Raw genomic sequence first — 84,198 nt, forward strand, 5'->3', positions numbered from 1 at the left:
AACGCCCGGTCCCATTCCGAACCCGGAAGCTAAGCCCTCCAGCGCCGATGGTACTGCACTCGACAGGGTGTGGGAGAGTAGGACACCGCCGAACACAACATTCCGTAATGCCCCCGACCTCACGGTCGGGGGCATTACGCATTTCGAAACTATTACCCCCACAACGTATTCGAGTGTGATGTCCCATCCGATTCCCAGGGCGTCGAACATCCATGTCTGACGATTATGTGCGGTGTCCGAAGACTGCATATCGGAGCGAACAGATCGAGACTCCGCCGGCTAACCCAGCGAAGTAGTTCGGCAAACGCGCTCGCGTTCGTCAGGCGCGAGCGGAATCGCCGACGAATCCGTGAGCGTCTGACAAATGCGAGCGCATTCGCCAGACGCGTGCAGGTTCGCCACACCGATGAACGCCAATCCCGCGCATCTGACAAACGCGCACGCATTTGCCATCAATCCCGCGAATCTGGCAAACGCGTACGCATTTGCCATACGCCCCGCGCAGATCGACTGGTCCTTCCCGGGCGTTCCGTGTACCGCTGCACGCACGACAGACACTGTCGAGTCCGGGGACATATGAGACACGAACGACAGGCACCGCCTCGGTCCACTCCGCTGACGGCGTAGGGCTTCCGCATCGCACGAACGCGCGCGCAGCCGCCAGTCGCACCCCGACCGCTCACCACTCCCCGCGCGCCTGACACACACACGCGCACATGCAGCTGCGACCACCCGCACACGTTGGATCCGACGGTTGTGCATTCGGCAGTGTCGGAATCTCCACTGCTCAGATCGCACGCCGGCAGCGTCGATCGTAAGGCTGAGCGCGGACGGACCTGTATGCCCACTCGAAATCATCTATCGTGCAATGACATTCGAGACAACTGCCCAGTCCCCGCTACCGGATGAATTAATTCGGTGGAGTTCGCGGCTCAGGCCGTGCATGATCATGACACAGGCACATCGTAGAGACCGTGGAGGTGGACAATGGCAGCAGAATCGAAGTACGCAAGCCGACGAGTCGTCTGCACTCGGTTTGCAATTATTGCCAATTACGCTCTCTGAGTAGAGCTTCGGTCCGAAGGTGATGTGACACCCTTCGAATTCCTCGCCGCGCAGAACATCTCTGTGTTCGGCATCCATACTTGTTGTAGGAGAACAGATGTACCACTACGAACAAATCTTGAACGAACATCGACAACGCGTCGAGCGTGGTGTCCGGAACTACGAGCGGCGTCGGGTCGCGGCGGAAAGGGCATCGGAACCGACTGCTAGCGAAGGGAACTCACGAGAAGCTGGGGTTGTCGACGAAGGGGCATCCAATGACGGCGATGTTCCGACTTCCGAGTCCCACCTTCGCGTCGGGACGTTCTCGTCCATGAGCTGAGGCTCAATGTTCGACCAGATCGGAATATCGATCGCCCGCCGCCTCGATGAAGTCGCGGACGAACCAGCACGCAGGGACCACCCGGAGTCCCTGCGTGCTGGTGTCGTCGAGTGCGTGCTCGGTGAGTGTGGCTGCGAGTCCTCGACCGCGGAAGCGAGGGAGCGTGACGGTGTGGTGGAACGTTCTGACGCCGTCGGATTCGAGGTACTCCGAATAGCCGGCCAGCTGAGAGTCGACGTGGATCTCGAACCGGTTGTCGGCAGTGTCGTGCGTGATCGTCACCTGCATGGTGGTACCTCCTGGCCGAGTTCGCTCTGTTCACCGTAACCGGCACTCGTCCGACGGGGTGTTCGGCGGTTACTCGAGCGTGGGTCGAAGCAGTAGGGTGAGGTAAACCGAGTCGTGCAAGCGCCACCCGTCGCAACACCGCTCTTCATAAGTACGGGGCGCTCTCGAGGCTGAAGGTGGCAATCCGTGGAAGACACATCCGACCGGGGAATCAAAGCATTCATTCGAACCGTCGCTCAGCGCGGTGGACGTGCGGAGCGGCTGACCACGTCTCGCCGTAACCCCGTGCAGGTCTGGGCTATGGACGGGAAGTCCTCGTGCATCGTTCGAGTGCGATCGAAAGTGACCGGGGACTGGAAGGCTCGCAGGCAAGACGAGTCGCTCGAGAGCGACGACACCGGATCGTCGTATTGGGTGTTCGTCGACCTTGCGAACGAAGAGCCGCGCTTCTACATGGTGTCGTCGGAAGAGATGGCGACCGATATTCGCGGAGAAGTCGATCTGTGGGTTCAGGATTCGCCTCTTCGAACCAGAACTGGGCATCACGCCATCGCGGTGGACCGGGTGGCGCATGGCAGTGAGCGGTGGGACCTGTTGGGGCTGAGCTCCACGTTGGACACCACGCTCGATGTCGGTCCCGAGCAGACGTGGGTTCGTACCCCACGGGTGAAGGCACCCCGCAAATCGGCGAAAGCCGCAGTGGAGGAAGAAGTCGTCGACAACCGTGTGCGAGTCGTCGCCGACTGCGAGGGCTATCGACTGAGCGGCCGCTACGACCCCGAGACCCAGCGACTGGAGATCACTGCCGGGCCGATGGAGGGTCGACGATTCGACAACCCGTCCGTCGCGGCCAGTGCCGTCGCCACCCATATCAGCGGAGATGTCGAAGAGCGCGACGGCTGGCAGTTCTGGCAGTTGGACACTCCGGATCGCGCTCCGCTGGGATCGTTTCAGTAGAGAACGGCAGGCCGGATGGGCTTCGTTGTGATTCCTCACCAAATTGTTCCATCGGCCATAAACGGGCCAACGGTCGGATTAATCTAGCGCTGGTAGGACGAGCTCCCTGTTTTAGCCACTGGGTCGAATCGATGTTCGAGAGTTCGTTCGTACATCGAAATCGGAGTATCAGCGAGCTCAACGGTCGACAGTGCGAGGGGTGCTGTCGACCGTGGGGAGAGGTATTCACCATGGAGCATTCCTACCGGTCAGGTACAGCCCACGCGTCCCGTTTCCTGTTCCTCATCGCGCAGTTCGTCGATCGAAGAATCCCAGCCGAGTTCTTCTCGGCCCAGTTTCGCGAGCTGCAGAACACTCAGTCCGCGTACCTCGACGCCGACGTGTCGTCGGTCATCGGAATGTTGTCGGTGGACGTCGGAGCGTACCTGGGTGACGTCGAGATCCGCGGAGTCGACTACATCGACTCCGAACAACTGTGGATGGCCGCCGGGCAGGCGTTTCGTGATCTGATGACCGTCCAGTCCGAGCACATCGAGCGTGAGGCCGGCTGATGGTCCACGACGATGTCACCTGAACCGATCGCGCTGCCGCAGAAGATCTTCGAGCCTGAATCGTCGATGGGTTCCGCGCATCTCGATAGGTAGGTCGCCCGCATCGGCCAACCGTCTGACATAGGTATCGGAGACCCCGAGTACTGCCGCGGCCTGCGAGGTCGTGAGTAACTCGTCCACCGTTCCGATTGCCACTGCTCGGCCGGTGGCCAGCTGGGTGAGGAGTTCGAGGACGGCACCGCGTGCCGCGTCGTCGAGTGGCACCGCCGAATCTCCGATTCTGACGTCGACGTCCGTACCCGTTCGCTTGTGTACGGCGGCCGCGAGTTGTGTGGCCGAGCGCGAGGCGAGAGCAGGCATGACGAATCGGAAGTCCATTCGACCAGGATAGAAGCGGACGGTACGCATAGGCTCGAAGCACCCGACTCACAAGGAGTGTTTCAGTGCCGCAGTTGTTGCATCTCGATTCGTCTGCCGACCCGGTTCGTTCGATCAGCCGTCAGGTGACGTCCCGCTTCTCGGACGGCTGGCATTCGATCGGCACCGACCACTCCGTGATCCATCGAGACCTGCATCTGAATCCGCTGCCGCACCTACCCACTTCGGCGCTGCACTGGGCACCACACTTGCGCGCAGCCGACGAACATGTGGAGGCATCCGCCGAGGCGCTCCAGATCGAACTGATCGAAGAACTGATCTCGGCGGACGTTGTGCTCATCGGTGCACCGATGTACAACTGGTCGATCCCGTCGACCTTGAAGGCGTGGATCGACTACGTACACGTTCCCGGCATCACCGTCCCGTTCGACGGCGATACGGCACCCCTCGTCGGCAAACCTGCTGTTGTGGTGACCAGCCGCGGTAACGACTACACCCCCGGTACCGACGGCGCGTCGGCCGACCACACCACGGCCCAGTTGCGGCAGGTCCTCGGGGTCGCGCTCGGGATGGACGTCCACTTCGTCCCGATCGATCTGACGCTTGCTGCACGAGTGCCGGCGCTGGCACCCCGGATTCCGCAGGCGCAAGCCAGTCTCGAGGCTGCGTTTGTCGCCGTCGAGGGACTCGCTCTGAAATTGGGCGGGGCTTTGCCCAGGTAGGACCCGAGTAGCCTGGCGAGGTGCTACCGAACGGCCCAGGCAACGACACCACCCGCGGCAACCGCGGATCGGGTCGGCATCGTATCCACACAGCGTCGCGTCATCGTGGTCTCGCGCTTCGGATCGGACGGGTCGTCGTTGCCACTGCAGCGGTCGCCTCGGTTGCGGTGAGTGGCATCGGGTTCGCGGTCTACCGCGAGGCGACCACCGGACTGACCACCTCCGACGCTCTCGACGGTATCGCGAACAACGATCCGGGCGGCAACGGCCAGGACACCAACATCCTGTTGATCGGCCTCGACAGTCGCAAGGACATGGACGGAAACGACCTGCCCGCCGAGTTCGTCACCGATGAACTGCACGCGGGAGACAGCGATGTCGGCGGTTACAACACCAATACTCTTCTGCTGGTTCATCTTCCGGCCGATGGCGGACGTGCGACCGCGTTGTCGATACCTCGTGACGACTATGTCGACGTCCCCGGGTACGGCAAGCGAAAGATCAAGGAGGCGTACGGCCTCGCCAAGGCCGACGCCGATACGGAGTTGCTCGACGAGGGCGTCACCGATCCGGCCGAGCGTGAACGGCGAGCGAGAGAGGCAGGTCGGCGATCGACGTTGACTGCGGTCCGCAACCTGCTCGACGTGCCGATCGACCATTTTGCCGAAGTGAACCTCCTGGGTTTCTACGACGTGGCGACGGCCGTCGGCCCCATCCAGGTGTGCCTGAACAATCCAGTCGACGACAGCTATTCGGGGGCGAACTTTCCAGCCGGCGCCCAAGAGCTGGGCGCCTCGCAGGCGCTGTCCTTCGTACGGCAACGTCACGGCCTCGACAACGGCGATCTCGATCGAACCAAACGGCAGCAGGCTTTTGTTGCCGGAGTGATGGCCAAGCTCAGCTCCTCCGGTGTTCTCGCGAACATCGGCGAACTACGAGCGCTGGTGGCAGGAACCAAGAACGACATCGTCATCGACGCGTCGTTGGATCCGATGACGCTCGCCGGGCAAGCCGGTGCGGTCATGCAGGGTGACATCGACTTCTACACGCTGCCGATCAAGGGGTACGACACGATCAACGGTCAGGACGTCAATCTCGTCGACGTCGACTCCATCAGGGCCGAGGCTGCGCGGTTGATCGGCAACGTGCCGGTGCCCACACCGTCGATCACCGAGGCACCGGCCCCGACGACGGGACCTCCGCCACTCGCGATCGCCCCACCGGATACGACCGAGGATCTGCCCGGGGCACCAGACGAGGGCGTGCACAGCGACGGCGGCATTCCCTGCGTCGACTGAGCCCTGCGTCGACTGAACGCGCGCCGGGCAGGTCAGGGTGCGCTCAGCAGAACATCCATCAGCTGCTTCTCCACCGCAGCGAACTGAGGTGTCGTCACGATCTCCAGTCCGCGTGGGCGGGGCAGGGGCACCTCGACCTGCCGTCGTACATGGGCCGGCCTGGGGGAGAGAACGACGACCCGATCGGAGAGGTAGACCGCCTCACGGATGTCGTGCGTGATCATCAGCACTGTCCATCGAAACTCCGACCAGACCTGCTGCAACCAGGACTGCATGTCACTGCGGGTCAACGAGTCCAGCGCTCCGAACGGCTCGTCGAGCAGCAGCACCGACCGACCCTGCACCACCGTGCGCAGTAGCGCCGCTCGCTGGCGCATGCCGCCGGAGAGCTCGGACGGCCTGGCCGACTCGTAGCCGTCGAGGCCGAATACCGGGAACAGCTCCCGCGCCCGCGCCCGCGCTTCCTTCTTCGCGACGCCCTGCACTTCGAGTCCGAGAGTCGTGTTGTCCAGCACGGATCGCCAGGGAAACAGCAGATCCTTTTGCGGCATGTAGGCACACGGCGGTACGTTCACCGTGCCGGAATCGGGTCGGTCCAGCTCGGCCAGCATGTTGAACACCGTGCTCTTGCCGGATCCACTCGGTCCGATGATCGAGATGAACTCGCCTTTCTGCGCTCCGAACGAAACGCCGTCGAGCACAAGCTTGTCGCCGAACGATTTGGTCAGTCCGCGAACGTCGATGCAGTTGTCGGTGGTGATCCGGTCAGACATGTAGTCCCGCCGATCCGTGGCGAGCCCACGGAGCAACCAATCGTTCCACCACGAACGTGGAGACGAAGAGGACCACACTGATCACGGCTGTGACGGCCACTGCGGCCAGGACCAGATCGGTTCGGAACGAGTTCTTCTGTTGGCTCATGTAGATGCCGAGCCCTGCACTGGCTCCGGCATATTCGGCGAAGATCGCCCCGACGACGGCGTAGGTGATGCCGATGCGCAACGAGGTGAAGAACCGGGGGAGAGCCGACGGTAGCCGTACGTACCGAAACTGTTGCCAGCGTGAGGCACCCATGCTCACGAGAAGAGATCGAGCATCGCGATCGGCTGCCGCGAAGCCCTCGATGAGCCCGATGGCCATCGGGAAGAACGTGGCCAGAGCGATCACCAAAACCTTGGGGAGCAAACCGAAGCCGAACCAGATGATCAGCAACGGTGCGATCGCAATGATCGGCAGTGTCTGCGACACGACGAAGAGTGGCACGAACGCGCGCCGGAGCCAGGGCGAGAAATCCACCGCAACAGCCAGTATCCAGGCGAGAGCCAGGGAGACCGCGAAACCGACGAGCGTCACCTGCACGGTCGCGGACGCGTTCTCGATGATCGCATCACGCTGCGCCCAACCCTGCACGACGACGCGACCGGGCGATGGCAGCACCTGCGGGCGGATACCGCTGACCTGGACGTAGACCTGCCATGCGGCTATCAGGGCGGCGACGACCGTGACCGCGGGCCACGCCCAGCGAACAGAGGCTCGGATCCCGCTGAACGACAACGTGTCTCGCTCAGCGGTTACCGGCTTATCGATCGCCGAGATAGTCATTGGTGAAGTAGGTCGACCAGTCCGGCTCCGTCGTCAGCGGGGCGCCGTTCTGATCGGCCAGTACGCCGCTCTCGTACAGGAACTTCGAGTACGCCGTCCACTTGTCGAGGCTCTGTCTTCCGACCTCGCCGGAGGGATCCTTCATGTACTTCGCCGCGAGCATTTCCTGGCTCTCGAAAACGAGCGACTCGTCCGTGAAGGTTCCGGGGTTGGCGTCGATCAGGTCCTGGGCAGCTCTGTCGGGATCGTCGGCAGCGAGTTGGTACCCGCGTTGCAGGGCCTGGACGAATTTCTTCGCCTCGTCCGGGTGGGCAGCGAGCCAGGGTTCGTTGCCACTGATGGTGAGCGCATAGGCGTCGGGAAATCCGTAGTCGGTGTAGTCGAAGTACTTCATCGGGGTTCCGCTGTGCTCGGCCTCGATGCCCTCCCACGCGAAGTAGGAGACGGTGAAGTCCGCGGTACCGGAATACACCGCCTCGTATGCCGAGGTTCCCAGTACTACGGTCTCGTATTCGCCTGTGCCACCGTCGTTCTTGATGACCTGCTGAAGTCCGGCTTGCTCGCCGGATTCGCCGAAGCCGGCGTAGACCTTGCCGTCGAGTGCCTTCGGGCTCGGGATGTCGTCTCGATCTGCGCGAACTCCGATGCCGGTTGCCCAATGCTGCAGCGGTGCGAGAACAGACACGGTCTGGGCGCCCGCCGACGTGGCGAACACCCCCGAGCTCTGTGTGCTGATGCCGAACTCGGCGTTTCCGGCATCGACGAGGGTGTCCGCTGCGGTGTTGTTGTAGGGCAGAACTTCCACGTTCAACCCGGCGTCGGCGAAGTAGCCTTCTTGCAGAGCCACGTAGAGGCCGGTGTGATTGGTGTTCGGGGTCCAGTCGAGGGCGAAGCGAATGGTGTCGGAGTCCGTCGATTCCGAGCATCCCGCCAGTCCGGTGGTCGCCACGACCGCCGCTGCAAGCGTGGCGAGGATTCGAGTGGTTCTCATGCGTACACCGCACTCTCGGCCGAAGGCCACGGAGTGGGATGTAAAGCGCTGTCCCAGAACATCAGTTCGTATCTCGACGCGACGACGAAGGCGTCGATCATCTGCTCGCGTTGATCTGGCGTCGCGGCCGCGGCGGCGTCGTCCACGAACGTCTTCGCAGCGTCGACGATGGCATGGAATTCGGGTGCGTCGTAGGCAGCCACCCAGCGCGCATAGGGGTGATCCGGATCGCGATCGAGAACCGCCTTCGCTGCCGCGGCGAGAGAGCGGCCGACATCGGCGTAGATCCAGAAGCACGGCAGCACTGCCGCGGCTGCCACCGGATACGGCTCGGTTGCTGCGGTTGCGATCAGATACGAGGTGTAGCCCAGGCACTCGGGTGATGGCTCCGGCGTAGCCGTCGACGAGGGGAGAGAACCCCCGGTCAGCATGGCCTCGTGCGACGACGCCTCGTCCATGGCGCTCGCGGCGGCGCTCGCCCAGAATGCCCCGGTGAGCGGGTTCGGTGCGTGTGCTGCCAGCAAGGACAACGACTTCACGTACCCGCTCAGATAGAGCGAGTCCTGCTCGAGGTACCGACGGAACGCGTCGAGCGGAAGCGTCCCGGCACCGAGCAGCCGTAGGAATTCCAGGTTGTCGATCTCGCGTCGAATGTCCGCGGAGGCATCCCAGAGGAGATCGGTGAAGCGGACCGGGTCCGCAGATACAACAGGCGTCATCGCCTTGACATCCCTTCGTCAGTATTACCTGCATCAGGTTCGGCGGGTTTGATCTCAGCATCCGCATCGGCGGACACACCCCGTGTCAGAACGAAAGCGACAGTAACACCGGTCACCCGGTGCCGATGCCGCCGCCCCTGTATCTGCGGTCCTCGGCTCACCCCAGCATGTCTTCGAGTTCCATACCCTTGGTCTCCGTGATCTTGGCCTTGACGAAGAAGAACGACAGGGCGGCGAACACTGCGAAGCCGGCGTAGATGACCCACAGGCCCACCGACGACGTCAGTGGCGGGAAGGCAAGCGTCACAGCGAAATTGGCAATCCAGTTGGCTGCGGTACCGATTCCGAGGGCCATGGCTCGCATGCGGTTGGGAAACATCTCGCCGAGCATGACCCACATGATCGGACCCCAGGTCGACGCGAAGAAGATGACGAAGAGGTTGGCACCGATCAGCGCGATGGCACCCCACGGAGCGGGCAGCGTGACGTCGTCGCCGCTGCCGATCGACTGCGAGAAGGCCACGGATGCCATGACCAGCCCGACGAACATGCCGAGCGAACCCGCCAACAACAGCTTGCGCCGGCCGATGCCGTCGACGAACAGGATCGCCACGAACGTCATGACCACGTTGATCACTGCGGTGATGACCGACGTGGTGAACGACTGATCCTCACTGAAGCCGACCGAGCGCCACAGCGTCGTCGAGTAGTAGAAGATCGCGTTGATACCCACGAGCTGCTGGAGCACGGCCATCGTGATGCCGACCCAGACGATCGGTTGCAGGCCGAACTTCGGCCCGCGGATATCCGCGAACGACGAACGCGACTCCTTGCGCAGCGTGAGCCTGATCTCGTGAACGCGCTCGTCGGGGTGCAGTTCGCCGGTGATCTCGGCGAGCACTCGCGCTGCTTCGTCGTCGAGATGCTGACCCACCAGGTAGCGCGGGGATTCCGGAATCAGTGTTGCCAGCAGCCCGTACACCAGTGCGGGAACGACGCCGACGAGAAACATCCAGCGCCATGCTTCGACGCCGAACCACAGGTCGTTCGACGCCCCGTCGGCAGCCCCCGCGAGAAGCGCGTCGGACAGCAGGGCGGCGAAAATGCCGATGGTGATGGCCAATTGTTGTAGCGAAGCAAGGGCTCCGCGCCACTTGGCCGGAGCGATCTCGGCGATGTATGCAGGCGCAATCACCGAGGCGATGCCGATGCCCAGCCCGCCGAGTACTCGCCACAGCATGAGATCGGGGACGCTGAACGCCAATCCGGAACCGATCGAGGAAATCACGAACAGGGCCGAGCCCAGCAGCATCACTTTCTTGCGTCCCCAACGGTCTGCGAGGCTGCCGGCGAACCAGGCACCCACTGCGCATCCGATCAGGGCGATCGCGACCACGAATCCGGTGGTGAACGAGCCGAGGAGAAAGTGATCTTCGATCGAGTCGACGGCTCCGTTGATGACCGAGCTGTCGAAACCGAACAGGAATCCGCCCACAGCAGCGGCGACGCTGACGCCGATGACCTTCGCTGTGTGGCGGTCCGAGGTCTGATTCATGAGTGACGCACCTTCCGGCCGCGCGCACGGGCGTCGGCCGCTGGGGAGACCGTACGGCAGGGATTGTCGTACCGTCCCCGGACATTACGCCTGGTAATTTGCCGAGCGAACGAGACCGTCAGCGAAGGTCGAAATCTTCGGCCGAGACGGTGAATCCGTGACCGACCTGATCGGTACAGGTCACCCCGGCCTGCTCGTCGATGCTGCACTGCAGGCCGTTGGTCGAGCCGCTTCCAGGGATGGTGAGCACCTCGCCGTACGGCAGCGCCGCCGCGGGGCCGTCGAAACGATGGAACTTGGGATCGCCCAGACTCTCGAACTTCGCCGGTGATCCTGCAATCAGTTGCACTGCGTTGGGTTTCACAGCAGTCCCCGAAGCGCCACTGCCGGGAACCTTCGGTGCCGAATCGGGTAACGAACCGTGGCAACCGGCGATCGAGGTGTTCAGCACGGCAATACCGCACTCGAATTTTCCGCTGGGGCTCGAAAAGTAGTACCAGCCAGGTGCTTTGCCGGCGTAGTCCGTCGAATTGGCCTGAGACGCTGCCGAACTCGTCGGCGTTGCCGTGCTGGACGTCGGCGGCGTCGTGGAAGCAGGTGTGGATGACGGCGTACTGCGGGGCGTGGTCGGAAGCGCGGTGATCGGGGTGGGGCGGTCGGTGACGATCGTCGCCATCGGCCCGTCGCCTCCACCGGAACCACAGGCGGCCAGTAGACCGACCGCCACGACTGCCGCTGCGGCACATCCGATTCTTCTCATCGTCGATTCCTTCGCTCGGGGGCGTCGACGCCGAACGTAGCGTCGCCGAGCCCAGGGATGATGTTGGTACGTTGGGCAGCGACCGAACAGGAGGCTCGATGGGCAACGCGTCCGACTCCACCGCGTCCGACTCCACCGTGTGTGTGAGCACGCCGTACGGCGACGTCCTCGGCTATCCGGTCGCCGTCGACGCATCGCCGATCGTGGCGTGGAGGGGTATTCCCTACGCGACACCGCCCGTGGGGAAGCTCAGGTTCCGATCGCCGCGGCCGCTGCAGCCGTGGACCGGAGTGCTCGACGGTCTCGAGTTCGGCGCGATGGCACCACAGGGTCGCGACAGTCCGGTGCCGATCGATCCGTCGCTGTCGATCTCCGAGGACTGCCTCACGCTCAACGTGTGGGCACCCCGGCCCGACGGAGAGCAACGTCCGGTACTCGTGTGGATCCACGGCGGCGCGTACTCGCTCGGATCGTCCGCTCAGCGGGTGTACGACGGGCGGAACCTGAGCGAGAACGGTGACGTGGTGGTGGTGACCGTCAACTTCCGCCTCGGTGCCTTCGGGTTCCTCGACCTCTCGTCGTTCTCCACCGACGAGCACACCTTCGAGACCAATCTCGGACTGCGAGACCAGATCGCAGCACTCGAATGGGTACGCGAATGCATCGCCGCGTTCGGCGGCGATCCCGATCGAGTCACTGTGTTCGGTGAATCCTCCGGGGGTGCATCGGTCACCACGTTGATGACGTCTCCGAAGGCCGAGGGCCTGTTTCAGCAAGCGATCGTGCAGAGTGCTCCTGCGACGTCGGTGTACGGCCCCGATCGAGGTGCCGCAGTGGCGTCGAGATTCCTGGAATTGGTGGGTGTCGCCAGGGAAGACATCGGCGAATTGTTCGACATGCATTTCAGCAGGCTGGTCACTGCGGGGGACACGCTCTGTTACGAAATTCCCACGAGAGTTCCTGGAACACTGGGTCTTTCGCCGGTCGTGGATGAGGATATCGTTCCGCGTTACCCGGTGGCGGCGTTCCAGAAGGGCCTCTCGCACAAGATCCCACTGATCATCGGCACCAACCACGACGAGCCGTCGATCTTCCGATTCATGAAGTCCCCGCTGATGCCGATCACCTCCGACACCGTCTCGGAGATGTTCCGGGCCATTGCACACGATCACGCCGATCTGCCGGCCTATCGCGTCGCCGAGATCATGGCGGCGTACCCGGACAGGGACAAACCGGCCGGCGCGCAAGCTATGTCGCGTGATGCGGGATTCGTCATGCCGAGCATGTGGATCGCCGACGCACACAGCAGGCACTCGCCGACGTGGATGTACCGATTCGATCACGCGACGCCGATGCTCAAGGCCGCTCGCGTGGGGGCCGGACACGCAACCGAACTGCCGTACGTCTTCGGCAACTTCGGGACACTGAACCGAGACCCCACGTTCTGGCTCGGCGGCCGTAAACCGGCGATGGCGGTGGCGGCGCGGATGCAGAGACGGTGGCTCGCTTTCGCACGGTACGGCGTGCCCGCTGCGCTGGATGCGTCCAAGCATTGGGCTCCGTACACCGAAAAAACGCGATGGACGTTGGTGATCGACACGTCCGACGCCCTTATCGAGGACCCCGACGGCGACATGCGCGCTGCCTGGGGCGACCGTGTGCTGGGATTCAGCTGACACGTCGCCTGCCTTTGGTCGCTCCACAGGCATGAATCGAACGTAACAGCAAGAACACCAGCCGCAGGAGTCTCAGCGGTAACAATTGGATGTCAGCAACCTGACGGTGGCTGCAGTTATGTTCGGTGAGTGTTGATGTCCAGGATTGTCGAAGCCTCCCGTGCCGTGGCCGCGACGCGCTCGCGCAAGGTCAAGATCGAGCAGCTGAGCGCACTGCTCGCCGAGGCGGAGGCCGGTGACATCGAACCCGCTGTGTCGTGGTTGTCGGGGGAGTTGCGGCAAGGGCGAATAGGAGTCGGCTGGCGCACTCTGGCCGATCTCGATGTCACCTCCGCCGAAGCCTCGACATTGACGGTCACCGAGGTCGACGACGCGATCTCCGCGGTCGCATCGACGTCGGGGGCGGGATCGGCCGCGCGGCGAGTAGCGCTGTTGACGGACCTGTTCTCACGCTGCACCGCCGAGGAGCGGCAGTTCCTGATCAGGCTCGTCACCGGTGAACTTCGGCAGGGGGCGCTCGAGGGAATCATGGTCGACGCGGTCGCTGCCGCCACGAACCTTCCGCAGGCTCCGGTGCGTCGCGCATTCATGCTCTCGGGGCGCCTGTCCGCCACCGCGGTTGCCGCGATCACCGGTGGCGTCGAGGCGCTGGACGCGTTCCGGCTCGAGGTGGGACGACCGGTCCGCCCGATGCTGGCCTCACCCGCAGAATCTCTTCGCGCGGCGTGGGAGCAGCTGAACGGTGACGTCACCGTCGAATACAAGCTCGACGGCGCTCGTATTCAAGTGCACCGTTCCGGAACCGACGTGAGCATCTACACGCGAACTCTGCGCGACATCACTGCGAGTGTGCCCGAGTTGGTGGAACTCGTTCTCGAGCTGCCGTGCGATTCCGTGGTCCTGGACGGGGAGACCCTCGCGCTCGACGACAGTGGACGGCCGCGACCGTTCCAGGAAACGATGAGCCGGTTCGGCGCCGAGAGCGCTCACGAGCTTCTGCTGCAGCCCTACTTCTTCGACTGCCTGCACCTCGACGGTGTGGACCTGCTCGATGCCCCGCTGGAGCAGCGCCTGGCCGCACTGGACCGGGTAGCACCGGGGCACCGAATTCCCAGTGCCGTTCGGCCCGATGCGGACGAAGCAGCGGCCCACTTCGATGCCGCACTCGACGCCGGGCACGAGGGGGTCATGCTCAAAGCTCTCGGTGCACCGTATGCCGCAGGCCGCCGCGGAAAGAGCTGGCAGAAGGTCAAACCCGAGCACACGCTCGACCTCGTCGTCCTCGGAGCCGAGTGGGGGTACGGCCGTCGCACCGGCTTCCTGTCGAATCTGCACCTCGGAGCTCGCGATCCCGACGGCGGTGACCCGATCATGGTCGGCAAGACGTTCAAGGGCCTGACCGACGTTCTGTTGCAATGGCAGACCGACGAATTCCCCAAACACGAGCGCGAGCGCGACGAGCACACCGTGTACCTGCGCCCCGAACTGATCGTCGAGATCGAGCTCGACGGCGTGCAGGTCAGCTCGCGCTACCCGGGCGGCGTTGCTCTGCGATTCGCGCGAGTACTGCGATACCGACCCGACAAGAACCTGGCGACCGCCGACACCATCGACGCGGTTCGCGCGCTGTTGCCGAAGCAAAATTGATCAGCATCCCACCTCTGCGCACCGCCGACGATTAATACGTACGAAACCGCACGAACGATCCCGTAACACGGCGCAAAATATTCTCGAGGGTGCAAGCCAGCGAGAGATGGAGTGCCAATGATGTCCACAGTTCGAGCTGCACTGGTCCAAAGCAAGTGGACCGGTGACAAAGAATCGATGATCGCGGCACACGAGGGGTTTGCTCGGTCCGCCGCCGAGCAAGGCGCGAAAGTCGTCTGTTTCCAAGAACTTTTCTACGGTCCGTACTTCTGCCAACTGCAGGATGCAAAATTCTACGAATACGCCGAATCGGTACCCGGGCCCACCGTCGACCGCTTCGCCGCATTGGCGAAAGAGCTCGGCATCGTGATGATTCTGCCGGTGTACGAGCAGGAGCAGCCCGGCCTTCTCTACAACACCGCCGCGGTGGTGGACGCCGACGGCACCTATCTCGGCAAGTATCGAAAGCACCACATTCCCCATGTCAACGGATTCTGGGAGAAGTTCTACTTTCGACCCGGAAACCTGGGGTGGCCGGTGTTCGACACCGCGGTCGGCCGAATCGGCGTGTACATCTGTTACGACCGGCACTTTCCCGAGGGTTGGCGGGCGTTGGGCCTTGCCGGTGCCGAGATCGTCTTCAATCCCTCGGCTACGTCGCGCGGACTGTCGAACTACCTGTGGAAGCTCGAGCAACCCGCATCTGCCGTCGCGAACGAGTACTACGTGGGCGCGATCAACCGGGTCGGAATCGAATCCGAATACGGTGACGACGATTTCTACGGGACCAGCTACTTCGTGGACCCCGAGGGCAAGTTCGTCGGCGAGGTAGCGTCGGATTCCGAGTCCGAGATCATCGTTCGAGACCTGGACATGGACTTGATCAAGGTGGTCCGCGACCGATGGGCCTTCTATCGTGACCGCAGACCCGACGCCTACGGTCCACTGGTGCAACCCTGATGGCCACCACCTTCGTGCACGGTGGAATCGTGGTATCCACCACCGGCGCACAGGAATTGGATGTGCTCATCGACGGTGAGACCATCGTCGCGGTGCTGGCTCCGGGCTCGGTGTCACTGGCCGCGGACCTGAAGACCTCAGCGGACATCGTCGTCGATGCCACCGGCAAGTACGTGATTCCGGGCGGGGTCGACGGGCACACCCACATGGAGATGCCGTTCGGGGGCACGTTCGCATCCGACACCTTCGAAACCGGAACGCGCGCAGCGGCCTGGGGTGGTACGACCACCATCGTGGACTTCGCGATTCAGACTCCCGGCCAGCGCGTACAGGACACTCTGGCGCAGTGGCACGAGAAAGCGGCGGGAAAGTGCGCCGTCGACTACGGGTTTCATCAGATCATCGGCGACGTCACCGACGATTCCCTGAAAGCGATGAGCGAGTTGGTCTCCGAGGGTGTCACCAGCTTCAAGCTCTTCATGGCGTACCCGGGCGTCTTCTACTCCGACGACGGCAAGATATTGCGCGCCATGCAGTCTGCGGCCGAAACGGGTGCACTGCTGATGATGCACGCGGAGAACGGCATTGCCATCGACGTCCTCGTGGCGCAGTCGATCGCCCGCGGAGACACGGCGCCGTACTTCCACGGCACGTCGCGGCCGTGGCAGCTGGAGGAAGAGGCGACGCACCGAGCCATCATGCTGGCCGACGTCACCGGCGCGCCGCTGTACGTCGTGCACGTATCGGCCAAGCAGGCTCTCGAGCAGATTGCGCAGGCTCGAGGCAACGGGCAGAACGTATTTGCCGAGACGTGTCCGCAATATCTCTATCTGTCGCTGGAAGAACAACTCGGTGCGCCGGGTTTCGAGGGGGCCAAGTGGGTCTGCTCGACGCCTCTGCGGTCGCGGGCCGAGGGGCATCAGGACGAACTGTGGCGCTACCTGCGCACCGGTGACGTGGCGACCGTCAGTACCGACCACTGCCCGTTCTGTATGAAGGACCAGAAGGAGATGGGTATCGGCGATTTTTCCAAGATTCCCAACGGAATCGGGTCGGTGGAGCATCGGATCGATTTGATGTTCCAGGGTGTGAAGAGCGGGAAGATCACCCTGGAGAAGTGGGTGGACGTCTGTTGCACCACCCCGGCCCGGATGTTCGGGATGTACCCGAAGAAGGGCGTCATCAGTCCCGGAGCCGATGCCGACATCGTGATCTACGATCCGAACGGGCACACCAGCATCGGAGTCGACAAGACCCATCACATGAACATGGACTACTCCGCGTACGAGGGTTTCGAGATCGACGGCCACGTGGACACTGTGATCTCTCGCGGGCGAATCATCGTCGACGGCGGATCCTATTCCGGCAGTGCGGGACACGGCCGCTTCGTCCGCCGCGATCTGTCACAGAATCTGATCTGAGCCGTGGACATCGGGGTAGTGCTGCAGTGCAATCCGCCGGCGTCCCGTGTGATCGATCTGGCCAGGCAGGCCGAGACACATGGGTTTTCGCACGTATGGACTTTCGATTCGCACTTGCTGTGGCAGGAGCCGTACGTCATCTACAGCCAGATTCTGGCCGCGACGAGGCGCGTGACGGTGGGCCCGATGGTCACCAATCCGGCTACGCGCGATTGGACGGTGACGGCATCGACATTCGCGACGCTCAACGACATGTTCGGCAATCGCACGGTGTGCGGTATCGGCCGTGGCGATTCCGCGGTTCGCGCTCTCGGCGGTAAGCCGACAACGCTTGCTGCGCTTCGAGAGTCGATCGAGGTGATCGGCAGTCTTGCGAACGGGCGGAGTGCCCGGGTCGGTGAGACGACAGTGCAGTTCCCGTGGGCAGAGCACTCGAGGCTGGAGGTGTGGGTGGCGGCGTACGGACCCAAAGCCCTCGAGCTCACCGGGCAGGTAGCGGACGGCTTCATCCTGCAGTTGGCCGATCCGGATATTGCTGCCTGGACGATCGGTCGAGTGCGTGCCGCGGCCGAGCAGGCGGGCCGCGATCCGGATTCGATCTCGATCTGTGTGGCAGCGCCCGCCTACGTCACCGACGGTACCGAGGCCGGCCTCGAACATGCCCGCGACCAATGTCGGTGGTTCGGTGGGATGGTCGGTAACCATGTCGCCGATATCGTCTCGCGTTACGGCGGCGATGGCGGTGGTGTTCCACAGGCACTCACCGACTACATCGCAGCGCGTACCGGGTACGACTACAACGAGCACGGTCGAGCAGGAAACTCGCACGCAGAATTCGTTCCGAACGAGGTGATCGACAGGTTCTGCCTGCTCGGCACCCCGGCCGATCACATCGCCAAGCTGAAGGAGCTGGAGGCACTCGGGGTCGACCAGTTCTCGGTCTACCTCCAGCACGACGCCAAGGCTGCGACGCTGGAGGCGTACGGAGAGAGCATCATTCCGCAGATCCGCAAGTCCGTGACGGCTACGTCGTGACCGGTGTTCTCGATCAGGCGGCGGTGGTAGCTCCTACTCCCGCCCGCTCGGCGCGAGGGCTTCGTCGACCGGTCATGGCGGTGGCCGCAATCGTGTTGCTTCTGGTGTTGTGGGAGCTGGTGAAAGTGCTCGTCCCCGAGAACGGCGTGAGTGTCGGCGGTGTGCGGGTGTTGCCGCGCACCGACGACGGCGCTCTGCCGCATGTGTGGTCGGTGCTGGCGGCGCTGACCGAGCCGGAGGTGAACGTTGCCGGGGCACGCAGTGTCGGCGCTGCGATCGTCTCGAGCGGACTGTTCACTTTCGGTCTCGCGGTGCTCGGATTCGTTCTGGGGGCGGTGGTCGGACTGGTGCTGGCTGTGGCCATGCAACGATTCGTGTGGGTGGAGCGGTCCGTCTTGCCCTACGTGATCGTCTCCCAGACGGTGCCGCTGATTGCGCTGGCACCGCTCGTCGCCGGTTGGGGCGGGAAGATCGCCATCGGCGGGTACGCCTGGCAGCCGTGGATGAGTATCACCGTCATCGCGTCGTATCTCGCGTTCTTCCCGGTGGCGGTGGGGATGCTGCGCGGCCTACGTGCACCCGACCGGGCATCCCTGGATCTGATGCACAGTTACGCGGCCGGATGGTGGACCACGCTTCTGCGGCTACGGCTCCCGGCCTCGGTGCCGCACCTGATCCCGTCTCTGCGGCTGGCTGCCGCGGCCGCTGTGATCGGTGCTGTCGTTGCCGAGATCTCGACCGGAACCACCGGCGGTATCGGCAGGCAGATCATCGTGTTCTCGCAACAGGCGACAGGTGACGCGTCTCGTCTGTACGCAGCTGTTCTGGGTGCAGCGGTGCTCGGACTCGTGGTCACCGGATTGGTGGCCCTGCTCGATATCGCTCTGGGTCGATATGCAGGCCGTACTCCTGCGCGAAGGGCGGATTCATGACCGTGCATGCCGTTGACGTCGAGAGCGTCGGCAAGACGTTCGATGGGGGAGTGACAGCGCTCGACAATGTGTCGCTGTCGATCGCTCCCGGCGAATTCGTCTCCCTGATCGGCCCTTCCGGCTGCGGCAAGTCGACGCTGCTTCGCGTCATCGCCGATCTCGAGCAACCCACCTCCGGTGCGGTGTCGGTGTTCGGTCTGACGGCGCGGCAAGCTCGGGTCGAACAGAAGTACGGCATCGCATTTCAGCAGGCAGGGCTGCTCGACTGGCGAACTGTGCAGTCGAACGTTGCGTTGCCGCTCGAGCTGCACAAGGTGTCCAAACGAGAACGCGCGGAACGGGTACGCGAACTGCTCGAACTCGTGGGACTCACCGATTTTGCCGACAGCTTTCCCAGCCAGTTGTCGGGCGGCATGCAGCAACGCGTGGCGATCGCTCGTGCATTGGCTCGAACGCCCGGACTGTTGCTGATGGACGAACCGTTCGGCGCTCTCGACGAGATGACGCGCGAGAAGATGCAGAACGATCTGTTGCGCATAGCCGAGGAGTCCAGTGCAGCGGTGGTGTTCGTGACCCACTCCATTCCCGAAGCGGTGTATCTGTCCGATCGAGTGGTCGTGATGTCGCCCAGGCCGGGCCGGATCGTGGACACGCTCACGATCGACCCATTCGACTCCGACGGTGACCCACGTGAATCGACGGGTTTCTTCGCTGCCATCACCTCGGTTCGGGATGCGCTGCACGGGCGCATAATTCGCGGTGCGGATCTCCGATGAAAGTCTGGCTGCCGCCGGTGGTGTTCGGCGTTGTCCTGCTCGGATTGTGGCAGCTGCTGACCGTCGTCGCCGGGGTACCGTCGTTCCTCCTTCCCTCACCGAGTGCGATTGCCGAGCAGTTCGCTCGTAACGTCGGCAACATCGGATCGGCAAGTGTGGCAACCGGAACCAATGCGTTGGTGGGACTGATCGCAGGATCGGTACTCGGTCTTGTCGCAGCGATGGTGGCCGTTCGCCTTCGCATCGTCGACGAGCTTCTCACTCCGCTGGCGGCGGGTGCCGCAGCGGTTCCCATCGTCGCCCTCGCTCCGGTGTTCAACTCGATGTTCTCCTCGACCACGGATCTACCCCGCCGCCTCGTCGTGACCATCGTCGTGTTCTTTCCGGTATTCGTAAGTGCGGCAAAAGGACTCCGTCAGGTACTGCCGGTGCATCAGGATTTGATGACGTCGTATGCGGTCGGCGGCTGGCAGTTCACGCGCATCGTACGCCTTCCGTCCGCGGTGCCACACATCTTCACCGGGTTGCGGGTTGCGGCTCCGAATGCTGTCATTGCTGCCATCATCTGCGAGTACTTCGGTGGACTGCAGAACGGTTTGGGGTCGCGGATCACCTCCGCCGCTGCGAACACCGCTTACCCCCGGGCATGGGCCTACGTCGTGGGTGCCATCGCAGTCGGGTTGCTCTTCTTTCTGGTCGTTCTCTTGCTCGAGAAGCTCGTGTCCCGCCGTCGTACCTAGGAGAGTTGAACGTGAAGATCACTCGAACCCCCCGACGCCTGCTGGCCGTCGTCATGGCACTGGCGGTAGTCGCCTCGGCCTGCAGCACCACCACCACGGCCGAAACCGATGCCGGTGGCGACGGGAACACCACGATCAAGCTGCAATTGCAGTGGTTCAAACAGGGCCAGTTCGCGGGCTATCTGGCGGCCGTCGATCAGGGCTTCTACGCCGAGCAGGGACTGAACGTCGAAATATTGGACGGCGGAACGGATATCGTTCCGCAGACCGTGCTGGCGCAGGGACAGGCCGATTATGCCGTTGCCTGGGTCCCGAAAGCGCTCGCTTCCCGCGAGGCCGGGGCGGGAATCACCGACGTCGCTCAGATCTACCAGAAATCCGGCACGTTGCAGGTCTCGTTCAAGGATCAGAACATCGCCTCACCCGCCGACCTTCGCGGCAAGACCGTCGGAAACTGGGGCTACGGCAACGAATTCGAGTTGTTCGCAGGCATGACCCAGGCCGGGGTGAGTCCATCCGACGTGACGTTGGTGCAGCAGCAGTTCGACATGAACGGCCTACTGTCCGGCGACATTGCTGCCGCCCAAGCGATGTCGTACAACGAGTACGCCCAGCTGCTCGAGACCGTGAACCCTGCAACCGGAGCGCTGTACACGGCGGACGACTTCAGCTCGCTGAACTGGAACGACGACGGGGTTGCCATGTTGCAGGACGCGATCTGGGCCAATACCGACAAGCTCTCGGACGAGGCCTACCAGGATCAGACCGTCAAATTCTTGGCGGCCTCGCTGAAGGGCTGGATCTTCTGCCGAGACAACGTCGAGAAGTGCCGCGACATCACCGTCGCTGCGGGGTCCACACTCGGCGCGAGCCATCAGCTCTGGCAGGTCAACGAAGTCAACAAGTTGATCTGGCCGTCGGGTGAAGGCATCGGGATGATCGACGAGGCCGCCTGGCAGCAAACCGTGGACATCGCGAAGACCACGAAGAACGCCGAGGGCTCGACGGTGCTCACCGCTGATCCCGATGCCGAGGCCTACACCAACGAATACGTCGGCAAGGCATTGGATTTGTTGAAGGCCGACGGTGTGGACGTCACCGGAGAGTCGTACGCTCCGATGGAGGTCACACTGGAGGAAGGCGGCAAGTAGATGGATCACGTGTTCTACTCCTGGTCGGCGCAGGCCGAACTGAACCCGATCACCGTCGAAGGAGCCGAGGGGTCGTGGTTCTGGGACGACAAGGGCAAGCGATATCTGGACTTCTCTTCCCAATTGGTCAACGTCAATCTCGGGCATCAACACCCCGACGTGGTGGCCGCCATCGTCGAACAGGCCCAGGTGCTGACCACTATTTCTCCGACCGTGGCCAACAACAAGCGCAGTGAACTCGCGGCGCTGATCGCCGAACGCGCCCCGGGTGATCTGAACCGGGTGTTCTTCACGACCGGAGGCGCAGAAGCCGTCGAACATGCGGTGCGGCTGGCGCGACAGCACACCGGGCGCACGAAGATGCTTGCCGCGTATCGGTCGTATCACGGAGGAACCGGGGTCGCGATCGGTCTCACCGGTGAGCCGCGGCGATGGGGCACCGAGCCGACCAATGTCGACGTCGTACGCTTCTTCGGGCCGTATCCGTACCGGTCGCCCTGGGGCACAACGACTCCCGAAGAGGAGACGGCCGCAGCACTGGCACACCTCGAACAGGTCATCGTGCTCGAAGGTGCGCAGAACATCGCCGGACTGATCCTGGAATCGGTCATCGGCACCAACGGTGTGCTGATCCCGCCGCCCGGATATCTGGCCGGCGTTCGGGCGTTGTGCGACAAGTACGGGATCGTCTACATCGCCGACGAAGTGATGGTCGGCTTCGGGCGAACCGGCGAATGGTTCGCGTGCCAGGCCTGGGATGTGACACCGGATCTGATCACGTTCGCCAAGGGCGTCAACTCAGGATACGTGCCCCTCGGCGGGGTCGTGATCTCGGAGAAGATCGCCTCGCAGTTCGACCACAAAGCCTATCCGGGCGGGTTGACCTACTCCGGCCACGTGCTCGGGTGCGCCGCGGGCGTGGCATCCATCGGAGTGTTCGAGCGCGACAAAATCCTTCCGCACGTGCGTCACGTCGGCGAGGACGTACTGGGTGCGGGCCTGTCCAAGCTGGCCGAATCTCATCCCAGTGTGGGCGAGGTGCGCGGCAAGGGATTCTTCTGGGCCGTCGAGCTGGTCAAGGACGGCACGACCCGAGAGCCGCTGGTGCCTTTCGCCGCGTCGGGCAAGGATGCGGCGGCAATGGGCACGGTGACCGCCGCGGCGAAGTCACGGGGTCTGTGGCCCTTCGTCGCCGGAAATCGACTCCAGATCGCGCCGCCGCTGACGACGTCCGAGGACGAAATTCGTCAGGGACTGGAAATCCTCGACGAGGTTCTGACGGTGGCAGACGGGTTCACCGTCGACGGGTGATCAGAGCACAGCACCCGGGTTGAGAATGCCCGCCGGGTCGAGAGCGGTCTTGATGCGGCGGGTCAGTTCCATGACGTCTTCTCCGACTTGATCGGGCAGCCAGGCCTTCTTGAGACGACCGACGCCGTGTTCTCCGGTGATGGTGCCGCCCAACGAAATTGCGAGATCCATGATCGCTCCGAAGGCGACGTTGGCTCGGCGGGTCATGTCTGCGTCCTCGGGGTCGAACACGATCAGCGGGTGGGTGTTGCCGTCGCCGGCGTGCGCGATGACGGCAACCAGTACGTCGTATTTCGCGGACAGTTCGGCTATTCCATCGACGAGGGCCGGGAGGGCAGGTAGCGGAACACCGACATCCTCGAGCAGCAGGCTGCCGAGTCGTTCGACGGCGGGAATGGCGAATCGCCGTGCGGCAGCGAAGGCCTCACCCTCGTCGGGGTCGTCGGTGGTGAAGACATCCGAGGCACCGGCCTCGGTGCACGCGGCCGCCATGATCTCGATTTCACGCCCCCGATCGGCACCTGGTGAGTCGGACCGAGCGATCAGCATCGCTGCTGCCTCGCGGTCGAGTCCCATGTTCATGGCGTCCTCGACGGCACCGATGGACGCGCGGTCCATGAATTCGAGCATGGAGGGCCGCAAGGTACGGGTGATGGCCAGAATCGCAGTCGTCGCATCGTGAACCGACGCGAACGAGGCGACCACGGTGCTGGCCGGAGGCTGTGCCGGGATCAGTCGCAGGGTGATCTCGGTGATGATGCCCAGGGTGCCCTCGGATCCGACGAAGAGCTTCGCGAGTGACAGTCCGGCAACATCTTTCAAGCGTGGTCCGCCGAGTCGGACGGCAGTTCCGTCGGCCAGGACGACCTCGAGTCCGAGAACGTAGTCGGTGGTGACGCCGTACTTGACACAGCACAGCCCGCCGGCGTTGGTGGCCGCATTGCCGCCGATGGAACACATCTCGAACGACGACGGATCCGGTGGGTACCACAGACCGTGTTCGGCGACTGCCTTCTTGACTTCGGCGTTGAGCAGCCCGGGTTGTACGACGGCTATGCGGGTCACCGGATCGACGGTGATCTCGCGCATCAACTCCGTGGTGAGCACGATTCCGCCGTCGACAGCGGTGGCACCGCCGGACAATCCCGAACCGGCACCGCGCGGAACGACCGCCACGTTGTGTTCGGTGGCCCAGCGCATGACGGCACGAACGTCCTCGGTCGACTGAGCGCGCACAACGGCCAGCGGGGTACCTGCGTCGGGGTCCTTGGCCCAATCGCGTCGGTATCCCTCGGTGATGTCCGGGTCGGTGACCACGGCACCGGCAGGAAGCAGGGATTCGAGTTCGGTCAGTCGGGCATCTGCATCCGTCGTCACCGACATCCGGTTCTCCTCACGTCGAAAATGTGACCGTCGCCACTCGAGTCTGTCATGGCCTCGGGTGCGGCGCGGACGAGGGATGCCTTCTCCGATGTCGAGTCACATCAGTAACACCAGCCTCAGGCGTTACCAGATCGATGCGTCGTCGACACGCAATCTTGTAGTTCGCCACGCTAGCGTCCAGCGCAGCGAACCTCGCGCCCCATGTGACGCGAGTCGACAAGGAGGCTGCACCATGATCGATCCCGGAAGTGACTCCTGGAACTACGTGGCGGCGATGTTCTCGTACGAATTCCTGGGTGGCGGAGTCGAATACGACACCATCGAGCGGATCCATCGAGGTGAAATCGACGAGTGGGTCCAGGCCTTGGCGCATTCCGGGCTGTTCGAGAAAGCCACCGTGTCGCACATTGCGGACTCGTGGCGGGCGGCACCGCGCCAGTTGTTCGACATGCTCGTCCTCGATGCGGACGAGATGACCGCACGACGATGCTCCCTGGCGTGGTCGTCACTCGACCGGCTGGCTCCACTGGCCCGTCTGGGTTGATCGGCGTTCAGCCACCCAGAATCCGTGTCCCCGAATCATCGACAACGATGGCCTGTTCGTCGGTCAGACCGTGACAGCACACGCCATCGCGGCGCAAGCGTTGCAGAGTAGCCCATCCCGAATCATTTTCGTCCAGAACGGAATTCAGGTGGGGGACGATCGAGAAGTCGACCAGATTCAGTCCGTCCCATACCGTATCGATGCCAGTGGCGGGTCGAACCTCGTCGGGGTCGTCCGCGTCCTCGACTCCGATCAGTGACGGAGCCGCCACGCATGCACCTGCGCTGTAGCCGCCGTAGGCGATCGAGTTCCCGCGAACACGCTCGCTCAGAATGTCGTCTGCGCCCGAGCGGGCGAGCTGGGCGCGCAGGACGAACGTGTTGCCGCCGCGCACCCATACCGCACCGAATCCTTCGAGGGCACGCTCGAACGCTGCCGGCCGACCCGCGTACTCGCGTAGATCCACCTCTACCGGTCGATACCCGAGAGCGCGCAGCGGACCGAACTCGCTGCGGAGCGAGGATTCGCGCGCCGCGGCGGGCCACGCGTCCGACGCGTTCGCGATGACGGCGAGATCCGAGGGCGGCCCGGTGAGTTGGACGAAGGCGGCGGAGTGACCGCCGAATCGGTACGACGACAGGAACAGTTTCACGCCGGCGGTTCTCCGTTCAGCCGAGTCAGCCCGACGCGGACGGCGTCCGCGACACGATCGGGCTCGCGCAGGCGACGGTTGACGAATCCGGCCGCGAACCGCATTCGATCACGGTGCCACCTCGGCACTACGTGAAGGTGCAGATGAAAGACCGTTTGGAAGGCAGCCTTGCCGTCGTTGATCACAAGGTTCGCTCCATCGGCGCGCAGGTCCGAGTGCCGCACCGCGCGCGCCAGGGTGTGCCCGACGCGAAACACCTCGGCGGCCGCGTCCGGATGGCTCGAGTTCAGGTCGGTGGCGTGCTCGCGCGGAACGACGAGGAGGTGACCACGACTGATCGGCCGAATGTCGAGAAAGGCGACGGTGTGGTCGTTCTCGAACACGCGGTGCGCGGGCGCGTCCCCCGCGACGATGGCACAGAAGATGCAAGATTCCACGGGTGTCACTGTAGGGTCCGATCATCAGCGATAGACCAGTGTGACGTGCAACACAAATGCGCGTCCCGTAGTCGGGGAATGTCGAACGGACTCGATTCAGAACGAATCGGACAATGTTCCGGGCTACCCGCGGTCTGTTTCCTCTGGCTACTATCAGGGACCTTGTGCCTTGTCGCATGGGTTCGTCCACTCGTCGCAAGTTCGGGGCCGTTGGCCGACATGTGGACACCATTCAACGCAGGAAGACGGAGATTTGGATACATCGCAGAGCACGGAGAAGGGTTCGGGATCCACGACAGTCGTCGGTGTGGTTCGGGAATCGGGGGAGGGCGAGCGTCGTGTCGCTCTGGTGCCCAAGATCGTTGCGTCCCTGACGGGCAAGGGCGTAGAGATCGTCGTGGAATCGGGTGCCGGTCTCGGCGCTCTGATTCCGGACGAACTGTATGTTGCCGCCGGAGCGACGATCGGTGATCCATGGTCGGCGGATGTCGTCGTCAAGGTCGCGCCGCCGTCCGATGCCGAGATTGCCAAGCTGACGTCCGGTTCGACGCTCATCGGATTCTTGGCACCGCGCAACGCGGAGAACAGCATCGGCGCATTGAAGGCTGCAGGCGTGCAGGCCTTTGCCGTGGAAGCGATTCCCCGTATCTCGCGCGCCCAGGTGATGGACGCGCTGTCCTCGCAGGCCAACGTTGCGGGCTACAAGGCCGTGCTGTTGGCGGCCTCGGAATCGACCAGATTCTTCCCGATGTTGACCACCGCCGCGGGCACCGTCAAGCCCGCGACCGTGCTGGTCCTCGGCGTCGGGGTGGCGGGTCTGCAAGCGTTGGCTACCGCCAAGCGTCTCGGCGGCCGACCGACCGGGTACGACGTGCGTCCTGAGGTGGCAGATCAGGTTCGATCCGTCGGCGCACAGTGGCTCGATCTCGGGATCGACGCAGCCGGTGAGGGCGGATACGCGCGTGAGCTGACCGAAGACGAGCGTGTGCAACAGCAGGAGGCGCTCGAAGAAGCCATCAAGGGCTTCGACGTGGTCATCACCACTGCACTGGTACCCGGCCGACCCGCGCCCCGGCTGGTCACCGCCGCAGCTGTCGAAGGGATGAAGCCCGGCAGTGTCGTCGTCGACCTTGCCGGCGAGACGGGCGGAAACTGTGAACTCACAGAGCCCGGTCAGACCGTCGTCAAGCACGACGTCACCATCTGCTCCCCGTTGAACCTCCCGGCCTCGATGCCCGAGCACGCCAGCGAGCTGTACTCGAAGAACATCTCGGCATTGCTCGAACTCATGTTGGTCGACGGCAAGCTCGCCCCCGATTTCTCGGACGAGGTCCTTGCCGGTGCCTGCGTGACACGTGAGAAGGAGAACTGATGTACACCCCGCTGCTCGCGAACATCGCGATCCTGGTGCTCTCCGGGTTCGTCGGCTTCGCGGTGATTTCCAAGGTGCCCAACACCTTGCACACCCCACTGATGTCGGGAACCAATGCCATCCACGGCATCGTGGTGCTCGGTGCCCTCGTCGTACTCGGGAAGGTCGAGGACCCCTCGATCGGCCTGCAGGTCATTCTGTTCGTCGCGCTTGTGTTCGGAACGGTGAACGTCATCGGTGGATTTGTGGTCACCGACCGCATGCTCGGCATGTTCAAGTCCAAGCCGGTGCCTGCCGAGACCTCGAAGGGTGCTGACTCCTGATGGACAATCTCGTCAACATTCTCTACATCGTCGCCTTCGGCATGTTCATCTACGGCCTTATGGGTCTGACCGGCCCGAAGACCGCCGTTCGCGGCAACCAGATCGCTGCCGTCGGCATGTTCGTCGCCGTCGTGGCGACGCTCATCTCCATTCGCGACACCGAGAACTGGATCCTGATCATCGTCGGACTCGTCGTCGGCGTCGCGCTCGGAATCCCGCCGGCACGCAAGGTCAAGATGACCGCGATGCCGCAGCTGGTGGCGCTGTTCAACGGCGTCGGCGGTGGCACGGTCGCATTGATCGCGTGGGCCGAGTTCCTCGACACGTCCGGATTCTCGAGCTTCAACCACGGTGAGTCGCCGACGGTGCACATCGTCATCGGCTCGCTGTTCGCGGCGATCATCGGTTCGATCTCGTTCTGGGGCTCGCTCATCGCATTCCTCAAGCTGCAGGAAACTCTGCCCGGCTCGCCCATCACCATCGGCAAGCTGCAGCAGCCGCTCAATGCCCTGCTGCTCATCGGTGCGGTTGCCGCTGCGGTGGTCATCGGCATCAACGCCACTCCGGGCGGCGGAGTATCGCAGTGGTGGATCGTCGCGGTTCTGGTGCTCGCGGGCATCCTCGGCCTGACAGTGGTGCTGCCGATCGGCGGCGCGGACATGCCGGTGGTCATCTCGCTGCTCAACGCTCTGACGGGCTTGTCGGCGGCGGCCGCCGGTCTGGCGCTGAACAACACGGCAATGATCGTCGCGGGCATGATCGTCGGTGCGTCCGGCACGATTTTGACCAACCTCATGGCCAAGGCGATGAACCGTTCCATCCCGGCGATCGTCGCCGGTGGATTCGGCGGCGGCGATGCTGCTGCCGGTCCGGCCGGTGCAAGCGGCGGAACGGTCAAGGCAACGTCCGCAGCCGACGCCGCGATCCAGATGGCCTACGCCAACCAGGTCATCGTCGTACCCGGATACGGTCTGGCTGTTGCGCAGGCGCAGCACGCGGTCAAGGACATGGCCAAGTTGCTGGAGTCGAAGGGCGTCGAGGTCAAGTACGCCATTCACCCCGTCGCCGGTCGCATGCCGGGTCACATGAACGTGTTGCTCGCCGAGGCCGACGTCGCGTACGACGCGATGAAGGAAATGGACGACATCAACGACGAGTTCTCCCGCACCGACGTCACGTTGGTCATCGGCGCGAACGACGTGACCAATCCCGCGGCGCGCAACGACCCGTCGAGCCCGATTCACGGGATGCCGATCCTGAACGTCGATCAGTCGAAGTCGGTCATCGTTCTCAAGCGATCGATGTCGTCCGGATTCGCGGGCATCGAGAACCCTCTGTTCTTCGCCGAGGGCACGTCGATGTTGTTCGGTGACGCAAAGAAGTCGGTCTCGGAGGTGACCGAGGAGCTCAAGGCTCTCTAGCTACGACCTCAGCTCCGACCAGGTGGGACGCTTCAGGCATCGGTTCTCGATGTCAACGGAAGCGTCCCATCTTGCGTTGGACGGCCAGCGCTGCCGTATCCAGCGGGTTGCGCGCTTCGCGAGCAGCGGCATCGGGGGAGTAGAGCATGACGATCGAGCATGCAGGCCACCACACGAAGACGACCAGCAGTGCGCTCGCGATCCCGACGATCGATGCAGCTCCGGTGATCAGGGCCGCCGCTGCCACCGCAAGTGTCGCCGCGCTACCCAGACCGAGGACCACGGGTCGCCACGCTGTGGAGGCCACCATGGACGCGGCACCGAGCAATGCTGCCGTCGCAACGAGCTGCCCGTAGGGGAGCGCGGTGGACGAGACGGACGCTCCGGCGAATTCACGAGCGAGCTCGCCGGTCACCACTGCCCCGATGGTGCAGGCGATCACCACCCCGATTCCATACGGCAGTTTCCGTAGCAACGCGACCGCGGCGAGGACGGCGACGGCAATCAACACCGTGGTCACGTCGATCGCATCGAGCGCGGCGGTGGCCAGTGCTGCGACCGGCGACGTATCCGCAGACGCGGGCGATGGCACCTGCGGTGTCGAGATCACCAGCACCAGCAGAGCGGTTGCCGAGAAACCCGACACCGCCGCTCGCGCGGCGATCGCTCGTCGGCGCAGATGTGCCGAGATACCGCCGAGTGCTGCGGTGCTTCCTGTTCGACGGGATGCTTGGATCGGTCCGCTTTCGAGGCTCGACGGTGACATGACAGCCACAGTGCCCGATCAGCCTGAACGCCGCGTGTGAGGAACTCGAGAACGCCCTGATGGTTTCGCGGTAACGTTTCGATCACAGCACCACTTCAGGACTCGGTGTCGGTCTCCCGTCGAGGATGACCTCGCTCGAACCCGCTGCAGGTCGGCAGAATGGCCTCAATGCGGGTGAGAGGAATGTTTTCGCGCGCTGGAACAGTGTTCGAGCCTGTATCCGGCTCGGGCTTCATCCCGGGCATATGTCCGGTTCTGAACGATCGACTCCGGCGCTCTCAGAGGCATCGGGCCGTCTACCTGGGCAAAGTTCCGTCCGTTGTCCCCGGTCACAGTAATTCGTAACGCGAACTATGACTTCGTTGCAAGACGTTGATTGGATGGGTAGATCTGTGTGACGATAGTCACATAGTCCAGCTCACCTAGGGCGAGACCGACCAAAAGGGCGTAGTTTCAGCCGCATCGGAAAACCGTGTTCCGCCGTTACAGGCAACTTGATAACGATCTGAACACGGTCTCGAGTACCCGTCGAACGCGGGTATCGCCACGTATCGGACGCCGAAAACTCGAAGGAGAAGAACATGACCGCAATGTCTCAGGGACAGCTCGATATGGTCCGCGCGTTCTTTTGCAACGAGTTCCAAGCGGACTCTCTCGATCGGTCCGTCATGCCCGAGCCTACCGCCGACGCCGTGACCGAGTGGATCCATGCGTTGGCCAGCAGTGGACTCTTCGCCCCCGCCGAGGTGCGCAATATTTCCTCGGTCTGGAACGCGGAGCCGGACGCGCTGGTTGCTTTGCTTGTCGGTGAAGTGGACGAGATCGCCGTCAGGCGTCACGGCGCGTCGGTGCCTGCAGCCGCTATCGCTACGCCGGCGCTGATCTCGGCCTTCGAACGCGCCAGCTGACTCTCGGTGTCTCGGCCCTCGAAAGGGCTGCGCTTCGCTACGATCATCCGATTGGATGACGGCAGTCGACGATCTTTCGTCGCGCAGCGAAATGAGGGCACTGGATGGGCGCAGTGGGACTGGACGAAGATGCGGTCTCGACCTGGATCGCAGGATTGGGAATCGGCGCTACGTCCCCGCTGACCTATCGTCGAATCGGAAACGGCCAGTCGAATCTCACGTTCGAGGTGCGTGACGCGGGAGGGTCCGCCTGGGTTCTTCGTCGGCCACCGCTCGGACACCTGCTGGCCTCGGCGCACGACGTGGTGCGCGAACATCGAATTCTTTCGGGTTTGCAGAACACTGCGGTGCCGGTTCCGAAAATGATTGCGGTGACCGAGGATTCGTCGATCTCCGATGTTCCTCTGGTGCTGATGAGTTTCGTGGACGGTGTTGTGGTCGATTCGGTCGCGGTGGCCGAGCAACTCGACATCGACCATCGTCGCCGAGTCGGGCTCGGGCTGACCGTAGCGCTCGCCGATATTCACCGCGTCGATCTCGAGTCGTCCGGTCTGGCCGACCTGGCAAGCCACAAGCCCTACGCCGCTCGTCAACTGGCCCGATGGACCAAGCAATGGGAGTCCTCGCGCACCCGGGACGTACCCGGCATCGATTCTCTCGCAGCCCGACTCGCAGCAGGCATTCCGCACCAGCACGAAGTGACCGTGGTGCACGGAGATTTTCACCTCAGCAACGTCATCACCGCCCGCGACGACGGTCGAGTCGCTGCGGTCGTCGACTGGGAGCTGTGCACTCTCGGGGATCCGCTGGCCGACCTCGGCGGACTGCTTGCCTACTGGCCGCAAGCCGACGACGGGGTCGCGGGCCCGTTCATGGCATCGACCTTGCCCGGATTCCCCACCAGGGCCGAGCTCGTCGAGTCGTACGCTCAGCACACGGGGCGCGATGTCTCCGACGTCGGATTCTGGCAGGTGTTGGCGCTGTGGAAGCTCGCGATCATCGCCGAAGGCGTCATGCGACGAATGGAAGCGGACTCACGAAACAGAGCGATCGCGGGCGGGCCCACCACGACTCTCATCGACGACATCGTCACCCGTGCGGTGAACACCGCCGACGAGATCGGCCTGTAGACCGTCAGCTCGCCGAGGTTCCGATCACCAGAGTGCGTGCTGCGCTTTCGATCTCGGGTGGGATCGCGACAGGTCTGCGCGTGACGCCGTCGACGTAGACGTGCACGAAACGACCCCGGGCTGCCAGTTCCAGCGCATCGTCTTCGGCTTCCCGGAACAGCGCGAGCGAGTACACGATGCTGCGGGTACCCAACTTCTCGACGGCCAGGCCGACCTGAAGGCGATCCGGAAAACTCAACTCGGACAGGTAACGACACGACGTTTCCGCCACCACGCCGATCGCCGGGAGTTCCCGAATGTCCACACCCGTCGTCTCCATCAACCAGCCGTTGACGGCAGTGTCGAAATACGCGTAGTAGGTGACGTTGTTGACGTGGCCGTAATGGTCGTTGTCGTCCCACCGCGTCGGCACCGGCCACAATGCCGGAAAATCCGACGCACGAGACAACTCCGCACTTTCGTTCACCTGATCCGCCATGAACGAGACCTTAGCCAGTCTCCTCGGGCGCAGTAGCGATCGGGGACTGCCGCCGCAGGATCGTTCGCACGACGAGCCCGACGACCAACGCCCAGAAGGCGGACCCGATTCCTGCGAACGTCAGGCCGGATGCGGCGACGAGGAACGTCAGAACGGTCGCTTCCCTGTCCGACGCGTGTTCGAGTGCCCCGAACAACGACGCGGCGAGAGTTCCCAGCAGGGCAAGTCCGGCAACGGTTTCCACCACCCCCGCTGGTGCTGCGGCCACCAGAGTCGCCAGAGCCGTGGCCAACAGAGCGAGAACCAGATACGAGCAACCGGCGGAGAACGCCGCGATCCATCGCCGCTTCGGATCCGGATGTGCGCCGGGATTGGCCGACAACGCCGCACTGATCGCCGCGAGATTGATCGTGTGGCCGCCGGCGAATGCACCCAGGACGGTGCCGGTTCCGGTGACCGTCATCGACGCACGCCACGGGATTCGGAATCCGAACGACGCCATGACCGTGGTGCCAGGAATGTTCTGCGACGCCATCGTGACGATGTACAGCGGCACCGCGATCCCTATCGTGGCCTGCCAGGTCCAGTGCGGAACCGTCCAGTTGATTCCGGGAACGAGATCGGACGTCGCGATCGAGGTGCCGCTGCCGATCAAGTTTGCGGCGATGACAGCGGCCGCTGCAACGAACGCTGCGGGCACTGCCCAGCGGGTGCTGAAACGGAGAACCGCGAGCCAGACGACCGCCACCGGCGCTATCAGCAGGGGGGAGTCGGCGAACGCGGCCACCGGTGCCGAGCACAGGGGTAGAAGAACACCGGCCAACATTGCTTGGGCAAGAGGCACTGGAATTCTCGAGACCAGCGCACCCAGTCGGGGCCACAGGCCCGTCAGGACGATCAGGATCCCGACCGTGACGAACGCGCCGACGGCGGCAGGCCACCCTCCCGCCACGACGCCGGTTCCGGCCAGCAGCGCCGCACCGGGCGTCGACCACGCCAAGGTGATGGGCTGTCGGTATCGGCGGGCCAGCCACATCATGCCCAGCGCCTGCGTCACGCACAGCGCCGACAGTCCGGACGCCGCCTCTGCCGGGGTGGCGCCGACCGCACGCAGGCCGGTCAGCACGACGGCGAAGGAGCTCGTGAAGCCCACCAGTGAGGCCACGATTCCGGCACTGATGGGAGTCGAGAGTGGAGTCGGTCCGTAGGCGGAATCGGCAGCGGTCACGAGTGTCGATCATGCACGGTGGGCCGCGGTCTGTCGCATCTTTTCCCAGCGGACGAAGGCCGCGATGTTCCTCGGGTAGCGGAATGCTGTCGAGGTGGTACCGACGTCGCGTAGTCTTCGGTTGGACCGGACCAGTCCGTACCGCTGGCTCGGCGATTGACCGAAAGGCCGGCGCAGTGGTGATGCCCGTACATCTGAGGGACAGTCAGGTCCCGAAACACGAACAGTTGCGCGCAATTCTGTTGCACCGCTGCACCAAGGAGCTTCAGCCGGGCGACTTGATGCCGAGCGAACGCAAGCTGATGGAGGACTACGGCGTCAGCCGTATCACCGTCAGGGAAGCGATCGGGCAACTCGTCAACGACGGCCATCTGGTGCGCGTGCGTGGCAAAGGCACGTTCGTGGCCAGCCGGACCGTGCAATCTCGCCTGCATCTGGCGTCGTTCTCGGAGGAGATGCGCGCGCAGGGACTGACACCGACGACAGTTGTGCTTTTCGCCCGACTCGAAAACCCCTCGGCGGCAACCGTTCGTGCCCTCGGCCTGGCCGTCGGGGAGCAGACCTACCACGTCAAGCGCCTTCGATTGGCCGACGCGGAGCCGGTGAGCGTCGACGACGGATGGTTTCGTGCGGCCCTGCTTCCCGGCCTGATCGAACACGATCTGAGCAGGTCCGTGTACGAGGCCGTGCACACCCACTACGGCTTGACCATCGACCGGGCCGAACAGACCGTCAAAGCGACCGCGGCCGACAGTGATACGGCGACCCTGCTGGGCACCAAGCGTGGTGCGCCGGTGCTGTATTTCGACCGAGTCTCCTTCAGCGGTGACGAGCCCCTCGAACACACGGAAAGCTGGTACCGATGCGATCGATACCAGCTGTCGATGGAGGTGGAAGGGCGGCGACGCACCACGCCGCGTCGGTGAGATCAGGGCAGCTCGAACAGGGGATCACCCGTCGCCACATCGGTGCCGATGTGCGCGCTCGTGACCGAATCCGGTTTCGAATCCATCAGGACGACGGGTACCACATCGGAGTAACCCGCTGCTGCGATCGCGGCAGGGTCGTAGGTGACGACGAGATCGCCCGCCTGCACTCGATCTCCCTCGGCTGCAACGAGATCGAAGCCTTCACCTTTCATCTTCACGGTGTCGATACCGATGTGCACCAGTACGCCCGCCTTGTCGTCGGTGAAGACGACGAACGCGTGCGGATGAAGCTTGAGTATCTTGCCCGCGACCGGAGAACGAACCTCGACGGGACCGTCGCTCGCGGCCGGCCGCAGTGCAACACCGGAACCCACCATCTGCGCGGAGAACACCGGATCGGGCACCTCGCCAAGCGAGATCACTTGGCCGGCAACGGGGCTGAGGATCAGGGTGGCGTCGTTCACAGAATGTCTTCGATATCTTCTGCGAGCGTATCCGCTTCGGGGCCGACGATGACCTGAACGGCAGTGCCCTTGTGGAACACCCCGTGGGCACCCGCCGCTTTGAGTGCAGCCTCGTCGACCAACGAGCCGTCCTTCACTTCGGTGCGAAGCCGAGTGATGCACGCTTCGATCTCGACGATGTTGTCGGCACCGCCGAGGCCCTTCACGATCGCGTCCGCCTTGGACATGTTCTGTTCCTACTCTCTTCTCGGCTGCGATCCTGTCGGTTGGATCACAAGTCTGGGTTGACACGAGCTTGCCACCTGGTCAAACTACAACTGGTAATGACCGGACAGTACCCCTGATGGCACTCGGTCACAACAGCGAAATCCACCCTCACGGACCAGCCTCGAAGAGAAGGTCGCCATGACCCCGAAGAACACGGACTCGGTCGATACCGAGCCGAAGAAGGACTCCCGTTCATTGGCCGGGCTGCAACGGTTCGGTCGCAGTCTCATGCTTCCCATTGCCGTTCTGCCTGCTGCAGGAATCTTGCTGCGGCTCGGCCAAGACGACTTGCTGGGCAGATTCAGCGCGCTGGAGACCGCCGCCGCAGTCATCTCGGCCGCTGGTCAGGCTGTGTTCACCTGGCTTCCCCTGATTTTCGCCGTCGGTATAGCGATCGGCTGGGCCAAGAAGTCGGACGGCTCGACAGCGCTCGCTGCGGTCGTCGGATACATGGTGATGAACGGTGTCTTCACGGCGATGTCACCGGTGGTGCTCGACGGGAAGGTCGATGCCAACGGTGACCCGGCAGTGATCGATTACGGCGTTCTCGCGGGCATCGTCATCGGTCTGCTCTCGGCAATCCTCTGGCAGCGGTTCTACCGTCAGAAGTTGCCCGATTATCTCGGCTTCTTCAGCGGCCGCCGGCTTGTGCCGATCCTGACAGCGATCACCGGTCTTGTTGTCGCCGTTGTCATGTCGTTCGTCTACCCGCTCTTCTACAGTGCGCTCAACTGGGTCGGCAATACCGTCGCCGACCACAGTGTGGTGGGCAGCGGCATCTACGGTTTCGCCAACCGCATGCTGATTCCGACCGGACTGCACCACATTTTGAATTCCGTGGTCTGGTTCCTCGTCGGCGACTACCAGGATGCGAGCGGGCAGCTGGTGCGCGGCGACCTCAACCGGTTCTTCGCCGGCGACCCCTCCGCTGGAGTGTTCATGACCGGATTCTTCCCGATCATGATGTTCGCACTTCCCGCTGCGGCATTCGCGATCTACCGCAATGCCAAGCCGTCGCAGAAGAAGATCGTCGGTGGAATCATGTTGTCCACCGGCCTGACTGCCTTCGTCACCGGAATCACCGAGCCGCTCGAGTACTCGTTCATGTTCGTCGCCTGGCCGCTCTACATCATTCACGCAGTCCTGACCGGAACCTCGATGGCACTGACCAATGCCCTCGGAATACACGACGGATTCTTCTTCTCCGCCGGTGGCATCGACTACCTGCTGAACTACGGAATCGCCACCAAGGCGTGGCTACTGATCCCCATCGGTCTCGTGTACGCGGTGATCTACTACTTCCTGTTCAGCTTCGTCATCAAGAAGTGGAACCTACGTACCCCCGGCCGTGAGGACGATGCGGTGGCCGAACCGACACAGGCATGACCGAGCACTCCACGACGTTGCGAGGGCGGGTCGTCACCGGCGAGGAGGTTATCGAGGACGGTACGGTCGTGCTGACGGGAGACCGCATCTCGTGGGTCGGACCTACTCGACTCTGGACCGGTGACGCTGTACCGCAATCCGATTCGACAATTCTCCCAGGGTTGGTCGATGTGCATTGCCACGGCGGCGCGGGGGCGTCGTTCCCCGATTCCGCAGCTGCCGATCTCATGACGGCGGTGCGGCACCACCGATCCCGCGGCACCACGACGATGCTTGCCTCTCTGGTGTCGGCACCGCCCGAACGGCTGATCGGCCAGACATCGTTGTTGGCCGATCTGTACGAATCCGGTGACATCGCCGGGGTGCACATCGAGGGTCCGTTTCTGTCGGTCGCCCGATGCGGCGCACAGGATCCGGCCTCGCTCCGCAGCGGTGATCCGGGTCTACTGGCGGACATCATCGGCGCGGGCAGGGGAGCGGTGCGGTCGATGACTCTCGCACCCGAGGTCGACGGGTTTGCGGCCGTTGCGGAGATGCTGAGAGAGAACGGCATCGTGCCGAGCATCGGGCACACGGACGCCGACGCTCTCACCACCCGCCGCGGTATCCGAACTCTGGGGAGCGGGCCCATCACGGCCACGCACCTGTTCAACGGAATGCCGACCTGGCACCACCGAGCACCGGGGCCGGTGAGCGAATGCTTGGCCGCCGCGGCGCGCGGAGGCATGGTGCTCGAATTGATCGGAGACGGAGTGCATCTCGCCGACGAGACGGTGCGCGCGGTATTCGATCTCGTCGGTGGTGAGCAGATCGCGCTGGTGTCCGATGCGATGGCCGCCGCCGGTATGTCCGATGGCCGCTATCGACTCGGGCCACTGGACGTGACCGTCCATCACTCGGTCGCACGATTGTCTCGTGACACCGATCCCGAGACAGCACCGATCGCGGGTGGCACCGCGACGGTATTGGACCTGGTGCGCCGGGCCGTACAGGACGCCGGTGTGTCGTTGGTCGAGGCAGTGCGGGCGGGGTCGTCGACACCGGCGGCGACGATCGGTCTGGGTTCGGATATCGGCCGGCTACAGCAGGGAATGCGAGCCGACGTGTTGGTGGTCGACGCGACATTCGAGCCGGTGCAGGTCATCCGGGGCGGAATCGCGATAGAGGAGGACAGCTAGATGGAGATAGTGATCCTCGACGGAGTGGACGCGGTGGATCGAACGGCCGCCGACATCGTCGAGCGAACAGTTCGGACAACCCACGTCTCAACCCCCGTATTGGGCCTGGCAACCGGATCGACGCCGGTGGGCACCTATCGCGAATTGGCGAGACGTCATCGCGACGAGGGACTGTGTTTCTCGCACTGTCGAGCGTTTCTGCTCGACGAGTACATCGGTCTCGCGAGAAGTGCCGAACAGTCGTACTTTTCGTTCATTCGCGAGAACTTCGTCGACCACGTCGATCTGGACGACGCCGCGGTGTTCTCGCCCGACGGCGAAGCGCACGACATCGCAGCGGAGGCGCAGCGGTACGACGCGGCAATTGCGGAGGCGGGCGGCATCGATGTTCAGATCCTGGGAATCGGGACAGACGGGCACATCGGCTTCAACGAGCCCGGGTCCTCGTTGCGGTCCAGGACTCGGGTGAAGACGCTGACCGAACAGACCCGTACCGACAATGCGCGCTTCTTCGACTCGCCCGATGCAGTGCCACATCACGTGCTGACGCAGGGCCTCGGCACCATCGACGAATCGCGTCACCTCGTCTTGATCGCGACGGGCGAGTCGAAGGCAGAAGCGGTCGCCGCGGCTGTCGAGGGACCGTTGTCGGCACACTGCCCGGCGTCGGTGATTCAGTGGCACCCTCACGTGAGCGTGCTGTTGGACGAGGCTGCGGCGTCGTCCCTGGCTCTGGCGGAGTACTACCGATACGCCTACGCCAACAAGCCTCGGTGGCAACACTTGTGAATCAACTGCGGGTGTGAATCAACTGCGGGCGAACTCCGATGCGCGGGCGATCTGCTCGTCCGACGGCCGAACCCCGGTGTAGAGAACGAATTGCTCCGCCGCTTGCAGGGCGATGACCTCGGCACCGGTGATCACGGGCTTGTTCGCCGCTCGGGCTGCCACGATCAGCGGCGTCTCCGACGGCATGGCGACCACGTCGAACACGGCCTGCGCCGCGCCGATCTGTTCGGCGGTGAACGGTGTCGAATCGGCTCCGGGCCCTCCGGCCATGCCGAGCGGGGTGACGTTCACCAACAGATCTGCGGGCACTGCCTCGGCAGACCATTCGTAGCCGTATGTCTCGGCAAGGGCCGGGCCGGTGCTCGCGTTACGGGCGACGACGGTGCCGCGGGTAAAACCCGAATCTCGTAGTGCTGCAACCACAGCCTTTGCCATGCCGCCGCTGCCGGTGACGGCCACCGAGAACTCGGGCGACACGGAATGGGTTGCCAGCAGGTTCGCTACGGCCTGATAGTCCGTGTTGTAGGCGTGCAGAACGCCGCTCTCGTTGACGATGGTGTTGACGGATTCGATTGCGCTCGCCGATTCGTGCATCACGTCGACCAGTTCGATGACATCTTCCTTGAACGGCATGGAGACGGCGCAGCCTCGAATGCCCAGCGCGCGAACGCCACCCACGGCGGCGGCAAGATCGGTGGTGGTGAATGCCTTGTAGACGAAGTTCAGGCCCAACTCGTCGTACAGATAATTGTGGAAGCGTGTTCCGAAGTTGCTCGGTCGGCCGGACAGAGACATGCAGAGCTGGGTCTCACGGTTGAGAAAGCTGCGCGACGGTGCCGTTGACATTGGCTCGACACTACTCTTGACACGTCGACGCGACCGAAACCAGAGCACCCCGATCGGCCTCGGTGATCGGTAGCTCGTACTGCGCGGCCACCGTGAGGTACTTGCCCGCGTAGAAGCAGTGGTACGCCGGATTGGGCGGCATCCACTGCGACGGTGTCTTGTCGCTCTTGGTCTGGTTGTCGGCTCCGTTGACCGCCAGCAGATTGAAGGCGATGTCGTTGGCGAACCGAATGCGCTTGTCGGGCAACCACATGTTCGCGCCCATGTCCCAGGCAGCCGACAGGGGATAGACGTGGTCGATCTGAATCTTCCCGGCATCGGATTTGGTGAACTGCAGCCGTTCACCGGAGTACGGGTCTGCGAGCGAACCCGACAGGACCACGCAGTCGCGGGTGCCTGCGCGGAACTCGATCTCCGTCATCGACAGCGCCAAAACGTTGTCGCGAGTTCCGCAACCGTCGTGGCCGCCCGGCCCGTCGTAATCGTCGGTCCAGGCGGGTCCGAACACGCAGCCTTCGCCGCTCTTGCATCCACGCTCGTACCCGAGGGCGTCGGGCCGCGCGGCGACCACTCGAACCTGGTCCAGCAATTGCTCGATCTGTACCCGGGTGGGGCTGCCAGGTGCGGGCGCGGCAGGGGAGAAGCCGGGGATGACGGATCGGTCGCACGATCCGAAAGTAGCCATCACCACCGCGGCGACCACCAGCGCCGCCGCTACCCACAGTTTTCTCACACACGCCCCATCGTCGTTCTCCCGCAGTCGGCCTTCGCGGCAGCAGTGTGCCGGACGGTACCGACACACTTGCGGAATTCGGCTGCCAGGGCGAATTCAGCGGACTTCGACGACAACCTTGCCGGCCACGTGCCCGTTCTCGACCAGGGCGAGGGCCTCACCTGCGCGCTCGAGTGGGAACACATGATCGACACGGGGGTTCAGCACGCCCGACGCGGTCAGGTCTGCCAGCCGTGCGAACGCAGCGGTCGTGCGATCGCGATCGACTCCCGAACCACCCCATTCGGACGCCAGCACCGGGTCTGCGACGCTCACGATCGGTGTGCCCGGCCCGACGGCACTCGCCGCCGCACGCAACGTCTCTCCGCCGACGAGATCGACGATGGCGTCCACCGGCCGGGTGACCGCGACCGAGATATCACTGCCGGATTCGAGGAACCGGGCACCGAGGCTCTCGATCCACTCCCGTTTGCCCGCGCTCGCCACTGCCACGATGGCGATTCCGTCCGCCCGAGCGAGTTGCAGTACGGCCGAACCCACACCGCCACCCGCGCCCAGCACGAGAACGGTATCGCCGGCACTCGTGGCCAACTGGCGTAGCGCGTCGTACGCGGTTCCCGCCGCGACCGGCAGAGTGGCCGCCGCGGCCCAGGAGACCGTCTCGGGCTTGTGAGCGGTGCTCGACGCATTGAACACGGTGTACTGCGCGTAGCCGCCGTGTCCCGACGCGGTTGCCCCGAAGACGTGGTCGCCCACCGAAAAGTCGGTCACACCGGCACCGACATCCACGACGGTGCCCGACGCTTCCCGCCCGAGCACTGCCGGCAGAGTGATCTGCACCGTGTCTTTGCGGGTGCCCTTCCGCACCTTCCAATCTGCGGGATTCACCCCGGCCGCGTGCACCGCGACGAGAATCTGGCCCGGTCCGGGCTCGGCAACGGGAAACTCGAGGAGGGACTCGGTTTCGGGTCCGCCGTATTCGCTGAAGCCGTACGCGATCATGTGACCACTGTGCCCTATTCTCGAACCGATCGGCACCGCGTCGAGCAGCCTCGTCGGCCTGCCTCACCGAGGTGATGTCGGTGTGTCCTGGTTGGATGGACCGATGTTGCACGGTCTGTGGTCTCCCGGTGCCGGGCTGATGCTGTGGGACGACGAGATCACCACCGGCGACGAACCCGACCTGCCCTCGGCTCATGCGCAGGTACTCACCCGAACTTTTCGGCATCGTGCTGCGGTGTCGTTTCCGACCGCTGGACACACTGCGAGCGCCAAAACTCCGGTGCAGATTCCGGCCGTCGCGCTCGCGCCGCACGATGCGGCAGACCTGCTGCTGCGAACGCCATCCCACCACGCGCTGATCTCCGGGGACTTACGTTTTCTGGCGCACGTCACCCGTGGAATCGAACGTTGGGTCCGCGGTGGGCGGGTCGTTCCTGCGCTGAAATTGATCGACGGGCAGTGGTGGCCACGGTGGCGTCTCGTCGGCGGTGAGCGTCAGCGAGCCTGGCTCAGCGAACTCGCCGTGTCGATGCCGTCGGTGCAGCGAGCGAACGAGCGACCCAGGAAAATCCTCGACGACATGGTCGAGGAACTCACCGATCCGATCGTCAGATCGCTCCTGGGCAGACCCGACTCGGAGCATCCGCTGCTGTCCGCTCTGATCCGGGACGACCCGTACAGCGATGGCACTCAACAGATCTCGACCCTGTTGGAGAAGTGGCGGGCAAGCCTGACCGTAGACGAACCGTCCCTGGTGTTGCGCCTGCTCGAACCCGATGACGACGAGGTCGACGGTCCCGAAGTCGCAGTGGCCCATGGCATCGTCGACGAGTCGGCGGAATCGATGTGGACCTTGCAGGTGTGTTTGCGGGCAGACGGAGAAGCGCCGCGGCCGGTGCCGATGAGCCGCAAGGTCGATGCCACGTTGCTGTCGATCGCCGTGCGCAAACTCGGCGACGCGGTTGCCGCGTACCCGAGGCTGCGTGATCTGCCCTCCCAGGAAGGCACCCTGGATCTGCTGCTCCCCACCTCGGTCGTCATCGATCTGGTCGAACACGGTGCTACGGCGCTGCAGGCCACCGGAACGACGGTGTTGCTGCCGCGCGCATGGACCAGGCTGGATCCATCGATGAGGTTGCGCGTCGAGTCACCTGCAGTGACCAAAGCTGCTGCTGATCGCGCGGTCGGCATGGACGAGTTGGTCTCCTACGACTGGCAGCTCCAACTGGGCGACATGGTGCTCACCGAAGCCGAGATGAACAGACTCGCCGTGTCCAAGGGTGATCTCGTTCGGCTTCGTGGTCAGTGGGTGTTGGCCGACGGCGGTCAGCTGGCGCGAGCAGCGAAATACGTCGCGGAGCATCACGGCGACGGAACCGCGTTGAGCACGCTGATGCGCGAGATGACCCTGGCCGATCCGCCGCCGGCCCCGGTCCAGGACATTCGTGCCACCGGCTGGGCGGCCACGCTGCTCGAGCCCGGTGCGGTGCCCGAGAAAATCCCCGTGCCCGATGGCGTGAATGCAGTGCTCCGGCCCTACCAGCAGCGAGGACTCGACTGGCTCGCATTCATGAGTCGGCTCGGTCTCGGAGCGGTACTCGCCGACGACATGGGTCTGGGCAAAACATTGCAAGTGCTCACACTCCTTGCCCACGAACAACATCCGAAGCCGACACTGCTGGTGGCTCCGATGTCGGTGGTCGGCAATTGGCAACGTGAGGCTGCGAAGTTCACGCCTGCACTGCGGGTCCTCGTGCACCACGGCCCGGCTCGGTCGAAGGGCGACGAGCTCGACCGAGAGATCGCCCAGCATGACCTGATCGTCACCACCTATGCGCTGATGGCCAAGGACCGCGCGCAGCTCTCGGAACAGACGTGGCGGCGCGTGGTACTCGACGAGGCGCAACACATCAAGAACGCCGGCACCGTTCAAGCCAAAGCAGCGCTCGCCATTCCGGCGGAACACAAGTTGGCTCTCACCGGAACGCCCGTGGAGAACCGTCTCGACGAGCTCAGATCCATTCTCGATTTCGCCAATCCGGGAATGCTGGGAAGGCCGTCCGATTTCCGTAAGCGATTCTCGGTACCCATCGAGCGCGAGAACGACGAGAACGCCGTCTCACGTCTGCGGGCGATCACGTCGCCGTTCATTCTGCGACGCGTCAAGACCGATCCGACGGTCATCTCGGATCTGCCCGAGAAGAACGAGATGACAGTGCGTGCCAATCTCACCGCCGAGCAGGCTGCGCTGTACAAGGCGGTCGTCGATGAGATGATGGCGCAGATCGCCGATGCGAAGGGTATGAAACGCAAGGGCGCGGTGCTGTCCGCACTCACTCGACTCAAGCAGGTGTGCAATCACCCGGCCCATTTCCTGTCCGACGGTTCGTCGGTGCTCAAGAAAGGTCAGCACCGGTCCGGCAAGATCGGGCTGGTCGAGGACATGCTCGATTCGATTCTGGGCGACAACGAAAAGGTGTTGTTGTTCACGCAGTTCAGGGAGTTCGGCGAGCTCGTTGCGCCGTATTTCGCTGATCGTTTCGGAGCCGAAGTGCCGTTCCTGCACGGCGGAGTGAGCAAGACCAAGCGCGATGCGATGGTGGAGAGGTTCCAGAGCGACGACGGCCCGCCGATCATGATGCTCTCGCTCAAGGCGGGTGGTACCGGACTGAATCTCACAGCCGCCAATCATGTTGTGCACCTGGACCGTTGGTGGAACCCGGCGGTCGAGAACCAGGCGACGGACCGGGCCTTCCGCATCGGGCAGCGTAAGAACGTCGAGGTGCGCAAACTGTTGTGTGTCGGCACCGTGGAGGAGCGAATCGACTCGATGCTCGTCTCGAAGCAGGGCCTGGCAGATCTGGCAGTGGGCACCGGGGAGAGCTGGGTGACCGAAATGGACACCGCGGAACTGCAGGAGCTGTTCCGGCTCAGCGAAGATGCGGTGGGTGAGTGATGGTCGACTTCTCGCAGTACGGCAAGCGTCGACAAGCAAAGGGCGGCATCGAGTCTCGGAACAAGCGCGGGGCCTTCGGGCAGACGTGGTGGGGCAGACACTTCGTCGCTGCAATGGAGGACCTGGCCGATCCGGGTCGTATCGCGCGAGGGAGAACGTACGCGCGTCAGGGTCAGGTTCTCACTCTCGGCGTCGAACGTGGGCAGATCTACGGCGAGGTGCAGGGCAGCCAACTGGAGCCGTTCTCGGCCTCGGTCACCGTCGAACCGCTGACCTCCGGTGAGGTGGCCGCGCTCGTCGATCGGGTGCGATCGAATCCCGGGATGCTTGCCGAACTGGCATCGAATGCCATTCCGCAGGCATTGGCTTCGATGTTGCTGCCACACGACAAGGGCCAGCTCGATTTCGATTGCACGTGCCCCGACGACGGGTGGCCGTGCAAGCACGCGGCAGCGCTGATGTACATCGCAGCCGAACACATCGACGCGTCCGCGGCCACCATCCTGACGCTGCGCGGAGTAGATCTCGACCAACTGATCGAGGGCGTTGGGGATGGAGGCGACGAGTTCGATGCCGACGACTGGTTCGCCGATCGTGCGTCGTTCCCCGACCTTCCTCAGGTGACGTTCGCACCCGCAATGGACGACCTCGACCCGTTGATCCTGCGTCGAGTTTTCCGCGCCGACGGGTCCAACGAGGCGGAGGTCAGCCGAGCTTGTGCTGATCTGAGGCAGTTCTACGACCGAATGTGACGGAACCTGGACTTACGTGGACATCCGACTATAGGATGGGCGTACTTCAATTTCCAGGCTCGAGGACGGACTGATTCCATGGCTCGCGAACTCACACACTTCATCGGCGGCAAGCACGTAGCCGGAACCTCCGGAAAATTCGGGGATGTCTTCGATCCGAATACCGGCGAGGTGCAGGCTCGTGTCCCCCTCGCCGATGTGTCCGAGGTCGAGGCTGCGATCGCCGACGCCGAACAGGCCCAACGTGAGTGGGCAACGTGGAACCCGCAGCGACGCGCACGCGTGCTGATGAAATTCCTCGCATTGGTCACTCGCGACATGGACGAGCTCGCGCGTCTGTTGTCCTCCGAGCACGGCAAGACGATCGCCGATGCCAAGGGTGACATCCAGCGTGGCGTCGAAGTCGTCGAATTCGCCGTCGGCGTCCCACATCTGCTCAAGGGTGAGTACACCGAGGGGGCCGGTGGCGGCATCGACGTCTACTCGATGCGTCAGCCGCTCGGCGTCGTCGCAGGCATCACCCCGTTCAACTTCCCCGCAATGATTCCGCTGTGGAAGGCAGGACCGGCCATCGCCTGCGGTAACGCGTTCATCCTCAAGCCCTCCGAGCGGGACCCGTCCGTGCCGCTCAAGCTCGCCGAGCTGTTCCTCGAGGCAGGACTCCCGCCGGGCGTGTTCAACGTCGTCAACGGCGGCAAGGACGCTGTCGACGTGCTGCTCACCGACGATCGGGTCAAGGCCATCGGTTTCGTCGGCTCGACCCCCATCGCCCAGTACATCTACGAGACCGCAGCCCAGCAGGGCAAGCGCGCGCAGTGCTTCGGCGGAGCCAAGAACCACGCGCTGGTGATGCCCGATGCCGATCTCGACGAGGTGGCCGATGCACTGCTCGGAGCCGCGTACGGTTCGGCAGGCGAGCGGTGCATGGCGATTTCCGTCGCGGTTCCGGTCGGCGAGGAGACCGCAGATGCGCTCGTCGCCAAACTCACCGAGCGAGTGGCGAAGCTGAAGATCGGCCGCAGCGACGACGAGAACGCGGATTTCGGCCCGCTCGTGGGCAGCGATGCCTTGAAGCGAGTCAACGATTACACCCAGATCGGCGTGGACGAGGGTGCCGAACTGGTCGTGGACGGGCGCGGTTTCAGCCTGGCCGGCCACGAGAACGGATTCTTCGCGGGCGCAACACTGTTCGACAAGGTGACCACCGACATGCGGATCTACAAGGAAGAGATCTTCGGACCCGTACTGATCGTCGTCCGCGCGAAGGACTACGAGGATGCGCTGCGCCTGCCCACCGAGCACGAGTACGGCAACGGCGTCTCGATCTTCACCCGCGACGGCGACACCGCTCGCGACTTCTGCTCCCGCGTCCAGGTCGGCATGGTCGGCGTCAACGTGCCGATTCCGGTGCCGATCGCGTACCACACGTTCGGTGGTTGGAAGCGTTCGGGATTCGGCGATCTGAACCAGCACGGACCGGACTCGATCCGCTTCTACACCAAGACCAAGACCGTCACCCAGCGTTGGCCGTCGGGCACCAAGGAAGCAGCTGCGCAGAATCACTTCGTCATTCCGAACATGGACTGATCGGCCATGTTCACGTTGAACGAGGACGAGCGTGCCATCAACGACACAGCTCGCGACTTCGCGGACGAGTTCCTCGCACCGAACGCCGTCGAGTGGGATCAGCAGAAGCACTTTCCGGTGGACGTTCTGCGCAAGGCCGCCGGACTCGGGATGGGCGGCATCTACATTCGCGAGGACGTCGGTGGATCGGGCTTGACCCGCGTCGACGCCGTGCGAATTTTCGAGCAACTCGCCACCGGGGACCCGTCCATCGCGGCGTACATCTCCATCCACAACATGGTTGCGTGGATGGTCGACACCTACGGAAACGACGAGCAACGGCAGCGATGGCTTCCGGGACTGTGCTCGATGGACCAATTGGGTAGTTACTGCCTCACCGAACCCGGCGCTGGATCCGATGCGGCAAAGCTCGGTACCAAAGCCGTCCGCGACGGTGACGAGTACGTGCTGGACGGCGTCAAGCAGTTCATCTCCGGCGCAGGCACTTCCGAGGTGTACGTCGTCATGGCCCGCACCGGAGAGCCGGGTCCCCGCGGCATCTCGGCGTTCATCGTGCCCAAGGACACCGCAGGACTGTCGTTCGGAGCGAACGAGAAGAAGATGGGGTGGAACGCTCAACCCACCCGCCAGGTGGTCTTCGAAGGTGCTCGCGTTCCGGCTGCGAATCTGCTCGGCGGGGAGGGCGACGGATTTCGTATCGCGATGAACGGGCTCAACGGCGGACGCATCAACATCGCCGCGTGCTCGATCGGCGGCGCACAGGCCGCTCTCGACAAGGCAGTTGCGTACCTCGCCGACCGCAATGCATTCGGTGCGCGACTGCTCGACTCGCAGGCCCTGCAGTTTCGGTTGGCGGATTTCAAGACCGAACTCGAAGCCGCCAGAACCCTGCTGTGGCGAGCTGCGGACGGGTTGCAGAACGACGCGGCCGACAAGGTCGAAATGTGCGCGATGGCCAAGCGTTTCGGCACCGATACCGGATTCGACGTCGCCAACGGCGCGCTGCAGCTGCTCGGCGGATACGGTTACCTCGCCGAGTACGGTGTCGAGAAAATCGTCCGTGACCTACGGGTCCACCAGATTCTGGAAGGTACCAACGAGATCATGCGCGTCGTCGTTGCTCGTTCGATCGTGGGTGCGGCATGAGTGACGTTCTCCTCGAGGTGTCCGGCGGGATCGGTCGCATCACGCTCAATCGCCCGAAAGCCATCAACGCCCTCTCGCACGCGATGGTGCAACAGATCGCTCCGACGTTGGCGCAGTGGGCAACCGACGACACCGTCGACGCCGTCCTGTTGACCGGTGCCGGCGAACGGGGGCTGTGCGCCGGTGGCGACATCGTCTCGATCTACCACGACGCCAAAGACGGCGGTAGCGGCAGCAAGGACTTCTGGCGCGACGAGTACGTGCTCAATGCCGCGATCGCCCGATTCCCGAAGCCCTTCGTCGCGATCATGGACGGCATCGTCATGGGCGGAGGAGTAGGACTGTCGGCGCACGCGAACACTCGCATCGTGACCGAGCGTTCCAAGATCGCGATGCCCGAGGTGGGCATCGGCTTCGTCCCCGATGTCGGTGGCACGTACCTGCTCTCGCGCGCACCCGGCGAGATCGGCACCCACTTTGCGCTCACCACGGCACGAATGAACGCGGCCGACGCCATCGCGATCGGATTCGCCGACCATTACGTTCCGTCGGAGAAGCTCGAGAAGTTCTACGCGGCTCTCGAAACCGTCAGCGTCGGCGAGGCCGTTGCGACGTTCAGCGAGCCTGCGCCGGAGTCCGCAATCGCCGGTCAGCAGGACTGGATCGACGAATGCTATGCGGGCGACGATGTGCAAGGCATCGTCGACGCCCTGGCCGCCAGTCCAGTACCGGAGGCGCAACAGGCAGCCAAAGACATCGCGTCCAAATCACCGGTGTCGCTCGCGGTGACACTGCGGTCTCTGCGTCGGGCTGCGACGCTGCCGTCGCTCGAGGCCGTGCTGAACGAGGAGTACCGCGTGTCGGTCGCGTCGCTGAGCAGTCACGACCTGGTGGAGGGTATCCGTGCACAGGTAGTCGAGAAGGATCGCAATCCGCAGTGGCAGCCGGCCACATCGGCGGACGTCACAGCCGAGGACATCGACCGATACTTCGCGCCCCTGGGGGACTCCGAACTCGGCCTGGCCCGAGCACACACAGAAGGTGAGCAGTCATGAGCGAGAAGACGATCGGCTTCATCGGTCTCGGCCACATGGGAGGACCGATGGCCGCCAATCTGGCTGCGGCCGGCTACACCGTGCAGGGCTTCGATCTGGTGCCTGCGGCGCTCGAACAAGCAGCGAAAGACGGCGTCACTGTGGTGGAGTCGGCGGTCGCTGCCGTCGCAGATGCCGACATCGTCATCACGATGCTGCCCAACGGCAGGCTCGTCCTCGGGCTGTATGCCGACCTGCTGCCCGCGGCCGCACCGGGAACGTTGTTCATCGACTCCTCGACCATCGACGTCGCCGACGCCCACGCCGCGCACACGCTGGTTCGCGAGGCCGGTCATCGCAGTCTCGACGCGCCGGTCTCGGGTGGAGTCGGGGGAGCCGCAGCAGGAACGCTCACCTTCATGGTGGGCGGTTCGGAGGAAGACTTCTCCTCTGCCGCAGCAGTTCTCGACGTCATGGGCCGTAAAGTGGTGCACTGCGGCGCAGCGGGCAACGGCCAGGCCGCCAAGATCTGCAACAACATGATCCTCGGAGTATCGATGATCGCCATCAGCGAGGCCTTCGTGCTGGGGGAGAAGCTCGGCCTGAGCAACCAGGCACTGTTCGACGTGGCGTCGACTGCGTCCGGTCAATGTTGGGCGCTCACCACCAACTGCCCGGTGCCCGGACCTGTTCCGACGAGCCCGGCAAACAACGAGTACAAGCCCGGATTCGCTGCGGCGCTCATGGACAAGGATCTGGGTCTGGCTGCGAATGCACTGCGCGACAACGGGGTCGAGGGAGTGCTCGGCCTGCGCGCAGCCGAACTCTACGCGCGGTTCAAGGAAACGTCCGGCGGGGGAACCGACGTGGACTTCTCCGGCATCATCAACGACATCCGCGAACGCTCGAACGGAGCCGGCCAGTGACCGAGTACGAGACCATCCTGCTCGAGCGTCGAGGACGCGTCGGCATCATCACGCTCAACCGCCCGAAGGCGTTGAACGCGCTCAACTCCCAGTTGATGCGTGAGGTCGTCTCGGTGGTCGAGGAACTCGATGCAGACTCCGAGATCGGTGCCATTCTGATCACCGGATCCGAGCGAGCCTTCGCGGCCGGTGCCGATATCAAGGAGATGCAGCCCAAGTCGTACATGGACGTCTACCTCGACGACTTCTTCGCGGCGTGGGACCGATTGGCATCGGCGCGGACGCCGTTGATCGCGGCGGTGTCCGGCTATGCACTCGGCGGAGGGTGCGAGCTGGCCATGCTGTGCGATGTGCTGATTGCTTCGGACACAGCGGTATTCGGGCAACCCGAGATCAAGCTGGGCGTCATTCCGGGGATCGGCGGGTCGCAGCGGTTGACGCGTGCGGTGGGCAAGGCCAAGGCCATGGAGATGTGTCTGACCGGTCGCAACATGAAGGTCGAGGAAGCCGAGCGAGCAGGATTGGTCTCGCGCATCGTGCCGGCCGCGGACCTCCTCGACGACGCCATCGCGACCGCGACCACCATCGCCGAAATGTCGCTCCCGATCGTCATGATGGCAAAGGAAGCGGTGAACAGATCGTTCGAGTCGAGTTTGAGCGAAGGCGTTCTGTTCGAGCGCCGGGTGTTCCATTCTGCCTTCGCAACCGAGGACCAGAAGGAAGGCATGTCGGCTTTCATCGAGAAGCGGACGCCGAACTTCCAGCACCGCTAGGGCCGGTCCGCCCTACCTGTCGGGAGACAGTAGGGCGGCACCGCGGGCCGACACCAACTCGGGCATCGACGGCACAAGAGTGGGCAGACCGGTCCGCAGTTCCAGTGACCGCGCAATCGAGGTGATGTTCGCGCCGCCGCCGACGACGACGATCGACTGCGGTCTGGCCCCGGACAATTCGATTGTCTGCTCGACGAGCATGCCCGCATACCGAACGGGGCCGGCAATCAGATCGTCGAAGTCGCGCCGCGTCAGTACGTGACGGGCGGTCCCGGACGGATCCGCCGTGCTGACGACAGGGTCGACGCTCAGTTGCTCCTTGATGGATCGGCTGGCATCTATTCCGACGCGAACCCCGTTGGCGGAGAGCAGTCGACGGACCGAGTGATCGAGATCGTCTCCGCAGAACGTGGCGGTACGCCGCGTCATCAGCGTCCGGGACGACGCGAGATCGACGACGGTGACTGTGGTTCCGGTGCTACCGATATCGCACAGGGCGGTGACCCCGTGGTTCGGTACCAGCCCGATGAAACGCAGATAACGCACTTGCGCAGCGGTTTCCGGTACGAGTGACGCCGTGCGGGCGGTGCCGCGGGTAGCGACCGAACCGGGATCGGTGGCCACCCGGTACGCGATGGCCGAGAACTGCACCGGCAGCGACATTGTCGCCGCGATGGAATGGATAGCGTCGACTCCGGTGGCGATCGTCGTGGCCAAGGGCTGGCCGGGCGCGCGGCGCACCGTTCTCGACACGATCGGTGTGCGATGCGGACTGTCCAGATACGTCAGAATCGCACGTGCACCGTGTGCACCCGCTCCGACCCCCAACACCAGCACCCGCCCCGCCCTTCGACAGATCCGCCTCGCCCTGCGCGCAGTGCCATTTCACCACGAACGGTACGGGTGTTCCATTTACTTGTGACGAGTCACGATCATTATCGAAACGATGTGGTGATGTCATCACTGTCGAAATCGCCTGCATCCGAACGCAGTTCCGCAAGGATCCGAACCAGGGCCATCAGCTTGTCACGCGCGAGCCCGGGCTTGGCGAATACCAGCGTGTTCAGGCGCTCGGTGGCTTCGACCGCCAACGTGCGCCCCTGCTCGGTGATTTCGACCAATGTGGTGCGTCGATCGCTGGGGTGAGGAATGCGGCGCACGTATCCGACGGATTCGAGGCGGTCCACCGCATTGGTCACACTGGTGGGGTGCACCTGCAGTCGAGCACTGGCTTTCGCCATCGGTAGCGCGCCGTTCTTGGTGAACGTCAACAACGTCAGCAGTTCGTACCGTGAAAAGGTCAGTCCCGTCGGCTTCAACGCTTTCTCGACCCGGGCCAGCATGATCTGCTGCGCGCGCATGAGCGAGGTGACAGCGGCCATACCGTCGGCGGCATCGGACCACCCGTGCTTGGTCCACTGACGGTGGGCCTCTGCAATGGGGTCGAGGGGAAGCGGCGAAGGTGCTGGCATACATACCATCCTCCCACGGTGTCCAGTTCGTGCGTCTACCGAATGACGGTGCGAAGTACGGCGAGTGGTACTCGATCGATGATCGCTGCTCGGGTCCGCGAAATCTGCTCGCGGGCATCGGCTGTGCGCGCGTTGTCGGTCTCGTCGGCGGTCAGGGCTGCGTCCAGCAGAGTCAGTTGCGCCAGCACGGAGTCGACATCATCGGTGGAGCGCGCCGCACGGCCGACTCTCTCGGCGAGGCGGATTCCGGCCTGGACCACCATGGGACTGCCGGTCCCGTAGATGCGCACTGCATCGAGCGCGTGGTCGATCAGCGACGAGACGGCCACGCGGCGAATGATCAGTCGCACGGTGCCGTCGGAGTCGCGCCGTGCACGGCAGGGCACCGGGCGTTGGACTACCGCCACGAGTCCGACCGAGAGATCGTCGATGGCGTTGCGTGCCGTGTAGGGATCGTTCACCCCGGTGGACAGCGCCCGGACCGCCATCTCCGTCATCTGCTCGACGGCGAACGCGATGTCGTGGCGAGGCGTCCTGCTGGTACCGATGTCGAAAGACTCACGGACGCGGTCGATCGACTCTGGGGAGATGTCGGCCGAGCGGTCGGCAAGAATGTCGACGAGCGGCTCGCCGGAAACGACGTGATCGCCCGGCACCCGATGAATCTCGATCAGCGTGCCGTTGTCGGCCGCGATGACCAGCAGCGCGTCCTCGTCGATGTCGATGATCACCCCGGACTCCTCGGCGAGAACCGTTGTGTAGACGGGCGGCCTGGAGATACCGTCCGCTGATGCCGCGTCCTCGGGTTGCTCCAGTGGATACAGCGCGTCGACGGACTCGGAAAGCTCGTCGCGAACCCGGGCGGACAGCGTCGCAACCTGGATGGATTGCGCGATGTGATGGATGAAGTAGACGAGTACACCGACGTCGACGACCGCGAGCGCCACGGCGACGTTGACGGCAATGTCGGGGACGAACACCGAACCATCGGATTCGATCGATCGGATCGAGCGCAGGACCATCAGCGAGTACAGGAACGTTGCCCCGAAGATGCCGAGTACCACCTGATTTCCCCGGTCGGCCATGAAGTTGCGCACCAGGCGGGGGCCGTACGACGAACTAGCAGTGGCGAGTACGGAGATGGTGATGGAGAACGACGTCGCGGCCACACCCAACATCGAGCCGCCGATCGCGCCGAGAATATCCCGGCTGCCACTGGCCCCGACGTGATAGAGCAGCGAACCCGTCAGATCCACTCGGGCGTCGAGTAGGTAGCGGTCGAGGCTGACGAGTGCTTGCGCGAGTAGGAGCGCAAAGACTCCCAGGACTGCGGGAATGAACCAGAACGACTCCCGCAACTTGGCCATGTGTTCCTTCATGAGCGACAGTCTTCCCCGGCGTGTCCGAATCAACCCTTCGGCGTTCGAATCACGATGATCGCAACCGTGGGCTTCGGTCGGCCGACACGGCATCGTCATCGGTGATGCGGGTGTGGCCGAGTGGCTAGGCACCGGCCTGCAAAGCCGTTCACACGGGTTCGAATCCCGTCGCTCGCTCGAAGATCGGGACCGGCCGAAAACGGTCGGTCCCGATCGATGTCGTGTCAGGCCAGCAGCGCGGGCTTTCGAGCGACGGTCACAGCCCAGTCCGCGTCGTCGCGCCAAGGCCGCAGGTCCCACGTCGCGAAACGATGTTCGACGACGAAGCCGACGGCGGCCAAGTCTGCGTCGACTGCGCCGACGGTGTAGTCGCGATCGGTGGCAAAGCCCGTGACGAACACCCCGCCGTCGGTCAGGTGGGCCCAGATACGTTCCAGCGCTTCCCGTTCGGTGCCCGGCTTCATGTAGACGAGAACGTTGCCTGCCGCGACTGCTGCGTCGAATGTCCGTCCGAGATCCAGCGTCGTCAGATCGGCGACATGCACGTCGAGTTCGGGGTGCGCTCGCGCGGCCTCGGCAAGAACAGGGTCCAGATCCACTGCGGTCACCCGGTGTCCGCGGCGAGCCAGTTCGGCACCGAGTCTGCCGGTACCGCATCCGGCATCGAGAATGCTCGACGCGGGGGAGACCAACGCGTCGACCATGCGGGCCTCACCGTGCAGATCCACGCCGCGTTCGGCGAGGCGGTCGAACCGCTCGATGTACCGCTTGGAATCGTCGGCTGAGTTCTCGGCTTGCCAGCGTGTGGTCATGCCGCCAGGGTAGGTCAGCTCGGTGCTTTCAGGGCCGCCCGGGCTTCGGCCACGCGTAGCCGGGCCGCCTCGAGAGCCTCCGCTGTCGACTCGGCCTGCTCGACGCTTGTTCTCTCCGCTGCTCGGGCCGCCTTCGCTTCCGCTTTGGCCGCATCCAGCTCGGTTTCGAGCCTCTCGACTTCCTTTGTGGCGCTGCGTCGTTCGGACGCGGCACGTTCTGTGTCTGAGTCGGCAGCGTCGGCCGCATCGCGTGCGGCAGCGAACGCGGTTTCAGCAGCGTCGAGTTCGGCGACCAGTCGATCGTGTTCGGCCTCGCGCAGCTGATCGGCTTCGGAGGAGTTCTCGGGATCGGACTCGGGTACGTCATCGGCAGTGTCCGGGACACCGTCGGTCTCGGTCTCGGTCTCGGTCTCGTCGTCGGGTGGGTCGGGTGGGTCGGGAACGAGGGAGAGCAGCGCCGGCCCGAAGCCGCTGTAGGTTTCGGCCGTGACGGTTCGGCCCGCCCGCACGCGGTCGCGAATCTCGGGATCGGCCATTGCCGCGTTCAGGGTGTTGGCGATCTCGCGAGCAGCATTGTCGCCGACGGTCACTCCGAGGTCGCGTCCCAAAGAGATGGCTTGTTCTGTCAGTGCGCGTATCGAAGTGCTTCGAGCAGTGGACAACTCGCGCAGACTGGGTCCATCGCCCCGCTGCTGAGCTCGTTCGAGCTGCTCTCCGAGGTCGAACAGTTCCGCCAGGGCCGATTCGACTTGACGAGCGAGTGTGTTCACCAACCAGGCCACGACAGTGGGCTTACGGAGTTTGCCGATGCGAGTGGCACCGGACTTGTCTCCGGCTTTCTTGAACCGGGTCACGTATGCCGAACGGTGCGACACGAAATCGGCGGGAGCCAACGAGTACAGGTCGTCGACTACCGTGTCGATGTGGGGGAGATCCTCGGACATCGAAGTCCACCGTCTCGTTCGAGCAGTCACAGGGCTGCGGTGACATGCGTGAAAGATGTGTGCCCCCGGCAGGATTCGAACCTGCGGCCTTTCGCTCCGGAGGCGAACGCTCTATCCCCTGAGCTACGGGGGCGCACCGGCTTCAGCCGGCGTGCCTGTTGGGCTGTACGAAAGACTAGCGCATACGTGACCGGAGCCGAAATCACCCCTCGGGCAGCGGCTGCGCACCCTTCGCGGCAAGCATCTGCTTCATCAGCGTCGATTCGCTGGTCTGGGTAGCCACCATGGATTTCGCCAGGTTGATCACGGCAGGCGACTGCGCATGGGTCTGGGCGTATTCCATCATGGCCAGACCGCCCTCGTGGTGGCGCAGCATGAGCTGAAGAAACATCACGTCGACGTCCGTGCCCGTTGCCTGCCGAAGCGCTGCGAGCTCCGCGGAACTGGCCATGCCCGGCATTGCCTTGGTGGGATCGGAGGACCCCGGTTCCATCGACATCCCGCCCATCGAGTGGCCGTCGGAGTCGTCGGCCGTCATCCAGGTCATGTAGCCGTCGGTCGATATCGGTGCGCGGTCCCACAGAGCCAACCAGCCCTGCATCTGGCCGACCTGATTCTGCTGCGAGGTGAGCATGTCGAACGCCAGGTTCTTGACGGCCTGATCGGGAGCATTGGTCAATGCCACCGCGGCCATCTCGATGGCCTGGTTGTGGTGCACGGTCATGTCCTGTGCGAAACCGACATCGACCGAGTCCGCGGCAGGCGAGTTGTCACCGTCACGGAACGGACTCTGCACCAGAAAGCCCAGCGCGAAACCGATCGCGAGAACGGCGATCAGCGCCAAGACGACCAGCGCAGTGCGCTGGCTCGGCTTGGTCGCGGATGGGCCGGTGGTCGAGTCGACTGTCGATTCGGTCATCAGCTCGCGGGAACCTGAAGTTCGCTGGGTAGCTGCGCTCCACCGGGCAGTCCGCCGGTGCCACTGGTCTCACTGGTGTCGGGGGTGATGCCTGCACCGTCCATCGGAACGGCGTCCGCGCCGGGTGCCGAGGCGTCGAACAGCGGCGGGTTGTCCGGATCGAAGCCGTCGCTGCCGTCGCCCGAGGTGGTGGGTACCGATGCGCAGCTGGCACCGACCTCCGGGTAGGCGAAGCGGTTCAGGCGCAGCGCAGAGATGAACTGGCCGATGCGTGCGTCGTCCACGCTGTCGAGCTTGAGCTGGTGGCCCCAGGACTGCAGCGAAACAGGGGTGTCGAGACCGGGGTAAGGCGACATCATCATCTGGGTTTCGCCGTCGACGCGATCGGCCAGCGACTGGACTTGGTCTTCGTTCAGGTCGTCGGGGTTGTAGGTGACCCAGACGGCTCCGTGCTCGAGGGAGTGCACGGCATTCTCGGTGCGAATGGCCTCGGGATAGACGATTCCCGTGCAGGTGGCCCACACGGCGTCGTGCGGCCCGCCGAACGGCGGCGACTGGTCGTAGGCGACTCGCTGCGTGCGCGCGACGTGCAGCGCCGCGGGATACTCCTGGACTGTCACGCCCTCGATGCCCGTCGACGGATCTTGGTTGGACTCGCTGGGCGCAAACTTCTGCGCCTCGGCTCGATCCTGGTACTTCGGATACAGATTGATTCCGAGTCCTGCGACGAGGCCGACAACCACTACGACACCGGCAACCGTCAGCCAGGGAATCTGCCTGCCCTTGGCAGCAGGCACGCCGCCCTTCTTCTTGCGAGCTGACTTCTTGTTGGCTGCGTTGATGGCTTTGTCTGCCTTCGCAGCCGACTTGTTCTGACTGCCTTTGTCGGGACCCGTTGGCATCGCTGTAGTTGCTCTCTCAGTCGAGGAAAGGTGGTGGTCGGTGTCGCTGGTCGTGCGTATCTGCTGGTGACGGCGGTGACCAAGGACCGTCCGCGCAGAGCGCCCTTACTGTACGTTCTCTGCCTGAGAGCGTGCTCAGGGCCTGCAACGAGCGCTTCGGCCGGGTGGGCCCGCGATCGGACGGGCAGTGGATGCGAGTACGCCGCACACCAGCCAATAGGATAGCTACCTGTGACTCCTGCCGATCTTGCCGAACTGCTCCACGCGACCGCCGCGAAGGTGCTCGCCGACCGCGGCCTGGACGCATCCGTTCTACCTGCGAAGCTGACCGTCGAGCGTCCCCGTAACCCCGAGCACGGCGACTACGCGACCAACGTGGCTCTGCAGGTCGCGAAGAAGGCCGGTGCCAATCCACGCGACTTCGCCGGCTGGCTCGCCGAAGCTCTGGCGGCCGAGGCCGCGATCGACAGCGCCGACGTTGCAGGCCCCGGATTCCTGAACATCAGGCTGGCCGCCGCCGCGCAGGGCGAGATCGTCGCCCGGGTACTCGCTGCAGGCCCGTCGTTCGGCAACGGATCGTCGATGGCAGGCAAGAAGGTCAACCTCGAGTTCGTCTCGGCCAACCCGACAGGTCCGGTGCACCTCGGTGGAACCCGGTGGGCCGCTGTCGGCGACGCGCTCGGTCGGATCTTGACCGCCCACGGCGCGGAGGTCACCCGCGAGTACTTCTTCAACGACCACGGCGCTCAGATCGCGCGCTTCACTCACTCGCTCATCGCCGCTGCGAAGGGTGAGCCTGCACCCGACAACGGCTACGCGGGCGAATACATCGCCGAGATCGCAGCGCACGTGCTCGCCGAGCGACCCGATGCGCTCGCGCTGGACACCGAGGCGCAGGAAGAGGCGTTCCGGTCCATCGGCACCGAGTTGATGTTCGATCGGATCAAGGCGAACCTGCACGAGTTCGGTGTCGACTTCGACGTCTACTTCCACGAGAACTCGCTGTTCGAGTCCGGAGCCGTCGACAAGTCGGTCGAGTACCTCAAGACCTCGGGGAGTCTCTACGAGGAGGACGGGGCCTGGTGGCTCCGGTCCACCGACTTCGGTGACGACAAGGATCGCGTCGTCATCAAGAGCGACGGCAACGCTGCCTACATCGCCGGCGACATCGCTTATTTCCAGAACAAGCGGCAGCGCGGCTTCGACCTGTGCATCTACATGCTCGGAGCAGATCACCACGGATACATCGGACGGCTCAAGGCCGCCGCGGCGGCGTTCGGAGACGACCCCGCGACCGTCGAGGTCCTCATCGGACAGATGGTCAATCTCGTTCGCGACGGCGTTGCCGTGAAGATGAGCAAGCGCGCCGGTACCGTCATCACGCTCGACGACCTGGTCGACGCCATCGGTGTCGACGCCTCCCGGTACGTGATGATTCGGTCGTCCGTCGACTCCAGCATCGACATCGATCTGGCCCTGTGGGCGAGTGCCAGCAACGAGAACCCGGTGTACTACGTCCAGTACGCCCATGCCCGGCTGGCCTCGCTCGCGCGCAATGCCGCCGAACTGGGCATCGTTGCGGATGAACCGGATCTGAGCCTGCTGACCCACGAGCAGGAAGGCGAGCTGATCAGGACGATCGGCGAGTACCCGCGCGTGGTGGCCAGTGCCGCCGAACTGCGTGAGCCACACCGGATTGCCCGCTACCTCGAAGAGTTGGCGGGTGCTTATCACCGTTTCTACGGTGCGTGTCGAGTACTTCCACAAGGAGACGAGGAGCCCGGACCTGTGAACACCGCACGACTGGCGTTGGGGAACGCGACCCGGCAGGTCCTGGCCAACGGCCTCGAACTGCTCGGGGTCAGCGCACCGGAGCGCATGTGAGCGCACATCCGGCCGGGCCCAAGCATGCCGATGCACCCGCGAAACAGTCGACATCCCATCGCCCGGTAGACGCGTCCGAGATGACCACGCTGCCCGATCAAGTGTGGCCCCGTAATGCCGAGCGCGGAGACGACGGAACGGTTCGTCTCGCCGGAGTATCGGTCACCGAACTCGCGGAGCAGTACGGGACGCCACTGTTCGTCATCGACGAGGACGACTTCCGTTCGCGTTGCCGCGAAATGGCAGCCGCTTTCGGAGCGCCCGAACGAGTGCACTACGCCTCCAAGGCATTTCTCTGCGGCGAGATCGCGCGTTGGGTCGCCGACGAAGGGCTGTCGCTCGACATCTGTTCCGGCGGGGAGTTGGCTATCGCGCTGGCCGCAGGTTTTCCGGCGAACCGAATTGCCATGCACGGCAACAACAAATCTGTCGCCGAGCTCGAGGCGGGCGTGCGCGCGGGCGTCGAGCACGTGGTTCTCGACTCCAACATCGAGATCGACCGTCTCGACGCCGTTGCCGGCGCGGCCGGTGTGGTCCAGGACGTTCTGATCCGCATCACCGTCGGCGTGGAAGCGCATACGCACGAGTTCATCGCCACGGCGCACGAGGACCAGAAGTTCGGCTTCTCGCTCGCCGACGGTTCGGCACTCGACGCGGTCCGCCGTGTGTTCGCTGCCGACAACCTTCGCCTCGTGGGACTGCACAGTCACATCGGATCGCAGATCTTCGAGGTCGACGGCTTCGAGCTCGCGGCGCACAAGGTCATCGGCCTGCTCCGAGACATCGTCTCGGAGTTCGGTGTCGAAAAAACCGCACAGATCTCGACGCTGGATCTCGGTGGCGGCATGGGCATTTCGTACGTCGCCAGTGACGACCCGCCGCCGGTGGAGCAGCTCGCAGCGAAGTTGACCGCCATCGTGGAGACGGAGTCGGCCGCGGTGGGATTGCCGGTTCCGACGATCGCCGTCGAACCCGGCCGTGCCATCGCCGGACCGGGCACCGTCACGCTGTACGAGGTGGGCACCATCAAGGATGTCACCGTCGACAAGGCGACGCGCAGGCGCTACATCAGCGTCGACGGCGGAATGAGCGACAACATTCGCACCTCGCTCTATCAGGCGGAGTACGACTGCCGATTGGTCTCGCGAACCAGCGAAGCTCCAGCCGTTCTGGCGCGAGTGGTCGGAAAGCATTGCGAGAGCGGCGACATCGTCATCAAGAACACATGGATGCCGGCGGACGTCGGGCCCGGTGACCTGCTCGCGGTAGCGGCCACCGGGGCCTACTGCTACTCCATGTCCAGTCGCTACAACCTGCTGACGCGGCCCGCAGTGGTCGCAGTCAAGGACGGGCGAGCGCGCCTGGTCCTGCGGCGGGAAACCATCGAAGATCTGCTCAGCTTGGAGGTTCAGCCATGACATCGAAGCCGATAGGCGTCGCCGTACTCGGACTCGGAAACGTCGGCAGCGAGGTCGTTCGAATCCTCACCGAGAATGCCGAGGACTTCGAAGCGAGAATCGGTGCGCCGCTGGAGATTCGGGGCATCGCGGTGCGTCGGGTAGACGGCGATCGTGGAGTGCCGACCGAGCTGCTCACCGACGATCCGGCCGAGCTGGTCGGCCGCGACGACGTCGACATCGTCGTCGAGGTGCTCGGCGGCATCGACATTCCCCGCAAGCTCGTGCTCTCTGCCCTCGAGAAGGGCAAGTCCGTCATCACTGCGAACAAGGCCCTCCTGGCCGAGTACACCGGCGAACTCGCGGACGCTGCCGAGAAGTCGCGTGCCGACCTGTATTTCGAGGCGGCCGTGGCCGGAGCCATCCCGGTCGTTCGTCCACTGATGCAGTCCCTCGCGGGCGACCGCGTGAACAAGGTTGCCGGCATCGTCAACGGCACCACCAACTTCATTCTCTCCGCCATGGACGAGACGGGAGCGGACTACGCCGAAACCCTGGCCGAGGCAGGGCGTCTGGGCTATGCCGAAGCCGACCCGACCGCCGACGTCGAAGGCTACGACGCTGCATCGAAGGCCGCCATCCTGGCGTCCATCGCATTCCACACCCGGGTCACGGCCGGTGACGTCTACCGCGAGGGCATCAGCAAGATCACCTCGGACGATCTCGAAACCGCGAAATCCCTGGACTGCACCATCAAGCTGCTGGCCATCTGTGAGCGGATCGTCACGCCCAAGGGCAAGGAACGAATCTCCGCTCGGGTCTACCCCGCGCTCGTTCCGCTGAACCACCCGTTGGCATCGGTCAACGGCGCGTTCAACGCCGTGGTCGTCGAAGCCGAGGCTGCCGGCCGCCTGATGTTCTACGGGCAGGGCGCAGGCGGTGCACCGACTGCGTCCGCAGTGCTGGGCGATCTGGTGATGGCCGCGCGCAACAAGTTCTACGGGGGGCGGGGCCCACTCGAATCCAAGTACGCCAAGCTCAAGGTGGCCCCGATGGGTGACATCCTCACTCGTTACTACGTCAGCATGCAGGTCGCGGACAAGCCCGGCGTCCTGGCCACCGTGGCGGCCGAGTTCTCCAAGCGTGACGTCAGCATCTCCACCGTGCGTCAGCAGGGCTCGGGTGACGGAGCCAGGCTCGTCGTCGTCACCCACCTCGCGGCCGACTCCGCACTGTCCGAAACCGTTGCATCGCTCGAGCAGCTCGATGTGGTCGTCCACGTCGCTAGCGTTCTCCGATTGGAAGGCACCACCGTATGAGCGTCCACACCCCCTGGCCCGGTCTGATCGAGGCATACCGCTCGCGTCTGGCGATCGGACCGGACTGGAAGACCGTCACGTTGCGCGAGGGCGGAACTCCGCTGCTGCCCGCCGGGCATCTGTCCGAATTGACCGGCTGCACAGTGCATCTCAAGGTCGAAGGGCTCAATCCCACCGGCTCCTTCAAAGACCGCGGAATGACCATGGCCGTCACCGACGCGCTCGCCCGGGGTCAAGAGGCCGTGCTCTGCGCCTCGACCGGCAACACCTCTGCTTCTGCTGCGGCCTATGCGGCAAAGGCCGGAATGAGCTGTGCCGTACTGGTTCCGCAGGGCAAGATCGCCATGGGCAAGCTCGCTCAGGCAGTCATGCACGGAGCCAAGATCATTCAGGTGCAGGGCAACTTCGACGATTGCCTCGAACTGGCCCGCAAGACCACGGCCGAGTTCCCGACCATCGGTCTGGTCAACTCCGTCAATCCCGTCCGCATCGAAGGTCAGAAGACCGCGGCCTTCGAGATCTGCGACGCCCTCGGCGACGCGCCGGACATCCATGCTCTGCCGGTCGGCAACGCAGGCAACATCACTGCGTACTGGCGCGGTTACTCGGAGTACTTCCGTGACGGTCTCACCACGCGCAAGCCGCGGATGCTCGGAGTCCAGGCCGCGGGAGCCGCTCCTCTGGTTCACGGTGCGCCGGTGAAGGACCCGGAAACGATCGCCACCGCAATCCGGATCGGCTCACCCGCATCCTGGAACGGTGCCGTCAATGCCAAGGAGGAATCGAACGGAGCATTCCGCGCAGCGACCGACGAGGAGATCCTCGAGGCATACCGCTTGATCGCGAAGACCGAGGGCGTGTTCGTCGAACCGGCCTCCGCGGCCAGCGTCGCCGGACTGTTGGCGGCTCGAAAGGAAGGCTGGCTGGAGCCGGGCCTGACCGTCGTCTGCACGGTGACCGGTAACGGTCTCAAGGATCCCGACACCGCGTTGTCGGGTATGCCTGTCGTAGAACCGATTTCGGTCGATCCCGTCGCTGTCGCGGCTGCGCTCGAGCTGGCCTGAGTTGACGGAATCTCCGGCTATGACGACGACACTTCCGATCGGGCTCACGGTGACCGCGCGCGTTCCGGCGTCCAGTGCCAACATCGGACCCGGATTCGACAGTCTCGGAATCGCTCTGGGGCTCTACGATGAAATCGAGGTCACGACCACGGCGTCGGGGCTGAGAATTCATGTCGACGGCGAGGGCTCGGCGGATGTCCCGTGGGGTCCGACGCATCTGGTGGTGCGCGCCATCGAGCGAGGGCTCGAAGCTGCCGGAGTGTGGGCCGACGGTCTGGATGTCCACTGCCGCAACGCAATTCCTCATTCGAGGGGTCTCGGTTCGTCGGCGTCGGCTGTGGTCGGGGGCCTCGCAGCGGCCAACGCGCTCGCTGCGAAAGTCGATCCGTCCAGCGCATTGTCGGAGAGCCAGCTCGTTCAGTTGTCGTCGGAATTCGAGGGGCATCCCGACAACGCGTCGGCGAGCTGCCTCGGCGGAGCCGTCGTGTCGTGGAGCGAACCGCCCAATGCCAGTGTGACGGCGCGGAAGTACGCGGCCGTGAGGCTCGATGTGCATCCGACCATCAGGGTCGTCGTGCTCGTGCCGTCGGAGCGCTCGTCGACCTCGCACACGCGGGGTCTGTTGCCCGAGTTGGTGCCCCATCGTGATGCGGCCTTCAACGTGAGCCGGAGTGCTCTCGTGGTGGTGGCGCTGACTCAGCGTCCGGATCTGCTGATGTCGGCGACGGAAGATCTGCTTCATCAGGGACAGCGGGCCCAAGCGCTGCCCGACACCACGCGCTGGATCGCGACTCTGCGCGCCCGATCGATCGCGGCCGTGGTCTCCGGGGCGGGACCGACCGTCATGGCGTTGTGCACCGAAGAGTTTCCGACGGATCTGCGCGACGCCGCAACCGTCGAGGGGTGGCGGGTACTCGACCTGGAGGTAGCCGACGGAGTGACCGTCGCGTGACAAACGCCGCGTAGGGTTCTTGCCGAGTGGGGACAACGGCGCTATGGTGAACCCTGTCCGTACATCGTGCGCTTCAGACGCCGGTTTCGTCAGGGCAATCAGGTCGCTGTATTCGGGGGATTCAAACGTCCGAGTGATGTGACGCTCCTGACTCGATCCTTCCCGTAGTTCTCTGCGGTCTCGGATCGATGGTGTCGTCGACGGAGTGCGTCGAACATGAACGGCAATATCCGAGTTCGGCAGAACGTCGAACTGCGGAACGAACCCTCGGCTGCGCATCGAGCGAGCGAGGGAAGGAAAGGACCTCCGTGACCGATACGGAACTTATCTCTGCGCCCGAAACGTCACGTCGACGTGCAGGCCTGTCCGGAATGGTTCTCACCGAGCTACGCAGCCTCGCTGGTGAACTCGGTATCAAGAGCATCTCCGGTATGCGCAAGGGCGACCTGATCGCAGCCATTTCCGAGCATCAATCGGGTGCTGCGTCGGCGAAGTCGGCCAAGTCCGACGCACCCAAGTCCGACGCACCCAAGTCCGACGCACCCAAGACGCGCCGCGCCGCCGCGTCGACACCCGCCGTCGAAGATCGACCTGCAGCAGAGGCAGCACCGGCACCCGAGGTGTCGACTGCCGACGCCTCGGCGACGCAGTCGGTCGACGCGGCAGACTCGGCTCCCGAAACCGGTCGTCGCGCACGTGGCCGTCGAGCAGCAGGTCGCCGCGCAGGTGCACCCGATCAGCTCCCGCTCGACGACAGCGACAACTCGGCTGGATCCGAGACCGCAGCAACCACTTCCTCCGCGGACACCGCGTCGAGCGAGAAGCAGGACGAGGGCGACCAAGCCGCCCCCGAGCGGCCGCGACGCAGTCGCGGCGAGCGGAACCGTCAGGACGGATCCGACCGGGAACAGCGTGACGCCGACGGCAACCGAGAAAACGGTGCCCGTGACAACGGAAGCCGTAATCAGGGCGACCGAGACACGGCCACCCGCGAGAACGGCAACCGGGACAACGGCAACCGCAACCAGAACGACCGCAACCAGGGTGATCGCAACCAGGGTGATCGGGACAATTCCAACCGTGACAACGGTGGTCGCAATCAGTCCGATCGCAACGGCCGTAACCGAAATCAGGGCGATGGTCGCAACGACAATCGCAACGACGGTCGTAACGAGGAGCGAAACAACGGTCCTCGCGACAACCGCGACAACAATCAGGACGACGAGGGCGAAGGCCGGGGTCGTCGGGGTCGTCGGTTCCGTGAGCGGCGTCGTGGACGCGATCGTGGCGAGGGCAACGACGGCGGCGGCGGACGCGAGCGCGACACCGAGATCCGTGAGGACGACGTACTCCAGCCGGTAGCCGGGATCCTGGACGTTCTCGACAACTACGCGTTCGTCCGTACCTCGGGCTACCTGGCCGGCCCGAACGACGTCTACGTGTCGATGAACCTCGTTCGCAAGAACGGTCTTCGTCGCGGCGATGCCGTCACCGGCGCAGTTCGAGTGGCACGCGAAGGTGAGCAGTCGAGCCAGCGGCAGAAGTTCAACCCGCTCGTGCGATTGGACACCGTCAACGGGGGAGAGGTCGAGGCTGCCCGCAAGCGTCCGGAATTCGGCAAACTCACTCCGCTGTACCCCAACCAGCGTCTGCGTCTCGAGACCCAGCAGAACATCCTCACCACGCGCATCATCGACCTGGTGATGCCGATCGGCAAGGGCCAGCGTGCGCTCATCGTGAGCCCGCCGAAGGCAGGTAAGACCAGCGTTCTGCAGGCTATTGCCAACGCGATCGCCATCAACAATCCCGAGTGCTACCTGATGGTCATCCTCGTCGACGAGCGTCCCGAAGAAGTGACGGACATGCAGCGCAGCGTCAAGGGCGAGGTCATCGCATCGACGTTCGACCGGCCGCCGGGCGATCACACCGCGGTTGCCGAGTTGGCGATCGAACGGGCCAAGCGCCTGGTCGAAGCCGGACAAGACGTGGTGGTTCTGCTCGACTCGATCACCCGTCTGGGACGTGCGTACAACAACAGCTCGCCGGCTTCGGGACGAATCCTGTCCGGTGGTGTCGACTCGACCGCGCTGTATCCGCCGAAGCGGTTCCTCGGTGCGGCTCGAAACATCGAGCACGGTGGATCGCTGACGATCATCGCCACGGCCATGGTCGAGACCGGATCCACCGGCGACACCGTGATCTTCGAGGAGTTCAAGGGCACCGGTAACGCCGAGCTCAAGCTCGATCGAAAGATCGCGGAGCGGCGCGTGTTCCCGGCCGTCGACATCAACCCGTCCAGCACCCGCCACGACGAACTGCTCCTTGCTCCCGACGAGGCGGCAGTGGTGCACAAGTTGCGACGCGTGTTGTCCGGACTCGACTCCCATCAGGCCATCGACCTGCTGGTCGATCGACTGAAGAAGAGCAAGAACAACCTCGAGTTCCTGATGGAAGTCTCGAAGACGGCACCCGGCGGCAACAACGACTGATCGGTTGTTCCCCGGATCTCTCACCCGGGGAACAAGCCGGCAGGTGCGTGCGTTGTAAGCATCTGTCGGCACAGAAGTACCGACGATTAGCAGGGCGGATGCACGCTCTGGCATAATCAACGGCCGAGTCCGGTTCCGGTTCACGTCTTCGATCGGCGAAGGCGACCCGGCGACCATTACAAAGAACGGTAAGGACACCATGAAGGCAGGAATTCACCCCGACTACACACTGACGACAGTCGTCTGTGGTTGCGGAAATACTTTCGAGACCCGAAGCACCACCGACAAAGAGCGCATCAGCGTCGAGGTCTGCTCGCAGTGCCACCCCTTCTACACCGGCAAGCAGAAGATTCTCGACACCGGCGGCCGCGTCGCACGCTTCGAGGCTCGCTACGGCAAGCGCGCCGGCAAGAAGGCCGACGCAGACAGCTAGCTGTTCCGCCGACGCCCGTCCTGTGATTCACAGGACGGGCGTCGGCTTTTTTGTGTCCACACCCAGTTGCACCCGCGTTCGAGAGTGAGTCATCCCCATGGCGAGAACAGTGAAGCCTTCGGCCATCGACGACATCCTTGCCGAACACTCCGGGCTCGAGCAGCAACTCGCCGACCCAGCGCTGCACAACGACCCGTCGGCGGCACGCAGAGCAGGCAAGAGGTTCGCCGAACTGGCACCGATCATGTCTGCGCACACCAAGTTGACCGCCGCTCAGGACGATCTCGAAGCCGCACGTGAGCTCGCTGCCGACGATTCGTCGTTCGCCGCCGAGATCCCCGAGCTCGAGGCGACGGTGCTGCAGCTGGAGCAGACCCTCACCGACCTGCTCGCGCCACGCGACCCGCACGACGGCGACGACATCGTGATGGAGGTCAAGTCGGGTGAGGGCGGCGAGGAATCGGCGCTCTTCGCAGCCGATCTCGCGCGGATGTACGTGCGCTACGCAGAACGCCGTGGGTGGCGGGTGGAGGTACTCGACGCGAACGTCTCCGACCTGGGTGGATACAAGGACGCGACCCTGTCGATCAAGACCAAGGACCCGCTCGACGGCGTGTGGGCGCGCCTGAAGTTCGAGGGTGGCGTGCACCGGGTGCAGCGAGTGCCGGTCACCGAATCTCAGGGACGCGTACATACTTCCGCGGCCGGGATCCTGGTCTATCCAGAACCCGACGAGGTCGAAGAAGTCCAGATCGACGAAACCGATCTGCGTATCGACGTCTACCGCTCGTCCGGCAAGGGCGGCCAGGGCGTCAACACCACCGACTCCGCGGTTCGGCTCACACACCTTCCGACCGGCATCGTGGTGACCTGCCAGAACGAGCGTTCGCAGCTGCAGAACAAGGCACGCGCGATGCAGGTTCTCGCAGCTCGCCTCCAGGCGGCCGCAGAGGAAGCCGCCAACGAAGAGGCCTCGGCCGGACGAGCCAGCCAGGTGCGTACCGTCGACCGCTCGGAGCGGATCAGAACCTACAACTACCCCGAGAACCGCATCACCGATCACCGCATCGGCTTCAAGGCGCACAACCTCGACGCCCTGCTCGACGGCGAGATGGATGCGTTGCTCGACGCGCTGGCCAAGGCGGACCGCGACGCTCGTATGCAAGCAGAGTAGTTGGGGCACAAAGCTTTTCAGATTTCGATCGGCCGGTCCATCGCTCGGTGCGATACCCTTGCTTCCAGGTTCGACCCCGCACGAGAGCCCCGAGAGGCACAGCAGAATGAACCAGGCCCTGACACCCGCAGGCGAGAACGCCGTCACCGAACTGTCGTCTCGCTACGGCATCTCGACCGACGCGGTCCGCACCATGCTCGACGCCGTCAACAACGGCCGCGGCTCCATGGCGCAATTCAACATTCCCGAGCTCGGTGGTAGCGGACAGTGGATGCGCGGCGGAATGACCATGGTGGGCAACATGTTCGATCACGGGCTCAAGAGCCGGGTCGACGGCCTGTGTCGTGATCTGTCTGCGGTGCTGTCGCAGCATCAGGTGTATCCACCGCGGGAGGCCGCGGGTGGTTCGTTCGGTGGCAACTCGTTCGGGTCCGGTTCGTGGTGGCCATCGGATCTGGGTTCACCGAGTTCGAGCGGCGGCCAGAACGGGTCGCAGTACGCGGTGTTCCCGGGCTCTCGACGTCTCGCGGTGCTCGTGGGCGGCGAACTGGCCGTGTACGACACGCTGGACCACTCCATCGGGGGAGTGCAGCAACAGCAGGGCGGTGGACCGGGGTCGCTGGAATTCACCAGCCAGTACGGCACGTTCAGTGCAGGAAGTCTGCCTCGAGTGGACCAGCAATCGAGCGGAGCGAACTCGCAGAACCAGTCCGCACCGCAGGCCTACCCGCAACAGTCCTCGTCACAGCAGTCCTCGTCACAGCAGTCTTCGGCTCCGCAGGCCTCGAACCAGTCCGGGTCCGGGGGTAACCAGGTCGGCGTCGACATCTCCGAGATCACCGCTGCGATCGAGGCTCTCGCCGGATTGCACGCGAAGGGCTTCCTCACCGACGACGAGTTCTTCTCCAAGAAGTCGGAGTTACTGGGACGCGTGTGAGTGAGTGGTCGGAGCCTCGTGGCAGTCTGAACGGGTGAGCCGCAAGCCGCTACGCCTAGCCATCCTCGAAGCAACATCGATGCTGGAGGCGGCCGGTGTGCCGAGTCCACGTGTCGATGCAGAACTCCTTGCCGCGCACCTCGTCGGTGTGGAACGTGGCCGTCTCGGTCTTGTTCCCCTCGTCGAACCCGAGCTCGTCGAGGCGTACTTCCGGACCATCGAGCAGCGCGCGAAACGTATTCCGCTGCAATACATCACGGGTAAGACGTCGCTGGGCAACATCGACGTCGAAGTGGGCCCGGGTGTCTTCGTGCCGCGTCCGGAGACCGAGCTGCTGTTGGCCTGGGCTCTCGCGTTCCTCGAAAATGTGGACCGCCATCCGCCTGTGATTCTCGACCTCTGCACGGGTTCGGGTGCGCTGGCGCTGGCGATCGCCAACGCTCGGCCGGACGCCGTCGTGCATGCCGTCGAGCTGGATCCGTCGGCCTTGGCGTGGGCGAGGCGTAATGCCGATCTGCGCAGCGGTGAGGGTGATACCCCGATCACCCTGCACCACGGCGACGTCACGGCACGCGATGTGTTGATCGAACTCGACGGCACGGTCGACATGATCGTCGCGAACCCGCCCTACGTCCCGGAAGGCGCACAACTCGATCCCGAAGTGATCGATCACGATCCGCACATGGCACTTTTCGGCGGCGCCGACGGACTGTCGGTGATCGAGCCGATGGTCGGCAACATCGCCCGTTGGCTTCGAGTCGGCGGCGGCGTCGCGATCGAACACGACGACTCCAATGGCGACGAGGTGGCGGCTCTGCTGTCCCGGAGACGGGTGTTCACCGAGGTCATCGCGCATCCTGACCTGGCAGGAAGACCCAGGTTCGTCGTCGCCACACGGGCGCACCCTGCCTCTGCCTGACGGCGGGAGCGGCACCTGACATCACTTCGTTACCGCCAGTGGAAGGATGGGCACCGTGAGTACCGTTTACGACTGCAGTGAAGCCGATGCGCGCGCTGCGGGATTGACCGCGGCCCGCGGTGCCCTCAAGTCCGGCCGACTCGTGGTGATGCCCACCGACACCCTGTACGGGATCGCCGCCGATGCGTTCGACGGCAGCGCAGTCACAGATCTGCTGCGCGCCAAGGGCAGGGGACGCGATATGCCCGTGCCCGTGCTCGTCGGCTCGTGGAACACCATCGACGGGTTGGTCCAGAGTGTCCGGCCGCGCACCCGAGATCTGATTCGCGCGTTCTGGCCCGGCGCGTTGAGCATCGTCGTCCAGCAGGCGCCGTCGCTGGCCTGGGATCTGGGCGATGCCCAGGGCACGGTCATGTTGCGTATGCCGCTGCATCCGGTCGCGCTCGAGTTGTTGCGCGAGGTCGGCCCGCTCGCGGTGTCCAGTGCCAACATCTCGGGAAGCCCGCCTGCCACCACGGTGACAGAGGCACAGGAGCAGCTGGGTGGGTCGGCGGCGGTCTATCTCGACGGGGGACCGGCAGATCACGCGGTGGCGTCGACCATCGTGGATCTGACGAGCGACCGCGCACGAATTCTGCGGGTCGGTGCCATTCCCACCGAGAAGATTGCCGAGGTTCTCGGTGTCACCGCCGAAAGCCTGGTCCCGGGAGCGTCCTGACATGCCCGTCCGTGCCGCATGAGCGTCGAGTTGCTGGCTCAGTCGAATCTGGGGGCAGGCGTTCCCATTCGGGAGCTACTGCTGGTCTTTCTCACTGCTGCCGTCGTCACGTTTTTCGCCACCGGTGGAGTACGAGTGGCGGCGATCAAGTTCGGTGCGGTTGCCATTCCCCGCGATCGTGACGTCCACGTGCAGGCCACGCCGAGGCTCGGGGGAGTGGGCATCTACGTGGGCATGCTCGCCGCCCTGCTGTTCGCGTCGCAGCTGCCGGCCCTGGCCCGGGGTTTCGACGTGGCATACAACCGCGACATACCGGCCGCGCTTGTTGCCGGGTTCGTGATCGTGCTGGTCGGTGTCATCGACGACCGCTGGGGCCTGGATGCCCTGACCAAGTTCGTCGGGCAGGTGACGGCAGCAGGCGTGCTGGTGATCATGGGTGTCAGCTGGGTCGTGCTGTATCAGCCCTGGGGAGGCGAACCCGGTCAGCCGGGCAGCACCCTGGTTCTCGATCAACTGCAAGCCGGACTCGTGACGGTTCTGATCACCGTCGTGATCGTCAATGCCATGAATTTCGTCGACGGTCTCGATGGGTTGGCCGCCGGTCTCGGGCTCATTTCCTCGGTGGCGATCTGCATCTTCTCGGTGGGGCTGTTGCAGGAGCAGGGCGGCGATGTCGGCGTCTACCCGCCGGCGCTGATCGCTGCCGCGCTGGCCGGTGCATGCCTGGGATTTCTGCCGCACAACTTCCAACCCGCGCGCATCTTCATGGGTGATTCGGGCTCCATGCTCATCGGGCTGACGCTGGCCACGATCTCGACCAGTGCCTCGGGGCGGATCCCGTTGACGGCTTATGGTCCGCGCGATCTGCTGGGCCTGTTGTCGCCACTTCTGTTGGTCGGTGCCGTGATGCTCATCCCGATACTCGATCTGTTGCTGGCCGTCATCCGTCGCACGAGGGCCGGACGAAGCCCGTTCAGTCCGGACAAGATGCATTTGCATCATCGACTTCTGCAAATCGGTCACTCGCATCGACGGGTGGTGCTGGTGATCTACCTGTGGGTCGGTGTGCTCGCCTTCGGGGCGGTCGGATCTTCCCTGCTCGATCGGCGGATCGTGGTGCTTCTGGTCGCTGCCGGTCTGGTGTTTGCGCTGGTGGTCACCGCTGTCCCTACCTTGCGGGTGGATCGATCGCGTGGACCGGTGCGTCGAAGCGCACGACGAGGCAGCTGATCCCGTCCTCTGTTTCCCGTCGTGCCCCGGTTACTCTCGACAACTGTGACCTTCACTCCGCAGCCCATGCCCGACCAATTCGCGCCGCTTCGCGCCGCCGTCCGGTACGGACTGATCGGCTTGGTGGTGCTGACGGTGGTGAGCATCGGGGTCTCGGTGGCCGCGGCCGGCACGCCCGGCCTGTGGGGATCACTGATCGGTGTCGCCATCGGCGGAGGTTTTGTCATCACGACGGCGCTGTCGGTTGCTCTCACCACACGTTTTCCGGCCTCGGCCGTCGGGGCGCTGTTGCTCGGCGGCTGGTTGGTGAAGATGGTCATCGCGCTGATCGTGCTGGTTGCGCTCAAGGATGCCGAGTTCTACAACCGCTACTCGTTGGGGCTGACGATCCTGGGGGCGCTGGTGGTCGTGCTCGGGGCCGAGGTATTCGGGGTCGTCAAGACCAAAGTCGCCTACGTCGACAGTGTTCCGGCCGCCGACCACACCGACAACCGGTAGTACGACAAGCTGTCGTAATCGGTTAAGCTGAGGCCCGCCTACACAACGTCGTAGTTCTGTTGATAAAGTTTGCATCAAGCGGCGGGCAAGACCGGGACAAAAGAGACTTTTTCCCCGGACTGGACCCCCGCAGGTAGCAGTCAGCGTGAGCTTCCTTACAGTAGGCCCGGAGTCACCGACTTCGGCAACGTAAGGTTCCGCCCTGAGAGTTGCCGAGTCGACGTGAGTCGCCGACACCCGACAGACGCTTGGCCGATGAAGACCGGGCCTCAGCCTCTGACGATTGCGAGCCGATTTTCGTCGACTTGATAGATCGTCATTGTCCGATCGAACCGCAGTCGTCACCCGGCTGCGGCCCGAACACGGGAGAGACCGCTGAGCGTCACCAACCTGGCTGCGGAGTTCCATCCGCCGTCACTATCCGATTTCTTTCCTCCCGCGGTGCTGTTCGAGGGAACCCCGTTCGAGCTCGACCGACTGATGCTCATCCGCATCCTGATGTCGGCGCTGTTGATCGTGTTCATGCTGATCGCTCTGCGCAGCCCCAAGATCGTGCCTCGCGGAATTCAGAACGTTGCCGAGATCGCTCTCGACTTCGTTCGGATCCACGTCGCGGAGGACGTGCTCGGCAAGGAACAGGGACGTCGCTTCCTGCCCGTCATCATGACGATCTTCTTCACGGTGCTGGCGGTGAACGCCAGTGCGGTCATTCCGTTCCTGAACATCTCGTCCAACGCCAGGATCGGGCTGCCCATCGTGCTGGCCGCGGTCGCGTACATCGCGTTCGTCTACGCCGGTGTGAAGAAGTTCGGCGTCGGCAAGTTCGTCAAGGGCACGATCGTCATCCCCGGCATCCCGCCGGCCATGCACGTGCTGCTGATCCCGCTCGAGTTCATCTCGAACTTCGTGCTCCGACCGTTCACGTTGACCGTGCGTCTGCTGGCCAACATGCTCGCCGGCCACATCATGCTCGTGCTGTTCTTCAGCGCCACGCAGTTCTTCCTCTTCGAGGCCTCCGCGGGCCTGAAGATCTTCGCCGCACCCTCGCTCATCATGGGCTTCTTGTTCACGATGTTCGAGATGCTGGTGATCTTCCTGCAGGCGTACATCTTCGCGCTGCTGACGGCGATCTACATCGATCTGTCGCTGCACGCCGACTCGCACTGACCGACCAACAGACCGAACTAGCTACACCGCCACCTCCGATACCCGGATGTGGACCGAAGAAAGGGAACGGAAAACCGAATGAGCCTTGAAGTTCTGGCCCAGGCGCAGGAAATCACCGCCAACGGATACGGCGCCATCGGCTACGGCCTCGCAGCGATCGGTGGTGGCATCGGCCTCGGCCTCGTCGTCGCCAAGAACATGGAAGCCACCGCTCGTCAGCCCGAGCTGGCCGGTCAGCTCCGTACGACGATGTTCCTCGGCATTGCATTCACCGAGTCCCTCGCCCTGATCGGCCTCGTCGCCGGCTTCATTCTCTGAGAGCGCGATGACAAACGCGATAACGCTGCTCGCAGCAGGGGCTGAAGGGGAGGAATCCCCGAACCCACTGTTGCCCGCAACATACGACATCGTTTGGTCGATCGTCTGTGTCGTGATCATCGGCTTCCTGTTCTGGAAGTACGTCGTACCGCGTTTCCAGACGGTTCTCGCCGAGCGTTCCGAGCTCATCGAAGGCGGAATCAAGAAGGCCGAGCAGGCGCAGGCCGAGGCCAAGGCTGCTCTCGAGCAGTACCACGCTCAGCTGGCCGACGCACGTTCCGAGGCCGCGCAGATCCGCGAGGAAGCGCGTACCCAGGGGCAGGCCATTCTTGCCGAGATGAAGGAAAAGGCGCAGGAGGAAAGCGACCGGATCGTGGCCGCAGGCCACAATCAGCTCGTTGCTCAGCGTCAGCAGATCGTCACCGAACTTCGTGGAGATCTGGGACGCACGGCCGTCGAACTCGCGGAGAAGGTCATCGGAGAGCAGCTGTCCGACGACGCGAAGCGTTCCAGTTCGATCGATCGCTTCCTCAACGAGCTGGATTCCGTCACCGCGGACTCCGCATCCGGAAAGTGAGTCGAACCATGTACGCAACTTCTCGTGAGTCACTCGCCCGTACGCGGTCGGTTGCCCACGAAGCTCTGGGGTCCGCGTCGGATGGCGAGGCAACAGCTATCGCTGCTCAGACCGGTGCCGAGTTGTTCGCCGTCGTCGAGACTCTCGACGCGCAGCGCACGTTGCGTACCGCTCTTGCCGACTCGTCGGTCGAGGGCGTTCGGCGAAGCGATCTGGCCGGAGAGGTCTTCTCCGGCCAGGTGTCGAGTGCAACGGCAACGATCGTCAAGGCCGCTGCCGGCGAAAGCTGGTCCAACGCCCGTGACCTGCTGAACTCTCTTGTCGAGCTTGGACGCGAAGCTCTGCTCCGCGCTGCGGCCGATCAGGATCAGCTGGACACGGTCGAGGACGAGTTGTTCCGACTGGGACGCATCGTGGCCGGCAACCCGCAGCTCGAGCAGGCCCTGTCGGATCGCTCGAAGCCGTCGCAGGCCAAGCGCGAACTGCTCGGTCGTCTGCTCTACGGCAAGGTCACGGCAGTCACCGAGGCGCTCGCAGTTCAGGCTGTGACGCGTCCCCGCAAGGCGGCCCCCGCGGACGTGCTGAACGGACTGGCAGATCTGGCCGCCGAACAGCGTGACCGTGCGGTTGCACACGTACGCAGCGCAGCCCCACTGAGCGACAGTCAGCTCGAGAAGCTGACCGCAACCTTGACCCGCACGTACGGCAAGCAGGTCACGGTGCACGTAGAGGTCGATACCGAACTGCTCAGCGGACTTGTCGTTCGTATCGGCGACGAGGTCATCGACGGTAGCGGGGCAGGCCGCCTCGCTGCATTGCGAAAGACGCTCAAATAGTCCGACACGGACACAGTAACGAGACGAATCGCCTCGGCATTCGAGGCTTTTCATACCGCGATCATTCGAAGGAAGAGCAGGAAACACTATGGCGGAGCTGACGATCTCCTCCGACGAGATCCGTAGCGCGATCGATAACTTCACCGCGAGCTACTCACCGGAGTCTTCCCGCGAGGAGGTCGGCACGGTTACGGACACGAGCGACGGAATCGCTCACGTGTCCGGATTGCCGTCGGCGATGTCCAACGAACTGCTGGAATTCCCCGGCGGAGTCCTCGGTGTCGCGCTGAACCTGGATGCCACCGAAATCGGTGCCGTCATCCTCGGTGACTACGAGCACATCGAAGAGGGCCAGGAAGTCAAGCGCACCGGAGACGTGCTGTCGGTCCCCGTGGGCGACGGCTACCTCGGCCGCGTCGTGGACCCCCTGGGCAAGCCCATCGACGGCCTCGGCGACATCGAGTCCTCCGAGACCCGCGCCCTCGAGCTGCAGGCTGCCTCGGTGCTCGAGCGTCAGCCCGTCGAGGAGCCGCTGCAGACCGGTATCAAGGCCATCGACGCCATGACCCCGATCGGCCGTGGCCAGCGCCAGCTCATCATCGGCGACCGCAAGACCGGCAAGACCGCCGTCTGCATCGACGCGATCCTGAACCAGAAGGCCAACTGGGAGAGCGGCGACGAGAAGAAGCAGGTTCGCTGCATCTACGTCGCCATCGGCCAGAAGGGCTCCACGATCGCAGGCGTCAAGGCTGCGCTCGAAGAGCAGGGCGCACTCGAATACACGACCATCGTCGCGGCCCCCGCGTCCGATTCGGCCGGCTTCAAGTGGCTCGCTCCGTACACCGGCTCGGCGATCGGCCAGCACTGGATGTACCAGGGCAAGCACGTCCTCATCGTGTTCGACGATCTGACCAAGCAGGCCGAGGCATACCGCGCCATCTCACTGCTGCTGCGTCGCCCGCCGGGCCGCGAGGCATACCCCGGTGACGTCTTCTACTTGCACTCCCGCCTGCTGGAGCGCTCGGCAAAGCTGTCCGACGAGCTCGGTGGCGGATCGTTGACGGCTCTGCCGATCATCGAGACCAAGGCCAACGACGTCTCGGCGTACATCCCGACCAACGTCATCTCCATCACCGACGGCCAGGTCTTCCTGGAGTCGGACCTCTTCAACAAGGGTGTCCGTCCCGCTATCAACGTGGGTATCTCGGTTTCCCGAGTCGGCGGTGCCGCGCAGACCAAGGGCATGAAGAAGGTCTCCGGATCTCTTCGCCTCGAGCTCGCTCAGTTCCGTGAGCTCGAAGCCTTCTCCGCGTTCGCTTCCGACCTCGATGCGGCCTCCAAGGCTCAGCTCGAGCGCGGCGCTCGCCTGGTGGAACTGCTCAAGCAGGATCAGTACGCACCGGTCGCCGTCGAGGATCAGATCGTGTCGATCTGGCTCGCCGGACAGGGCACGTACGACTCCGTCCCGGTCGGCGACGTTCGCCGCTTCGAGACCGAGCTGCTCGAGGATCTGCACCGCAACGCCAGCGGCGTCTACGACAGCATTGCCGGTGGCAAGGCTCTCGACGACGACAACCAGAAGGCACTGACCGAGGCGACCGAGAAGTTCAAGGCGGGCTTCGTGGACTCGGACGGCAACCGCGTCGTCAACGAGGCCGAGGCAGACACTCTGAATGCCGACGAGGTCAGCCAGGAGCAGGTCAACGTCACCCGCAAGACAGTCAGCAAGTAGGCCGGCGATGACAGGTGACAAGACGAGCACAGAAGGGAGCGTGAACAGCTAGATGGCAAGCATTCTCGAGCTTCGCTCCCGCATCAAGTCGGTCAACTCGACGAAGAAGATCACCAAAGCACAAGAGTTGATCGCAACATCGCGAATCACCAAGGCGCAGGCCCGCGTTGCCGCATCGAAGCCGTACGCGGAAGAGATCACCAAGGTGCTCTCCGCATTGGCCAGTGCATCGAGCTCGCTCGATCACCCGTTGCTCAACGAGCGACCCGAGCCCAAGCGTGCCGCAGTTCTGGTCGTGACCAGTGACCGCGGTATGTGTGGTGGCTACAACTCCAACGTCCTCAAGGAATCGGAGGAGCTGTTCCAGCTCCTCCGCTCCGAGGGCAAGGATCCGGTCATCTACGTGCTCGGCGCAAAAGGCCTGGGCTACTACACCTTCCGCGAGCGGGACGTGAAGGGTGCCTGGACCGGCTTCTCCCAGGAACCCGGCTACGCCGACGCAGCGAAGGCCAGTAAGCATCTGGTCGAGCTGTTCATGGCGGGCTCGGGCACCGAGGTCGACGCTCCCAACGGTGAAGGCACCGTCGAGGGCGTGGACGAGTTGCACATCGTCTACACCCGCTTCGTGTCGATGCTCACGCAGAAGCCCGAAGTTCGCCGGATGGCACCACTCGAAATCTCGTACACAGACGAGGAATTCGAGATGGGTGCGGACGCATTGACCGACTCGCCGACCGCAGATGTGCAGGCACAGTACGAGTTCGAGCCGGAGGCAGGCACTCTGCTCTCGGCGCTGCTGCCCAAGTACATCAGCACCAGGATCTACGCGTCGTTGCTCGATGCAGCAGCGTCGGAGTCCGCGGCGCGTCGTACTGCCATGAAGGCAGCGACGGACAATGCGAACGAATTGGTCGAGACCCTGAGCCGTCAGGCCAACCAGGCTCGGCAGGCCCAGATCACCCAGGAAATCAGCGAAATCGTCGGTGGCGCCAACGCGTTGGCCGACAGCGCAGGAAGTGACTAAGCAATGACCGCAGCAGTAGCCCAAGAGAACGCGAGCGGAGCGGACACTCAGTCCGGCCGTGTCGTTCGGGTCATCGGCCCCGTTGTGGACGTCGAGTTCCCGCGCGGCTCGATTCCCGCACTGTTCAACGCCCTCAACGCAGAGATCACTCTGCCGACCGTGGCCAAGACCCTGACGCTCGAGGTAGCACAGCACCTCGGCGACAACTTGGTTCGCACCATCTCGATGCAGCCGACCGACGGCCTCGTCCGCGGCACCGCTGTCGTCGACTCGGGCAAGCCGATCTCGGTTCCCGTCGGCGACGTCGTCAAGGGCCACGTCTTCAACGCCCTCGGTGACTGCTTGGACACCCCCGGACTCGGCCGCGACGGCGAGCAGTGGGGCATCCACCGCAAGCCCCCAGCCTTCGACCAGCTCGAGGGCAAGACCGAGATCCTCGAGACCGGTATCAAGGTCATCGACCTTCTCACCCCGTACGTCAAGGGCGGCAAGATCGGACTGTTCGGTGGCGCCGGTGTCGGCAAGACCGTGCTGATCCAGGAAATGATCACCCGTATCGCACGTGAGTTCTCGGGCACCTCGGTGTTCGCAGGCGTCGGCGAGCGCACTCGTGAGGGCACCGACCTTCACCTCGAGATGGAAGAAATGGGCGTCCTTCAGGACACCGCCCTCGTCTTCGGCCAGATGGACGAGCCGCCGGGCACGCGCATGCGCGTCGCTCTGTCTGCACTGACCATGGCGGAGTACTTCCGCGATGTGCAGGGTCAGGACGTGTTGCTCTTCATCGACAACATCTTCCGGTTCACGCAGGCAGGTTCGGAGGTGTCGACCCTTCTCGGTCGTATGCCCTCGGCCGTGGGCTACCAGCCCACGCTGGCGGACGAGATGGGTGAGCTCCAGGAGCGCATCACCTCGACCCGTGGACGCTCGATCACCTCGCTGCAGGCGATCTACGTTCCCGCCGACGACTACACCGACCCGGCACCGGCAACGACGTTCGCGCACCTCGATGCGACGACCGAGCTCTCACGTCCGATCTCGCAGATGGGTATCTACCCCGCTGTGGACCCGCTGAGCTCCACCTCCCGCATCCTCGAGCCCGGCATCGTCGGTGCGGAGCACTTCCGCGTCGCCAACGAGGTCAAGCGGATTCTGCAGAAGTACAAGGAACTGCAGGACATCATCGCCATCCTCGGTATGGACGAGCTTCAGGAAGAGGACAAGGTTCTGGTCGGTCGCGCACGCCGCCTCCAGAAGTTCCTCGGCCAGAACTTCATCGTTGCCGAGAAGTTCACCGGTGAGGCCGGTTCGGTCGTGTCGCTCTCCGACACCATCGAGGCGTTCGACAAGGTCACCAAGGGTGAGTACGACCACCTTCCCGAGCAGGCCTTCAACAGCTGTGGCGGTCTCGACGATGTCGAGGCAGCCGCGAAGAAGATGGCCGGAAAGTAGACCGACGTGACTTCTTCCGAGAAGAGCGGCATGGAGGTCTCTCTGGTCGCTGTGGAGCAGAAACTGTGGTCCGGCACCGCGACCATCGTCAGTGCTCAGACCACCGAAGGTGAGATCGGCATCATGTTGGGCCACGAGCCTGTCCTCGGCCAGTTGGTCGAGGCGGGCACGGTGTCGATCACGACGACCGATGGCGAAAAGATCATCGCCGCCGTCCACGGTGGATTTCTGTCGGTGACGGGCAAGACGGTGACCGTGCTGGCGGAGTCGGCTGATTTCGCCGACGACATCGATGTGGAAGCGGCACGGTCCGTAGTGGCAGAGAACGGCGACGACCTCGAGGCCATTGCGGTGGCCAAGGGACGTATCCGCGCTGTCGAGCGGTCCTAGGTTCACGAGAAGCCGCGACGAGACCTGCGATGCACACCGGACTGATTGCTCTGATCATTCTGGTTGTGCTGCTCGCAGGGCTTGTCGCGGCTTTTGCGTATCGTCTGACGGTTCTTCGCCGCGGAGGTACGGCGGCGATCATGAGGGTGCTTCCGTCCGATGGCGGTAGCGGATGGCGTCACGGCATCATTCGGTACGGCGACAACACTCTGGTGTTCTTCAAGCTGTCGAGTCTGCGCCCGGGACCTGATCACCGTCTGGGCAGACAAGATATTCACGTGGGTGATCGGCGTGCACCGCAGGACACCGAGTTCGACATCATGACACCGGACATCGCTGTTCTGGAATTGACGGACAGCGGCAAGAACTTCGAGATCGCGCTCGACAGAAGCGCTTTGACCGCATTTCTGTCCTGGGTCGAATCCCGACCGTCCGGCCGCTCGCGTCGCAGACGGCCGGCGGCGTGATCAGCTCTCGTCAGTAGCGGCGGATTCTCCGGTAGTCCGACTCGACCCCGGTACCCACTGAACGTCGCCCTCGGGATTGGCGTACCGACTCAGAATGAACAACAGGTCCGAGAGCCGATTGAGGTATTTCGCCGGGAGCGCGCTTGTCGACTCCGGGCTTGCATGAACCGCAGCCCATGCCGATCGTTCAGCGCGTCGGGCCACGGTTCGCGACACGTGCAGCAGTGCGCCCAATGGTGTTCCGCCCGGCAGGATGAACGACGTCAACGCGGGCAATTCGTCGTTGAATTCGTCGCACCAGGCCTCGAGGCGGTCGACATAACTCTGATCGATCCTCAGCGGTGGATATTCCGGATCGTCGACGACGGGCGTCGAGAGGTCGGCCCCGGCGTCGAACAGGTCGCTCTGGATGGTTCGGATGACCGCATGCACAGATTCGGACGGGTTGCCCAGTGCCAGAACCACTCCGAGGCTCGCATTGGTCTCGTCGCAGTCCGCGTACGCAATCAGGCGTTCGTCGTTCTTGGAGACCCGGGAGAAGTCGCTCAGTCCAGTGGTCCCGTCGTCGCCGGTTCTGGTGTAAATACGGGTGAGATGGACGGCCATGCCGGCTACGGTACCGCGCGGGTGTCGGTCGGTGCCGCTGGCTACGCTGTCGAAGTGAGCGAACGTTTCTTGGTCAACGGTGGTAACCGCCTCGTCGGTGAGGTGGCGGTCGGCGGCGCGAAAAACAGCGTCCTCAAACTGATGGCTGCCGCGCTGCTTGCCGAAGGCACCAGCACGATCACCAATTGCCCCGACATCCTGGATGTGCCGTTGATGGCAGAGGTGCTGCGTGGGCTCGGCTGTGAGGTCGACCTCGAGGGTTCGGTCGTTCACATCACCACCCCGGCCATGCCCAAGTATCACGCCGATTTTGCGGCCGTCCGTCAGTTCCGAGCGTCGGTGTGCGTGTTGGGCCCGCTGGTAGCGCGATGTAAAAGGGCTGTCGTAGCCCTGCCGGGTGGTGACGCCATCGGTTCACGACCCCTCGACATGCACCAGTCCGGCCTGCAGCTGCTGGGAGCACGCAGCGAAATTCAGCACGGATGCGTCGTCGCCGAAGCCGATGAGTTGCGCGGCGCGAATATCCGGTTGGCTTTCCCGTCCGTAGGAGCGACCGAGAACATCTTGATGGCGGCAGTGCTCGCCACCGGTGAGACCGTGATCGACAACGCGGCACGCGAACCGGACATCGTCGATGTGTGCAACATGCTCAACGAGATGGGTGCCGACGTCCGGGGCGCCGGCACGTCGACACTCACCATTCGCGGAGTCAGCGCGCTGAAGCCGACCACTCATCGGGTCATCGGCGATCGGATCGTGGCTGCTACGTGGGGGATTGCCGCTGCTATGACCCGAGGGGATGTCCGAGTGCGGGGGGTCAACCCCAAGCACCTGTCGCTCGTGTTGGACAAACTGCGGTCTGCCGGTGCCGAGGTGACCAGCGAGCCGGACGGCTTTCGCGTCGTTCAGCGCGAACGGCCACGAGCGGTGAACTTCGCGACGTTGCCGTACCCCGGGTTTCCGACGGATCTTCAGCCAATGGCAATCGGGCTTGCGACCGTCGCCGACGGGACGTCGATGATCACCGAGAACGTGTTCGAGGCGCGCTTCCGGTTCGTCGAGGAAATGATCCGACTGGGCGCTGACGCTCGTACCGATGGCCACCATGCCGTGGTGCGCGGTGTGCCGCAGCTGTCCAGTGCACCGGTGTGGTCGTCCGACATTCGGGCCGGGGCCGGGCTGGTGCTTGCCGGTCTGGTAGCCGACGGAACGACCGAGGTACACGACGTGTACCACATCGACAGGGGCTATCCACGATTCGTGGAAAATCTGACTGCTCTCGGAGGGAGCATCGAGCGGGTCAGCTGATCAGTCTCTTGTCGAGGGCGTCGACCAGCACACGCAGGGCGCGATCGAATCGATCGTCCGCTACCGAGCCGTAGCCGACGACGATCCCACCCTCTGTGGTCGGCGACCGCGTCGAGTGCTCGAGGGTGGGCAGGTCGATCCCGTTCGCTGCGCAGTCGGCAGCGACGTCGCGCGCCACCTCGGTGTCGAGCACGAGAACTGTATGCAGCCCGGCACCGACACCCCGAAGCTCGCCGAATCGAGAGAGCGCGGCGGCCACGACGCGGTCACGTGCCCGATAGATCCGACGCGCGGTGCGTACGGATCGGTCCCATTCGCCGTCGCGTAGCAGTGAGCTCATGGCGTGCTGGATGGGAACCGATGGGTAGTCGCCGATTGCGCGACGTGTTTCGGTGATGCGCTCGACCATCGACGGGGGAGCCACCATCCATCCGAGTCGCACCCCGGCACCCAACGTCTTCGATACGGTTCCCAAGTAGACTGCGCGGTCCGGAACGAGCTCGGTGACTGTAGGCAAAGGCGCTATGCCGTAACGGAATTCGGAATCGTAGTCGTCTTCGATGATGGTCGATCCGGTACTCCGTGCCCAGTCCGCCAGTGCGCGCCTGCGACCGATGGGCATGAGCCCGCCGGTGGGGTATTGGTGTGAGGGGGTGACATAGACGGCAGGGGTCCTCGGGGGTGCAGATTCGAGTTCTTCGACCACAAGGCCTTCACGGTCGACGGGGACATCGTGAACGGACCACCTGCGGTGCGTCGCGAGGGCGGCGGCAGATCGATATCCCGGATTCTCCAGTGCGAGAACATGTTCGACACCTACGTTCGCTGAGAGGGCACCCAGTATCAGGTCGAGACCGTGAATGCTTCCCGTGGTCACGACGATCGAATCCGCGGTGGTGTGCAGTCCGCGTGCACGGCCCAGCAGATCCGCGATACGTGTTCTCAAGTCGAGCAAACCTGCCGGATCGGGGTAGTCGCCGGGCGGGGGCGATGCGCCGACATCTCGCCAGGCCCGCTTCCACGCTTGGGACGCGCGAGGAGGAGTCCACGGTATTCCGGGTCGGAGTGAAATGCGCTGAGCAACCGGTGGGTCTTGGGCTCGGCGCGGGCTTCGGTGCGATCGAACGGCATGCGGAACATCTCGGACGTAATTACCGGATCCGCGACGTGCGTCGAGCCATCCCTCGGCCACGAGTTGCTCGTACGCCTTCTCCACCACCGCGCGAGCCAAGCCCACTTCGGCGGAAAGCGCTCTGGTACTGGGCAATCGGGCACCGGGCCCAAGCTCACCGCGATCGATGGCCGCGCGGATACCGTCGGCTACCTGAACGGGCAACGTACGACGGTCGGCGCGATCGACAGCGATCGACAGCGAATTCGGCGGCAAGGTCATCCTGTGTCACACCTGTCCAGGGAGGTAAGTGGCCTAGCAAAGTTTCGATCTATTGGACCATGACAGTGAGCCAACCGAGCGGAATCCTGTAGTCATGACAACTGACGAGGCCCTCCTGTCCCCGACGCCCAGAACCACGGTGATCCGTGGTCGGCAGCGCGCTCGAGCTGAGCGATCGGCACTGCTGGACGTTCTCGGCTCGGCTCGGCTCTGCCATCTGGGCGTAGTGGTGGACAACGTGCCGCGTGTGCTTCCGACCGTGTTCGGTGTGGATCCGGACGGCCCGGACAGGGCTGGAACTCTGTACCTGCACGGCTCGGTCGCCTCTCGCAGCCTGATCGAGGCTCCGGCGCAGGACATCTGCGTGACGGTCACCGTCGTCGACGGGCTGGTCCTGGCTCGATCCGCGTTCCATCACTCGATGAACTATCGAAGTGCGGTCGTGGTTGGGCTGCCGCGTCGAGTGGAGGACGAACAGGAGCGAATTCGCGCTTTGGACGCAATAGTCGATCAGGTCGTTCCCGGTAGAAGTGCACACCTGCGTGCGCATACGAGGAAAGAACTTGCAGCGACCAGTGTGCTGGCGCTGCCGCTGTACGAGGCTTCGGTGAAGGCGCGTGCCGGCGGACCGGTCGACGACGACTCCGACATTGCCGCCGGGGGAGTGTGGGCGGGTGTAGTTCCCATCGGTGAAAGCGTCGGGCGTGCAGTACGTGCCGACGACCTGGAACCACACCTTGCGCTACCCGATCATGTCTTCGCGTTGTCTCGGCCCTGAAACTCGTATTACCGGCATTTCCTGCAAATATGGTGGGCGTCACACGACAAGATTTGCCGGCCGTACCGAGCAGGGTGGAGCGCGTGTGGGCTCGGACCTGCGCAGATGCCCGCAACGTCTCGATTCACCAGCGGATTTGCACGCGTGGGGTTGGTGGCGTAACTTTTGTCGAGTCAGAGCGACGGACACCGACCCGGTCTTCACGGACAGGGTGAACGAGGTTGGACGTGTGGCTCGGCAGGTTTTATCCCCCAAGAGTCGGGCCTTGTGTCCGAGACCAAGCTGGGATAGGCTGGAACAGTTGCCCTTGAGGCCTTCGGACTGTGTGTTCGTGGGGTTCGAGTGTGTGCGTGTTCTTTGAGAACTCAACAGTGTGTCGATGAATGTCAGTGCCGAATTTTTGTTTGGTGAAAGCATTCGATGTATCAGCCATCCGCTTGT

The 84,198-nt window shown here is 63.9% G+C and carries 83 protein-coding genes, 2 tRNA genes, 1 rRNA gene and 1 riboswitch; of the genes, 57 read left to right on the forward strand and 29 right to left on the reverse strand.

Going from position 1 to position 84,198, the window contains the following annotated elements; translation table 11 throughout:
- A 5S ribosomal RNA gene (gene rrf, locus CH294_RS17115) occupies positions 1 to 94 on the forward strand; the annotation flags it as partial.
- Between the two features lie 1,296 nt (positions 95 to 1,390).
- On the opposite strand, the gene CH294_RS17125 is transcribed toward rrf, so the two are convergent.
- Complete coding sequence (locus tag CH294_RS17125) at positions 1,391 to 1,675, reverse strand: GNAT family N-acetyltransferase (protein WP_037154620.1); 285 nt, start codon at positions 1,673 to 1,675, stop codon at positions 1,391 to 1,393.
- 186 nt (positions 1,676 to 1,861) lie between these two features.
- Between CH294_RS17125 and CH294_RS17130 the strand changes: the two genes are divergently transcribed.
- Positions 1,862 to 2,632, forward strand: a complete 771-nt coding sequence (locus CH294_RS17130; RefSeq protein ID WP_094738625.1) for a hypothetical protein — start codon at positions 1,862 to 1,864, stop codon at positions 2,630 to 2,632.
- A gap of 230 nt (positions 2,633 to 2,862) precedes the next feature.
- Positions 2,863 to 3,183: a hypothetical protein gene (locus CH294_RS17135; RefSeq protein ID WP_032379500.1), complete on the forward strand. Its 321-nt coding sequence runs from the start codon at positions 2,863 to 2,865 to the stop codon at positions 3,181 to 3,183.
- Positions 3,184 to 3,198: 15 nt separating this feature from the next.
- Here CH294_RS17135 and CH294_RS17140 read toward each other — a convergent pair whose 3' ends face one another.
- Entirely contained in the window at positions 3,199 to 3,561 is a 363-nt protein-coding gene (locus tag CH294_RS17140) for a helix-turn-helix domain-containing protein (protein WP_094738626.1), read from the reverse strand.
- A gap of 65 nt (positions 3,562 to 3,626) precedes the next feature.
- Here CH294_RS17140 and CH294_RS17145 point away from each other — a divergent pair, with 65 nt between their 5' ends.
- Positions 3,627 to 4,283, forward strand: a complete 657-nt coding sequence (locus tag CH294_RS17145; protein WP_052077590.1) for an NAD(P)H-dependent oxidoreductase — start codon at positions 3,627 to 3,629, stop codon at positions 4,281 to 4,283.
- A 20-nt stretch (positions 4,284 to 4,303) separates the two neighbouring features.
- Positions 4,304 to 5,581 (forward strand): LCP family protein, encoded by a 1,278-nt coding sequence (locus CH294_RS17150; protein ID WP_094738627.1) that lies wholly within the window; start codon positions 4,304 to 4,306, stop codon positions 5,579 to 5,581.
- Positions 5,582 to 5,613: 32 nt separating this feature from the next.
- Here CH294_RS17150 and CH294_RS17155 read toward each other — a convergent pair whose 3' ends face one another.
- The 6 genes from CH294_RS17155 to CH294_RS27850 form a co-directional block, all read right to left on the reverse strand.
- Positions 5,614 to 6,354 (reverse strand): ABC transporter ATP-binding protein, encoded by a 741-nt coding sequence (locus CH294_RS17155; protein WP_094738628.1) that lies wholly within the window; start codon positions 6,352 to 6,354, stop codon positions 5,614 to 5,616.
- A complete protein-coding gene (locus CH294_RS17160) occupies positions 6,347 to 7,183 on the reverse strand; it encodes an ABC transporter permease (protein ID WP_249305351.1) in 837 nt (278 codons plus the stop codon). Before CH294_RS17160 ends, CH294_RS17155 begins: the two co-directional genes overlap by 8 nt.
- Positions 7,161 to 8,174, reverse strand: coding sequence for an ABC transporter substrate-binding protein (locus tag CH294_RS17165; protein ID WP_037154609.1), 1,014 nt, complete (start codon positions 8,172 to 8,174; stop codon positions 7,161 to 7,163). The genes CH294_RS17160 and CH294_RS17165 overlap by 23 nt, the downstream gene beginning before the upstream one ends.
- A complete protein-coding gene (locus CH294_RS17170; RefSeq protein ID WP_032402906.1) occupies positions 8,171 to 8,893 on the reverse strand; it encodes a TenA family protein in 723 nt (240 codons plus the stop codon). The genes CH294_RS17165 and CH294_RS17170 overlap by 4 nt, the downstream gene beginning before the upstream one ends.
- Positions 8,887 to 8,986, reverse strand: a riboswitch (TPP riboswitch). Its footprint overlaps the gene before it by 7 nt.
- A gap of 64 nt (positions 8,987 to 9,050) precedes the next feature.
- Positions 9,051 to 10,448, reverse strand: coding sequence for a sugar porter family MFS transporter (locus CH294_RS17175; protein WP_094738630.1), 1,398 nt, complete (start codon positions 10,446 to 10,448; stop codon positions 9,051 to 9,053).
- A 118-nt stretch (positions 10,449 to 10,566) separates the two neighbouring features.
- Complete coding sequence (locus CH294_RS27850) at positions 10,567 to 11,208, reverse strand: hypothetical protein (RefSeq protein WP_249305353.1); 642 nt, start codon at positions 11,206 to 11,208, stop codon at positions 10,567 to 10,569.
- Positions 11,209 to 11,306: 98 nt separating this feature from the next.
- Between CH294_RS27850 and CH294_RS17190 the strand changes: the two genes are divergently transcribed.
- The 10 genes from CH294_RS17190 (at position 11,307) to CH294_RS17235 (ending at position 22,857) form a co-directional block, all read left to right on the forward strand.
- On the forward strand, positions 11,307 to 12,884 hold the full coding sequence (locus CH294_RS17190; RefSeq protein ID WP_094738631.1) for a carboxylesterase/lipase family protein: 1,578 nt from the start codon (positions 11,307 to 11,309) through the stop codon (positions 12,882 to 12,884).
- Between the two features lie 129 nt (positions 12,885 to 13,013).
- Entirely contained in the window at positions 13,014 to 14,531 is a 1,518-nt protein-coding gene (locus CH294_RS17195) for an ATP-dependent DNA ligase (RefSeq protein ID WP_094738632.1), read from the forward strand.
- 120 nt (positions 14,532 to 14,651) lie between these two features.
- Positions 14,652 to 15,491, forward strand: coding sequence for a nitrilase-related carbon-nitrogen hydrolase (locus tag CH294_RS17200; protein ID WP_197914655.1), 840 nt, complete (start codon positions 14,652 to 14,654; stop codon positions 15,489 to 15,491).
- Positions 15,491 to 16,912: a dihydropyrimidinase gene (hydA, locus tag CH294_RS17205; RefSeq protein WP_032402903.1), complete on the forward strand. Its 1,422-nt coding sequence runs from the start codon at positions 15,491 to 15,493 to the stop codon at positions 16,910 to 16,912. Before CH294_RS17200 ends, hydA begins: the two co-directional genes overlap by 1 nt.
- Positions 16,913 to 16,915: 3 nt before the next feature.
- Positions 16,916 to 17,947 carry a TIGR03842 family LLM class F420-dependent oxidoreductase gene (locus CH294_RS17210; protein WP_037154594.1) on the forward strand — a complete coding sequence of 344 codons (1,032 nt, stop codon included), beginning with the start codon at positions 16,916 to 16,918 and terminating at the stop codon, positions 17,945 to 17,947.
- Positions 17,944 to 18,879 (forward strand): ABC transporter permease subunit, encoded by a 936-nt coding sequence (locus CH294_RS17215; RefSeq protein WP_094609785.1) that lies wholly within the window; start codon positions 17,944 to 17,946, stop codon positions 18,877 to 18,879. Before CH294_RS17210 ends, CH294_RS17215 begins: the two co-directional genes overlap by 4 nt.
- Complete coding sequence (locus tag CH294_RS17220) at positions 18,876 to 19,655, forward strand: ABC transporter ATP-binding protein (RefSeq protein ID WP_094738633.1); 780 nt, start codon at positions 18,876 to 18,878, stop codon at positions 19,653 to 19,655. Before CH294_RS17215 ends, CH294_RS17220 begins: the two co-directional genes overlap by 4 nt.
- On the forward strand, positions 19,652 to 20,395 hold the full coding sequence (locus CH294_RS17225; RefSeq protein ID WP_032402899.1) for an ABC transporter permease subunit: 744 nt from the start codon (positions 19,652 to 19,654) through the stop codon (positions 20,393 to 20,395). Before CH294_RS17220 ends, CH294_RS17225 begins: the two co-directional genes overlap by 4 nt.
- An 11-nt stretch (positions 20,396 to 20,406) precedes the next feature.
- The gene (locus CH294_RS17230; RefSeq protein ID WP_094738655.1) at positions 20,407 to 21,546 is read left to right on the forward strand and encodes an ABC transporter substrate-binding protein; all 1,140 of its coding nucleotides are present in this window, start codon (positions 20,407 to 20,409) and stop codon (positions 21,544 to 21,546) included.
- Positions 21,547 to 22,857 carry an aspartate aminotransferase family protein gene (locus tag CH294_RS17235; RefSeq protein WP_094738634.1) on the forward strand — a complete coding sequence of 437 codons (1,311 nt, stop codon included), beginning with the start codon at positions 21,547 to 21,549 and terminating at the stop codon, positions 22,855 to 22,857.
- Here CH294_RS17235 and CH294_RS17240 read toward each other — a convergent pair whose 3' ends face one another.
- Positions 22,858 to 24,240, reverse strand: a complete 1,383-nt coding sequence (locus CH294_RS17240; protein ID WP_032378925.1) for an FAD-linked oxidase C-terminal domain-containing protein — start codon at positions 24,238 to 24,240, stop codon at positions 22,858 to 22,860.
- A gap of 232 nt (positions 24,241 to 24,472) precedes the next feature.
- Between CH294_RS17240 and CH294_RS17245 the strand changes: the two genes are divergently transcribed.
- Complete coding sequence (locus CH294_RS17245) at positions 24,473 to 24,784, forward strand: hypothetical protein (RefSeq protein WP_032378924.1); 312 nt, start codon at positions 24,473 to 24,475, stop codon at positions 24,782 to 24,784.
- A 7-nt stretch (positions 24,785 to 24,791) separates the two neighbouring features.
- Here the strand turns inward: CH294_RS17245 and CH294_RS17250 are convergent, their stop codons facing one another.
- A complete protein-coding gene (locus CH294_RS17250; protein WP_094738635.1) occupies positions 24,792 to 25,436 on the reverse strand; it encodes a Type 1 glutamine amidotransferase-like domain-containing protein in 645 nt (214 codons plus the stop codon).
- Positions 25,433 to 25,873: an HIT family protein gene (locus CH294_RS17255; protein WP_094738636.1), complete on the reverse strand. Its 441-nt coding sequence runs from the start codon at positions 25,871 to 25,873 to the stop codon at positions 25,433 to 25,435. The genes CH294_RS17250 and CH294_RS17255 overlap by 4 nt, the downstream gene beginning before the upstream one ends.
- A gap of 253 nt (positions 25,874 to 26,126) precedes the next feature.
- Between CH294_RS17255 and CH294_RS17260 the strand changes: the two genes are divergently transcribed.
- The 3 genes from CH294_RS17260 to CH294_RS17270 are packed head-to-tail and all read left to right on the forward strand — an operon-like array spanning position 26,127 to position 28,989.
- The gene (locus CH294_RS17260) at positions 26,127 to 27,245 is read left to right on the forward strand and encodes a Re/Si-specific NAD(P)(+) transhydrogenase subunit alpha (RefSeq protein WP_094738637.1); all 1,119 of its coding nucleotides are present in this window, start codon (positions 26,127 to 26,129) and stop codon (positions 27,243 to 27,245) included.
- The gene (locus CH294_RS17265; protein WP_032378920.1) at positions 27,245 to 27,568 is read left to right on the forward strand and encodes an NAD(P) transhydrogenase subunit alpha; all 324 of its coding nucleotides are present in this window, start codon (positions 27,245 to 27,247) and stop codon (positions 27,566 to 27,568) included. Before CH294_RS17260 ends, CH294_RS17265 begins: the two co-directional genes overlap by 1 nt.
- Positions 27,568 to 28,989, forward strand: a complete 1,422-nt coding sequence (locus tag CH294_RS17270; RefSeq protein ID WP_032402893.1) for an NAD(P)(+) transhydrogenase (Re/Si-specific) subunit beta — start codon at positions 27,568 to 27,570, stop codon at positions 28,987 to 28,989. The genes CH294_RS17265 and CH294_RS17270 overlap by 1 nt, the downstream gene beginning before the upstream one ends.
- A 52-nt stretch (positions 28,990 to 29,041) precedes the next feature.
- On the opposite strand, the gene CH294_RS17275 is transcribed toward CH294_RS17270, so the two are convergent.
- Positions 29,042 to 29,755, reverse strand: a complete 714-nt coding sequence (locus tag CH294_RS17275; RefSeq protein ID WP_094615971.1) for a hypothetical protein — start codon at positions 29,753 to 29,755, stop codon at positions 29,042 to 29,044.
- A 581-nt stretch (positions 29,756 to 30,336) separates the two neighbouring features.
- Between CH294_RS17275 and CH294_RS17280 the strand changes: the two genes are divergently transcribed.
- A complete protein-coding gene (locus CH294_RS17280; RefSeq protein WP_052058748.1) occupies positions 30,337 to 30,663 on the forward strand; it encodes a hypothetical protein in 327 nt (108 codons plus the stop codon).
- Between the two features lie 104 nt (positions 30,664 to 30,767).
- Positions 30,768 to 31,793 (forward strand): phosphotransferase family protein, encoded by a 1,026-nt coding sequence (locus tag CH294_RS17285; RefSeq protein WP_094738638.1) that lies wholly within the window; start codon positions 30,768 to 30,770, stop codon positions 31,791 to 31,793.
- Between the two features lie 4 nt (positions 31,794 to 31,797).
- Here CH294_RS17285 and CH294_RS17290 read toward each other — a convergent pair whose 3' ends face one another.
- Both CH294_RS17290 and CH294_RS17295 read right to left on the reverse strand, forming a co-directional pair.
- Positions 31,798 to 32,271, reverse strand: coding sequence for a thioesterase family protein (locus CH294_RS17290; protein ID WP_032378917.1), 474 nt, complete (start codon positions 32,269 to 32,271; stop codon positions 31,798 to 31,800).
- 10 nt (positions 32,272 to 32,281) lie between these two features.
- Entirely contained in the window at positions 32,282 to 33,499 is a 1,218-nt protein-coding gene (locus CH294_RS17295; protein ID WP_094738639.1) for a benzoate/H(+) symporter BenE family transporter, read from the reverse strand.
- A gap of 179 nt (positions 33,500 to 33,678) precedes the next feature.
- Between CH294_RS17295 and CH294_RS17300 the strand changes: the two genes are divergently transcribed.
- The gene (locus tag CH294_RS17300) at positions 33,679 to 34,425 is read left to right on the forward strand and encodes a GntR family transcriptional regulator (protein WP_032379495.1); all 747 of its coding nucleotides are present in this window, start codon (positions 33,679 to 33,681) and stop codon (positions 34,423 to 34,425) included.
- A 2-nt stretch (positions 34,426 to 34,427) separates the two neighbouring features.
- Here CH294_RS17300 and CH294_RS17305 read toward each other — a convergent pair whose 3' ends face one another.
- Both CH294_RS17305 and CH294_RS17310 read right to left on the reverse strand, forming a co-directional pair.
- The gene (locus CH294_RS17305; RefSeq protein ID WP_094738640.1) at positions 34,428 to 34,892 is read right to left on the reverse strand and encodes a PTS glucose transporter subunit IIA; all 465 of its coding nucleotides are present in this window, start codon (positions 34,890 to 34,892) and stop codon (positions 34,428 to 34,430) included.
- A complete protein-coding gene (locus CH294_RS17310; protein WP_032378914.1) occupies positions 34,889 to 35,119 on the reverse strand; it encodes a PTS glucose/sucrose transporter subunit IIB in 231 nt (76 codons plus the stop codon). The genes CH294_RS17305 and CH294_RS17310 overlap by 4 nt, the downstream gene beginning before the upstream one ends.
- 178 nt (positions 35,120 to 35,297) lie before the next feature.
- Here CH294_RS17310 and CH294_RS17315 point away from each other — a divergent pair, with 178 nt between their 5' ends.
- Genes CH294_RS17315 through nagB form a run of 3 tightly spaced genes read left to right on the forward strand, consistent with a single transcriptional unit; the run spans position 35,298 to position 38,512 of the window.
- Positions 35,298 to 36,545 carry a PTS transporter subunit EIIC gene (locus tag CH294_RS17315; protein WP_052058747.1) on the forward strand — a complete coding sequence of 416 codons (1,248 nt, stop codon included), beginning with the start codon at positions 35,298 to 35,300 and terminating at the stop codon, positions 36,543 to 36,545.
- Complete coding sequence (locus tag CH294_RS17320) at positions 36,542 to 37,723, forward strand: amidohydrolase family protein (protein ID WP_094738641.1); 1,182 nt, start codon at positions 36,542 to 36,544, stop codon at positions 37,721 to 37,723. The genes CH294_RS17315 and CH294_RS17320 overlap by 4 nt, the downstream gene beginning before the upstream one ends.
- On the forward strand, positions 37,724 to 38,512 hold the full coding sequence (gene nagB / locus CH294_RS17325; protein ID WP_094738642.1) for a glucosamine-6-phosphate deaminase: 789 nt from the start codon (positions 37,724 to 37,726) through the stop codon (positions 38,510 to 38,512).
- 18 nt (positions 38,513 to 38,530) lie between these two features.
- Here the strand turns inward: nagB and CH294_RS17330 are convergent, their stop codons facing one another.
- The 3 genes from CH294_RS17330 to CH294_RS17340 all read right to left on the reverse strand — a co-directional run bounded on the left by CH294_RS17330 (position 38,531) and on the right by CH294_RS17340 (position 41,093).
- A complete protein-coding gene (locus CH294_RS17330; protein ID WP_094615977.1) occupies positions 38,531 to 39,358 on the reverse strand; it encodes a shikimate 5-dehydrogenase in 828 nt (275 codons plus the stop codon).
- Positions 39,359 to 39,368: 10 nt separating this feature from the next.
- Positions 39,369 to 40,043, reverse strand: a complete 675-nt coding sequence (locus CH294_RS17335) for an HNH endonuclease family protein (RefSeq protein WP_094609809.1) — start codon at positions 40,041 to 40,043, stop codon at positions 39,369 to 39,371.
- Between the two features lie 144 nt (positions 40,044 to 40,187).
- Positions 40,188 to 41,093, reverse strand: a complete 906-nt coding sequence (locus tag CH294_RS17340; protein WP_094738643.1) for an NADP-dependent oxidoreductase — start codon at positions 41,091 to 41,093, stop codon at positions 40,188 to 40,190.
- Between the two features lie 103 nt (positions 41,094 to 41,196).
- On the opposite strand from CH294_RS17340, the gene CH294_RS17345 reads away from it, so the two are divergent.
- The 7 genes from CH294_RS17345 (at position 41,197) to CH294_RS17375 (ending at position 50,267) form a co-directional block, all read left to right on the forward strand.
- Positions 41,197 to 44,049, forward strand: coding sequence for a DEAD/DEAH box helicase (locus CH294_RS17345; protein WP_094738644.1), 2,853 nt, complete (start codon positions 41,197 to 41,199; stop codon positions 44,047 to 44,049).
- Positions 44,049 to 44,801: an SWIM zinc finger family protein gene (locus CH294_RS17350; protein ID WP_032378907.1), complete on the forward strand. Its 753-nt coding sequence runs from the start codon at positions 44,049 to 44,051 to the stop codon at positions 44,799 to 44,801. Before CH294_RS17345 ends, CH294_RS17350 begins: the two co-directional genes overlap by 1 nt.
- Positions 44,802 to 44,879: 78 nt before the next feature.
- The gene (locus CH294_RS17355; protein WP_032402882.1) at positions 44,880 to 46,388 is read left to right on the forward strand and encodes a CoA-acylating methylmalonate-semialdehyde dehydrogenase; all 1,509 of its coding nucleotides are present in this window, start codon (positions 44,880 to 44,882) and stop codon (positions 46,386 to 46,388) included.
- A gap of 6 nt (positions 46,389 to 46,394) precedes the next feature.
- Positions 46,395 to 47,534, forward strand: coding sequence for an isobutyryl-CoA dehydrogenase (locus tag CH294_RS17360; protein WP_094738645.1), 1,140 nt, complete (start codon positions 46,395 to 46,397; stop codon positions 47,532 to 47,534).
- Positions 47,531 to 48,589 (forward strand): enoyl-CoA hydratase/isomerase family protein, encoded by a 1,059-nt coding sequence (locus CH294_RS17365; protein ID WP_094738646.1) that lies wholly within the window; start codon positions 47,531 to 47,533, stop codon positions 48,587 to 48,589. Before CH294_RS17360 ends, CH294_RS17365 begins: the two co-directional genes overlap by 4 nt.
- Entirely contained in the window at positions 48,586 to 49,494 is a 909-nt protein-coding gene (gene mmsB, locus CH294_RS17370; protein WP_032402879.1) for a 3-hydroxyisobutyrate dehydrogenase, read from the forward strand. The genes CH294_RS17365 and mmsB overlap by 4 nt, the downstream gene beginning before the upstream one ends.
- Entirely contained in the window at positions 49,491 to 50,267 is a 777-nt protein-coding gene (locus tag CH294_RS17375; protein ID WP_037154553.1) for an enoyl-CoA hydratase, read from the forward strand. The genes mmsB and CH294_RS17375 overlap by 4 nt, the downstream gene beginning before the upstream one ends.
- A gap of 12 nt (positions 50,268 to 50,279) precedes the next feature.
- On the opposite strand, the gene CH294_RS17380 is transcribed toward CH294_RS17375, so the two are convergent.
- From CH294_RS17380 to CH294_RS17390, 3 genes are all read right to left on the reverse strand, one after another.
- On the reverse strand, positions 50,280 to 51,104 hold the full coding sequence (locus CH294_RS17380; RefSeq protein ID WP_037154550.1) for a hypothetical protein: 825 nt from the start codon (positions 51,102 to 51,104) through the stop codon (positions 50,280 to 50,282).
- 98 nt (positions 51,105 to 51,202) lie between these two features.
- Positions 51,203 to 51,739, reverse strand: a complete 537-nt coding sequence (locus CH294_RS17385) for a MarR family transcriptional regulator (RefSeq protein ID WP_094738647.1) — start codon at positions 51,737 to 51,739, stop codon at positions 51,203 to 51,205.
- A gap of 35 nt (positions 51,740 to 51,774) precedes the next feature.
- Positions 51,775 to 53,118 carry a DUF2254 domain-containing protein gene (locus tag CH294_RS17390; protein ID WP_094738648.1) on the reverse strand — a complete coding sequence of 448 codons (1,344 nt, stop codon included), beginning with the start codon at positions 53,116 to 53,118 and terminating at the stop codon, positions 51,775 to 51,777.
- Positions 53,119 to 53,224: 106 nt separating this feature from the next.
- Here CH294_RS17390 and CH294_RS17395 point away from each other — a divergent pair.
- A tRNA-Cys gene (locus CH294_RS17395) sits at positions 53,225 to 53,295 on the forward strand.
- A 47-nt stretch (positions 53,296 to 53,342) separates the two neighbouring features.
- Here the strand turns inward: CH294_RS17395 and CH294_RS17400 are convergent.
- The 5 genes from CH294_RS17400 to CH294_RS17420 form a co-directional block, all read right to left on the reverse strand.
- Positions 53,343 to 53,930, reverse strand: a complete 588-nt coding sequence (locus CH294_RS17400; RefSeq protein WP_037154547.1) for a class I SAM-dependent methyltransferase — start codon at positions 53,928 to 53,930, stop codon at positions 53,343 to 53,345.
- 14 nt (positions 53,931 to 53,944) lie between these two features.
- Complete coding sequence (locus tag CH294_RS17405; RefSeq protein ID WP_094738649.1) at positions 53,945 to 54,874, reverse strand: hypothetical protein; 930 nt, start codon at positions 54,872 to 54,874, stop codon at positions 53,945 to 53,947.
- Between the two features lie 60 nt (positions 54,875 to 54,934).
- Positions 54,935 to 55,007, reverse strand: a tRNA-Arg gene (locus tag CH294_RS17410).
- A gap of 69 nt (positions 55,008 to 55,076) precedes the next feature.
- Entirely contained in the window at positions 55,077 to 55,793 is a 717-nt protein-coding gene (locus CH294_RS17415; RefSeq protein ID WP_032378897.1) for a DUF305 domain-containing protein, read from the reverse strand.
- On the reverse strand, positions 55,793 to 56,695 hold the full coding sequence (locus CH294_RS17420; RefSeq protein ID WP_032378896.1) for a DUF3105 domain-containing protein: 903 nt from the start codon (positions 56,693 to 56,695) through the stop codon (positions 55,793 to 55,795). The genes CH294_RS17415 and CH294_RS17420 overlap by 1 nt, the downstream gene beginning before the upstream one ends.
- Positions 56,696 to 56,926: 231 nt before the next feature.
- On the opposite strand from CH294_RS17420, the gene argS reads away from it, so the two are divergent.
- From argS to CH294_RS17535, 22 genes are all read left to right on the forward strand, one after another.
- Positions 56,927 to 58,579: an arginine--tRNA ligase gene (gene argS / locus CH294_RS17425; protein ID WP_094738650.1), complete on the forward strand. Its 1,653-nt coding sequence runs from the start codon at positions 56,927 to 56,929 to the stop codon at positions 58,577 to 58,579.
- On the forward strand, positions 58,576 to 59,997 hold the full coding sequence (gene lysA, locus CH294_RS17430; RefSeq protein ID WP_094609803.1) for a diaminopimelate decarboxylase: 1,422 nt from the start codon (positions 58,576 to 58,578) through the stop codon (positions 59,995 to 59,997). Before argS ends, lysA begins: the two co-directional genes overlap by 4 nt.
- Positions 59,994 to 61,295, forward strand: coding sequence for a homoserine dehydrogenase (locus tag CH294_RS17435; protein ID WP_032378893.1), 1,302 nt, complete (start codon positions 59,994 to 59,996; stop codon positions 61,293 to 61,295). The genes lysA and CH294_RS17435 overlap by 4 nt, the downstream gene beginning before the upstream one ends.
- On the forward strand, positions 61,292 to 62,359 hold the full coding sequence (gene thrC, locus CH294_RS17440) for a threonine synthase (RefSeq protein WP_027497914.1): 1,068 nt from the start codon (positions 61,292 to 61,294) through the stop codon (positions 62,357 to 62,359). The genes CH294_RS17435 and thrC overlap by 4 nt, the downstream gene beginning before the upstream one ends.
- Positions 62,360 to 62,378: 19 nt before the next feature.
- Positions 62,379 to 63,311, forward strand: coding sequence for a homoserine kinase (gene thrB, locus CH294_RS17445; protein WP_094738651.1), 933 nt, complete (start codon positions 62,379 to 62,381; stop codon positions 63,309 to 63,311).
- Between the two features lie 308 nt (positions 63,312 to 63,619).
- On the forward strand, positions 63,620 to 65,800 hold the full coding sequence (gene rho, locus CH294_RS17450) for a transcription termination factor Rho (protein WP_094738656.1): 2,181 nt from the start codon (positions 63,620 to 63,622) through the stop codon (positions 65,798 to 65,800).
- Between the two features lie 199 nt (positions 65,801 to 65,999).
- Entirely contained in the window at positions 66,000 to 66,233 is a 234-nt protein-coding gene (gene rpmE / locus CH294_RS17455) for a 50S ribosomal protein L31 (RefSeq protein WP_008715081.1), read from the forward strand.
- A 97-nt stretch (positions 66,234 to 66,330) separates the two neighbouring features.
- On the forward strand, positions 66,331 to 67,407 hold the full coding sequence (prfA, locus tag CH294_RS17460) for a peptide chain release factor 1 (RefSeq protein ID WP_032402870.1): 1,077 nt from the start codon (positions 66,331 to 66,333) through the stop codon (positions 67,405 to 67,407).
- Positions 67,408 to 67,513: 106 nt separating this feature from the next.
- Complete coding sequence (locus CH294_RS17465) at positions 67,514 to 68,344, forward strand: SHOCT domain-containing protein (protein ID WP_094738652.1); 831 nt, start codon at positions 67,514 to 67,516, stop codon at positions 68,342 to 68,344.
- 34 nt (positions 68,345 to 68,378) lie between these two features.
- Positions 68,379 to 69,263, forward strand: coding sequence for a peptide chain release factor N(5)-glutamine methyltransferase (prmC, locus tag CH294_RS17470; protein WP_052058751.1), 885 nt, complete (start codon positions 68,379 to 68,381; stop codon positions 69,261 to 69,263).
- A gap of 55 nt (positions 69,264 to 69,318) precedes the next feature.
- Positions 69,319 to 69,981 carry an L-threonylcarbamoyladenylate synthase gene (locus CH294_RS17475; protein ID WP_032402941.1) on the forward strand — a complete coding sequence of 221 codons (663 nt, stop codon included), beginning with the start codon at positions 69,319 to 69,321 and terminating at the stop codon, positions 69,979 to 69,981.
- Positions 69,982 to 69,999: 18 nt separating this feature from the next.
- Positions 70,000 to 71,211: an MraY family glycosyltransferase gene (locus tag CH294_RS17480; RefSeq protein WP_032378889.1), complete on the forward strand. Its 1,212-nt coding sequence runs from the start codon at positions 70,000 to 70,002 to the stop codon at positions 71,209 to 71,211.
- 66 nt (positions 71,212 to 71,277) lie between these two features.
- Positions 71,278 to 71,709 (forward strand): hypothetical protein, encoded by a 432-nt coding sequence (locus CH294_RS17485; RefSeq protein WP_052058746.1) that lies wholly within the window; start codon positions 71,278 to 71,280, stop codon positions 71,707 to 71,709.
- Between the two features lie 390 nt (positions 71,710 to 72,099).
- A complete protein-coding gene (atpB, locus tag CH294_RS17495) occupies positions 72,100 to 72,876 on the forward strand; it encodes a F0F1 ATP synthase subunit A (protein ID WP_170944769.1) in 777 nt (258 codons plus the stop codon).
- Positions 72,877 to 72,954: 78 nt separating this feature from the next.
- Positions 72,955 to 73,194 (forward strand): ATP synthase F0 subunit C, encoded by a 240-nt coding sequence (locus tag CH294_RS17500; protein ID WP_027497904.1) that lies wholly within the window; start codon positions 72,955 to 72,957, stop codon positions 73,192 to 73,194.
- A gap of 7 nt (positions 73,195 to 73,201) precedes the next feature.
- On the forward strand, positions 73,202 to 73,771 hold the full coding sequence (locus tag CH294_RS17505; protein ID WP_032378886.1) for a F0F1 ATP synthase subunit B: 570 nt from the start codon (positions 73,202 to 73,204) through the stop codon (positions 73,769 to 73,771).
- An 8-nt stretch (positions 73,772 to 73,779) separates the two neighbouring features.
- Positions 73,780 to 74,607 (forward strand): F0F1 ATP synthase subunit delta, encoded by an 828-nt coding sequence (locus CH294_RS17510; protein WP_094738653.1) that lies wholly within the window; start codon positions 73,780 to 73,782, stop codon positions 74,605 to 74,607.
- 88 nt (positions 74,608 to 74,695) lie between these two features.
- Positions 74,696 to 76,339, forward strand: coding sequence for a F0F1 ATP synthase subunit alpha (gene atpA, locus CH294_RS17515; protein WP_032378884.1), 1,644 nt, complete (start codon positions 74,696 to 74,698; stop codon positions 76,337 to 76,339).
- 52 nt (positions 76,340 to 76,391) lie between these two features.
- Entirely contained in the window at positions 76,392 to 77,363 is a 972-nt protein-coding gene (locus tag CH294_RS17520; protein ID WP_032373970.1) for a F0F1 ATP synthase subunit gamma, read from the forward strand.
- Positions 77,364 to 77,366: 3 nt separating this feature from the next.
- Entirely contained in the window at positions 77,367 to 78,815 is a 1,449-nt protein-coding gene (gene atpD / locus CH294_RS17525; RefSeq protein WP_027497899.1) for a F0F1 ATP synthase subunit beta, read from the forward strand.
- A gap of 30 nt (positions 78,816 to 78,845) precedes the next feature.
- Positions 78,846 to 79,205, forward strand: a complete 360-nt coding sequence (locus CH294_RS17530; protein ID WP_032402867.1) for a F0F1 ATP synthase subunit epsilon — start codon at positions 78,846 to 78,848, stop codon at positions 79,203 to 79,205.
- Between the two features lie 29 nt (positions 79,206 to 79,234).
- Entirely contained in the window at positions 79,235 to 79,672 is a 438-nt protein-coding gene (locus CH294_RS17535) for a DUF2550 domain-containing protein (protein ID WP_032378881.1), read from the forward strand.
- On the opposite strand, the gene CH294_RS17540 is transcribed toward CH294_RS17535, so the two are convergent.
- Positions 79,673 to 80,278 (reverse strand): cob(I)yrinic acid a,c-diamide adenosyltransferase, encoded by a 606-nt coding sequence (locus CH294_RS17540; RefSeq protein ID WP_032402866.1) that lies wholly within the window; start codon positions 80,276 to 80,278, stop codon positions 79,673 to 79,675.
- Positions 80,279 to 80,332: 54 nt separating this feature from the next.
- Between CH294_RS17540 and murA the strand changes: the two genes are divergently transcribed.
- Complete coding sequence (gene murA / locus CH294_RS17545; protein ID WP_032379489.1) at positions 80,333 to 81,586, forward strand: UDP-N-acetylglucosamine 1-carboxyvinyltransferase; 1,254 nt, start codon at positions 80,333 to 80,335, stop codon at positions 81,584 to 81,586.
- On the opposite strand, the gene CH294_RS17550 is transcribed toward murA, so the two are convergent.
- Positions 81,579 to 82,979, reverse strand: coding sequence for a PLP-dependent aminotransferase family protein (locus CH294_RS17550; RefSeq protein ID WP_249305354.1), 1,401 nt, complete (start codon positions 82,977 to 82,979; stop codon positions 81,579 to 81,581). The genes murA and CH294_RS17550 overlap by 8 nt on opposite strands.
- Positions 82,980 to 83,073: 94 nt before the next feature.
- Here CH294_RS17550 and CH294_RS17555 point away from each other — a divergent pair, with 94 nt between their 5' ends.
- Positions 83,074 to 83,757: a pyridoxamine 5'-phosphate oxidase family protein gene (locus CH294_RS17555; RefSeq protein ID WP_094738654.1), complete on the forward strand. Its 684-nt coding sequence runs from the start codon at positions 83,074 to 83,076 to the stop codon at positions 83,755 to 83,757.
- Positions 83,758 to 84,198 lie beyond the last annotated feature (441 nt).

The organism is Rhodococcus sp. 14-2483-1-1 (genome assembly GCF_002259335.1).
GTDB lineage: Bacteria > Actinomycetota > Actinomycetes > Mycobacteriales > Mycobacteriaceae > Rhodococcoides.

Coding starts and splice junctions, on each gene's coding strand:
- CH294_RS17550 (WP_249305354.1), bottom strand. CDS start 82,979: ATGACCTTGCCGCCGAATTCGCTGTCGATCGCTGTCGATCGCGCCGAC.
- CH294_RS17190 (WP_094738631.1), top strand. CDS start 11,307: ATGGGCAACGCGTCCGACTCCACCGCGTCCGACTCCACCGTGTGTGTG.
- CH294_RS17245 (WP_032378924.1), top strand. CDS start 24,473: ATGATCGATCCCGGAAGTGACTCCTGGAACTACGTGGCGGCGATGTTC.
- CH294_RS17480 (WP_032378889.1), top strand. CDS start 70,000: ATGAGCGTCGAGTTGCTGGCTCAGTCGAATCTGGGGGCAGGCGTTCCC.
- CH294_RS17170 (WP_032402906.1), bottom strand. CDS start 8,893: ATGACGCCTGTTGTATCTGCGGACCCGGTCCGCTTCACCGATCTCCTC.
- CH294_RS17220 (WP_094738633.1), top strand. CDS start 18,876: ATGACCGTGCATGCCGTTGACGTCGAGAGCGTCGGCAAGACGTTCGAT.
- CH294_RS17365 (WP_094738646.1), top strand. CDS start 47,531: ATGAGTGACGTTCTCCTCGAGGTGTCCGGCGGGATCGGTCGCATCACG.
- thrC (WP_027497914.1), top strand. CDS start 61,292: ATGAGCGTCCACACCCCCTGGCCCGGTCTGATCGAGGCATACCGCTCG.
- CH294_RS17340 (WP_094738643.1), bottom strand. CDS start 41,093: ATGATCGCGTACGGCTTCAGCGAATACGGCGGACCCGAAACCGAGTCC.
- CH294_RS17555 (WP_094738654.1), top strand. CDS start 83,074: ATGACAACTGACGAGGCCCTCCTGTCCCCGACGCCCAGAACCACGGTG.
- CH294_RS17535 (WP_032378881.1), top strand. CDS start 79,235: ATGCACACCGGACTGATTGCTCTGATCATTCTGGTTGTGCTGCTCGCA.
- rpmE (WP_008715081.1), top strand. CDS start 66,000: ATGAAGGCAGGAATTCACCCCGACTACACACTGACGACAGTCGTCTGT.
- CH294_RS17505 (WP_032378886.1), top strand. CDS start 73,202: ATGACAAACGCGATAACGCTGCTCGCAGCAGGGGCTGAAGGGGAGGAA.
- CH294_RS17235 (WP_094738634.1), top strand. CDS start 21,547: ATGGATCACGTGTTCTACTCCTGGTCGGCGCAGGCCGAACTGAACCCG.
- CH294_RS17285 (WP_094738638.1), top strand. CDS start 30,768: ATGGGCGCAGTGGGACTGGACGAAGATGCGGTCTCGACCTGGATCGCA.
- CH294_RS17520 (WP_032373970.1), top strand. CDS start 76,392: ATGGCAAGCATTCTCGAGCTTCGCTCCCGCATCAAGTCGGTCAACTCG.
- CH294_RS17420 (WP_032378896.1), bottom strand. CDS start 56,695: ATGCCAACGGGTCCCGACAAAGGCAGTCAGAACAAGTCGGCTGCGAAG.
- CH294_RS17435 (WP_032378893.1), top strand. CDS start 59,994: ATGACATCGAAGCCGATAGGCGTCGCCGTACTCGGACTCGGAAACGTC.
- CH294_RS17400 (WP_037154547.1), bottom strand. CDS start 53,930: ATGACCACACGCTGGCAAGCCGAGAACTCAGCCGACGATTCCAAGCGG.
- CH294_RS17500 (WP_027497904.1), top strand. CDS start 72,955: ATGAGCCTTGAAGTTCTGGCCCAGGCGCAGGAAATCACCGCCAACGGA.
- CH294_RS17465 (WP_094738652.1), top strand. CDS start 67,514: ATGAACCAGGCCCTGACACCCGCAGGCGAGAACGCCGTCACCGAACTG.
- CH294_RS17360 (WP_094738645.1), top strand. CDS start 46,395: ATGTTCACGTTGAACGAGGACGAGCGTGCCATCAACGACACAGCTCGC.
- CH294_RS17540 (WP_032402866.1), bottom strand. CDS start 80,278: ATGGCCGTCCATCTCACCCGTATTTACACCAGAACCGGCGACGACGGG.
- CH294_RS17405 (WP_094738649.1), bottom strand. CDS start 54,874: ATGTCCGAGGATCTCCCCCACATCGACACGGTAGTCGACGACCTGTAC.
- CH294_RS17275 (WP_094615971.1), bottom strand. CDS start 29,755: ATGTCACCGTCGAGCCTCGAAAGCGGACCGATCCAAGCATCCCGTCGA.
- CH294_RS17320 (WP_094738641.1), top strand. CDS start 36,542: ATGACCGAGCACTCCACGACGTTGCGAGGGCGGGTCGTCACCGGCGAG.
- CH294_RS17350 (WP_032378907.1), top strand. CDS start 44,049: ATGGTCGACTTCTCGCAGTACGGCAAGCGTCGACAAGCAAAGGGCGGC.
- CH294_RS17225 (WP_032402899.1), top strand. CDS start 19,652: ATGAAAGTCTGGCTGCCGCCGGTGGTGTTCGGCGTTGTCCTGCTCGGA.
- CH294_RS17530 (WP_032402867.1), top strand. CDS start 78,846: ATGGAGGTCTCTCTGGTCGCTGTGGAGCAGAAACTGTGGTCCGGCACC.
- CH294_RS17125 (WP_037154620.1), bottom strand. CDS start 1,675: ATGCAGGTGACGATCACGCACGACACTGCCGACAACCGGTTCGAGATC.
- CH294_RS17510 (WP_094738653.1), top strand. CDS start 73,780: ATGTACGCAACTTCTCGTGAGTCACTCGCCCGTACGCGGTCGGTTGCC.
- CH294_RS17175 (WP_094738630.1), bottom strand. CDS start 10,448: ATGAATCAGACCTCGGACCGCCACACAGCGAAGGTCATCGGCGTCAGC.
- CH294_RS17160 (WP_249305351.1), bottom strand. CDS start 7,183: ATGACTATCTCGGCGATCGATAAGCCGGTAACCGCTGAGCGAGACACG.
- prfA (WP_032402870.1), top strand. CDS start 66,331: ATGGCGAGAACAGTGAAGCCTTCGGCCATCGACGACATCCTTGCCGAA.
- CH294_RS17280 (WP_052058748.1), top strand. CDS start 30,337: ATGACCGCAATGTCTCAGGGACAGCTCGATATGGTCCGCGCGTTCTTT.
- CH294_RS17355 (WP_032402882.1), top strand. CDS start 44,880: ATGGCTCGCGAACTCACACACTTCATCGGCGGCAAGCACGTAGCCGGA.
- CH294_RS17200 (WP_197914655.1), top strand. CDS start 14,652: ATGTCCACAGTTCGAGCTGCACTGGTCCAAAGCAAGTGGACCGGTGAC.
- CH294_RS17315 (WP_052058747.1), top strand. CDS start 35,298: ATGACCCCGAAGAACACGGACTCGGTCGATACCGAGCCGAAGAAGGAC.
- thrB (WP_094738651.1), top strand. CDS start 62,379: ATGACGACGACACTTCCGATCGGGCTCACGGTGACCGCGCGCGTTCCG.
- nagB (WP_094738642.1), top strand. CDS start 37,724: ATGGAGATAGTGATCCTCGACGGAGTGGACGCGGTGGATCGAACGGCC.
- CH294_RS17390 (WP_094738648.1), bottom strand. CDS start 53,118: ATGAAGGAACACATGGCCAAGTTGCGGGAGTCGTTCTGGTTCATTCCC.
- CH294_RS17345 (WP_094738644.1), top strand. CDS start 41,197: ATGTTGCACGGTCTGTGGTCTCCCGGTGCCGGGCTGATGCTGTGGGAC.
- CH294_RS17135 (WP_032379500.1), top strand. CDS start 2,863: ATGGAGCATTCCTACCGGTCAGGTACAGCCCACGCGTCCCGTTTCCTG.
- CH294_RS17485 (WP_052058746.1), top strand. CDS start 71,278: ATGCCCGACCAATTCGCGCCGCTTCGCGCCGCCGTCCGGTACGGACTG.
- CH294_RS17385 (WP_094738647.1), bottom strand. CDS start 51,739: ATGCCAGCACCTTCGCCGCTTCCCCTCGACCCCATTGCAGAGGCCCAC.
- CH294_RS17290 (WP_032378917.1), bottom strand. CDS start 32,271: ATGGCGGATCAGGTGAACGAAAGTGCGGAGTTGTCTCGTGCGTCGGAT.
- CH294_RS17335 (WP_094609809.1), bottom strand. CDS start 40,043: ATGGCTACTTTCGGATCGTGCGACCGATCCGTCATCCCCGGCTTCTCC.
- CH294_RS17330 (WP_094615977.1), bottom strand. CDS start 39,358: ATGTCAACGGCACCGTCGCGCAGCTTTCTCAACCGTGAGACCCAGCTC.
- atpD (WP_027497899.1), top strand. CDS start 77,367: ATGACCGCAGCAGTAGCCCAAGAGAACGCGAGCGGAGCGGACACTCAG.
- CH294_RS27850 (WP_249305353.1), bottom strand. CDS start 11,208: ATGAGAAGAATCGGATGTGCCGCAGCGGCAGTCGTGGCGGTCGGTCTA.
- CH294_RS17265 (WP_032378920.1), top strand. CDS start 27,245: ATGTACACCCCGCTGCTCGCGAACATCGCGATCCTGGTGCTCTCCGGG.
- mmsB (WP_032402879.1), top strand. CDS start 48,586: ATGAGCGAGAAGACGATCGGCTTCATCGGTCTCGGCCACATGGGAGGA.
- CH294_RS17310 (WP_032378914.1), bottom strand. CDS start 35,119: ATGTCCAAGGCGGACGCGATCGTGAAGGGCCTCGGCGGTGCCGACAAC.
- CH294_RS17155 (WP_094738628.1), bottom strand. CDS start 6,354: ATGTCTGACCGGATCACCACCGACAACTGCATCGACGTTCGCGGACTG.
- CH294_RS17415 (WP_032378897.1), bottom strand. CDS start 55,793: ATGACCGAATCGACAGTCGACTCGACCACCGGCCCATCCGCGACCAAG.
- CH294_RS17270 (WP_032402893.1), top strand. CDS start 27,568: ATGGACAATCTCGTCAACATTCTCTACATCGTCGCCTTCGGCATGTTC.
- atpA (WP_032378884.1), top strand. CDS start 74,696: ATGGCGGAGCTGACGATCTCCTCCGACGAGATCCGTAGCGCGATCGAT.
- hydA (WP_032402903.1), top strand. CDS start 15,491: ATGGCCACCACCTTCGTGCACGGTGGAATCGTGGTATCCACCACCGGC.
- CH294_RS17165 (WP_037154609.1), bottom strand. CDS start 8,174: ATGAGAACCACTCGAATCCTCGCCACGCTTGCAGCGGCGGTCGTGGCG.
- CH294_RS17240 (WP_032378925.1), bottom strand. CDS start 24,240: ATGTCGGTGACGACGGATGCAGATGCCCGACTGACCGAACTCGAATCC.
- CH294_RS17140 (WP_094738626.1), bottom strand. CDS start 3,561: ATGGACTTCCGATTCGTCATGCCTGCTCTCGCCTCGCGCTCGGCCACA.